92 protein-coding genes, 1 other RNA gene and 1 pseudogene are annotated in these 106,832 nt (G+C 31.4%); 54 read left to right on the top strand and 40 right to left on the bottom strand.

Going from position 1 to position 106,832, the window contains the following annotated elements:
* Positions 1-85: 85 nt before the first annotated feature.
* Positions 86-889, top strand: a complete 804-nt coding sequence (locus ASC41_RS03575; protein WP_055435275.1) for an alpha/beta hydrolase — start codon at positions 86-88, stop codon at positions 887-889.
* Positions 890-896: 7 nt separating this feature from the next.
* On the opposite strand, the gene ASC41_RS03570 is transcribed toward ASC41_RS03575, so the two are convergent.
* Complete coding sequence (locus tag ASC41_RS03570; RefSeq protein WP_055435274.1) at positions 897-2,180, bottom strand: UDP-N-acetylmuramoyl-tripeptide--D-alanyl-D-alanine ligase; 1,284 nt, start codon at positions 2,178-2,180, stop codon at positions 897-899.
* Between the two features lie 65 nt (positions 2,181-2,245).
* Entirely contained in the window at positions 2,246-3,916 is a 1,671-nt protein-coding gene (gene gldJ, locus ASC41_RS03565; protein ID WP_476737417.1) for a gliding motility lipoprotein GldJ, read from the bottom strand.
* 265 nt (positions 3,917-4,181) lie between these two features.
* Between gldJ and porU the strand changes: the two genes are divergently transcribed.
* From porU to ASC41_RS03525, 8 genes are all read left to right on the top strand, one after another.
* Positions 4,182-8,054 (top strand): type IX secretion system sortase PorU, encoded by a 3,873-nt coding sequence (porU, locus tag ASC41_RS03560; protein ID WP_055435272.1) that lies wholly within the window; start codon positions 4,182-4,184, stop codon positions 8,052-8,054.
* Positions 8,055-8,087: 33 nt separating this feature from the next.
* Positions 8,088-9,329 carry a type IX secretion system outer membrane channel protein PorV gene (porV, locus tag ASC41_RS03555; protein ID WP_055435271.1) on the top strand — a complete coding sequence of 414 codons (1,242 nt, stop codon included), beginning with the start codon at positions 8,088-8,090 and terminating at the stop codon, positions 9,327-9,329.
* An 89-nt stretch (positions 9,330-9,418) separates the two neighbouring features.
* Entirely contained in the window at positions 9,419-9,901 is a 483-nt protein-coding gene (gene cdd / locus ASC41_RS03550) for a cytidine deaminase (protein ID WP_055435270.1), read from the top strand.
* Between the two features lie 167 nt (positions 9,902-10,068).
* A complete protein-coding gene (gene pdhA / locus ASC41_RS03545; RefSeq protein ID WP_055435269.1) occupies positions 10,069-11,070 on the top strand; it encodes a pyruvate dehydrogenase (acetyl-transferring) E1 component subunit alpha in 1,002 nt (333 codons plus the stop codon).
* 3 nt (positions 11,071-11,073) lie between these two features.
* On the top strand, positions 11,074-12,702 hold the full coding sequence (locus ASC41_RS03540; protein ID WP_055435268.1) for a pyruvate dehydrogenase complex dihydrolipoamide acetyltransferase: 1,629 nt from the start codon (positions 11,074-11,076) through the stop codon (positions 12,700-12,702).
* Between the two features lie 47 nt (positions 12,703-12,749).
* Positions 12,750-13,490: a hypothetical protein gene (locus ASC41_RS03535; protein ID WP_152971409.1), complete on the top strand. Its 741-nt coding sequence runs from the start codon at positions 12,750-12,752 to the stop codon at positions 13,488-13,490.
* A gap of 91 nt (positions 13,491-13,581) precedes the next feature.
* Positions 13,582-14,583, top strand: a complete 1,002-nt coding sequence (locus tag ASC41_RS03530) for a M28 family metallopeptidase (protein WP_055435266.1) — start codon at positions 13,582-13,584, stop codon at positions 14,581-14,583.
* Complete coding sequence (locus ASC41_RS03525; RefSeq protein ID WP_055435265.1) at positions 14,576-15,259, top strand: SDR family NAD(P)-dependent oxidoreductase; 684 nt, start codon at positions 14,576-14,578, stop codon at positions 15,257-15,259. Before ASC41_RS03530 ends, ASC41_RS03525 begins: the two co-directional genes overlap by 8 nt.
* A 245-nt stretch (positions 15,260-15,504) precedes the next feature.
* Here ASC41_RS03525 and ASC41_RS03520 read toward each other — a convergent pair whose 3' ends face one another.
* Together ASC41_RS03520 and ASC41_RS03515 are read right to left on the bottom strand one after the other, a co-directional pair.
* Positions 15,505-16,140 carry a transglutaminase-like domain-containing protein gene (locus tag ASC41_RS03520; protein WP_055435264.1) on the bottom strand — a complete coding sequence of 212 codons (636 nt, stop codon included), beginning with the start codon at positions 16,138-16,140 and terminating at the stop codon, positions 15,505-15,507.
* Positions 16,141-16,305: 165 nt separating this feature from the next.
* The gene (locus ASC41_RS03515) at positions 16,306-16,992 is read right to left on the bottom strand and encodes a GNAT family N-acetyltransferase (protein WP_055435263.1); all 687 of its coding nucleotides are present in this window, start codon (positions 16,990-16,992) and stop codon (positions 16,306-16,308) included.
* Positions 16,993-17,209: 217 nt separating this feature from the next.
* Between ASC41_RS03515 and ASC41_RS03510 the strand changes: the two genes are divergently transcribed.
* The 4 genes from ASC41_RS03510 to ASC41_RS03495 all read left to right on the top strand — a co-directional run bounded on the left by ASC41_RS03510 (position 17,210) and on the right by ASC41_RS03495 (position 22,224).
* Positions 17,210-18,532, top strand: coding sequence for a DEAD/DEAH box helicase (locus tag ASC41_RS03510; protein ID WP_055435262.1), 1,323 nt, complete (start codon positions 17,210-17,212; stop codon positions 18,530-18,532).
* A gap of 1 nt (position 18,533) precedes the next feature.
* Positions 18,534-18,743, top strand: a complete 210-nt coding sequence (locus ASC41_RS03505; RefSeq protein ID WP_055435261.1) for a DUF6500 family protein — start codon at positions 18,534-18,536, stop codon at positions 18,741-18,743.
* A gap of 80 nt (positions 18,744-18,823) precedes the next feature.
* A complete protein-coding gene (locus tag ASC41_RS03500) occupies positions 18,824-19,051 on the top strand; it encodes a VF530 family protein (RefSeq protein ID WP_055435260.1) in 228 nt (75 codons plus the stop codon).
* A 167-nt stretch (positions 19,052-19,218) separates the two neighbouring features.
* Entirely contained in the window at positions 19,219-22,224 is a 3,006-nt protein-coding gene (locus ASC41_RS03495) for a T9SS type A sorting domain-containing protein (RefSeq protein WP_055435259.1), read from the top strand.
* A gap of 92 nt (positions 22,225-22,316) precedes the next feature.
* Here ASC41_RS03495 and ASC41_RS03490 read toward each other — a convergent pair whose 3' ends face one another.
* The 12 genes from ASC41_RS03490 to ASC41_RS03435 all read right to left on the bottom strand — a co-directional run bounded on the left by ASC41_RS03490 (position 22,317) and on the right by ASC41_RS03435 (position 31,573).
* Positions 22,317-22,607, bottom strand: a complete 291-nt coding sequence (locus ASC41_RS03490) for an EF-hand domain-containing protein (protein WP_055435258.1) — start codon at positions 22,605-22,607, stop codon at positions 22,317-22,319.
* Between the two features lie 86 nt (positions 22,608-22,693).
* Complete coding sequence (locus tag ASC41_RS03485; RefSeq protein WP_055435257.1) at positions 22,694-23,359, bottom strand: hypothetical protein; 666 nt, start codon at positions 23,357-23,359, stop codon at positions 22,694-22,696.
* A 104-nt stretch (positions 23,360-23,463) separates the two neighbouring features.
* Positions 23,464-23,925, bottom strand: coding sequence for a tRNA (cytidine(34)-2'-O)-methyltransferase (locus ASC41_RS03480; protein WP_055435256.1), 462 nt, complete (start codon positions 23,923-23,925; stop codon positions 23,464-23,466).
* Positions 23,915-24,139: a hypothetical protein gene (locus ASC41_RS03475; protein ID WP_055435255.1), complete on the bottom strand. Its 225-nt coding sequence runs from the start codon at positions 24,137-24,139 to the stop codon at positions 23,915-23,917. The genes ASC41_RS03480 and ASC41_RS03475 overlap by 11 nt, the downstream gene beginning before the upstream one ends.
* A 4-nt stretch (positions 24,140-24,143) precedes the next feature.
* Positions 24,144-24,608, bottom strand: a complete 465-nt coding sequence (locus ASC41_RS03470; RefSeq protein ID WP_055435254.1) for a GNAT family N-acetyltransferase — start codon at positions 24,606-24,608, stop codon at positions 24,144-24,146.
* Positions 24,609-24,616: 8 nt separating this feature from the next.
* Positions 24,617-25,381, bottom strand: a complete 765-nt coding sequence (gene trpA / locus ASC41_RS03465) for a tryptophan synthase subunit alpha (RefSeq protein WP_055435253.1) — start codon at positions 25,379-25,381, stop codon at positions 24,617-24,619.
* A 368-nt stretch (positions 25,382-25,749) separates the two neighbouring features.
* Positions 25,750-26,931, bottom strand: coding sequence for a tryptophan synthase subunit beta (gene trpB / locus ASC41_RS03460; protein WP_055435252.1), 1,182 nt, complete (start codon positions 26,929-26,931; stop codon positions 25,750-25,752).
* A gap of 70 nt (positions 26,932-27,001) precedes the next feature.
* Entirely contained in the window at positions 27,002-27,646 is a 645-nt protein-coding gene (locus tag ASC41_RS03455) for a phosphoribosylanthranilate isomerase (RefSeq protein ID WP_055435251.1), read from the bottom strand.
* On the bottom strand, positions 27,643-28,428 hold the full coding sequence (trpC, locus tag ASC41_RS03450; protein ID WP_055435250.1) for an indole-3-glycerol phosphate synthase TrpC: 786 nt from the start codon (positions 28,426-28,428) through the stop codon (positions 27,643-27,645). Before trpC ends, ASC41_RS03455 begins: the two co-directional genes overlap by 4 nt.
* 113 nt (positions 28,429-28,541) lie before the next feature.
* Positions 28,542-29,534 (bottom strand): anthranilate phosphoribosyltransferase, encoded by a 993-nt coding sequence (trpD, locus tag ASC41_RS03445; protein ID WP_055435276.1) that lies wholly within the window; start codon positions 29,532-29,534, stop codon positions 28,542-28,544.
* Positions 29,535-29,606: 72 nt separating this feature from the next.
* The gene (locus ASC41_RS03440; RefSeq protein WP_055435249.1) at positions 29,607-30,173 is read right to left on the bottom strand and encodes an anthranilate synthase component II; all 567 of its coding nucleotides are present in this window, start codon (positions 30,171-30,173) and stop codon (positions 29,607-29,609) included.
* A 2-nt stretch (positions 30,174-30,175) separates the two neighbouring features.
* Positions 30,176-31,573 (bottom strand): anthranilate synthase component I family protein, encoded by a 1,398-nt coding sequence (locus ASC41_RS03435; protein ID WP_055435248.1) that lies wholly within the window; start codon positions 31,571-31,573, stop codon positions 30,176-30,178.
* Between the two features lie 314 nt (positions 31,574-31,887).
* Between ASC41_RS03435 and ASC41_RS03430 the strand changes: the two genes are divergently transcribed.
* From ASC41_RS03430 to ASC41_RS03415, 4 genes and pseudogenes are all read left to right on the top strand, one after another.
* The gene (locus ASC41_RS03430; RefSeq protein ID WP_055435247.1) at positions 31,888-32,382 is read left to right on the top strand and encodes a TlpA disulfide reductase family protein; all 495 of its coding nucleotides are present in this window, start codon (positions 31,888-31,890) and stop codon (positions 32,380-32,382) included.
* A pseudogene (locus ASC41_RS03425) lies at positions 32,345-32,614 on the top strand (thioredoxin domain-containing protein); the annotation flags it as partial. The gene ASC41_RS03430 and the pseudogene ASC41_RS03425, both read left to right, overlap by 38 nt.
* A gap of 113 nt (positions 32,615-32,727) precedes the next feature.
* On the top strand, positions 32,728-33,039 hold the full coding sequence (locus ASC41_RS03420) for a rhodanese-like domain-containing protein (protein WP_055435246.1): 312 nt from the start codon (positions 32,728-32,730) through the stop codon (positions 33,037-33,039).
* Between the two features lie 54 nt (positions 33,040-33,093).
* Positions 33,094-33,486 carry a rhodanese-like domain-containing protein gene (locus tag ASC41_RS03415; protein WP_055435245.1) on the top strand — a complete coding sequence of 131 codons (393 nt, stop codon included), beginning with the start codon at positions 33,094-33,096 and terminating at the stop codon, positions 33,484-33,486.
* A gap of 69 nt (positions 33,487-33,555) precedes the next feature.
* Here ASC41_RS03415 and ASC41_RS03410 read toward each other — a convergent pair whose 3' ends face one another.
* From ASC41_RS03410 to ASC41_RS03395, 4 genes are all read right to left on the bottom strand, one after another.
* Complete coding sequence (locus tag ASC41_RS03410; protein WP_055435244.1) at positions 33,556-35,961, bottom strand: glycoside hydrolase family 31 protein; 2,406 nt, start codon at positions 35,959-35,961, stop codon at positions 33,556-33,558.
* 118 nt (positions 35,962-36,079) lie between these two features.
* Positions 36,080-37,987 (bottom strand): 1,4-alpha-glucan branching protein GlgB, encoded by a 1,908-nt coding sequence (glgB, locus tag ASC41_RS03405; protein WP_055435243.1) that lies wholly within the window; start codon positions 37,985-37,987, stop codon positions 36,080-36,082.
* Positions 37,988-37,990: 3 nt separating this feature from the next.
* Entirely contained in the window at positions 37,991-39,256 is a 1,266-nt protein-coding gene (locus tag ASC41_RS03400) for a glucose-1-phosphate adenylyltransferase (protein ID WP_055435242.1), read from the bottom strand.
* A gap of 3 nt (positions 39,257-39,259) precedes the next feature.
* Positions 39,260-40,666 carry a glycogen synthase gene (locus ASC41_RS03395; RefSeq protein WP_055435241.1) on the bottom strand — a complete coding sequence of 469 codons (1,407 nt, stop codon included), beginning with the start codon at positions 40,664-40,666 and terminating at the stop codon, positions 39,260-39,262.
* 602 nt (positions 40,667-41,268) lie between these two features.
* On the opposite strand from ASC41_RS03395, the gene ASC41_RS03390 reads away from it, so the two are divergent.
* From ASC41_RS03390 to ASC41_RS03310, 17 genes are all read left to right on the top strand, one after another.
* The gene (locus ASC41_RS03390; protein ID WP_055435240.1) at positions 41,269-43,575 is read left to right on the top strand and encodes a chondroitinase-B domain-containing protein; all 2,307 of its coding nucleotides are present in this window, start codon (positions 41,269-41,271) and stop codon (positions 43,573-43,575) included.
* Positions 43,576-43,644: 69 nt separating this feature from the next.
* On the top strand, positions 43,645-45,906 hold the full coding sequence (locus ASC41_RS03385) for an alginate lyase family protein (RefSeq protein WP_055435239.1): 2,262 nt from the start codon (positions 43,645-43,647) through the stop codon (positions 45,904-45,906).
* A 20-nt stretch (positions 45,907-45,926) separates the two neighbouring features.
* Positions 45,927-46,301 carry a cupin domain-containing protein gene (locus ASC41_RS03380; RefSeq protein WP_055435238.1) on the top strand — a complete coding sequence of 125 codons (375 nt, stop codon included), beginning with the start codon at positions 45,927-45,929 and terminating at the stop codon, positions 46,299-46,301.
* Between the two features lie 396 nt (positions 46,302-46,697).
* Positions 46,698-49,913 carry a SusC/RagA family TonB-linked outer membrane protein gene (locus ASC41_RS03375; RefSeq protein WP_055435237.1) on the top strand — a complete coding sequence of 1,072 codons (3,216 nt, stop codon included), beginning with the start codon at positions 46,698-46,700 and terminating at the stop codon, positions 49,911-49,913.
* 6 nt (positions 49,914-49,919) lie between these two features.
* Complete coding sequence (locus ASC41_RS03370) at positions 49,920-51,512, top strand: RagB/SusD family nutrient uptake outer membrane protein (protein ID WP_055435236.1); 1,593 nt, start codon at positions 49,920-49,922, stop codon at positions 51,510-51,512.
* Between the two features lie 12 nt (positions 51,513-51,524).
* Positions 51,525-52,727 (top strand): hypothetical protein, encoded by a 1,203-nt coding sequence (locus ASC41_RS03365; protein WP_055435235.1) that lies wholly within the window; start codon positions 51,525-51,527, stop codon positions 52,725-52,727.
* Between the two features lie 21 nt (positions 52,728-52,748).
* Entirely contained in the window at positions 52,749-54,278 is a 1,530-nt protein-coding gene (locus ASC41_RS03360; protein WP_055435234.1) for a PKD domain-containing protein, read from the top strand.
* A 46-nt stretch (positions 54,279-54,324) separates the two neighbouring features.
* Entirely contained in the window at positions 54,325-55,242 is a 918-nt protein-coding gene (locus ASC41_RS03355) for a polysaccharide lyase family 7 protein (protein WP_055435233.1), read from the top strand.
* 402 nt (positions 55,243-55,644) lie between these two features.
* Positions 55,645-58,698 (top strand): SusC/RagA family TonB-linked outer membrane protein, encoded by a 3,054-nt coding sequence (locus tag ASC41_RS03350; protein ID WP_055435232.1) that lies wholly within the window; start codon positions 55,645-55,647, stop codon positions 58,696-58,698.
* Positions 58,699-58,721: 23 nt separating this feature from the next.
* The gene (locus ASC41_RS03345; protein WP_055435231.1) at positions 58,722-60,281 is read left to right on the top strand and encodes a RagB/SusD family nutrient uptake outer membrane protein; all 1,560 of its coding nucleotides are present in this window, start codon (positions 58,722-58,724) and stop codon (positions 60,279-60,281) included.
* Between the two features lie 345 nt (positions 60,282-60,626).
* Positions 60,627-61,328, top strand: a complete 702-nt coding sequence (locus ASC41_RS03340; RefSeq protein WP_055435230.1) for a FadR/GntR family transcriptional regulator — start codon at positions 60,627-60,629, stop codon at positions 61,326-61,328.
* 212 nt (positions 61,329-61,540) lie between these two features.
* Positions 61,541-62,845, top strand: coding sequence for an MFS transporter (locus tag ASC41_RS03335; protein ID WP_055435229.1), 1,305 nt, complete (start codon positions 61,541-61,543; stop codon positions 62,843-62,845).
* 80 nt (positions 62,846-62,925) lie between these two features.
* Positions 62,926-63,690 (top strand): SDR family NAD(P)-dependent oxidoreductase, encoded by a 765-nt coding sequence (locus tag ASC41_RS03330; protein WP_055435228.1) that lies wholly within the window; start codon positions 62,926-62,928, stop codon positions 63,688-63,690.
* An 86-nt stretch (positions 63,691-63,776) separates the two neighbouring features.
* Positions 63,777-64,799, top strand: coding sequence for a sugar kinase (locus ASC41_RS03325; protein WP_055435227.1), 1,023 nt, complete (start codon positions 63,777-63,779; stop codon positions 64,797-64,799).
* A gap of 11 nt (positions 64,800-64,810) precedes the next feature.
* Entirely contained in the window at positions 64,811-65,479 is a 669-nt protein-coding gene (locus tag ASC41_RS03320) for a bifunctional 4-hydroxy-2-oxoglutarate aldolase/2-dehydro-3-deoxy-phosphogluconate aldolase (protein WP_055435226.1), read from the top strand.
* Positions 65,476-65,994, top strand: a complete 519-nt coding sequence (locus tag ASC41_RS03315; protein ID WP_055435225.1) for a LacI family DNA-binding transcriptional regulator — start codon at positions 65,476-65,478, stop codon at positions 65,992-65,994. The genes ASC41_RS03320 and ASC41_RS03315 overlap by 4 nt, the downstream gene beginning before the upstream one ends.
* A 28-nt stretch (positions 65,995-66,022) precedes the next feature.
* Positions 66,023-66,862 carry a DMT family transporter gene (locus tag ASC41_RS03310; protein WP_055435224.1) on the top strand — a complete coding sequence of 280 codons (840 nt, stop codon included), beginning with the start codon at positions 66,023-66,025 and terminating at the stop codon, positions 66,860-66,862.
* 279 nt (positions 66,863-67,141) lie between these two features.
* Here the strand turns inward: ASC41_RS03310 and ssrA are convergent.
* Positions 67,142-67,536, bottom strand: a transfer-messenger RNA (tmRNA) gene (ssrA, locus tag ASC41_RS16575).
* Positions 67,537-67,760: 224 nt separating this feature from the next.
* Here ssrA and ASC41_RS03305 point away from each other — a divergent pair.
* The 3 genes from ASC41_RS03305 (at position 67,761) to ASC41_RS03295 (ending at position 71,993) form a co-directional block, all read left to right on the top strand.
* A complete protein-coding gene (locus ASC41_RS03305; RefSeq protein WP_055435223.1) occupies positions 67,761-68,969 on the top strand; it encodes an NAD(P)-dependent oxidoreductase in 1,209 nt (402 codons plus the stop codon).
* A gap of 19 nt (positions 68,970-68,988) precedes the next feature.
* On the top strand, positions 68,989-69,825 hold the full coding sequence (locus ASC41_RS03300) for an SDR family NAD(P)-dependent oxidoreductase (RefSeq protein WP_055435222.1): 837 nt from the start codon (positions 68,989-68,991) through the stop codon (positions 69,823-69,825).
* Between the two features lie 92 nt (positions 69,826-69,917).
* Positions 69,918-71,993 carry a carboxypeptidase-like regulatory domain-containing protein gene (locus ASC41_RS03295; protein WP_055435221.1) on the top strand — a complete coding sequence of 692 codons (2,076 nt, stop codon included), beginning with the start codon at positions 69,918-69,920 and terminating at the stop codon, positions 71,991-71,993.
* A 72-nt stretch (positions 71,994-72,065) separates the two neighbouring features.
* Here ASC41_RS03295 and ASC41_RS03290 read toward each other — a convergent pair whose 3' ends face one another.
* The 10 genes from ASC41_RS03290 to ASC41_RS03245 all read right to left on the bottom strand — a co-directional run bounded on the left by ASC41_RS03290 (position 72,066) and on the right by ASC41_RS03245 (position 79,421).
* Positions 72,066-73,961, bottom strand: coding sequence for a TlpA family protein disulfide reductase (locus ASC41_RS03290; protein ID WP_055435220.1), 1,896 nt, complete (start codon positions 73,959-73,961; stop codon positions 72,066-72,068).
* A 126-nt stretch (positions 73,962-74,087) separates the two neighbouring features.
* The gene (locus tag ASC41_RS03285; RefSeq protein WP_055435219.1) at positions 74,088-74,741 is read right to left on the bottom strand and encodes a DUF1361 domain-containing protein; all 654 of its coding nucleotides are present in this window, start codon (positions 74,739-74,741) and stop codon (positions 74,088-74,090) included.
* Positions 74,728-75,123: a ribosomal maturation YjgA family protein gene (locus ASC41_RS03280; RefSeq protein WP_083477127.1), complete on the bottom strand. Its 396-nt coding sequence runs from the start codon at positions 75,121-75,123 to the stop codon at positions 74,728-74,730. Before ASC41_RS03280 ends, ASC41_RS03285 begins: the two co-directional genes overlap by 14 nt.
* A 47-nt stretch (positions 75,124-75,170) precedes the next feature.
* Entirely contained in the window at positions 75,171-75,824 is a 654-nt protein-coding gene (locus tag ASC41_RS03275) for a SanA/YdcF family protein (protein WP_055435217.1), read from the bottom strand.
* Positions 75,811-76,317, bottom strand: a complete 507-nt coding sequence (locus ASC41_RS03270) for a Coq4 family protein (RefSeq protein ID WP_055435216.1) — start codon at positions 76,315-76,317, stop codon at positions 75,811-75,813. The genes ASC41_RS03275 and ASC41_RS03270 overlap by 14 nt, the downstream gene beginning before the upstream one ends.
* Entirely contained in the window at positions 76,314-76,688 is a 375-nt protein-coding gene (locus tag ASC41_RS03265) for a hypothetical protein (RefSeq protein WP_055435215.1), read from the bottom strand. The genes ASC41_RS03270 and ASC41_RS03265 overlap by 4 nt, the downstream gene beginning before the upstream one ends.
* Positions 76,688-78,091, bottom strand: coding sequence for a DUF4153 domain-containing protein (locus ASC41_RS03260; protein ID WP_055435214.1), 1,404 nt, complete (start codon positions 78,089-78,091; stop codon positions 76,688-76,690). Before ASC41_RS03260 ends, ASC41_RS03265 begins: the two co-directional genes overlap by 1 nt.
* A gap of 62 nt (positions 78,092-78,153) precedes the next feature.
* Positions 78,154-78,447, bottom strand: coding sequence for a winged helix-turn-helix domain-containing protein (locus tag ASC41_RS03255; RefSeq protein ID WP_055435213.1), 294 nt, complete (start codon positions 78,445-78,447; stop codon positions 78,154-78,156).
* A 39-nt stretch (positions 78,448-78,486) separates the two neighbouring features.
* Complete coding sequence (locus ASC41_RS03250) at positions 78,487-78,816, bottom strand: hypothetical protein (protein ID WP_055435212.1); 330 nt, start codon at positions 78,814-78,816, stop codon at positions 78,487-78,489.
* On the bottom strand, positions 78,813-79,421 hold the full coding sequence (locus ASC41_RS03245) for a hypothetical protein (protein WP_055435211.1): 609 nt from the start codon (positions 79,419-79,421) through the stop codon (positions 78,813-78,815). The genes ASC41_RS03250 and ASC41_RS03245 overlap by 4 nt, the downstream gene beginning before the upstream one ends.
* A gap of 109 nt (positions 79,422-79,530) precedes the next feature.
* Between ASC41_RS03245 and ASC41_RS03240 the strand changes: the two genes are divergently transcribed.
* Positions 79,531-79,890 carry a hypothetical protein gene (locus ASC41_RS03240; protein ID WP_055435210.1) on the top strand — a complete coding sequence of 120 codons (360 nt, stop codon included), beginning with the start codon at positions 79,531-79,533 and terminating at the stop codon, positions 79,888-79,890.
* Positions 79,891-79,895: 5 nt separating this feature from the next.
* On the opposite strand, the gene ASC41_RS03235 is transcribed toward ASC41_RS03240, so the two are convergent.
* The 5 genes from ASC41_RS03235 to ASC41_RS03210 form a co-directional block, all read right to left on the bottom strand.
* Entirely contained in the window at positions 79,896-80,849 is a 954-nt protein-coding gene (locus ASC41_RS03235) for a transglutaminase domain-containing protein (protein WP_055435209.1), read from the bottom strand.
* Between the two features lie 408 nt (positions 80,850-81,257).
* Positions 81,258-81,782: a hypothetical protein gene (locus ASC41_RS03225; protein WP_055435208.1), complete on the bottom strand. Its 525-nt coding sequence runs from the start codon at positions 81,780-81,782 to the stop codon at positions 81,258-81,260.
* Between the two features lie 116 nt (positions 81,783-81,898).
* Positions 81,899-82,717 carry a 3-deoxy-8-phosphooctulonate synthase gene (gene kdsA, locus ASC41_RS03220; RefSeq protein ID WP_055435207.1) on the bottom strand — a complete coding sequence of 273 codons (819 nt, stop codon included), beginning with the start codon at positions 82,715-82,717 and terminating at the stop codon, positions 81,899-81,901.
* Between the two features lie 250 nt (positions 82,718-82,967).
* The gene (locus tag ASC41_RS03215) at positions 82,968-83,372 is read right to left on the bottom strand and encodes a hypothetical protein (protein WP_055435206.1); all 405 of its coding nucleotides are present in this window, start codon (positions 83,370-83,372) and stop codon (positions 82,968-82,970) included.
* A 30-nt stretch (positions 83,373-83,402) separates the two neighbouring features.
* Positions 83,403-83,717 carry a hypothetical protein gene (locus ASC41_RS03210; protein ID WP_055435205.1) on the bottom strand — a complete coding sequence of 105 codons (315 nt, stop codon included), beginning with the start codon at positions 83,715-83,717 and terminating at the stop codon, positions 83,403-83,405.
* Between the two features lie 466 nt (positions 83,718-84,183).
* On the opposite strand from ASC41_RS03210, the gene typA reads away from it, so the two are divergent.
* From typA to ASC41_RS03190, 4 genes are all read left to right on the top strand, one after another.
* Positions 84,184-85,983, top strand: coding sequence for a translational GTPase TypA (gene typA / locus ASC41_RS03205; RefSeq protein WP_193786889.1), 1,800 nt, complete (start codon positions 84,184-84,186; stop codon positions 85,981-85,983).
* A 269-nt stretch (positions 85,984-86,252) separates the two neighbouring features.
* Positions 86,253-87,116 carry a hypothetical protein gene (locus tag ASC41_RS03200; protein WP_055435203.1) on the top strand — a complete coding sequence of 288 codons (864 nt, stop codon included), beginning with the start codon at positions 86,253-86,255 and terminating at the stop codon, positions 87,114-87,116.
* Positions 87,113-88,213, top strand: a complete 1,101-nt coding sequence (locus ASC41_RS03195) for a DegT/DnrJ/EryC1/StrS family aminotransferase (protein WP_055435202.1) — start codon at positions 87,113-87,115, stop codon at positions 88,211-88,213. Before ASC41_RS03200 ends, ASC41_RS03195 begins: the two co-directional genes overlap by 4 nt.
* Positions 88,213-89,529 carry an O-antigen translocase gene (locus ASC41_RS03190; protein ID WP_055435201.1) on the top strand — a complete coding sequence of 439 codons (1,317 nt, stop codon included), beginning with the start codon at positions 88,213-88,215 and terminating at the stop codon, positions 89,527-89,529. The genes ASC41_RS03195 and ASC41_RS03190 overlap by 1 nt, the downstream gene beginning before the upstream one ends.
* On the opposite strand, the gene ASC41_RS03185 is transcribed toward ASC41_RS03190, so the two are convergent.
* Positions 89,498-90,637, bottom strand: coding sequence for a glycosyltransferase (locus ASC41_RS03185; RefSeq protein WP_055435200.1), 1,140 nt, complete (start codon positions 90,635-90,637; stop codon positions 89,498-89,500). The two genes, ASC41_RS03190 and ASC41_RS03185, sit on opposite strands and share 32 nt — an antisense overlap.
* A 35-nt stretch (positions 90,638-90,672) precedes the next feature.
* Here ASC41_RS03185 and ASC41_RS03180 point away from each other — a divergent pair, with 35 nt between their 5' ends.
* Together ASC41_RS03180 and ASC41_RS03175 are read left to right on the top strand one after the other, a co-directional pair.
* The gene (locus tag ASC41_RS03180) at positions 90,673-91,500 is read left to right on the top strand and encodes a glycosyltransferase family A protein (RefSeq protein ID WP_152971408.1); all 828 of its coding nucleotides are present in this window, start codon (positions 90,673-90,675) and stop codon (positions 91,498-91,500) included.
* A 14-nt stretch (positions 91,501-91,514) separates the two neighbouring features.
* On the top strand, positions 91,515-91,931 hold the full coding sequence (locus ASC41_RS03175; protein ID WP_055435198.1) for a sugar 3,4-ketoisomerase: 417 nt from the start codon (positions 91,515-91,517) through the stop codon (positions 91,929-91,931).
* Here ASC41_RS03175 and ASC41_RS03170 read toward each other — a convergent pair.
* Positions 91,921-92,811, bottom strand: coding sequence for a glycosyltransferase family 2 protein (locus tag ASC41_RS03170; protein WP_055435197.1), 891 nt, complete (start codon positions 92,809-92,811; stop codon positions 91,921-91,923). The two genes, ASC41_RS03175 and ASC41_RS03170, sit on opposite strands and share 11 nt — an antisense overlap.
* Positions 92,812-92,996: 185 nt before the next feature.
* On the opposite strand from ASC41_RS03170, the gene ASC41_RS17100 reads away from it, so the two are divergent.
* Together ASC41_RS17100 and ASC41_RS17095 are read left to right on the top strand one after the other, a co-directional pair.
* Positions 92,997-93,425 (top strand): 2OG-Fe(II) oxygenase, encoded by a 429-nt coding sequence (locus ASC41_RS17100; RefSeq protein ID WP_241489625.1) that lies wholly within the window; start codon positions 92,997-92,999, stop codon positions 93,423-93,425.
* Complete coding sequence (locus tag ASC41_RS17095) at positions 93,398-93,748, top strand: 2OG-Fe(II) oxygenase (RefSeq protein WP_241489624.1); 351 nt, start codon at positions 93,398-93,400, stop codon at positions 93,746-93,748. The genes ASC41_RS17100 and ASC41_RS17095 overlap by 28 nt, the downstream gene beginning before the upstream one ends.
* Before the next feature lie 3 nt (positions 93,749-93,751).
* Here the strand turns inward: ASC41_RS17095 and ASC41_RS03160 are convergent, their stop codons facing one another.
* A complete protein-coding gene (locus tag ASC41_RS03160; protein WP_055435196.1) occupies positions 93,752-94,435 on the bottom strand; it encodes a cell division ATP-binding protein FtsE in 684 nt (227 codons plus the stop codon).
* Between the two features lie 122 nt (positions 94,436-94,557).
* Here ASC41_RS03160 and ASC41_RS03155 point away from each other — a divergent pair, with 122 nt between their 5' ends.
* The 6 genes from ASC41_RS03155 (at position 94,558) to ASC41_RS03130 (ending at position 103,993) form a co-directional block, all read left to right on the top strand.
* The gene (locus ASC41_RS03155; protein ID WP_152971407.1) at positions 94,558-95,844 is read left to right on the top strand and encodes a hypothetical protein; all 1,287 of its coding nucleotides are present in this window, start codon (positions 94,558-94,560) and stop codon (positions 95,842-95,844) included.
* A gap of 113 nt (positions 95,845-95,957) precedes the next feature.
* On the top strand, positions 95,958-98,981 hold the full coding sequence (locus ASC41_RS03150) for a tetratricopeptide repeat protein (protein ID WP_055435194.1): 3,024 nt from the start codon (positions 95,958-95,960) through the stop codon (positions 98,979-98,981).
* Between the two features lie 123 nt (positions 98,982-99,104).
* Positions 99,105-100,856, top strand: coding sequence for a porin family protein (locus ASC41_RS03145; protein WP_055435193.1), 1,752 nt, complete (start codon positions 99,105-99,107; stop codon positions 100,854-100,856).
* 153 nt (positions 100,857-101,009) lie between these two features.
* Positions 101,010-102,632: an amidohydrolase gene (locus ASC41_RS03140; RefSeq protein WP_055435192.1), complete on the top strand. Its 1,623-nt coding sequence runs from the start codon at positions 101,010-101,012 to the stop codon at positions 102,630-102,632.
* A 109-nt stretch (positions 102,633-102,741) separates the two neighbouring features.
* Positions 102,742-103,269, top strand: a complete 528-nt coding sequence (locus ASC41_RS03135) for a DUF2059 domain-containing protein (RefSeq protein WP_055435191.1) — start codon at positions 102,742-102,744, stop codon at positions 103,267-103,269.
* Positions 103,270-103,273: 4 nt separating this feature from the next.
* Positions 103,274-103,993 carry a hypothetical protein gene (locus ASC41_RS03130; protein WP_055435190.1) on the top strand — a complete coding sequence of 240 codons (720 nt, stop codon included), beginning with the start codon at positions 103,274-103,276 and terminating at the stop codon, positions 103,991-103,993.
* A 21-nt stretch (positions 103,994-104,014) separates the two neighbouring features.
* On the opposite strand, the gene ASC41_RS03125 is transcribed toward ASC41_RS03130, so the two are convergent.
* Positions 104,015-104,716, bottom strand: coding sequence for a class I SAM-dependent methyltransferase (locus ASC41_RS03125; protein WP_055435189.1), 702 nt, complete (start codon positions 104,714-104,716; stop codon positions 104,015-104,017).
* A 112-nt stretch (positions 104,717-104,828) separates the two neighbouring features.
* On the opposite strand from ASC41_RS03125, the gene ASC41_RS03120 reads away from it, so the two are divergent.
* Together ASC41_RS03120 and ASC41_RS03115 are read left to right on the top strand one after the other, a co-directional pair.
* On the top strand, positions 104,829-105,323 hold the full coding sequence (locus tag ASC41_RS03120) for a YkgJ family cysteine cluster protein (protein ID WP_055435188.1): 495 nt from the start codon (positions 104,829-104,831) through the stop codon (positions 105,321-105,323).
* Positions 105,324-105,818: 495 nt separating this feature from the next.
* The gene (locus ASC41_RS03115) at positions 105,819-106,784 is read left to right on the top strand and encodes a hypothetical protein (protein WP_055435187.1); all 966 of its coding nucleotides are present in this window, start codon (positions 105,819-105,821) and stop codon (positions 106,782-106,784) included.
* Positions 106,785-106,832: the final 48 nt, after the last annotated feature.

Below are 106,832 nucleotides of genomic sequence, written 5' to 3'. Positions count from 1 at the left end.
CAATGATTAGTCATTGAGATTTTTTTGTTTTTATACAATTCTGTTTTTAGAAACTATTTTTATACCTTTATTTTAAAATTTAATAATGAAAAAAAATATTATATTATTAGCTCTTATATTTATAATCTCATCTTGTAAAAGCGATAAGAATAATGTTTTAAATGATGTTTCAACGAAGCATGATAAGATAGATTTGGTTAACAATAATAATACAAAAGAAATGACAAAGGAAACCGTAACATTTCCATCTTTAGATGGTTTAACTATTACAGCAGATGTTTATAAAGTCGATGATAATCCAATTAGTGTTTTGTTATGCCATCAAGCAGGTTTTAGTCGTGGAGAATATATAGACACCGCTTTACTTTTAAATAGTTATGGTTATTCTGTTATGGCGATAGATCAACGTTCTGGTGACGGAGTAAATGATGTTATTAATGAAACGGCTAAGTTGGCTAAGTCAAAAAACTTAGAGACAGAATATATTAATGGTAAGCAAGATATTATTGCTGCTATAGATTATGTGTATAAGACAAATGATAATACTCAATTATTACTTGTTGGAAGTTCTTATTCTGCGACTTTAGCAATGCTAATAGGAGAGAAAAACAATAAGATTAAGGCAGTTGCAGCTTTTAGTCCAGGAGAATATTATAAAGGAATGAATATTCAAAATGAAATTAAAGATTTAGATAAACCTACTTTTGTTACTGCATCGTTAGGTGAAACAAAAGACTTAAGCACTTTAGTGAGTAAAATGAAAACAGAAAACCTTACGCATTATAAGCCTATCGAAGAAGGGATTCATGGTTCTCGTGTATTGTGGAAATCAACAAAAGGTTTTCAAGGTTATAGAAATGCATTTAAAGCATTTTTAGATACTATTTAAACTTACTTTACACAAAGTCTAGTATTCTTTCTAAAGCCATTCCTCTTGAACCTTTAATTAATAGTGTTCTATTTTTTATCTTTACGGTTTTTAATTCTTCTTTTAAAGTTTCAAAAGAGATAAATTGTTTTGCTCTATGAGATTTATTTTCAGATTCAAAAAAGTTTTCTCCAACTAAATAAATTGAATCGATATTCAAGCTAGTAGATAAGTCTAAAATGGCTTGATGTTCTTGTTTTGCATCTGTTCCTAATTCTAACATATCTCCTAAAAAAGCTATTTTAGTTTCATCTTTTAAAGCACTAAAATTTTCTAATGCTGCTTTCATGCTTGTTGGATTTGCATTATAGGCGTCTAGAATAATTTTATTTGTGCCTTTTTCTATTATTTGTGATCTATTGTTAGTTGGAGCGTAGTCTTCTAAGGCTTCTTTAATTTCATTTAATTCTACATTAAAATATTTCCCAATTATTGCTGCAGCACAAAGATTTGTGAAATTATATTTCCCAATAAGTTGAGAGTTAATTGTAGAATCTTCAATCTCAAAAGAAACAAATGGATTCGCCTCAATAAACTCTATTTTAAAATAGTTAGAATCTGTTTCCGAAAAACCAAGCTTTTTAATATATGTGTTTAGTTTTTCTTTTTGAATGGAGTCATCTGCATTTAAAAATATGTGCTTAGCGTTTTTAATTAAATAGGTGTAAAGTTCGCTTTTACCATTAATTACTCCCTGAATACTTCCAAAACCTTCTAAATGGGCTTTCCCAAAGTTGGTAATGTATCCGTAATCTGGCTTAGCTATGCTGCAAAGAAATTCAATCTCTTTTAAGTGATTCGCTCCCATTTCAACAATACCAATTTCTGTCTCGTTGGTCATTGAAAGTAAGGTTAATGGTACTCCAATATGGTTATTTAAATTTCCTATTGTGGCTGTTGTTTTGTACTTTTTAGAGAGTACAGTATTTATTAATTCTTTTGTTGTTGTTTTACCGTTACTTCCAGTTAAAGCAATTATTGGAATGCTTAAAAAAGTTCTATGGTAAGAGGCTAGCGCTTGCAATGTTTCTAGTACATTATCAACTAAAATAGTTTTGTTCGATGCTTTATGTTCAACTTCATCTATTATAACATAATTTGCTCCTAATTCTATTGCTTTTAAAGCAAAGGTATTGCCATTAAAATTATCACCTTTTAAGGCAAAAAACATATTGTTTTTAGATACTTTTCTCGTGTCTGTAGAAATGCCTTTGCATTCTAAAAAAAGGGTGTGCAGTTGTTCTATTTTCATAAAATAAAAGTATAAAAAAAGTCCTAACTAAACGTTAGGACTTTTAATATTATTTAAAACTAATATTAGTTTTTAGTTTTGTTTTTAGATTTAGATTTAGAACCTACTCTAGACATTGCACATCTAAACCCAATATAGTCTGTAGCCATATTTTGTGGGAAGTAACGTCTTTGTGCTGGGTCTAACCAGTATTCTCTATCTTTCCAAGAACCTCCTTTAAATACACGAGCTTCGTCGTTAATTAAAGATGTTCTTTTACTACTCTTATCCCATTCTCTAATCATATTTCCAGAAGAATCAACTTCTGTAGAATGTTTAGGTGAGTTATACATTTTACTTGTTAGAGCATCCTTTTCTCCTTCTGATTCGTCAAAATCTGCATATCCACGAGAAGAACGTCTATCACCATCTCTAAAGTTACGGTTATCACTTCTGTCGAAGTTTGTTCTTAAGTAAGTTTCATCTTCATCAACAGGAACTTGAGCAATTTCACCAGGTAAATCTCTTGCGATTACTTTTCCGTTTGGAAGTGTATCAAAAACAATCTCATCTGTAGTTACAATTTTAACTGTACCTTCTTCAGTAATAGCATTTTTAGTGTAAACGTTTCCTCTATAGTAGTTGAAATCGTTAAACTCATCATCAACAATAGGTCTGTAAACATCGGCAACCCATTCTGCAACGTTTCCTGCCATATCGTATAAACCGAAATCGTTTGGAGCGTAAGTTTTTACTTGAGCAGTAATATCAGCACCATCGTCAGACCATCCTGCAATTCCACCATAATCACCTTTACCTTGTTTAAAGTTTGCTAATTGATCTCCTTTAATTTTGCGTGTTCCTGAACGAGTGTACTGTCCATCCCAAGGATATTTTTTACGACCTCTATAAACATTATAACTTCTAATTTCAGATAAACCTAAGGCAGCATATTCCCATTCTGTTTCAGTAGGAAGTCTGTATTTAGGAGAAATAATACCTGTCTGTCTAGAAGCATAAACGTTAATTTCTTCACCGTTAGCATCCATTTGAGGTTTTAATTTTCCGCCTCTTAAAATATCTTCATTCCCACCAAAAGTTTGAGTTGGCGCATTAATATAAGTATCTGTACTAAAGTTTGCATCTGCAGTAGCTTCGTATTGGCTATCTTGTTTTAAGTAACCTTCTTGTTGTAATGCTTTTTCCTGAACTCTATCCGATCTCCAGTTTGCATATTCAACAGCTTGAATCCAACTTACACCAACTACTGGATATTGTCCATATCCTGGGTGGCGTAAATAGTTTTCAGTCATTACTTCGTTATAACCTAAACGGTTTCTCCATACTAAAGTATCTGGTACAACACCTTCGTATATTTTTCTAAAATTTTCGTCTTCTGGTGGATAAACTTGCTTAATCCAATCTAAGTACATTAAGTAGTTTTGATTGGTTACTTCTGTTTCATCCATGTAGAAAGACTGAATGTGTTGCTGGTTTGGAGTATTATTCCAATCATGCATTACATCATCCTGAACACGTCCCATTGTAAAAGTACCACCTTCTACAAAAACAGTTCCCGGAGGAGTTTCTTGTTCTTTAAATTTTGTGTTGTATTGAAATCCGCCTTCTTTAGCGTTAATTTCCCAGCCAGTGGCGCTATCTACGTTTGATCCGCCAGATCTACCACAGCCAACCAAGGTAATCGAAACTGCTAATAGCATTAAAATCCTTGATACAATTACTTTTTTCATACTGATACGTTTATGAGCTAATTAAGTTTTTTTTGGAGACGCAATATAATAATTCTACATAACTCTACAAGCTATTTTGTAAAATTAACTAAAAAATAAATACGCTTTATCCCATTTATTTACTATACATCGATTTGTGATTAGTTTTTAGCCGATGTTTTGAATCATTATAACGTCTTATTTTTTAATTTATTATTGTAATTTTGAATCGTTGTTATAAAAATGTTAAAAATGAAATAATAACATTGAAATAATCACGTTATTTAAAGCAATGAAAAAGATATTATTTGGTATTACAGTACTGCTTTGTACTATAGCCTATTCGCAACAGAAGAATTTTAATTTAACATGGAACGCTGCTAAAACCATGAGTACAGATGGTTATAGTATTCAAGTGCCTAGTTTTTCGCCTGTAGAACATTATAGTTTTAGTCTAAACGACGGAGTTAGTTTTGTAGCGCAATGGGATACTAATTCTAGTATAAAAGAGAGTAGTATAACTTTAACTAATGTTAAATATGCTTCCATTTCTACAACAGAATTAAAAGATTTAGATTTAAAAACTATTCCTACTTCTATTAAATATAGTTTAAAAAATGCGGAAGCGAGGGAAGATAAATATGCTTTTTTAACAGTTTCTGCAATAGTGAAAACTGGAACAAATTCTTATCAAAAAGTTACTTCTTTTACAGTTGATTATGAGAATTCTAACTTGTTTTATAGAAATGGTAATAATCAACCAATTTCAAATTCTGTATTAAGTTCTGGGACTTGGTATAAGTTTGCAATAAACAAAACAGGAGTCTTTAAAATGACTAAAAGTTTTATGGATAACTTGGGTATTAATACAAATTCTATTGATCCGAGATCTATAAAAATTTATGGAAAGGGAGGACAAATGATACCTTATTTAAATGATGATAACTATCCTCTAGATCCTATTGAAAATGCAATTAAGGTTGTTGGAGAGGAAGATGGTGTATTTAATAATGGTGATTATGTTTTGTTTTATGGTGTAGGTCCAGAAGGTATTGTAAACGATCCTTTGGTTAATACTAATATTAATCCATATCAAGATGTAACGTATTATTATATAAATATCGGATTTGGTAGTGGTAAAAGAATTCAAAACATGGCAGAGCCGTCAGGTAATGCAACAACAACAATAACTACGTTTCAAGATTTTCAATTTCATGAAATAGATGAGTTTAGCCTTGCTTATGTAGGAAGAAGGTGGTTTGGTGATAAATTAGATATTGAAACTACTAAAATATTCGACTTTAATTTTCCAAACCTTGTAATTTCAGAGCCTGTTAAATTTGTGTTTAATGGAGCTTCAACATCTGGTAATGCCGCAAATTGGACTGTTAGTGTTAATAATAATCAGGTTGCAGCAATTACAACTCCTGGAGTAGATGGGCATAATTATGGTGTTAGTGCAAATTATGCTAATGATATAAGTGTAGATTCAGATAATCTTTCTGTAAAAGTTGAATACGATAAATTAGGAGTGCCAAGTGCAGTAGGTTACATCGATTATATTTCCATAGAAGCAACAAGAGATTTAATTTATAGTGGAAAACAATTTGAGTTTTTTAACAGAGACGCTGCTCAAGATTCTGGAATCGGATTATATAGTATGTCTAATGCTTCTAATGTTTTTGAAGTTTGGGATATTACTGATGAAAATAATATTACTAATAAACTAAATTCAGATGCTACCTTAAGTTTTAAATCAGCTTTAGGAAGTTTGAAAAAATATGTTGCAATTACGGCATCAGATTTATATGAACCTATAAACCCTGGAAACTCTTCAGTTGGAAATCAAAATATTAAAGGAACAATTTTTAACGATAGTCAAGGGAATTTTCAAGACGTCGATTATATTATTGTTACGCCAAGTACTCTTTTAAGTCAAGCTAACCGTTTGGCGCAATTAAATAGGGACAAAAACAATTTAAATGTAAAAGTTGTTACTTTAAATTCTATATATAATGAGTTCAACACGGGTAATAGAGATATTTCAGCAATAAGAAACTTAGTTAGGTATGTATACGATAATGCCAGTTTACCAGAAAATAGACTGAAATATTTATGCCTTTTTGGAGATACTTCATTCGATTATAAATCTAGAGTTTCACCAAATACATATAATACACCCTCATGGCATGCTTTCGATAGTTATAATTTAACAAATTCATTTGTTTCAGATGACTTCTATGGTATGATGGGTTTAAACGAAGGAACCATGGTTACTTCTGATAGATTAGACATTGCTGTAGGTAGAATAATTGCAGATTCACCAACACGTGCAAAGGAGATGGTAGATAAAGTAGAAGTGTATTATTCTGAGGCGGCATTGGGGAGTTGGAGAAATAATTTTATTGCAATCTCAGACGATGTTGATGAAGTTTATGAAAGAACCCTACAAGAAACTACAGACCAAATTGCTGATGAAATCACTACAGAAAAGCCATTTTTAAATGCAATAAAAATTCATGCAGATTCATACCAACAAGAAGCATCGGCAGGAGGAGACCGTTATCCAGAGGTTTCAACTGCAATTTCAAATGCTATTGAAAATGGAGCGCTTGTAGTTAATTATTTTGGGCACGGAGGAGAAGATGGTTGGGCGACCGAGAGGTTTTTTCAAAAACCAGAAGCTCAGGACCTTAGAAACGATTGTAAGTTAAGTTGTTTTGTAACCGTAACTTGTGAGTACACACGATTCGATAATCCGCTTAGAATAACAGCAGGTGAATTAGTATATTGGAATAAAGACGGAGGAGCAATTTCTTTAATATCTACTACGCGTCAAATTTTTGTGTCTGTGGGAGTTGAATTTAATATTAAACTAGAAGAATATTTGTTTTCGTATAGTGATACAGATACTTATTTAGATCATGAATATCCTTCAATGGCCGAAGCACTTAGGTTAACAAAAAACAGTAATAGTATTGCTGGAGTTGGTCAGAAATATTTAGTTTTTTATATAGGAGATCCAGCACTAAAATTAGCATTCCCAAAACCAAATGTTAGACTAACTAAAATAAACGATGTACCAGTAGCTGGTAATTCAGAAGTTTTAGAGGCTTTAAGTTATACTAAATTAGCAGGAGAAGTTACAGATGTTTCAGGAAATTTATTAACTAATTATAATGGTAAAGTTGTTACAACTATTTATGATAAGTTAATACAAAGAGAAACCTTAGGAAACGACAACACCACAGAAGCGGGTTCGTTAATTAAGTTGCAGTATGAAACCTTAGGAGAAGTTATTTTTAGAGGGCAATCTACTGTTACAAATGGAGAATTTGAATTCGATTTTATTGTGCCTAGAGATATTGGAATACCTGTAGGTTATGGAAAAATAAGTTTTTATGCCTCGCGAGAAAATTCAGTCAGTGATGAGTCAGGTGGAGATATAAACGTATTACAAATAGGTGGTATAAATGAAAACGCAGCAGAAGATAATCTTGGGCCTAATATAAATTTATACATGAATGATGAAAACTTCGTTTCAGGAGGTATAACAAACGAGTCTCCAATATTATTGGTGAAATTACAAGATGAAAATGGAATAAATACCGCAAGTGGTATTGGGCACGATATAGTGGCCATATTAGATGGAGACGAAGTAAACCCTTACGTGCTTAATAATTATTATGTAACCGAGTTAGACGATTATACAAGAGGAAGTTTAAGTTATCCTTTTAGAGATTTAGAGCCTGGATTACATACTTTAACAGTTAAAGCATGGGATGTTTACAATAATTCTTCTACTGCAGAGTTACAGTTTAGAGTTTTTAATGAAGACGAAAATCTAGTAATTGAAAATGTGCTTAATTATCCAAATCCGTTTGTAAATTATACAGAGTTTTGGTTTAGTCATAACAGTTCGGAAGTTTTAGATGTTTCTGTACAAATATTTACAGTATCTGGTAAAATAGTTAGAACATTAAATGGTCAAACAACAGGAGTTGGTACAAAATCTACAAGTTCAACATCGAGAGACATCGTATGGGACGGTAGAGACGACTTTGGAGATAAAATAGGAAAAGGAACCTATATTTATAAATTAAAAGTACATTCTAGTGCCACAAATAAAACAGTAGAAAAAATTGAGAAGCTTGTAATCCTATAATAAAAAATTATATTTGCCAAATAAAATTGATTTATGAAAAAGAATATTTTAATAGTAATTGTGTTAGTTTTTACGGCCTATGGTAATGCGCAAAGTTCATTTCTAGTAGAGCCTTATCAAGATACACGAGTAATAACAACAGGTATGCCGTTTCTTTTAATAGCACCGGACGCTAGAGCTGCAGCAATGGGAGATATGGGAGTTGCAACTTCGGTAGATGCATTTTCTCAAAAGTGGAACCCAGCTAAGTATGTTTTTTCAACAGCAAAATCAGGTATCTCATTAAGTTATACTCCATATTTAAGTAAGTTGGTAAATGACATAGGTATTGGTTATGTCTCTTATTTCAATAGAATAGATGAACAAAGTGCTTTTGGAGCTAGTTTAACTTATTTTAGTTTAGGAGAAATAGAGTTTGTTAAAGATGAAAATTCTACTCCATTAATTCAGAAGCCAAATGAGTTAGCTTTAGATCTTTCATATAGTTTAAGGCTAAGCGATCAATTTGGTATGGCTGTAGCAATGCGTTACTTGCGTTCAGATTTAAAATTACAGACAGAAGATGGTCAAGATTTAAAAGCCGCAAGTACATTTGGTGTAGATATTACAGGTTACTACCAAAGTGAAGAAGAGGCTTATAACGACTTTAATGGTCGTTGGAGAGGTGGTTTTGCTCTTCAAAATTTAGGGCCTAAATTTAACTACGACGAAGGTGGACAAGAAAATTTCCAACCAACAACATTACGTTTAGGTGGTGGTTTCGATTTTATTTTCGATCAATACAATAAACTTGGAGCAACAGTAGAATTTTCTAAATTGTTAGTTCCAACTCCTCCAGTTCTTGGAAAGAGAACAGAATATACAGAAAGCGGAGAGAACGAAGGTTATCAAGCAGGAGAAGATGTGTTGATTGCTGTAGATAATGATTATATAATAGACGGTCAAGATAATGATGTAGATTTTATGTCAGGTATTTTTCAATCTTTTGGTGATGCACCAGGAGGAGGAAAGGAAGAGTTACAAGAGTTTACTTATGCGGTAGGTTTAGAATACTTATACCAAGATTCTTTTGCATTTAGAGCTGGTTATTTTAACGAGCATGAAACAAAAGGAGCACGTAAGTTTTTTGCCTTAGGAGCAGGATTTAAATACAATGTTCTTAATCTAGATTTATCATATTTGTTCTCTGCATCAAAAGTGCAAAGTCCATTAGAAAGTACATTACGTTTTTCTTTAACGTTTAATCTTGGAGAAGGAGAATATACAGAATATTAAAATATAGAATATTTTAAAAAATAAAAACTATTGCCCAAAGCAATAGTTTTTTTGTCTAAATTAATTTGTAGTTTTTTAATTAGAATTATATGAAAGAAGTAATAATAGAATCTAAACTTTATGTTTTCGATACTTTAGAAGATACACCTAAAGATATTCAAAGTTTAATGCAAAATGCAATAGAAGCAAGAGATAATGCTTACGCTCCTTATTCAAGGTTTCACGTAGGTACAGCAATATTGCTAGATAATGGTGAAATTATTTCTGGTAGTAATCAAGAAAATGCTTCTTATCCTTCTGGATTGTGTGCAGAGCGAACAGCTATTTTTTATGCAGGAGCTAAGTATCCAAAAGCAAAAATTGTAAAAATGGCTATTACTGCGGCGTCTCAAAACCAGAAAACAAGTGCGCCAATTCCGCCTTGTGGAGCTTGTAGACAGTCTATTGCAGAATACGAAACAAAGCAGGGAAGTGCTATAGAAATCTATTTTATGGGAGAGATTGGCAAGGTTATGAGATCTAACTCATTATCCAATTTATTACCTTTTGGTTTCGATTCATCAAATCTATAACGTTTTCGTAAAAAAAATCTTGAAATCATATAACATTAGTTAATTTTCACTTTTGGTAAACCAATACAAAGTGTTACTTTTGTTAGTGAAACAATTTTTTAAAATTGATTAATTGAACGAATATCAATTTTAAGTGGTTTTTAATTTATAGAAAAGAAACACCAAAAATGCAAAAAATAACTAAAGAAGTATACCTTAAATGGTATGAAGACATGTATTTCTGGAGAAAGTTTGAAGACAAACTTGCTGCAGTTTATATCCAACAAAAAGTTAGAGGATTCCTTCATTTGTATAATGGCCAAGAAGCAGTATTAGCAGGAGCTTTACATGCAATGGACTTAACAAAAGATAAAATGATTACTGCATATCGTAATCACGTTCAGCCTATAGGTATGGGAGTAGATCCTAAACGTGTAATGGCAGAATTATTTGGAAAAGCAACAGGAACTTCTCAAGGTTTAGGTGGTTCAATGCATATATTTTCTAAAGAACACCGTTTTTATGGTGGACATGGTATTGTAGGAGGTCAAATTCCATTAGGAGCTGGAATGGCTTTTGGAGATAAATACCACGATCAAAATGCAGTAACTATTTGCTGTTTTGGTGATGGAGCAGCAAGACAAGGTTCTTTACATGAGACTTTTAACTTAGCAATGCTTTGGAACTTGCCAGTAGTATTCGTTTGTGAGAACAATGGGTATGCTATGGGAACAAGTGTAGAGCGTACAGCAAACCATACAGATATTTGGAAATTAGGACGTGGATACGAAATGCCTTCTGGACCTGTAGATGGAATGAATCCTATTAAAGTTGCCGAAGCTTTTGATGAAGCGATTACTCGTGCAAGATCAGGTGGAGGTCCAACTTTCTTAGAAGTGAAAACATACCGTTATAGAGGTCACTCAATGTCAGATGCTCAGCATTATAGAACAAAAGATGAAGTAGAAGAATACAAGAAAATAGATCCTATTAAGCAGGTTAAAGATATTATTCTTAAAGAAAACTACGCTAGCGAAGACGATTTAAAAGTAATCGATAAGCGCGTTAAAGCATTAGTAGCAGAATGTGAGAAATTCGCAGATGAATCTCCATATCCAGAAAAAAGCTTAATGTACGATGTGGTATACGAGCAAGAAGATTATCCTTTTATAGATCACAAAATAAAATAAGCTATGGCTGAAGTAATAAATATGCCGCGTTTAAGCGACACAATGGAAGAAGGCACTGTAGCAAGTTGGCTAAAGAAAGTAGGTGATAAAATTGAAGAAGGTGATATTTTAGCTGAAATTGAAACTGATAAAGCTACAATGGAATTTGAGTCTTTTAATGAAGGAGTCTTATTACATATTGGTATTCAAGAAGGTGAAACAGCAAAAGTAGATACACTTTTAGCTATTATAGGAGACGAAGGTGAAGATATTTCTGGATTATTAAGCGGAAGTACTACTGAAGCTAAAGCTGAAACTCCAAATGAGGATAAAGCTGAAGCTACTACGGAGAGCAAAAGCGAAACTCCTAAAACAGAAGAAGCATTACCAGAAGGTGTTATAGTAGTAACTATGCCACGTTTAAGTGATACAATGGAAGAAGGAACTGTGGCAACATGGTTAAAACAAATTGGAGATACTGTAGAAGAAGGTGATATTCTTGCCGAGATTGAAACAGATAAAGCTACAATGGAATTCGAATCTTTTCAATCAGGAACTTTATTGTTTATAGGTTTAGAAGAAGGAGCTTCAGCAAAAGTAGATTCTTTATTAGCTATTATTGGTCCTGCAGGAACAGATGTTTCTTCTATTGCTAAAAACTTTCAGGTAGAAGGTTCTTCAGCTAAAAAAGAAGAAGTGCAAAAAGAGGAAGCTCCAAAAGAAGAGACTCCAAAAGCAGAAGCAAAGAAAGAAGCGCCTAAGCAACAAGCTAAAGCAACTGCTTCTAATACAAATTCTGGTAGATTATTTATTTCTCCTTTAGCCAAAAAGATGGCCGAAGAAAAAGGTATTCAACTTAATCAAGTTAAAGGTTCTGGAGAAAACGGACGTATTGTAAAACGTGATATCGAAAACTTTACACCATCTGCATCAGGATCTGCTTCAACAGCTAAATTTGTTGCAACTGGTCAAGAAGATTTCGACGAGATACCTAACTCAAACATGCGTAAAGCAATTGCCAAAAACTTAGCGAAGTCTAAATTTACGGCACCACATTATTATTTAAATGTGGAGTTTGATATGGAAAATGCAATAGCGTTTAGAAAACAATACAACTCTGTACCAGATATTAAAATTTCTTATAACGATATCATTGTTAAAGCATGTGCTTTAGCCTTAAAAGAGCATCCGCAAGTTAACTCTCAGTGGTTCGATGATAGAATGAAATTAAACAATCACGTACATATTGGTGTAGCAGTTGCTGTACCAGACGGATTGTTAGTGCCTGTAGTTAAATTTGCAAACGAGCAAAGTTTACCTCAAATTGGTGCAGCTGTTAGAGAATATGCTGGTAAAGCAAGAAGCAAAAAGTTAGCTTTAGACGAAATGGAAGGTAGTACATTTACTATTTCTAATTTAGGAATGTTTGGTATCGATAGTTTTACATCTATCATTAATCAACCTAATTCTGCTATTTTATCTGTTGGTAATATTGTTGAAAAACCAGTTGTTAAAAACGGACAAATTGTAGTTGGTAATACTATGAAATTATGTTTAGCATGTGATCATAGAACGGTCGATGGAGCAACAGGAGCTCAGTTTTTACAAACATTAAAAGGGTTTATTGAAAATCCAGTAACAATGTTAGTTTAAGCTAATTTTGATTAAATTGACTAATCTATTATAAAAAACAAATTAAAATGAAGAACATTAAGGCTATAGTACTAATGACGTTTCTTTCGTTATCAATGTTAATTGGTAATGCTCAAAAAAAGAAAGTTGCAGTAATTACTTTTTATGCAGATAAAACTATTGATTTATCCGCATTAAGCGCCTCGGCAGATTTAATTGCTAAAAATACGAAGCTAAGTGATGATCCAGATTTTAATTTAACAGAGCCACTAAAAAAACTGCATACTGCCTTTTTTAGTGAATATACTAAGAACTTCGATTTCGAAATTATAGATGAAAAAGAAGTATTATCTAACGAAGTTTACAAAGAGTTTGTTCCAACTTATCAAGAAGGATCAAATTTTTTAACAAATGTTGAAACAACTACTGCCATAGAGGGTTATAATGTAATTCCTTCTTACAGAAAAAATGTTAAAGATTTAAAGGTTGTAGCAGAAGCTTTAGGAGTAGATGCTATTATGTTTGTTAATCTATCATTCGGGTTTGTTAAAACAGGAATAGGAAGCATGGGATATGTTAGCGTACAAGCTAGATATGCTATGGATCTTTATACTAAAGATAATAATAGTATTTTTCAATTTAGAGAAATTGCAGGTTCGAAAAAGAAAGCAGTAATGGTTGGAGGTATTCCTGTAATGAGTACTAGTAAAATACAACCAATGTGTGAAAGTGCTGTAGAAAAATTGATGAAAGATTTAAATAAAAAAGTACAGCGTTTAGCAAAAAAAGCAAATAAGAAAATGAAATAGGTATCAACCTTTTTTATGTACATATTAAAAAGCCTGAATCAAGAATTTGATTCAGGTTTTTTTTATCTTTAAACTCTAATAAAATAGACAAATGAAAATACTAACTACTTTAGGTGTAATGGCCTTATTTATAGGTTGCGATTCAGCAAAAAAGACAACAACAGAAACAAGTGCAAGCACTACAATTGAAACTGTAGAAACTAATGCTCCAGTTAAAACAATAGATTTTGTTAACGCAGCAGAGCTTAAAGAAATGGTTTCTTTCTTGGCTTCTGATGATTTGAACGGTAGAGATACAGGTAGTGAAGGTATAGAAGTAGCAGCAAGTTATATAGAAACTAAGTTTAAGTCTTACGGTTTGAAGCCATACTTCGAAACATACAGAGATAATTTTGAAATAGAAGAATTAAGCGCCTATAATGTTATTGGTTATTTAGAAGGTACAGATCCAAAACTTAAAGACGAGTTTATTGTAATTGGAGCACATTACGACCATATTGGTACAGCAAAAGACGTAAACGGAGATACTATTGCAAATGGTGCAAATGATAATGCAGCAGGAACAAGTGGTGTATTGTCTTTAGCTAAATATTTTTCTAAAAATAAAACCAATAAAAGAAGTATCATTTTTACAACTTTTACAGCGGAAGAAAAAGGATTATTAGGATCTAAGCATTTAGCTAAAAGATTAAAAGAAAGTAATATTAATTTATATACCATGATTAATATAGAAATGATTGGTGTGCCATTTGTAGATAGAGATTACGAAGCTTTTATTACAGGTTACGAATTATCAAACTTAGCCGAAAAGATGAATGATTATGCTGGTGAAAATTTTATTGGAGCTTCAGATGTGGCTAAAAAATATGGTTTATTTAAACGCTCAGATAATTATGCGTTTTATGAAGAATTTAAAGTGCCAAGTCATACTGTATCATCTTGCGATTTAACAAATTTCGATTTTTACCACCATGTAGACGATGAGGTAGATAAATTAGATTACAATTTTATGGCAGATTTAATAAATAAATTAGCACCAGTTTTAGAGCAAATGGCTAATGCTCCAACACAAGACATTAAAATGAATGAGTAAGAATATAATTATTACAGGTACAAGTAGAGGTATTGGTTTCGAGTTAGTACATATTTTAGCTAATCAAGGACATAATGTATTGGCATTGTCTAGAAACGCACAGCCGGTTAGTAATTTACATTTTGATAATATCGAATCTTTTGCATTCGATTTAAGTAAAAAAGAGGATTACAAAAAAGTAGAAGCGTATGTTACTAAAGAATGGAAACAAGTAGATATACTTATTAATAATGCAGGAGCGCTTTTAAACAAACCATTTGCAGAAACCACAATAGAAGATTTTGAATACGTGTATAAAACTAACGTTTTTGGTGTTGCCGAAATGACGCGTTGCGTTTTACCTTTCATGATAAAAGAAAGCCATGTTGTTACTATAAGTTCTATTGGTGGTGTGCAAGGTAGTGTTAAGTTTCCTGGATTATCTGCTTATAGTTCTAGTAAAGGTGCCGTGGTAACACTTACAGAGCTTTTGGCCGAAGAATATAAAGAAACTGGACCAAGCTTTAATGTATTAGCTTTAGGAGCTGTACAAACCGAAATGTTAGAGGAAGCTTTTCCAGGTTATCAAGCGCCAACATCAGCATTAGATATGGCTAAATACATTGCAGATTTCTCTTTAAATGGGAATAAGTATTATAATGGAAAAATGCTACAAGTAGCTAACTCTACACCTTAAAATTTAGATTTTTAATTTAAACTAGCTTAATTTTTTGGCTAGTTTTTTTGAATAAAGACGTTGTAATTTTTAAACGTATATTAACTATTCTTATAGCTAATATGCGTTTTGTTTTTTATATACTGTACAGTGTGTTGACTAAAAAAAGACACAGTTGTCTTTATCGTTAATCACCAAAAAGAGCATTAGACATTGAGAAATTTATTTTAGATTTCTCTTTAAATAGAGACAGATGCTAGATGTTTTTATAATTTAAACTCTGTTTTTTTGTCATTGTTATTAAAAATACTAGGATAGTGTTCTTTTATATTTTTAATCATAAAATCAAGAGGTACATCATCAAAATGTCCGTAATCGTCTATGTATTCCATAAATCGATTTCCTTTACCATTATATTGCTGTAAAAATGAATTATTTTCTCCATCAAAACTTAATGGCTCAACATTCAGTTTCTCACATAATGATTTGTTAAATGCTGGAGACATTTTTAGCCATTTATTATTGAGGTAGACGTTAACCATTCCGTGTGGTGTCAATTCATTTGAACCAAATTTCTCTATTAATCTTTCTACCGCGATATGATTTTTAACTTTTCCTAAATGTAGTCTTGCAGCGATCCCTAAAGCACGAAGACAAGCAATTAATATTATAGATTTTTCTACACAGTTTCCAGATTGTTTTTCAACAAGATAGCTTGACTTATATTTTTCTTTTGAAAGACTTATGTTATAAGCATCATATTTCCAATTGTCACGTACTTTGGTATAGATTCCTATTGCTTTCTCTTTATTAGATAGAGTATCCGTTTTAAATTCAGATATTAGATTCTGTACTGAATCATTTTCAAAATCAAAACAATATGTAGATTCTAAATATTTCATTCTCGGTTGTGTGTTGTTTATTTTATGCCTAACAGTTAAACTAATATACAATCGTTTTAATGTTTTGTGTCTGTAGTTAGTTTAAAATAGGCGTTTGCCTATTTAGGTCAAAGTTAAGTATTTGTATGTCAAAGAGTATGAGTGACAAAAAAGAACCAATAATATTTATACTTTGCGATATAGCCACCAGTTCATATCTCTTGTTAATTTATATCCTAATTTTTCATAAAGAGGGATTGCTAAATTTCCTTTATTTGTATGTAAAATAGGTGTTTTATTTTCTTTTAAAATTTCTTTTGTATTATGAACAATTAATTGCCTTGCCAATCCTTTTCCTGTGTAATCAGGGTGAGTAACAACTGCACTTATTTCAATAAAAAGGTTAGTTTGCATGCGTTGTCCTGCAATCGAAACTAATTTCCCATCCTTTAAGATGCCATAATAATTGCCCATTTCGAAGGTTCTCTTTTTATAATAACCAGGCATAACTAACCAAACTAAATCATAAATTTCATCAATAAATGTTTCGTCTAATAATACGATGTCTTCTGTTATTTCAATATCGACTAGTTTATTTAAAACCATTTGGCAACCGTCAGTCTTTTTTTCTAAGACAACGTTTATTCCATCGACTATTGGTGTTTGGTTTTCCGAAACAAAGAAAAAATCATCCGAAGAGTTTGTGTATTCATTTGCCGCTTTTGCTGTTTTTGTGTCATCGTAAAAAGCAGCAAAATTGCAAACATCAGGTTTGTAAAATTGCACTCTATTAAACTCGATAACGAATTTTTTATGAGTTTCTTTTAAGGAATGCCAAACTGGATTTTTTAATTGATGTTCTAAATCTTTCATTAAAATGAATGAAATTAAGTTTAAATATTAATGAATGCTTGATATTTTCAAGTTTAATTATAATAATCGAAGTTCGCTCATTTTTTAGACAAAGCCAAGTACATAAAACACAAACATTCCTTAATTAATCTGCTAAAGCATAAAATAGCAGTACCTTTGCAGCAAAATAAAGAAGTGACCTACAATTAAGATAGCGTTTGCTTCATAAACACTATTTATGTCATTCAAATTATTAGGCCTTTCTGAGCCAATACTAAAAGCAATTAGTAAAAAAGGATACGATACTCCGTCTCCAATTCAAGCAAAAGCAATTCCACCTATATTAGATGGTTACGATGTTTTAGCTTCTGCACAAACAGGAACAGGAAAAACAGCAGGTTTTACATTACCAATGCTACATATATTAAGCGAAAATCCTAAAGAAAAATTTAGACCCATTCGTGCTTTGGTATTAACACCAACAAGGGAATTAGCTGCACAAGTATATGCTAATGTTAAAGAATATAGCGAGTTTTTAAATTTAAGAAGTACTGTTATTTTTGGTGGTGTAAATCAAAAACCACAAGTAGCAAATATTAGAAATGGAGTAGATGTTTTGGTCGCAACACCAGGACGTTTGTTAGATTTATGTAATCAAGGTGCGATTTCTTTAAAGCGTGTTGAAATATTTGTTTTAGATGAAGCAGATAGAATGCTTGATATGGGTTTTTTACGCGATATAGAACGTGTTATGAAACTTATGCCAGACAAAAGACAAAATCTAATGTTCTCGGCAACGTTTTCTAAAGAGATTAAAAAGCTTGCTTTTAGTATTCTTAATAATCCAGTACAAGTTGAAGCAACTCCAGAAAATACAGCAGTAGAAGCGATTACACAAAAAGTATATCGTGTTGCAAAAGCACATAAAACAGGATTAATAATTAAACTTATTTCCGATGGAAATTGGAAACAAGTATTAGTCTTTACACGTACTAAACATGGTGCCAATAATTTAACAAAAAAGTTAATAGGTGCTGGAATTACAGCAGCAGCTATTCATGGAAATAAAAGTCAAGGTGCAAGAACAAAAGCCTTAAAAGGTTTTAAAGATGGAACTGTTCGTGTTATGGTAGCTACAGATATTGCAGCACGTGGATTGGATATTCCATTATTACCTCACGTTATAAACTTCGAAATACCAAACATATCTGAAGATTACGTTCATAGAATTGGTAGAACAGGTAGAGCAGGGGCAAAAGGAGAAGCAATCTCTTTAGTAAGTGCAGACGAGACTACTTTTTTAAGAGATATACAAAAACTGATTGGTGAAAAATTACCAGTAGAAATAATGGAAGGTTTCGAGCCAGATCCAAATGCATCTACAGCACCAATTAAACCAGGTCAAAACAGACAGCCTAGAAATAGCAAGCCTAAAGCAAAAGGTTCTGGAGATAAATCTAAAGGGAATTCTAACTCTGGAAATGGAGGCGGTAGAAACCGTACTAAAAATAAAAAAAGAAGTTCTAGTAACGATAGGCGTTCTAGTAGTTCAAGAAGTTAAAATGACTCAAGAATTAAAATCTAAAATAATAGAGGTTTGCAATACAAAAATTGCAAAAAAAGGAGACAATGTCGGTCTTTCTTTTTACGCCTTTTTTAAGAACAAAAACGATAATCCTAAGTTATTAATGGAAGCAGCTACTTGGTGGATTGAAACACACCAATTAGATCATTTTGAAAAGGCTTTGAAAATTAAAATCATGATTCAATAATTTTTTTATCACATTGAGTATAGTTAAATTAATAACCATTTTAACTATACTCAAAAAGATAAAATAAAGTTTTAAACGATATGGAAACTCAAAAAAACAACCCACTTCACGGTATTAAGCTAGAGCAAATTGTAACAGATTTACAAGCGCATTATGGTTGGGAATATTTGGGCTACAATATAAAAATTAAGTGCTTTACAGATAATCCTTCAGTAAAATCAAGCTTGAAGTTTTTAAGAAGAATGCCTTGGGCTAGAACTAAGGTTGAAAATTTGTATTTAGAGTACTTAAAAAAGAATAAGAAATAATAGTAAATAAAGTCTAGAATTATCCATTTAGTTAATGGTTTTGGTTTTAAATAATGCTTTTTATCTGTTAACTTTGCCTCTTAACGAATACACTTGTTTTTTAAGGTTTATTAGGCAATTTATACTAGAAATTCATTCTATTTTTGTCTGTAAAATTTAAAATAGATATGTTTTTCCCTAAATCACTATCGATAGTATTCATCATTTTTTACGTTATACTATCTACACCTTTTAATACTGTAAATGCACAAACTGGCCCTGGAGGAATTGGTGCTAATGATGGAACGTCAGATTTAATTATATGGTATCGCCCAGACAATGGTGTTGTAACAAGTGGAACTAGTATTAATAGCTGGTCAAATTCAGCTGGAGTTTCTGCTTTTAATTTAAGTGAAACAGGATCTAATAGGCCAACATTAGTATCTAATGCTATTAACGGTTACAATGAAATTAGTTTTAATGGCACCAACAGATTAAGAACAGGACTTACATTAACAACAGCAAATTTTATTACTAACCAAGCAACTTCTGTAGTTGTAGCTAAGTCAGATTATAATTCACAATCCTCTAGTCTTTATACTACAGATCCTTTAGTAAGTTCTACACGTTTTTCTACTCATATTCCATGGAACGGAACAGTTTATTTCGACATAGGTACATGTTGTAATAGTACAGCGAGAATACAAGTAGGAGGTTTAACAGGGTTAAATGATTATTCAATATGGTCTTATAATGCAAATCCTTCAACAGGAAAACAATTATATAGAAATTCAGACTTATTACAAGACAGAGCAGGTTCATCTAATTATACTTCTCATGCTTCTCAACGTTTTAATGTAGGAGGTTATACTTCGGGTACAAATGGTTATGTTGGAGATTTAACAGAGCTTGTAGTATTTAAATCTACGATTAATACGGCTCAACGTATTATAATAGATAATTATTTAGCAGCAAAATATGATAGAGCTTTAACCTCAAACGATGTTTATACACATGATAATGCGTCAAATGGGAACTTCGATCATGATGTTGCAGGTATAGGTCAAGCAGCAGATGGAACAAATCATACAGACTCACGTGGTACAGGTATTGTAAGAGTAAGCAATCCAAATAGTTTAAGTGATAATGAATTTTTGTTTTGGGGAGAAGAAACAAAAGATCCTACTTATAATTTTAGTACAAACACAAGTACTTATACTGAGCAATTAAACTCAAGATGGAGAGTAAGAAGACAAGGTAATGTTGGAACAGTAGATGTTTCTTTCGATATAAGCGGTTTAGATCTTACTAACAAACAAGACTGTGTTCCTTTGCAATTAGTTTTAGATAATGATTACAATTTCTCTTCTCCAGAGGCAAACGATGTATACGATTTAACAATAGTGGGTACTACAGCTACTGCAACTAATGTTCAATTAAAGCAAAACCGTTATTTTACATTGCGTTATACAGACCAAATTGTATGGGATGGAGCTAGTTTTTCTAATGGTTCTGGAACAGCAAATGCACCAGATACCACCAATGCTTGTTTAAAACTTACAGTTAAGTCTGGAAATGAAGCTGTTTTAGTTTCTAATGCAAATGTTAGAGAAATAGAAGTAGAAAACGGCGCGACACTAAAGGTTAGTGATGGTTTTCTATTAGAAGTAGAAAGCGGTATTATTAATAACGGTACAATAGACCTTTTAGGTGAAGCACAACTTATTCAAAACCATACAGGAACAACATTAAACTCGGGTTCAGGAAGTTTGAAGATTAGACAACAAGGGACATCAAATTTATATAATTATAATTATTGGACAGCACCAGTTAATAGAGGAGGAACATGGCAAATTGGGTATTTAGAAGATGCTAATGGAGCTGTTAACTTTACTAGTGGTTACAATGCAAATCCAGCAACCACACCAATTACACTAAGTAATTATTGGTTATACGATTATAATGCAGTTTCTGGAGAATATTCAGGTTGGAATTTTTTAACACCCTCAACAGGCTTAACACCAGGAAGAGGTTATTCTATGAAAGGATCTGGAACTTCTGGACCTGAACAAGAATACGTGTTCATAGGAGAAGCAAATGATGGAGATTATTCTTATCCCGTAGTAGCTGGAAACGATTTTCTGTTAGGAAACCCTTATACTTCTGCTTTAAATGCAGATCAGTTTATTAATGATAACCTATCAATAATTGAAGGGACATTATATTTTTGGGAACATTTTGCAACCAATAGTAGTCATTTGTATGCTAATTACGAAGGAGGGTATGCTACTTATAATTTAATGTTAGGTCTTCCTGCAGTTGCTGGTTTAGCTAGTAATAACGGAACAGCCTCTAAACCTAAGCCAACAGCTAACATAGGAGTTGGACAAGCCTTTTTTGTAACCATGGAAAATGCAGGTACTCTAGTTTTTAATAACCAACAACGCTCATTTGCAAAAGAGTCTTCAAACGAAGCTGTATTTTATAAAACATCTAATTCAAACACAACTTCTTCAGTAGATGATAGAATTAAATTTTGGTTCTCATTTACTAGCCCTTCTCAATACAAAAGAGTTATTGGTTTAGGGTACGATTCAAATAATGCGACTTATAATTTCGATAACGGATATGATGCACAAGCTTATGACGATCAACCTAATGAGTTATATTGGATCCAAGAAGATTATAAATTATCAATTAAAGCTTTAGCTGAAGTTAATATTCAAGACGAGCTGCCTCTTGGAGTAAAAGTTACAGACGTAGGTTTATTTACATTTAGTATTTCAGAAATGGTAAATGTCCCAGATGGCCTTTCGGTTTACATAAAAGATAATATGCTTAATACTTATCACAATCTTATCGAAAGTGATTTTGTAACACATTTAGATGCTGGAGTAAATGAAGAACGCTTCAGTGTTGTTTTTCAAGATGGAAATACACTATCTGCTGAAGAGGAAGCATTAAATGGAATATCAATAATTTATGATGGTGCTTCAAAACATATTAAAATTAGAAATATAGAAAACGCTCAGTTAAAAGAGCTATTTGTTTTTAATACTCTTGGTCAACAAGTTTTAACTCAGAAAAAAGAAGTACTAATTGAAACTAATATGAGTCCATTTTCAGATGGATTGTATATTGTTAAAATTATAACAGAAGAAGGTACTAAAACAGTTAAGTTTATAAAACATTAATTTTAAGCTTAACTGTTTTTAAATAGTTTCTTTTTACAAATAAAAATGCCTTAGATCTCTCTAAGGCATTTTTTATTTTAGTAGAAATACAATTATTTCTTCTTTTTTGGTCTGTTTAAAGACGCTTTAAATTCTTCAAAATCTAAAGAGCCATCTGCATTAGCATCCATTTTTTCAAAACGCTTTGTAATTCTTTCTTCTTTACTAGCATCTTTCATACGCTTAGCTTTAAATTCTTCTAAAGAAATAGAAGCGCTAGAATCTGTATCCATTTTTTCAAATGCTTTTTCAGGATTTTTTTGTTTTTTCTCTTGAGCAGTTACTAAAGTTACAGAGCAAAGAGCAAGTGTGAAAAGACCTAGTTTTATTGTTTTTGATATCATTTTAGTTAAATTTAAAAGTTACTTAAAACTTAGACTTTTAAAATTTAATTTGGTTTAATTGTTATTGAATTATTTATTAAAATAAATTAATCTTCATCGTCTTCTTCAAACTCAACTACATTCACATCAAATTCTGCATTTGTAAACTCATCACGACTCATCCAATATTCTGAAGTTGTTAGTGTGTATAAAGATTCTCCTGTAGATTTTAAATCCCAAATAATACTTTCGGCTTCATTAAGAGTTTCCTTACCTTCTAAAGCATCATGAAACAAACGCTTTATAACATTACTATTGGCTAGTGTAGCATTTAAAGCTTTTAGTACAACTTCTTTAGAGATGTCTTTATTAGGCGTAATTTCGAATTCTACAATAGTGGCTTGGGCACTAGGAAAAGTACCGTTAAAGGCTTTGTAAAGTAGTTGGTTGATGTTAAATAACTGATGATGTAGAGAGATGTCTGCATATTCTTCAGAAATTTTATCTAAAAGCATTTCATGCGAAATCTGTTCTATTTGATTTTTGTTTAATTTATCAGATAATTTGTAGTTTAAAATAATAGCTGCGGCTTTTTCAGGTTCGAAATCTGAAATGGCCATAAAGAGTAATTCTATTAATTCTTTTTCTGAAGTATTCTCTCCAGAATCTTCGAAACCAAATTTATCTAATAACGCAACATAATCTACTTTAGACCATGCGTCTTTAAGCGTGTCAATAGTTTTTACACTGTTTATTATTATGTGATATTTCATTGTATTTTATTTATAAAAATATAATACAAATTGAGCGTTTTACCACAAGATTTTGGTTAAATAAAACATAAATGATTTATTCGCTTTAGTGTTTTTTACAGATACTATTTTAAACTATTTAGCTGTCTTAAACCTTCGTATGCAACAATACTTACTGCATTAGCTAAGTTTAAACTCCTAACGTGTTCGCTATATAATGGAATTTTAAATAATTTATCAGGATTGTTTTCTGTTATAGATTTTGGTAGCCCTCTCGATTCTTTACCAAAGACTAAAAACAAATCGTCTTCAAATTCAATATCCCAATGTTGTTTTGTGCCATGGCTAGAAAGAAATACCATTTTTTTGTTTTCATTTTTATTGAAGAAATCTTCAATACTATCATAATAATGCAGATTAAGATGTTGCCAATAATCGAGTCCAGCACGCTTTAATCGTGCATCTGTAATTTCGAATCCAAATGGTTTTACTAGATGTAAATTAGAGCCTGAAGCTAAAGCTAATCTGCCAATGTTTCCAGTGTTATTTGGTATTTCTGGTTCTATTAATACAATGTTAAGCGCCATTTTTTTTAAAGATTTTTATAAATATTATACGAATTAAAAGTACCCATGGAAAACCATGAAGTACTACATCAAACCAGTCTTTTATTTGCATGCCATTTGCACCACCAAAAAGCCATTTTAATTTTCCCCAAAGATGAGGTTCTGGAAAAAATGGAGCTAGACCTAAAGTGAGGCAAAGTATAATAATAAGGCAAAAGTTATTAAGAATTTTCATCGAGTTATTTTAAATTCATTTTCATTTCAACCATATGCTCTTTAAAACCATTGTTTAGGTAAGCTTTTAATGCTGAAGCGTTCTCGCTATAAACCTCCAGGCGTACTTCGAAAATATTTTTAGAAACAGACCACTTTTTAAGTTGTGCTATTGTTTCTTGAATTATGCCTTGTCCTCTAAACTCCGGATTAACATACATAAATCCCATATAAGAGTATGCTGGGTTTTTATGGTATGGTTTTGCTTCCATAATTTTCGCATAACCACAGGTTATAATGCGATCATCGAGATGACCAACAATAAGGTGAGCTTTGCTAGATGTTATTAAGTAGTCTAAATCATAATAAGTACAGTTGTCTTTTAAATTAGAATCGAAAGGACGCTCGTAAGCAATTAGTTCTTGCTCAAAACCTAATAGTGTAGGGATGTCTTCTAGAATCGCTGCTCTGTATATAATTTTATCCTTCATAATTTTATCTATTTTAAAATTGTATCTACAAAAGAATCTATGTTATCTGTTCCGTTTTTAGACAAGTGTTTAATAAAAGCACTACCAATAATCGCACCTTTTGCATATTCTGTAGCTTGTAAGAATGTTTTATTATCTGAAATCCCAAAACCTACTATTTGTGGATTTTTTAATTTCATGTCTGCAATACGTTTAAAGTATGCGGTTTGTTCTTCTCCAAAACCAGAATTACTTCCTGTTACACTTGCGCTACTTACCATATAAATAAATCCGTTAGAAATAGAGTCGATAAAGTTTATGCGTTCTACACTTGTTTGTGGTGTAATTAAAAACACGTTTATTAATCCGTATTTTTCGAAAGTAGCTTTGTATTGGTCATTATAAACATCTACTGGTAAATCTGGAATAATTAAACCGTCTATTCCTATTTCTTGACATTTTTCACAAAAAGCCTCAACTCCATATTGAAGCATTGGATTAAAATAACCCATTATAATTAATGGTATAGAAACGGTTTTGCGAATATCTTTTAGCTGATTAAAAAGAACATCAGTTGTCATTCCGTTTTTTAGAGCTTGTGTAGAACTGGCTTGTATTGTTGGACCATCTGCTAAAGGATCGCTAAATGGTAGGCCAATTTCTATCATGTCTGTTCCATTTTTTTCAAGATTTTCTATTATTGAAACGGTATCGTTTAAATTAGGATAACCTGCAGAAAAGTATATGCTTAGTAGCTTTTTGTTTTCTTTTAGTTTTTGGTTTATTCTGTTCATTTTAAAATGAATTTATTTTGTAATTGTGTAACTGAATACGGATTCTAATTAAATTTTATTTACGGTCATTTTGCCTTTATGTAAAACGAACTAAGAAAATAACAGATAAGACAAAGGATTTTTAGTCTTTAAAACTGAAATCGATTCGAAAACTCCGCGTCGTAAAGGATAAAAAGACTGTACTCCAGATTTCGAAGTTTTTATTGATCTATTCTTCGCCTTGTCGTTCAATTCTATGAATTGATTTAGGGTTTTCATTTTTGCTCACTGCTCACTGCTCACTGCGTTAAGGATTGAAAGGTTTGTTTGAGCTCCTCGCAGAGAGCGAGCCTTGAAAGCCTGACCCTTGTGGTAACGCTCAAATAATTTTATAGATTGAAATAGTCTATATAATTTTGTAAATCTTTGTCTCCACGACCAGAAAGACTTAAAACAACAACGTCTTCTGGTTTAAATTTTTTCTGTTCGAAAACGGCTAATGCATGCGAACTTTCTATGGCTGGAATAATACCTTCTAGCTTAGATAATTCTAATCCAGCATTCATGGCTTGATCGTCTGTTATCGAAATAAATTCTGCACGACCTGTTTTGTATAAATGTGCGTGCATTGGACCAATACCAGGATAATCTAAACCTGCAGAAATAGAGTATGGTTCTGTAATTTGCCCGTCGCCAGTTTGCATTAATAACGTTTTACTACCATGTATAACGCCTTCTTTACCAAGTGCAGATGTTGCTGCACTTTCGCCAGAATTAACACCTTTTCCGGCAGCTTCTACTGCTATTAATTTTACGTCTGTATTTTCTAAATAATGATAAAAAGCACCAGCGGCATTACTACCACCACCAACGCAAGCTATTACGTAATCTGGCGTGGTTTTGCCTTCTTTTTCTTGCAGTTGCCATTGCATTTCTTCGGATACGACTGCTTGAAAACGAGCAACCATATCTGGATAAGGATGAGGTCCTACAACACTACCAATGATGTAATGAGTGTTTACAGGATTGTTAATCCAGTCCCTTATGGCTTCGTTAGTGGCGTCTTTTAATGTACGACTTCCTGATAAAGCAGGAACTACGGTTGCACCTAACATTTTCATTCTTGCTACATTTGGAGCTTGACGTGCAATATCAATTTCTCCCATGTAAACAATACATTCTAAGCCCATAAGTGCGCAAACTGTTGCTGTTGCAACACCGTGTTGTCCGGCTCCAGTTTCGGCAATAATTCGTTTTTTGCCTAAACGTTGTGCCATTAAAATTTGACCAATGGTATTGTTTATTTTATGTGCTCCTGTATGGTTTAAATCTTCTCGTTTTAAGTAGATTTTTGTATTGTATTTTTCGCTTAGCCTTTTTGCTAAATAGAGAGGAGAAGGACGTCCAACGTAATCTTTTAATAACTGATCGAATTCTTCTTTAAAAGAAGGTTCTGCCATTATTTTAAGATAGTTTTGGCGTAACTCTTCTACATTTGGATAGAGCATTTCTGGAATGTATGCGCCTCCAAATTCTCCGTAATATCCTTTATCATTAATATTGTATGTCATGTGTTTTCTGTAAATAATGGATTCCGATATTGGTGTTAATACACTTAACGAAACGACATGAGATAATTATTTAATCTTCTTTTATATAATTAGCATCTACTAATTTTTTGCGAAAATCTTTTAGTTTTGTATAGTCTTTTAATCCTGCTGCTGTTTCGAATTTGCTGTTTAAATCTAACGTACAACAAAAATCTGATTCTGGCCTTTTTAAGAATAGAAGTAATGCTTCCATTTCGTTTGGACCAATACCTCCACTTAAAAAATAGGGTTTTATAGATGGATATTTTTTAAAGATATTCCAGTTAAAAGTATAGCCGTTTCCGCCAGGTTCTTTTCCTTTTGTATCGAATAAATAATAATCGCAAACGTCCTCAAAAGGCTCTAAGACTTTAAAATCGAACTGATTTTTTACAGAAAACACTTTAATAACAGTTAAGTCTAATGCTTTAAGTCTTTCGCACAATTCTGGAGTTTCATCGCCACCATGCAATTGTACACCTTGAAGATTGTGCTTTTCTACTTTGCCTCTTATAAAATCGAAAGTAGCATTTACAAAAACTCCAATTTTACTAATGTCTTCTGAAATTTCTGGAATAACGCTGTTAAAATAACGTGATGATTTTTCGTAAAAAATGAAACCCATATAATCTGGTTTAAGATCTGCAACATCAAGGATGTTGTTTTCATTTTTCATTCCGCATACTTTTAGTTTCATAGTCTTAAATCTTTTATAAATTGTTTTGCGCTTTTTCCAGCATTGTTTGTTTTCATAAAGTTTTCTCCTATTAAGAATCCTTTATAGCCAAAAGGTTGTAAAGTCTTTATGGCTTCTATATTACTAATTCCACTTTCTGATACTTTTACAAAGTCGTTTGGAATTAATGTACTTAATTGTTTACTCGTTTCTAAACTAACGTCGAATGTTTTTAAATTTCTATTATTAACGCCCAGCATATCTAGACTAGGCATTATAGATTTATTTAGTTCTTCTTCGTTATGGACTTCTAAAAGAACATCTAAATTTAAGCTTTTTGCGAGTTCTGAAAACTGTTTTATTTCGTTTTTTGTTAGTATTGCAGCTATTAATAAAATAACATCTGCACCATAAGCTTTGGCTTCTATTATTTGATAAGTATCTATAATAAATTCTTTACGCAGTATAGGCAGGTTACAGCTTGCTCGTGCTGTTAGCAAATCGTCTAGAGAACCTCCAAAGTATTTGCCATCTGTTAAAACAGACATACCACAAACACCTGCTTCTTCGTAACCTTTTGCTACATCAAAAACATTTAAGTCGTGATTTATAACTTGTTTTGATGGAGAACGTCGTTTATGTTCTGCAATAATTCCTGTAGTACTGTTTCTAAGTTTATTGGCCAAAGAAACCGTTTCTCTTTCAAATAAAATAGATTGCTCTAGTTGCTTTGTTGGAATAAGCTGCTTTCGAAGGTTTACTTCTATGCGCTTATCTTTTACTATTTTGGTTAAAATATCCATTTTTTAGTATTCTTGTCTTTTCGAGTGCCTTCTTTTTTAGTAAAATTGTATTGAGAATGTTTTATGTTTCTCGATAGAATTTTTTGTTACTTAAAATTACTCGAAGTGACATTTTATTTACTCATTTTTATTAATCGTTCAAGACTCGCTTTTGCTCTTCCACTTTCTAAACTTTCTTTAGCAAGTTGAAAGCCGTCTTGATGGGAAATACCATTTACCGTAGCAATAGCTAATCCTGCATTAGCACAAACAACATTGTTTTGAGCCTCGGTTCCTTTTCCTTTAATAATGTTTTTAAAAATTTTAGCAGCTTCTTTTACACATGAGCCTCCAAAAATTTCTGATTGTTCTATTTGTTGCACGTTTAAATCTGAAGGGTCCAACATAGATTCAGAAGTGTTAGAAATTATTTTGGTTTTTCCTGTTAAAGAGATTTCATCATAACCATCTAGTGCATGAACGATACTATAGTTTTTATCTGTATTTTGGTATAAATAGCCGTATAATCTCTGCAATTCTAGGTTAAAAACACCTACCATTTGGTTCTTTGGAAATGATGGGTTTACCATAGGTCCCAACATGTTAAAAAAGGTTTTAACGCCTAGTTCTTTACGAATAGGAGCAACATGCTTCATTGCAGGATGAAATAAAGGAGCATGTAATATGCATATTCCAGCCTGATCTAATGAGTATTTTAAAAAATCTGATTTATTTGAAAAATGAATTCCTAAAGCTTCCATTACATTAGATGAACCTGAAGCAGATGATACACCATAATTTCCATGTTTAGCAACTTTTACACCTGCTCCCGCAGTTACAAAAGAAGATAAAGTAGAGATGTTAAAGGTATCTTTTCCATCGCCTCCAGTACCACATAAATCTATAGCATTAAAATCGGATAAGTTTACAGGAATACACAACTCTAAAAGTGCATCGCGAAATCCTTGAAGCTCCTCTAGTGTAATACTCCGCATCATGAAGACGGTTAGAAACGATGCTATTTGGCTTTGGTTATACTTACCTTCCGAAATATTAACCAATACATTTCTTGCTTCTTCACTAGAAATATTCTCATGGTTTATTAATCTACTTAATATCTCTTTCATATTCACTTCACGTGTAAGTGGTAGCTTGTTAACTATATTTCTTTTCTCTCTAATCATTCCTGTTCTTAATAATTATTGATTAACCCAGTTTTTTAAAATCTGTTTCCCATTAGGTGTTAAAACACTTTCTGGATGGTATTGTACACCTTTTACATCGTAAAATCGGTGTCTTAATGACATTATTTGTCCGTTGTCATCAAAAGAAGTTGCTTCTAATTCTTCTGGTAAATTAGTATTTACAACCCAAGAATGATATCTACCGACTTCAATGCTTTTGCCCATATCTTTAAATAAAGGCTCATTATCTACAGTTATTTTCACTTTAGTTGCTACACCATGAAAAACGGTCTCTAAATTTACTAAACTTCCTCCAAAAACCTCAGCTATTGCTTGTTGTCCTAAACAGACTCCAAGAATGCTTTTAGTTGGTGCGTATTGTTTAATAATAGCTTTTAGTAAACCTGCTTCTTCTGGAATCCCTGGTCCTGGAGATAATACTATTTTATCGAATGCGTCAACCTCTTCTAGCGTTAATTTATCGTTACGCTTTACTGTTACTTCGCAATCTAAGTCTTCTAGATAGTGGACTAAATTGTATGTAAAACTATCGTAATTGTCTATTACCAATACTTTTTTCATAATTAAATTTCTTTTGCTAATTCAATAGCATTTGTTAACGCTCCTAACTTATTATACACTTCTTGCAATTCATTTTCTGGATTAGATCTAGAAACTAAACCGGCGCCTGCTTGCCAATGCAATTCGTGATTTTTACTTAAGAATGTTCGTATCATAATAGCGTGATTATAGTTGCCATTAAAATCCATAAAACCAATAGCACCTCCATAAAAAGCACGACTAGTTTTTTCGTATTTTTCGATAAGTTGCATGGCGTTATGTTTAGGTGCTCCACTTAATGTTCCCGCAGGAAACGTATCAGCAACTACTTGCATTGTAGGTGTGTTGTCGTGTACTTTGCCAGTTACCTTACTTACTAAGTGAATAACATGAGAGAAAAATTGCGCTTCTCTGTAGGTTTCAACTTTTACTTGACTACCATGTCTACTTAAATCGTTTCTGGCCAAATCAACAAGCATTACATGTTCCGCATTTTCTTTTTCATCTGCAGCTAATTGTTTAGCTAGCTCGGCATCTTTTTCATCATTACCGGTACGTTTAAAAGTTCCTGCAATAGGATGAATTTCTGCAATACCATCGCTGACTACTAATTGGGCTTCTGGAGAACTTCCAAATATTTTAAAGTCTCCATAATCGAAATAGAATAGGTAGGGAGAAGGATTAATGCTTCGCAATGCACGGTAGACATTAAACTCGTCTCCTTTAAATTTTTGAGAGAATTTTTTTGAAAGCACAAGTTGAAAAACATCACCTCTAGCACAGTGTTGTTTTGCTAATGCTACATGGTCTTTATATTCGTTATCTGTTAAGTTAGATTCAATTTCTGAATCTGTAGAAAACTCATAAGAAGTAAAATTAGTAGACTTTATTAAATGTAATATTTCGTCAATATTACTAGCATTATCATTAAAGCAATGCGCAAAAATATAAGCTTCATTTTTAAAATGATTTATGGCAATAATGTTTTGATAAACGGCATAATAAATATCCGGAATCTCTATAGAATCAGGTTTTTTTGAAATCTCGATGTCTTCAAAATATTTAACAGCATCGTAAGAGGTGTAACCAAAAATTCCATTATTAATAAATTTAAAATCGTCATCAGAGTTTACCTTGAAACGCTGCGTAAATTTATGAATCATCTTTGGCACATCTTTAGTACGATTTCTTAATATGCTACCATCTGGAAATTTTTGCTCAATAGTATCTCCCGAGACTTTTATTGATGCAATAGGATTAAAGCAGATGTAAGAGAAACTATTGTCGTTTGCATGATAATCGCTACTCTCTAATAATATGCTATTCGGAAATTTATCGCGAATTTTTAAATAGATGCTTACAGGTGTGATAGTATCTGCAAGAATTTTTTTGTAATTAGTGTAAAGGCTAAAAGTCTTCATTTATGCTGAATTTGTTTCAGTATCTCAATTAATGAGATGTTATTTTTTTTTGTTTAACATTCTGAAAAATTCAGAATAAAAAAAAGGCTTGTCGTGAGACAAGCCTTTTTGTATAGTTATATAAATAATACGTACAGGATTAGTTCACGAAGTTAAATTTTCGAGAAGTCCACCACCAAGTATGATTTAATTTTGTTTTCATGTTTTATTTAAAAGGCAAATATATAACTTGCTTGATAATAATCAAATTAATTTTAACGTAAATATTTGTTAAAAGAGGTTTATATCTACTTTTTTGTTATTGTTTTTATAAAATGAAGTTATACATAATACTGTTAATGGTTTGTTTTTCTGCTTGTAAGCAGGGAAACGATTCTAAAGTTGAAAGCGAGCCAATTGTGAAAACCGAAGAAAGCAGCATAGAAGAAATAGAGTTAAACGTTTATAATTTTAATGAGTTAGAACCGCTTTTAAATATAAAGGACGATAAAATATATGTTATTAATTTTTGGGCAACTTGGTGTGCACCTTGTGTTAAGGAGTTGCCGTATTTTGAAACTTTAAATGAAACCTATAAATCTAAAAATGTAGAGGTGATATTGGTGAGTTTAGATTTCCCAAAGCAGTATGACACTAAATTGAAGCCTTTTATGGTTAAGCATAAATTAGAGTCAAAAATTGTTGCATTAGATGATGTCGATTCTAATACATGGATTCCAAAAGTAGATAAGAATTGGTCTGGTGCTATACCTAGAACAATTATATATAATAAAAGAAAAAGGATTTACTTTTCCTTATTTAATAGATAAAGGGCAGCGTGTGTATCCTCAATTTGGAGCAACAAAAACACCGCATATATATGTGGTTGAAAAAACAGAAAAAGGGAATGTTATTAAATATATTGGAGCAATAGACGATAATTACCAAGATGCAGATGCCGTAAAAAGTAGATATGTTGAAGCGGCAGTAAATGCTTTGTTGAAAGGGCAAGAAGTTGAGGTCAAGGAAACTAAAGCAATAGGTTGTTCGATTAAAGTATAATTTATACTTATATTTTATTAATTATAACCTGAAACTGTAACACTTCAGGTTTTTTTACGTCTATATCTTAAGGAAACGTTAATTTGATTAACTTTGCACTTTAAAAAATAACAATGGCAGATTTATCACAAGAGCAATGGGCTCAACAATTAAAAGCAGACGATAATGCTTTTTTATTAGATGTAAGAACTGAAGAAGAGGTTGCAGAAGGTTATATACCAAATGCAAAAAACCTTAATATATTTAAAGGTCAGGCCTTTGTTTATGAGCTAGAAGCATTAGATAAAAATAAAAATTATTATGTGTATTGTAGGTCAGGAGGAAGAAGCGGTCAAGCTTGTGCATTAATGAATGAGATGGGATTTGAAAACGCTTATAATTTAATGGGTGGAATTTCAGAATGGACAGGAGAGATTAAAAAATAGAACGGTAATTAAAATATAATTTTCCGTCTACGCGGAAATATAAAACCATAAGCAATGAAAAAGTCTACTATAGTAATCGTGTTAGCTTTAATGATAAGTGTATTTAGTTGTTCTACTTCAGATAAAAGTAGTATCACTGTTGTTTCGGTTGAAGAAATGCAAACATTAATAGCTCTTGAAAATGTGCAGTTAGTAGATGTAAGAACACCAGCAGAACATAATGTAGGGCATATTTCGAATTCACAAAATATAGACTATAATTCACCTACATTTGATGATGATATTACAAGGTTGGATAAAGATAAGCCAGTAATTTTATATTGCCAAAAAGGAGGTAGAAGCGCTAAATGCGCTGATAAGTTATTAGAAGCTGGTTTTAAAAAAATATACGATTTAAAAGGCGGTTTTTCAGAATGGGAACACGTAGATTTAAAACTTAATCTTTAATAAAATAAAGACAGTAAAAAAAGCCTCAAAAAATATTTTTTGAGCTTTTTTATTTAATAAAATATACACTTATTTGCCGAATAAGTGAATCTCTGTAAATGTTTTGTCAATAGAGAATGATTGATTGCCATTGGTATTTACATGGTTTAAATCAATTTCTACATTATCTACTTGTAAAGATGTAATTGTAAACGGTAAATTATGAAACACAAGATTAAACTTGGTATAACCTGCATTAAAGTCTCCTCGTTTATGTTGTTGTAAAATTAGTTCTTCTTTTTTTCCAGTGACTTTAAAAGTGCGTAAACTGAATCTTCCTTTTTTATAATCATACCCATCATGAGCATCATCATATAGTTTTGAAGATTCTTTACCTTCTTTGTAATAGATGTCTAATGTAATTTCGTCAAATTCTTTTTCACCAACATATTGTTGTACTGGATATTTAGGTATTACAGCACCTTCTTTAATAAACATTGGCATACTATCTAAATCTGCATCTACCCAATATTCTTTACCACCTTCAATAACTTCACCTGTCCAGAAATTATACCATTTCCCTTTAGGAATGTACATTCTTCTTCCTTTTGCATTTGGTTCTAAGATTGGGCAAACTAAAATCTGTTCTCCATAAACAAACTCATCACTTCTATAATGTGTTGCTGTATCTTCTTGATCGTATAACACTAATGATTTTAGGATTGGTGTTCCGTCTGTTAGATATTGCCAAAAAGCAGTGTATAAATAAGGTAGTAACTGGTATCTAATTTCTACAAATTTTCTAACAATGTCTGTTATTTCATCACCAAAAACCCATGGTTCTTGATCACCATGATCGCCAGAAGAGTGTACTCTGCAAAAGGCATGAAAAACACCTAGTTGAATCCATCTAGCAAACAACTCTCCTTGTGGTTGCTCTGCAAAACCTCCAATATCACTTCCTGCAAAAGAAAAGCCAGACATGGCCATTCTTTGGGCTTGGTTATTAGCAATAGCTAAGTGTTCCCAGGTTGCAACGTTATCTCCCATCCAAGTAGAAGTATAGCGTTGTGCGCCAGAATATGCAGATCTTGTTATAACAAAAGGCCTTTTTGGATAGGCGTACTTTTTTAAACCATGATAGGTTGCACGAGCCATTTGTGTGCCATAAATATTGTGTGCTTTTCTGTGAGAACAAGGATTACCATCGTAATCATGTCGCACATCGTTTGGAAACGATTTGTTAGGAACATCCATTACTGCAGGTTCGTTCATGTCGTTCCACACACCTTTTACACCAATATCTTCAATTAATTCCTTAAATAAACCAGACCACCATTCTCTAACTTCTGGTTTAGTATAATCTGGGAAATAACATTCTCCTGGCCATACTTTACCTTTCATGTAAGGTCCGTCTGCTCGTTTACAGAAATAATCTTTATCTAATCCTTCTTTGAAAACAGAATAATCTAAATCTATTTTAATACCTGGATCTATAATTACTACGGTTTTAAAGCCATCGTCTTCTAGTTCCTTTACCATTCTTTTTGGGTCTGGAAATAGTTTTTTGTCCCAAGTAAAACAACGAAAGCCATCCATGTAATCGATATCTAAATAGATAGCATCGCAAGGTATTTTTAAATCCCTAAAAGTTTTAGTAACTTCTTTAACGTTAGCTTCTGGATAATAACTCCATTTACATTGGTGAAAGCCTAAAGCCCATAAAGGCGGCAGTGTATGTGGCTTACCGGTTAAATCGGTATAGTTTTTAACAACATCTTCCATTTTTGGTCCGTAAATGAAATAATAATTCATTTCACCACCTTGAGCCCAAAAACTAGTTACATTTCTTCTTTCGTGTGCAAAGTCGAAATGTGTTTTAAAGGTGTTGTCAAAAAATATACCGTAAGATTTGTTATTTTGTATTGCTGTATAAAATGGAATGGCTTTGTAAATAGGATCTGTGTCTTTTCCAAAAGCGTAAGAATCCGTAGCCCAGTTTTGAAAACGTTTACCTTTTAAGTTAACATCTACAGGTTTATCGCCTAAGCCGTAAAAACTTTCAGCTTTTTGACAAGCTTTACTCATTTTTACAATATCTCCTCCGTATTCATAGCTTTCTTCCCAATGAAAACCAATTTCATCTTCATTAATTAGTTTGTTGTCTATAGCATCAAATAAGCTGACTTGCAAACTTAGTTTTTCAACCTTACAAATTAATTTTGAAGTGGTAATAGTATAGTGTGTTTCATCTTCGGTTACGTTTAAAAAACTGTAACCTCTACTTGCATGTATGGTAACTCCGTAAGAAAAGTCGTTTTCAAATTTACCAGTTGTACTGTATCTAAATCTAATAACACTATCTCTTACAACGGTTACTTGAAGTACAACGCCATTCTTTGTCGAAAAATGTAATGTATCTACATCTTTTTCGTAATTTATAATTTCTGAAGGAAATAAATTTCCTTTTTGTTCTAACTCTGTATTAACTATCATGAAATTGATGTTTAGGTATACAAAAAAACGCAAAAGTTATCACAATAAAAACAATATTAATGACGACTTACTAACGCAAACGATGTAATTGTATTATTCTTAAAATAAGGCTTTTATATTATGAATACTTTAGCGCAATCATTGCTAATGGAGGCAGTGTAAGCTCTATAGAATGCGTTCTAGATTGCCATTTTTTTGCTTCGGTAATTATTGTTTTGTTATTAAAATCTCCTGAACCAAAATACTGTTTGTCATCACTATTAAATATTTGTTTTAACGTACCTTTTTTAGGTAAACCAATGCGGTAGTTTTCTCTAGGTTGAGGTGTCATATTACAAACAATAATAAGGTTGTCTTTTGGCTTGTTTCCTTTTCTAATATATGCAAGAACAGAATTTTCTGCATCGTTATAATCTATCCATTCGAAACCATCTTGAGAAAATTGCTTTTGTGAAAGTGCGGGCTCTGTTTTGTATAATAGATTTAAGTCTCTAATTAGGTTTTTAATGCCTATATGAGGCTTGTATTCTAGTAAATGCCAATCTAAGCTTTCTTGAAAATTCCATTCTTCACTTTGCGCAAATTCGTTACCTTGAAATAATAATTTAGTTCCTGGATGTGTAAACATATAGCTATACATTACGCGTAAATTAGCAAATTTTTGCCATTCGTCTCCAGGCATTTTATTGAGAATAGACTTTTTACCATAAACGACCTCGTCATGACTTAACGGAAGCATAAAGTTTTCGGTAAAAGCATAGGTCATGCTAAAGGTTAAATCGTTTTGATGATGTTTTCTATAGACCGGTTCTTTTGCAAAATAATCTAAAGTATCGTGCATCCAGCCCATCATCCATTTCATCCCAAAACCTAAGCCTCCCAAAAATACAGGTTTAGAAACACCAGGGAAAGAAGTTGATTCTTCGGCAATGGTTTGTACATCTGGAAACGCACCGTAAATAGCTTCGTTTAGCTCTTTCATAAAAGCAATGGCATCTAAGTTTTCACGTCCGCCATAAATATTTGGTTCCCATTCGCCTTCATTTCTAGAGTAGTCTAAAAACAACATTGAAGCAACGGCGTCCACTCTTATAGCATCTGCATGGTATTGATCGAACCAATAAAAAGCATTACTAATTAAAAAAGATTTTACTTCGTTACGACCATAATTAAAGATTAAACTTTTCCAATCTGGGTGGTAGCCTTTGCGTTTATCTGGGTGTTCGTATAAACAAGTACCATCAAAAAAGCCAAGTCCGTGAGCATCTTCTGGAAAATGAGATGGTACCCAATCTAAAATGATTCCTATGTCGTTTTTGTGAAAAGCATCTACAAGTAATTTAAACTCCTCAGGATAACCAAATCTTGAGGTAGGAGCAAAGTAGCCTGTAATTTGGTAGCCCCAACTGGGATCGTAAGGGAATTCCATTATTGGCATAAACTCAACATGTGTAAAGTTCATTTCTTTTACATAATCTACCAATTGGTCTGCAAGTTCTACGTAGCTTAAAAAACGGTTTTCTTCAAGATGTTTTTTCCAAGAACCTAAGTGGACTTCGTATACAGAGTACGGCGCATCTAGAGCATTGTACTTTTTACGCTTTTTTAGCCATTTCGAGTCTTTCCATTTATAATTATCTTCCCAAACAATAGAAGCCGTTTTTGGCGGATGCTCGTTACGTTTAGCATATGGATCTGCCTTTTCTGTAACTATATTATTATGGTTGCTTTCTATTTTATATTTGTAGGTTGTTCCTTTTCCTAAATTAGGTATAAAACCTTCCCAAATACCACTTTCGTCCCAACGTACGTTAAGCTTGTGTTCGTTTCCTTTCCAAAAATTAAAATCTCCAATTACAGAAACTGATTTAGCACTTGGAGCCCAAACAGCAAAATAAGTACCTTCTTCTCCATTTATGGTTGTAATATGCGATCCAAACTTTTCGTAAAGTTTGTAGTGTTTTCCTGATTTAAATAAATTAACATCAAAATCTGTAAAAAGACTGTGTGGTATAACTTTAGCCATATTTTATATTACAAATCCTTTAGGGATTGTAGCACCTTTTTTAATAACAACAATACCTCCTTTTATAACGTAATTTTCTGTTTCAGTGTCTTCTAAATGAGTTCCTCCATTTATTCTTACATCGTCACCAATACGAACATTTTTATCGATAATGGTATTTTTAATAAAGCATCTTTCGCCAATACCAATTAGTATTTCGGTTTTAGCTTTGTTAATTTCTTCTAGCGTTTCGTATTTATCATTACCCATCATGTAAGTATTTATTACAGTGGATTCTTTACCAATTCTAGAACGAATACCAATTACCGATTTTTCAATCTTAGCTGCGTTAATCATACAGCCTTCAGCAATTACGGCTTTATCTAAAGCAGTACCATTAATTTTCGATGTTGGTAAAATACGTGCTCTAGTATATACACTTTTATGTTTATCGTATAAATTAAACTTAGGAATATCGTCTGTTAAGCCTAAATTGGCTTCAAAAAACGAGTCGATATTTCCAATGTCTGTCCAATAACCTTCAAATTGATAGCTTAAAGTTTTATGCTTGTCTATAGATTGAGGGATTATTTCTTTTCCAAAATCTATAGTATCAGGATTATCCATTAATTCGAATAATAATTTTCTATTAAAAATATAGATTCCCATAGAGGCCAAATGATTTTTGCCTTGATTTTGCATTTCTTCGCTTGTAGCGGAAGTCCAATCTGGTAATAAGCTGGCGTCTGGTTTCTCTATAAAAGATGTGACAACGTTTTTATCGTCTGTTTTTAATATTCCAAAAGAAGTAGCGTCTTTCTCATTTACAGGAATTGTAGCAATAGATATTTCTGCTTTAGCATCCATGTGTGCTTTAATCATATCATTAAAATCCATTTGATATAATTGATCGCCAGATAGAATTAATGCATATTCAAAATCATGTCTTTTAAAATGATGCATACTCTGTCTTACTGCATCTGCAGTCCCTTGAAACCAGCCTTTATTATCAGGAGTTTGCTCTGCAGCTAAAACATCTACAAAAGCGGAACTAAAAAAACTAAAATGATAAGTGTTTTTTATATGTCTGTTTAGGGAGGCAGAATTAAACTGTGTTAAAACAAATATGCGTTTTATATCCGAATTTATACAATTAGAAATGGGGATATCTACTAGTCTATATTTTCCTGCAATTGGAACAGCTGGTTTAGATCTGCTCTCTGTTAATGGATATAGCCTAGAGCCTTGGCCTCCTCCTAAAATGATACTTAAAACCTTGTCATTCACCATAGTTTAGTTGTTTAGAGATTTATATAATTCTATGTATTTTTTTGCTGAATTGTCCCACGAGTGATCTATATTCATTATTTGTGTTTTTGTTTTTTTGAAGCTCACTTCATCTTTATAAAAGGTAACTGCTCTTTTAATGGCTTTGCAAATATCTTCTACAGTTGTGTTTTTGTGTGTGAAGCCAAAACCATTGTTCTCAATGTCTATAATGGTATCTTTTAAACCTCCAATACTTCTAACTATGGGTATTGTTCCATAGCGCAGTGAGTACATTTGATTTAAACCGCAAGGTTCTACACGAGATGGCATTAATAGGAAGTCTGCTCCAGCGTATACGTTATGAGATAGTTTTTCATCATAACCAATATGTGTATTGTAGTTTCCTATATGTTTTGTTTTTAAAGCTTCTAATTCTGCTTCTGTTTCTTTGTTGCCAGATCCTAAAAGAAGTATTGAAATGTCATTGTCTTTTAATGCAAGATCAAAAGCCTGAGGAAACAAATCTGATCCTTTTTCATGCACAAGTCTACCAATAAATGCAAATAATGGTTTATTAATATTTAAATTAAAGGTGTCGCAAAGCCATTTTTTATTTGCTTTTTTACCAGCAACATTATTAGAAATAGAGTATTGTTTTGTAATAAAAGTATCAGTTTCTGTGTTCCAAACATTGGTGTCTATACCATTTAATATACCAACGCATTTTTTATATTCGTTACTTAATAAAGCTTCTAAGCCATTTGCTGCACTTTTTAATTCTTCCATATAACTTGGTGAAACAGTGGTTACTTTCCAAGCGCATTTTATGGCAGCAGCTAATGGGTTTATAGAGTTGTCCCAATCTAATAAACCAACATTTTTAAAATTAAATTCAGGGATTAAGTTTACTTTATCGTGAGAAAACCAACCTTGGTATTGTGCATTATGTATTGTGGTTACAACAGGAATATTATTTAAAGATTCGTATTTAAAACTTTCTTGAAGCATAAAAGGAATAAGACCTGTGTGGTGATCATGGCAATGTATGGTGTCTGGTTTTATTTTTAAAGTTAAAATCCAATCTAAGGCAGCAATTTGAAAAGCTAAAAAGCGATTAGAATCATCAAAAGAATATACGTAATCTTTAAATAATAGCTCTGGTATATCTATTAAGAATAAATCAAAGCCAAGTGAAAAATCTACTGGTTTTAAGATTCTGAAATTGAAAGTGTTTTCACCTAAAACAATAGTGTTTTCATATATGCTTTCAAATTCATGCTGCTGTGTAAAAGCAATATTGTAGTAAGGCATAATAACACTAGATTCTTCACCTAACATGTTTTGATATTTAGGAAGTGCTCCTACAACATCTGCAAGGCCACCAACTTTTGCTACTGGATAACATTCTGCACTAATGTGTATTATTTTCATGTAATTATTTTTAGCAGTTTCTAAAGTACTAATTTGTTTTGACTCTTTTTAATTGTACTAGTATTTTTATTGAAATATTAGCAATCAGTTATATGACTATATTTTATGTATTAAAATCAGCAATAAAATGAATATGTGACAAGTTCTTTTTATATCTTAATTTAAGATTAAAGATTTATTTAGTAACATGAATTTTAATTCTGATAGTTTGTAATAACTGTTGTGTAAAGACAATAATGTATTTGTAATTACGGGTTAGGATACTAACTTTTTGCCATGGAGATTTATAGTTTTGATTGTTAATTATTGAGTAGTAACTCTTTGTTTTGTTTTTGTTTCTCAAGGTTTTTGGGGTGTACTTGTCTGGTATTCAGTATTTTTATTTCGCTCTTTCCTTTTGTGAAACTTTTTGTTTAAAATTTGTATGCTACTTAAATATACTTATATTTGGTAAACCAATTTGGTAAACCAATTTTTTATGCTTAATCATTTTATAATGTAGTACATTGAAAAGCTTCTGCAGCTTAGCTTTCTGCTCATGTAATTTGTTATAATTTTAAAGGTTAGCATATTTTTTTAAACCAATTATATAACTTCTTTTTATGAAAAAAATAATTCTATTTTCTCTGTTAATATTATTTATCGCTTGTGATAAAAAGCCTTTAGGTATCAATGCTATTAAAGTTTCAGATGTTGAAGCATTAAATACAGCGATTAAGGATTCCAAACCTGGAGACCATATTATTTTAGCAAATGGTGTTTGGGAAGATGTTGAAATTAAATTTATTGGAGAAGGAACCGAAGACAGTCCAATAGTATTAAAAGCAGAAACAGAAGGTGAGGTTTTTATAGTAGGAGAGTCTAATCTAGAAATAAGCGGAAATTTTTTAAAAGTAAATGGTTTGTTTTTTAGAAATGGGCATTCGCCAACCGAAAACGTAATTGCATTTAGAACAAGTGAAAGCAAAGTAGCTAATAATAGTAGCGTTTCAAACTGTGTAATATTAGACTTTAATAATCTTGAACGTGACCAAGATAATCTTTGGGTGCAGTTTTATGGAAAGCATAATACATTAGATCACTGTTATATTGCCGGAAAAACAAATGGAGGACCAACAGTTAGAGTAGACTTAAAAGGGAATCAAAGTATTAAAAATTATCATCAAATTATAAATAATCATTTTGGACCTAGGCCAAGAAAAGGTGGTGCAAGAGGAGAAACAATTCAATTAGGTAGCAGTTTTACTTCTATGTCTCCTAGTAATACAACTATTGCAAATAACTTGTTTGAAGAGTGTAATGGAGAGGTGGAAATTATTTCGAGTAAAACGAACTTTAATATTATTAAAAACAATGTGTTTTATAAAAGTGAAGGTTCGGTAGTAACACGACATGGAAATTATTGTTTGGTGGATGGAAACTATTTTATTGGTGATGGTGTAAACGAGCAATATGGTGGAATTAGAATTGTCAATACAGGACATTGGGTTACAAACAACTTATTTTATAAATTAAAAGGAAAGAATTTTAGAAGCCCATTAGCAATAATGAACGGAATTCCTAAATCGCCATTAAACCGTTATAACCAGGTTACAGATGTTGTAGTTGCTTATAATACATATGTAGATTCTAGTTCGCCGTGGCAATTTGGTGTAGGAACAAACATTGCACAAGCTGATGTTTTGCCGAAATCTGAAATTCGTTCGGCAAGACCTTTAAGAACAGAGGTTGTAAATAATGTAATTTATAATTCTGTTGGAGATGCAAATCCTATTATTGAGCATGATAAGGCAGATGGTGTTGCTTTTAAAAGTAATGTTATTTATAATAACGGTGTAGAAATAGCAAATGCTCATGGATTAATTTCAAAAGAATTAAGCTTAACGGAAATAGGGAAAGATCTTTCTGTGCCAATTACAGGTTTCGATGATGTAGAGATCTATAAAGGATTCGATTTCGAAACAATTACTAATGATTTATTAGGGAATTCTAGAGAGCAGTCTAATAAAATTGGAGCAATATTAAGATCGGAAAATGTAAGTTTAGATCTTTTAGATAAAGAAAAATATGGAGCAACTTGGTTTTCTAATGAGGTTGAAGAGAAAGAAGAAGCAACTCATACCGTTGCTAACGCAGAAGAATTAGTAGCAAAACTAAATGCGGCAGAAAGTGGAGATGTTCTTAAGTTAAAAGAAGGTTCTTACGGTATTGCTCAATCATTAATTATTAATAAAACGATAACTATTGAATCTGAAGGAAGTGTTGAAATTATATATAATGGAGACAAAGAGACACCTGCTTTTCAATTGCATCCTTATGGAAAGTTAACATTAAATAAGATAAAATTAAAAGGAGCAGATACTCAGTATGCTTTTGCTAGTTTAAAAAACAATATGTCTAATCATTTTGGACTAAAAGTTTTAAATTCTGAAATCAGTAATTTCAACTACGCATTAAAAGTATATAAGCAGTCTTTTTCCGAAGAGATTACTTTTAAAAACACTACAATATTAAATTGTGAAAACGGAATAGAATTGTCTGAAGAAACAAATGACAGAGGAGATTATAATACAGAGTATTTAACTATCGATAATTGTACGTTTAATAGCGTAAAGCAAAATGTGGTAGATTATTATAGAGGTGGATACGATGAGTCTACAATTGGAGGAAACCTTTTAGTAACTAATAGTACATTTATTAATTGTGGTGCAAACGAGAAAAATAAAATCTTATTAAATCATAGAGGTATTGTAAACGTAAATATTACAAAAAATGCATTTAAAAATAACAAGGTGCAGTTTGTTTCTATTTTGTGGGGAGCTAAAAATAATATGGAGTCTGAGAATACTTTAATGAATTCAGGAAAAATTAAAACGGAAGAAAATTTAGTTATGAAACTAATGTATTAATTGTTTTTAGTTAAGTGAAAAGAAACCAAATTCAGTGCAATCGAAAACGTACATAATAAATAAAATAGTATGAAATTTAAATTAGCAATAGTTATTCTTTTAATGATTAGTTTTTCTTGCAAAGAAAAAGAGACTGCTGTTGCAGATAACATTAAGGAAGTCTCTACGTCTCAAGAGCACCCTAAATTAATTCTTACTGCTCAAGGTGTTAAAGATATTAGGGCGCAATTAGGAAATGTTCCTATTTTCGATAAAACGCTAGAAAAGGTTAAAGAAGAAATTGATGCTGAAATTGAGTTAGGAATAGAAACACCAATACCTCTAGATTATTCTGGAGGATACACACATGTGCGCCACAAACGTAACATGATTGTTTTGCAAAAAGCAGGTGTTTTGTATCAGATTTTAGATGACGAAAAGTATGCGAAATATGTAAAAGACATGTTAATGCAATACGAAGAAATGTACAAAACATTACCGTTGCATCCAAAAACAAGATCTTATGCTAGAGGTAAGTTATTTTGGCAATGTTTAAACGATTCTAACTGGTTGGTGTATGTAAGTCAAGCTTACGATTGTGTTTATAATTATTTGTCTGAAGCGGAACGTAAAAAACTAGAAGACAATTTATTTAAACCATTCGCAGATCATATTTCAGTAGATAGCCCACAGTTTTATCAAAGAGTCCATAACCATAGTACTTGGGGAAATGCAGCTGTTGGCATGATTGGTTTAGTAATGGACGATCAAGAATTAATAGATCGTGCTTTATATGGTATTAAAGATTTAAAATTAGATACTAAGGCGAAAGACGATGACGGAGGATTTTTAAATAAAGATGGGAAAGCTGGTTTCTTAGCAAACATAGAAGAGCCTTTTTCTCCTGATGGTTATTATAACGAAGGACCATACTATCAACGTTACGCTATGTATCCTTTTTTAATTTTTGCTGAAGGATTACATAACGTAAAACCAGAGTTAAAAATATTTGAATATAAAGACGGTGTTTTATTAAAATCTATAAATGCATTATTAAACTTATCTGATGCCGATGGAGATTTCTTTCCGCTTAACGATGGTCAAAAAGGAATGTCTTATTATACCAGTGCATTAGTTACTGCGGTAGATATTTCTTATCATTTTGGTGATCAAGATCCTGGTTTATTATCTATAGCATCAGCACAAGATCGTGTTTTACTAGACGATTCTGGTTTAGCAGTGGCGCTTGGTATTAAAAATGATAAGGCAGAGCAGTTCAGTAAAAAATCAATTAACCTTTCCGATGGACCAGAAGGAAAGCAAGGTGGTGTTGCTATATTAAGAAATGAGGATATTGAATTGGTTTTTAAATATGCTGCACAAGGTTCAAGTCATGGGCATTACGATAAATTATCTTATTCGTTATACGAAAAAGGTGATGAAGTTATTCAAGATTATGGTTTAGCCAGATTTGTAAATATAGAGCAAAAAGGCGGTGGAAATTATCTTAAGGAAAACAAAACCTGGGCAAAACAAACCATTGCACATAATACAGTAACGCAAAATGAAACTTCTCATTTTACTGGAAAGTATGAAATAGGAAGTCAGTATCATTCAGTTTTAAATTATTTTTCTTCAGAGAATGAAGCTGTGCAAGTAGCGAGTGCAAAAGAGGATAATGCATATCCGGGTACAGAGATGTTACGTACAATGGCAATTATAAAAGATGAAGATTTTGAAAAACCATACATGTTAGATATTATGAAGGTGACTTCAGATAAAGCAAATAAATATGATTTTCCTTATTACTTCTTAGGGCAAGTTGTGCAAACAAATTTTGATTATAAAGTGCCTAAGTCATTAACAACACTAGGAGACAAAAACGGATATCAACATTTATTTGTAGAAGGTACTGCCAAAGCTTCTAGTGATAACAGTAAATTATCATGGTTAAATGAGGGTAAGTTTTACACTTTAACATCTGTAACTAATACTAATGATGAATTGTTATTTACTAGAATTGGAGCTAACGATCCTGAATTTAATTTAAGACGCGAAGCTGCTTTTATGTTAAGACGTAAAAATACTAAAAACACACTTTTTGTTTCTGTAATAGAAGCTCATGGAAGTTATAGTCCAGTAACAGAATCTGCAATAAATTCAAATAGTACTATAAAAGAATTAAAAGTTGTTTTAGATGAAGAAAATTATACTGCAATTGAAATAACTAATGTAAATGGAAATGCAAAGTTATTTATAACTGTAAACGGAGGTGCTTCAAAAGAAACAAAACATAACGTAAAAATTAATGATAAGAATTACGAATGGTCGGGTTCTTACTATTTTAAATAAAAACAAATAGATTAAAAATTATGAAAAGATTTAGTGAAAAGTATGTTGTCGCAAAAGATATGCAATGGGAAGAGCTTGGTGGAGGAGTATCAAGAAAATTCTTAGGTTACGATAACCAAATCATGATGGTAAGCGTAAAGTTTGACAAAGGAGCATTAGGTGCACCACATCAGCATTTTCATACACAAGCGACCTACTGTGTTTCTGGTAAATTTGAATTTGAAATTGATGGAGAAAAGAAAATTGTAGAAGCAGGTGACGGTGTTTATATTGAGCCTAATTTATTACATAGTGCAGTTTGCTTAGAAGCGGGTCAGTTAATAGATACATTTAGTCCTGTGCGTGAAGATTTCTTAAGTGGGGATGCAGTATCTTATTTTGGAGATAAGTCTTAATTAAAATTGATTAAAAATTTCTGATAATAAAAGCTTATTTGTTTGATTGTTGAGATTTAGTATAAAGGTTGATTTTAAAATGAATATTTCAATAAATATCTTTAATGCTATGTATTAGGAGTTTATAAATAGAGTTGAAAATCGTTGTGTTTAAAAAGGAATGTTGTTATTTTAACTTAATTCTATGCTATTTTTACATTTATCGTTTACGAAAACGTTGTATTTAACAAAATTTTATATATATTTGGTTGACCAGATTGGTAAACCAATATTATAAAACTGTTTTACAAAAAAAATATTACGATATGTTACTTTTTCGAACTTTGATTCTTTCTTTTTTTTGAATATTATTTTATTGTAAATGTTAACTAAACTATCTAACCTTAATAACTAATTATGAATTTAAAAGCTAAATCGGCAATTTTTGCTATACTCTTTATGTGTATATCTGCTTTTGCCCAAGAAAACTTAATCGTAAAAGGTCAAGTAATTTCGGCAATAGACAATATGCCACTTCCTGGTGTGAATGTAACTGTAGCTGGATCAAGTAATGGAACAAGTACAGATTTTGATGGAAACTATCAAATTAAAGTAAAAAAAGGAGAAGTGCTTCATTTTTCTTTTATTGGTTTTGAAACTAAACTAATGCCAGTTGCAACTGATGCAATTTTAAATGTTTCACTATCAGAAGATGCTAATCAATTAGATGAAGTTGTTGTTGTTGCATATGGAGATCAAAAACAAAAAAATATAACAAGTGCTTTAACTAAAGTTTCTGCCAAGGACCTTAAAGATGTAGCTGTTTCTCGAGTGGAAGATGCACTTAAAGGAAAAGTAGCGGGTTTAAGAATACAAACAGTAGGTTCAGAAGCTGGTGGAGATTCTAAAATTACATTAAGAGGTCCTGGTTCTATTACCGGTTCTTCGTCACCTTTAATTGTTGTTGATGGTGTTGTTTTAGGAACAGATTCAGACATATTAGGTTCTATCGATAATAATAATATCGATTCTATTAGTGTTTTAAAGGATGCTTCTTCTGTTGCTATTTATGGGTCTCGTGGTGCAAATGGAGTGATTTTAGTAACACTTAAAAAAGGTGTTGCAGGTAAAACACAATTCTCATACAATGCATTTACAGGTGTTAGGTATTCTAATAAAAATAAAAACTTTAATACTTCTATAGCTCAAGAAAGAAGTAGATTAAATAGTTTACAAAGTACAGTTAATGGTATCTCACCGGATAGTGAAAATTATAATAGAATTATTAACGATTACAATACGGCCTATGCTGAGCTAGAAGCTATGGACTTTATAGCATCATTAGGAGGTGGTGAAACTAATTGGCAAGATGAAGTTTTTGAAGGAGGTATTGTAAGAAGCCACTCTTTGTCGGCAAGAGGTGGTTCAGAACTAACAAGTTATACTGCATCTTTAGGTTACCTTGAAGACGAAGGAATTGCTATAACAGATAACTTTAAGAAATATAATGCTAGAATAAAAGTTGATAGTAAAACAAAAAATAAAAAGATAAAATTTGGAGGAAATTTACGTGTTAATTATAATGATCAAGATAAATTACCTGCAAGATTTACAGACCCATTAAGACAATTAGGTCATATTCCATTATACTTAAATGAAGAACATTTAAAATATATTACTCAGTCAGATCCAGGAGATGCTGGATCTCAATTTGAAAACATTGGAGTAGGAAGTTATGGGTTCTCAAGAGCTTTTGATCATGTGTTTACAGTTGATCCTAATAATCCAAGAGCAATAGCTAGAGATCCTTTAACAGGACTTCCATTAGTTAGCCCTTTAACATCTGGAGGATTAACTTTATCTACCACAAAAAATGTCCATCCTTTAGTACACTTTCTTGAAAGATCTAGGGTAAAGCAAAAGTTAAGTTTAAATGCTTCTACTTATATGGATTTTAAATTAGCAAAAGGTCTTAGTTTTAGACAATCTTTTTCTGGAGTAATTAGACATAATAAAACTACTGAAAATGATTATTTATTGGGTCAAGAAAATAGAGAACAAGAATCTTATAGATTAGAAAGAAGAGATGAATTAAATCAATATGCATTTGAATCTCTACTTAAATACGATAAAGATTTTGGGAAGCATGGTTTTAATTCAATCCTTGGATTTGAATATACACGTAGGGATTTTTCTGTTCAAGAATCAGAAGCTGTTGGTTTCACAGATGATTTTAATAATAATATTGCTATTGCAGATGGTGGGACTACATTTACAAATAATGGAACAGATAAATTGGTTTCATATTTTGGAAGAGTAAATTATAACTACGACGAAAAATACCTTTTACAACTATCTGCGCGTACCGATGGTAGTACTCGATTTGGTTCAAATAGTAGATTTGGATTCTTTCCAGCTGCTTCAGTTGGTTGGTTAATGTCTAGCGAGGAGTTCTTGTCATCTAGTGATTTTGTAACATTTTTAAAATTAAGAGCTAGTTATGGTATTTCAGGTTCTAACGAAATATCAAACAACATATTTGAATCTCTATATAGATTTGAAGAAACATTTAGTACTATTGGATACAATGGACAGACAGGTGTTAAAGGTGTAACCCTAGCAAATCAAGATTTAGGATGGGAAAAATTAGTAGAGTTTAATCCAGGAATAGATGTAACTTTTGGTAGAGGTCTTTTAGGTTTATCTGTAGATTACTACACAAGAACAAGTGAAGATTTAATTCTTTTTGCACCGGTTCCTGCTAGTTATGGGACAGATAATTGGCTGCAAAATATAGGAGAAGTTAAAAATGAAGGTTTAGAGTTAGAGTTGAATAGTAGAATATTCGCTAACGAAAAATCAAGATTAAATGTATCAGGGCAATTTGCTTTAAACAGAAACACTGTTCAAGATTTAGGTAATAATCAACAAATTATTTCTAGAATAGATCAAGATACAAGGCCAACAGAGTTTATTGCAACTGTGGGACAACCAATAACTTCTTTTTATGGATGGGTTTATGAAAAAGAAATTCCATTAGAATGGGTAGATAATCCTTTTAATAGGTTTAATAACCAATATGCAGATGTTTATGTTAAAGATTTAAATAATGATGGTGTTATTGATGATGAAGATAGAACAGAGTTGGGGAGTCCTTATCCAGATTTTACTTGGGGATTCAGTGCCGATTACGGAATTAAAGATTTTGACTTTTCTTTTCAATGGGAAGGATCGCATGGAGCTGAAGTTAGAGTTGCAGATTTAGATCAATTGTATTATGCTAGTGAATCAGCTGTTAATGAAGTCGCTAATTTTCCAGATGCAGATAAAACAGTTCACAGAAGGTTTACAGATGCTCAAATACAAGACGCTTCTTATATTGCCTTAAGAAACTTGACTTTTGGTTATACACTACCAGAATCATTTATAACTAGAAATGGTCTTAATAAACTAAGATTTTATATAACAGGTGAAAATTTATTATTCTTTACAGCCAAAGATTATGAAGGATTTAATCCTGAAGCTGCTGGACAAACATCTAATAACGCTAACACTGCCTTAACATCAGGTTATCAAAGAGGAGATGGACCAATAGTGAGAACAATTTCTGCAGGAGTTAACTTTCAATTTTAATTAATTATGAAAAATATATTTAAAAATATAATAGTTTGTTTTTCTGTTATGGCTTTATTAATAAGTTGTACAGAAGAACTAGATCTTAGTAATCCTACTGCACTTTCAATAGAAGAGTTACTTCAAACAGATAACGGGTTCGAATTATTAGCAAATGGAGTTTTAGATGCTTATCAAAAGATTCCGGCTAACGAATTTTTACTAACTGAATTAAGATCAGATAATGTAAGGGCTAATACCGAAAACGGAAATTTTGCAGCAATTAATGCTTACAATGTAGATCCAAATAATGGAGACGTAGCAACGTATTACTCTAATAATATGGCTTCTATTAAACATGCAAATACAATTATAGATAATCGTTTTTTAGCTCCAGAAAATCAACAATATACAGTTGGTGAAGCTTATTTCATGAGAGGTTTATGTCATTTTAATTTGGTGAGAGCATATAAAAATGTGCCTTTTATAGATAAAGTTTTAGACATAACTAGTAATGAAGCTTTAAATTATCCTCAACTACCAGAAGCAGAGGTTTATGAGAAAATTATAGCCGATTTTAAAACATCAATAGCTTATTTAAATGGAGTGGAACAAAATAGATATCGCCCATCAGAAGGAGCAGCTATTTGTTTAGCAGCAAAAGCTTATTTAAGTCAACCTAATCCTGATTTTACAGAAGCAGAATTGTTGTTAGCTTCAGTTGTAGAAGGTAATACTTATAATTACAACTTATTATTTACTGAAAGAAGTCAAGCAGATCAATTTGAGTTTAATGCCAATCCGTTAAATCCATCAGAAGATCTTTTAACGGATGCCGAATACAATGCAAACCTAGTTATAGATTATGGTAATGTTTTTGGTAATGAAATATCTAGCGGTTATACAGACGGAGTACTTGATGGTTCTTGGTCAAATAATCCAGGGCTTGAAATTAACGATGAAGTTATTTTTTCAATAGCATACGATTTGGTTAGTAGTGATAATTATACAACTAGTGATAGTGGTTTAGACGATCAAGTAGAAACGGACTCAGAGTCTCATAGTTTTGCAATGACCTTGCAAGGGCCATCTAATGGAGTAAATATTGCTTCACTTGACTTTTTAGATTTTATGAACCCAGAGTTACAACCAGTAAGGTTTTATGCTAGTATTGATGCATTATCTTACAATCCATCTGATATTACAAATGATACTTTTAATGCTAAATTTCCTACAGATGGTGAAATTGGAGATAACGACTGGATAGTTTTAAGATATGCTGATGTATTGTTATTATATGCTGAAGCAATTTTAGGAGATAACGCTAGTACAACAGATTCAAGAGCTATTGATGCTTTTAATAAAGTTAGAGAGAGAGTAGGGCTTGATGCTATTGCTAATTTAACAAAACCATTACTATTAGCTGAAAGAAGGGTAGAGTTTGTATACGAAAACCAACGCTTATATGATTTAATAAGATTTGATCAGGTTGATGCTGTTTTAACAGAATTCTCTAATCAAAACAGTCTGTTTTATACAATAGAAAAGAAATACCTTCCTTTTCCGCAAAGAGAAATAGATAATTTACCTAATTTTTATACACAGAATCCTGGATACTAAAACCTAATAATTATGAAAAAATATTTATTTAAAATAAAATATATCGTTTTAGGTACGTTTGTGTCTTTAACAGCTTGCGTAAGTGATGACTTGGCCAATGTAGGAGATCTTGAAGACATTACAGGTCCTACGCCTTTTTATAACGTAACCGATGTTACTCGTTCGGAGTTTGATTGTAATGACGTTGAACTATGGGCTGATTATGATTTTAATTTTCTTGCGGGTTCAAATTTAGCAGTAAATGGTACAGATTATCAATGGTCAATTACACCATCTGATGGAGTAGATTTAATCAACAAAAACTTACCTATTTTAGAACAATTAATAGAGGCAGAGTTAGCGACTATTGTTGCAATTGAAAAAGAAATATCTAAATTAGAATTTAAAATACCTTGCGAGGCTGATCCAGCTAGAGTTATAGTATTACAAGCTCAAATTGTTGATTTAGAAAATCAATTAGTTATTGCAGAAGAAGCACTTACAGATGAAACATTGGAAAATGTTTCTAATTTAGAAAATCAAATTTCTGTGTTAGAGCCAGCAACCTTACAAGATAGAGAGATAATTTTTTCTTTTCCTAATCCAGGCGAGTATACAGTTGGTTTAACAGTAACAGATAATCTTGGAAAATTAAATTATACAGAAAAAATAATTACAGTTAATCAAGCTGTACCAACAATTCCAGTACCTGAAATTTCTGAGCCTAGTTTTGAAGATAATAGCTTGTTTGATGGAACAGGTGATGGTAGAGATTCATGGAAAGCGCCTAGTAATGCTGCATGGAGTCCATTTGGTGCGGGTACTACCGTAATTCAGATAAATACAGATAGCAATCCAATTGATGCACCTAATTTACCAGATGGTACACAGGCAGCAAAATTTCCAGGAGGTGGAGAAAGAGTTGCTTACCAAGAAATAGAAGTTACTCCAGGAGCAGAATATGTTTTGACTTATTTTACTGCCTTTGAAGAAGATAGTTTTGGAGAAATGAAGGTGTCTATATTAAAGCCAAGCACATCAACTTATGCAGAAGCACAATTAGAAGAAAATATTGTAGCTTCTAGAACAGATAGTAACGTTGGGAGAGTTGATAATGTTTTCAAAAAACATGCTATCACCTTTGAAGCTGGTGATAATGAATCAGTAATTATTTTTGCTTCAAATTCAGGAGTTGAGACTAGGCTAGATGCATTCGATATAGTAGTAAAAGAATAAAAAATTCTAAAATTTAATATTATGATTTTTAAATTAATTAAAAAATTCAGTAAAAGTATTTTCGCTATTTCTTTAGTGTTTTTTGGACTTTTCTCATGTTATGATACAGGTTACGAGGAGTTTGTTCCACCTACAGGAAATGTAAACGATATACAGCCAAATACATTATTTACAACTAGTACAAACCCTGAAGATAATTTAGCAATAGTGTTTAGAAGCTATTCTACAGATGCTGTTTCTTATTTGTGGGATTTTGGAGATGGTAATACTTCAACCGAAGAAAACCCTAATCATACCTATACCACAGGAGGATTATATAATGTAACACTAACCACAACAAGTTCTGATGGTTTAGTTGCTGAAGCATCAGAAGATGTTTCTCCAATTTTTGTTAGTTTTAATCACACCTCTGTTGATACTGAAGTAACTTTTGAAAACTTAAGTACTGGAGTGAGAGATTTAGTTTGGGATTTTGGTAATGGAGAAACTTTAGAGTGGAATTTTGAGGATACAATTCAAGATCCTAATTTTAGTCCTGTTCATGTTTATTTAACAGAAGATACTTATGTTGCAACACTTACTGCAACTAATTTTTTAGGTGTTGAGGTTTCTGTTAGCGAAAATATTGAAGGATTAGTTTTGTCCACAATACCTAACTTTACTTTTACTACTTCAAACTTGATGGTTAACTTTACAGATGCTTCAATTTTAGCAGTATCATATAGTTGGGACTTTGGAGATGGTAATACTTCTACAGATATCAATCCTACACATACTTATGCAGTGGATGGAACGTACGCTGTTACATTAACAACTACAAATGCGGCAGGTGTTTCTAATAGTATCACGCAACAAGTGCCTGTAGGAGGAATTCAGGCCACATTTAATGCGGTCTTGCAAAATGCAGATATGGAATCTTATCCTACTTCAGAAAATAATAATAATGACTTAGTTGATGCTTGGACAGTAGATCCAGATAATACTTTTAATGATGGTACAGACACACCATTTAATTTTTGGAGAAATGATGATTTAGAAGCTTGGGTTTCATCACCTGCTAATAATGGAGGTAGTGGAACAACAGATAAGCCTAGTTCTTCTGGTACAGATGCAATGTCTGCTGGTGGTACTTCGGGTAGGTCTCTTAAGTTTGATAGCTCGGGAGAAAGAGCTTATCAAGCGTTTGAAGTTGAAACAGGAGTTGAATATTCAATTTCAGCATTCCTAAAAAGCGAATTAACTCCTGTAGGAGATGTAGAGGGAACATTTTATATTTTATCAGGTGAGCCATCTAGTGATAATGATTTACCTTCATTAACATTATCTAGTCAACAAGTGATTTCAAATGCTGTAGATGGTTGGCAACAATCAACATTTAATTTTACGGCAGATGCTACTTTTAGCTTCCCTACAAGTAGAGTAGATGAGAATACAAATGATATTCTAGTATCAACAGATCAACAGTTTGTTATCTTCTATTTTGTACCTACTAATACAGTTGCTAGTAGTAATGAGGTGTTCTTAACAGATATAGTTATAACAACACTATAACATCTATAGAGTTAATTAAAACGTAACTAACTAAATTATAATAATATTGAAACACTTAAATAAGCAAATATTAAGTATTGTGTTAATGGTATTTATTACGGTAAATGTCTCTTGTCAAACACAAAAAGGAAGTGTCTCTGATTCGGAAGTTAAAGTAGAATCTAAAAAAAAGAAGAAAAGAAAAAAGAAATTTAAGCTTCCTGAAATAGATTTAACACATTGGTCTCTAACCATTCCTGAAGGAGAAAATGGTAAAGCAAAAAGTTTTAAAGGAAAAGAAGTTGTTACTAATTATGCAACAAATGAAGAGATTAAACCATACATGTATAATGATTCTACAAAGGGAGCATTAGTATTTTATTCTTATCCTAGTAAAGCAACGACTGCTAATACCAAATACTCGAGATCCGAGCTAAGAGAGCAAATGGTGCCAGGAGATAATAATGTTAATTGGACTTTTAAAGAAGGTGCTTATATGAAAGGTAAGTTAGCCATGGAAGATGTAACTAAAGATATCGATGGTAAATACCATAGAGTAATTGTAATGCAAATTCATGGAAGACTTTCAGATGAGCAGAGAGATTTAATAGGTCAAAAAGATAACAATGCGCCTCCAATATTGAAAATATATTGGGATAAAGGTAAAATTAGAGTAAAAACAAAAGTGCTAAAAAATTTAAATGCAACTCCTAAAGAAATGTTACATAAAGATTCTTGGGGAGATGATGAAGGTTTTAATTTTGAGCAAGAAGTTGGTTTTAAAAAGTTTATACTAGAAGTGAAAGTTTCTGATGGTAAAATGGTAATCGCTTTAAATAAAAATGAATTTAAAGTATATGAGAACATTCATATGAGAAAATGGGGGATTTTTGAAAACTATTTTAAAGCTGGTAATTATTTTCAATCAAGAGATGAGGGGGCTTATGCTAAAGTGAGATATTATGATTTAGAAGTTAAACATTAATACGCAAAGATCCTTTTACCAATATAATTCTTTTGTACTTTACAATTACTAATAAAATAAAGCCCTATAATTTAGGGCTTTATCTATTTAATAGCTTTTGTTTTATTTTTTTAATAAATAATTAACAATATTTAACTTTTTATTACGAAAACGTTGTATAAGACAAAAATTTGTTTATATTTGGTAAACCAATCTGGTAAACCAATTATTTTTTACACATTGATTTGGATATAAAAAAAGGACAGGTGCACACCTATCCTTTTAGTAAAATACTTCTTTGGAGGGAAGTAATTATGTTTTAGAAACATAACGATGCAAAAGTAATAAACTATTTTCAACTTCTGTATAATTATGTTTTTAAGTAAATAATAATATTAACTAACTTAAAATTAAAAATTAATTATGAATTTAAAAGCTAAGTCGGCATTATTTGCAGTACTTTTTATGTGTATTTCTGCCTTTGCGCAAGAAAATTTAACAATAAAAGGGAAAGTAGTTTCATCATTAGACAGCATGGGACTTCCAGGTGTTAATGTATTAGTGTCAGGTACAAGTAATGGTACAAGTACAGATTTTGATGGTAATTATCAAATAAGTGCTAAAGAGGGAGATTTACTTCAGTTTTCTTTTGTAGGATTTGTAACTAAATCTATTAAGGTAACTAGTGAAACTACAATAGATACTTCTTTAGAAGAAGATACTAATAAATTAGAAGAAGTTGTTGTTGTTGGATATGGTAGTCGGAAAAAAAGTGATATTACAGGAGCTGTATCTTCGGTTACCGCCGATGAGTTAAATGCTTTTCCTGTTTTAGATGCAGCACAAGCGCTTCAAGGTAGAGCAGCTGGTGTTGTTGTACAATCTAATAATGGTGGTGAGCCAGGAGCTCCTATTAATATTAAGATTAGAGGTAATACTTCTATTAGTGCTAATAGTTCTCCACTTATTGTAGTGGATGGTTTTGTTGGAGCAAGTATGCCTCAAGCAAACGATATTAAATCTTTAGAGGTTTTAAAAGATGCTTCGGCAACTGCTATATACGGTTCTAGAGGTTCTAACGGTGTTGTTTTAGTAACAACTAAAAAAGGAAAAAGCGGTAAGTTAACTGTTGAGTTAAATACAACATATGCTGTTCAGAATACTGCTAATAAATTAGATTTATTAAATGCAGATGAGTTTGCTGCTTACCAACAAGATGTTAATAATAATATTGCTATTACATCTGGCGAAGCTGCAGCGGTTTATACACAAGGTAATGCAAATACAGATTGGCAAGATTTAATTTATAATTCGGGTAGTACAGTAAATCATCAATTATCATTTTCTGGAGGATCAGAAAAAATTAATTTTTATGCTTCTGGTAACTATTTTAAACAAGATGGTATTTTAGTTAATTCTGGATTTGAGAGAACAACATTTTTATCTAATATCGATGCGCAAGTATCAGATAAATTAAAATTAGGACTTAATCTTTTTGGAAGTAGAGGTTCTAAAGATGGTGTTGCAACACAATCTGATGGGTCGGTTACTGTAGGTGGTGATGATGTTATTTCTTTAGCTATGCGTTTTGCGCCAGATAAAGGAATCTATAATGCAGACGGAACATTTACAACAAATGATGCTGTTGGTGATGAGGTAGATAATCCTTATGCAGTTGCTACACAAAGAGTAGATGAGACTGTTACAGATAATTTTAGAGCTAATTTTTATGCTAATTACGATCTTTTAGAAGGACTTACTTTTAAAACAACGTTTGGTTTAAGTACAGAGAATGATACAAGAGGAGTTTATCAACCTTCAACTTTGCAAATTACTGCAGGAGGTGTAAATGGTAGAGCTAGAGTTACAAACTCTCAAAGAACTAATCTTTTAAGTGAGAACTATTTAACATATACTAAAGAAATAGGAAAAGGTGATTTAACATTATTAGCAGGATATTCTTATCAGAAAACAAAAACAGATGTATTTGCTGCAGCTGGAACAGGTTTTATTTCTGATGCTTTTTCTTACCATGCTTTAGGTAGTGCTACAGGTTTATTACAGCCAGATTCTTATTTAAATGTAACAGAAATACAATCTCAGTTTGGTAGAGTAAATTACGATTATGATGATAAATACTTAATTACTGCTACAGTAAGAAGAGATGGAGCATCAAACTTTGCTGCTAATAATAAATATGCGATTTTTCCTTCAGGAGCTATAGGTTGGAAAATATCTAACGAAGAGTTTTTAGCAGATAGTGAAACAATCTCTAATTTAAAATTAAGAGCAAGTTATGGTGTTACAGGTAATCCATCAATTAGTCCTTATCAGTCTTTAGCTAGATTTGCAAGTATTTATGCTTCAAGTAATGGTGAAACAGAGTTTGCTATTACTCCAGAGCAACCAGCAAACAAAGATTTAAAGTGGGAATCTTCTTATCAAGCAAATTTTGGAGTTGATTTAGGATTGTTAGATAATAGAATTACACTTTCTCTAGATTATTACAACATTGATACTAAAGATTTAATTTTAGGAAACAACGGAATACCAGAATACTTTGGTTTCTTAAACGATGCTATCTTAACGAACTTAGGAGAAATTAATAACAGAGGTTTCGAAGTATCTTTAAATACAAGAAATATTACAAATGATAATTTTAGCTGGACTACAGATTTTAACTTTTCTAAGAACAAAAACGAAGTAGTAAGTTTAATAAACGATGCAGATTTATTTGGTGATGCTGCACCAAGCTATTTTAGTGTTGATGATAACTATATTTTAAGAGTGGGAGAAGAAGTAGGTCTTTTTTGGGGATATGAATATGCAGGTGTATATCAAGGAGGAACTGTACCAGAAGGTACTGCAACTTTAGCAAATGGAGTAGCAGGAGATCCATTATTTAGAGATTTAGATAATAATGGTAGTATTTCAAATGATGATAGAAAAGCGATTGGTAACCCGAATCCAGATTATACTTTTGGAATCACGAACAACTTTAGTTATAAAAATTTCGATTTAAGTATATTTTTTCAAGGTTCTCAAGGTGGTGATATCTTTAACTTAACAGACGTGCAGTTAAACAATGGTGATGCAAATACAACTAAAGATTATTACAACTCTGCTTGGACACCTACAAATACAAATACTAATACTCCTCGTGTAGGAAACAATAGTAATAGAGAGATTTCTTCTCGTTTTGTTGAAGATGGAAGTTATATAAGATTAAAAAATATTGCTATAGGATACAATCTTCCAAGCAATGTTGTAGAAAAAATAGGACTAGATAATTTAAGACTTACTTTAAGTGCACAAAACTTATTAACTATCACAGATTATTCAGGTTTAGATCCAGAAGTAAATTACTTTGGAGCTAGTGGAAGTAATAACACATCAGCAAATACAGTTCAAGGTTTTGACTTTGGAAACTATCCAACAGTAAAATCAGTGAACTTAAGCCTTAATGTGAAATTTTAATAAACAATTAAAAAACAAGAATTATGAAAGCATATAAATATTTATTCTTACTATTTGTGAGTCTAGGAATAGTAAGTTGTTCAGATTTAGAAGAAGAGCCAGTTGGTTTATTAACATCTCCTGAAGACTTTTTTCAAACAACAGACAATATACAAACAGCCGTAAATGGATCTCTTACACACGCAATTAACGAGAAGTTTTGGGGAAGAAAACTGTCTGTAGCATTAATGTTACGTTCAGATATGGTAGATCTTGCATCTAACGAAACTAGAAGAGTTGAAAATAATGAATTAACAACTCTAGCTAACAACGAAATGATTAGCGAATTTTGGTTAAAAACCTACCAAGGAATTGCAGCTGCTAATCAAGCAATCCATGGAGCAGAATCTGTAAATGTTGCTGCAGATGTTAAAAACCCAGTTACTGCACAAGCTTATTTTGCAAGAGCATTTTATTATTTTCATTTAGTAAGACAGTTTGGTGATATCCCTTACATTGATGTAGTCATTACACCAGAGAATACTGCTCAAATGTCTACTATTAGTAAAACACCAGCAGCACAAGTGTATGAGAATATTATTGCAGATTTACAGTTTGCTAAAACTTGGTTGCCAAATACACAAGCATCTAGAGCAATACCTTCTAAAGCAGCTGCGAGCTCTTACTTAGCTTTAGTTTATTTAACAATGGCTGGGACTAATGATGCAGCAAATTTTCAAAAAGCTTTCGACGAAGCACAAGATGTTATTCTTAATAAAGGAGTTTATAACTTAGATTTAGATCCAGATTTTCAAAATCTATTTAATGCCGATGTTATTGATAGTTCAATAGAACCAATTTTTGCATTAGATTATAATAATTTTGAAGCACCTAATAATGGTTATGATCAAATCGCTCCAATGACAGGTATTAGAGGTGATGATAGAAATTCAGGTGGAGGTTGGTCTGTAGCAGTTCCTTCTTTAGAAGTATATACTACTTGGAATGCACAAGATTATAGAAGAGCAGTAAGTTTAGACGACGGTGCTTCTATTGATGGTAACTTAGAACTTTATACTAACTTTACAATAAGTGGTCATCAATTTGCTAAAAACAGACCTTATATTGCAAAGTATACACGTTTCCCAGGAGCTTTTGCTCGTGGAAATGCTAGAGCAACAAGTCATAATTATTCTATGATGCGTTACGCAGAGGTGTTATTAATTGCAGCAGAAGCTGCAGTAGAAATAAACGAACCAGAATTTGCAAGAACTTATTTAAACGAAGTGAGATCTAGAGCAAGAATGGGAGGCACTACATTAAGTTCAGGAGTAGAAGTATCAGTTGCTGGTAGTGCAGAACCTGCAGACCATATAGGTACAGTTACAGCTAATGATGTGCTTGAAGAGCGTAGATTAGAGTTGGCTTTTGAAGGGAAAAGATGGTATGATATTGTTAGAAGACAATTAGGAACAACTGTATTTAGTGCTTCTGGATTAGAAGGTATAAAACCAGATTTTTCTCCAAACGATTATTTAATGCCATTACCAGCAGATGAGTTAGCAAGAAACCCTAATTTATTGCCTAACAATCCTGGTTACTAATATTAATAAATGAATTACTATTTGAATTAGTCTTATTGAGGTTTTGTCCGACCTAAAATATTATAGGTCGGCAAATCTTAATAGTTGAGTTTAATTCTAGATAGTTTTCAAACTTTATAAAAGAAAGAAGAAGATTCTTCAAGTTTATTCTAAAAGAAATGTTGTTGATTGGCAGTAACACGTTAACTGTAATTTGATTAGTCTTGATAATGTGTGCAAAACTGAGTTTTACTGATCTAGTATTAGATCAGTAAATTTTAGTAAAAAAATATAATATAGTACAATGTTTTTTAACAGATATACCCTAATTTAGCATTAGGAACTGGTTAACCAATTATTGAGTTTATGAAATTAGACATACTAACTAAAACTGAAAATTTTGATGTGCAAAAACACATTATCGCTAGCATAAGAGATTTAATTAATTTAAAGAATCTTGAGCCTGGAGATAAGCTACCTTCTGAGCGTATGCTATCCGAAAGATTTAATGTTTCAAGAGGTCTTGTTAGAGAGGCTATTCAGAAATTAGAATTTTACGGTTTGTTAGAGTCTATTCCGCAGAGTGGAACTTTTGTTGCTAATATAGGCGTAATTGCCATGAATGGTATGATCGAAGATATTCTTCGTTTAGAAGCTCCAGATTTTAAATCTTTAGTTGAAACAAGAATTCTTCTTGAACTAAAAACAGTAAGATTAGCTGCATTAAGAAGAACAGAAGATGATCTTGTACAAATGAAAGCAGCCTTAGAAGCTTTTTCTAAAAAAGTGAGAAATGGTGAGGATGCAGTACAAGAAGATTTATTATTTCATCTTGCTATTGCAAAAGCAAGTGGAAACAGTAGTATGAATACATTTATGCTAATTATTACTCCAGAAATTATAACAAATTTTGCAAAGTATCATGTTTGTGATAAAGGTGTGGCAGAAATAGGTATAGAAGAGCATAATGCCATTTTTAAAGCAATTGAGGATCAGAATCCGCAATTGGCAAAGAAAAAAATGAAAGAACATTTTAAAGAGTTATATAAATATTGTTACAATGTTTAAAATGTAAACTTCAATTAATAAAGTGCACAATTTATTAAATGAAAGTATTAAAGTAAAAAAGAAGGAGGGAAGGTAATTATGTTTAAATAAGTCGAATCAGACTTTTTTTACAACTTACTTGGAATAAAATATTCAGTTACCTTAAAATTGAGATTAAGAAAAATAGTATTAGCACCATTTTTCTTAAATTATAACATAACAAACTACTATAAATGAAATTAAAAGGATTAAGATGGTGGGTAGTAGGACTAGTTGCTTTAGCAGCAGTTGTAAACTATATCGATAGACAAGCATTTGGTGCTTTGTGGCCAGACATAGCAAATGATTTATTTCCAGATATGGATAAAGATGGGCATAAAGCTATATATGGTATTATATCAACAGTATTTATAATTTCTTACGCAGGAGGTCAAGCTCTTTTTGGTAAAATTTTCGACTGGATAGGAACTAGAATGGGTTTTGCTTTATCTATTGGAGTTTGGTCTATTGCAACAATATTTCATGCTTTTGCTCAAGGAATATTAAGTTTTTCAATTTTTAGATCAATATTGGGTATAGCTGAAGCAGGAAATTGGCCTGGAGCAGCTAAAGCTAATGCAGAATGGTTTCCTACAAAAGAGAGGGCGCTAGCTCAAGGTGTCTTTAATTCGGGTGCTGCAATAGGTGGAATAGTAGCTTATCCTGTAATAGGATTATTGTCAGCTTATTTAGAATGGAAGTCAATATTTATAGTTGTTGGTGCAATGGGTTTATTATGGTTAGTTCCATGGTTATACATTGTAAAATCAGGACCTAAAACACATCCTTGGTTGTCCGAAGACGAAAGAAAATATATTCTCTCTGGGCAAAAAAATCAAGACTTAGATGAAGACGGTGAATATGATGAGGGTTATGTACCCGACACAAAGGAACTCCTTAAGCATAAAGAAAGTTGGGGAGTAATAATAGCTTCGGCAGCACTAGATCCTATTTGGTGGTTATTTATAGTTTGGATACCACTTTATTTATCTGAAGTTTTTGGAATGGATGTTAAGCAAATAGCATTCTCTGCATGGGTACCTTATGTTGGAGCAATGATTGGAGCAATATTTGGAGGTTTACTTGCCAAGAATAGACTTACAGCTGGGTGGTCTGTAGATAAGACAAGAAAAATGACTATTACTTTAGGTTGTTTAATTATGATTCCATGTTTTTTCCTTTTAAAAGCACCAGCATCTGCTACAAGTGCCGTAATTATAATGGCTGTTTTACTTTTTGGATTTCAAGTAGCAATTGGTAACATACAAACTATGCCAAGTGATCTTTTTAGCGGTAAAATAGTTGGTACACTTTCTGGTTTTGCAGGAATGGCTGCTAAACTTGGTGCAGCAGGACTTACAGCAGTAGTAACAATAGTTACAACAGGAGGTAATTATACACCTGCATTTATAATTGGTGGAGTATTAGCAGTAATTGCATTATTGGCTGTTTGGGTTTTGTGCCCTAAAATAGAACCTTTAAAGCCGAAAACTTACTAGGTAAATCTATTAAGTTTAAAGCAAGAATTAAGAAAATTAGAATATAAAATATTACAATAAATAAAATTAATATTAGAAAGATGAGTAAAAATAGTGGAAAAGTTGCAATAGTAACTGGAGCAACGGGAGGAATTGGTTTTGAAGTAGCAAAACGATTAGGAAAAGATGGATACACGGTAATTTTAAACGGTATTGATAATGAGGCTGGAGCCGAAAAACTAAAAATGCTTACTGATGAAGGAATTACTGCTGAGTATTATGGTTTCGACGTTACAAGTGAAGAAGCGGTAACTTCTAATATCCAGGCAATAGGAAATAAGTACGGTAGAATCGATGTATTAGTAAATAATGCAGGTGGACTAGGTGGGAGATCTAGATTCGAAGAAATGACTACTGAGTTTTATAGAAAAGTAATGGCTTTAAATTTAGATTCTGTATTTTTTGCTTCTAGAGCAGCAATACCTTTTTTAAAGAACGGAGAACACCCATCAATTATTAACTATACGTCTAATGCAGGATGGACAGCAGGTGGACCTGGTGCAGGAATCTATGGTACATCTAAAGCTGGAGTTCACGCAATTACAAGAGCGTTTGCTAAAGATTTAGCTGAATATGGAATTAGAGTAAATGCAGTGTCTCCAGGTACAATAGATACTCCATTTCACGCTCAAATTAAAGCTACAAAACCAGAGGTTTTCGCTTCATGGGCAAACAATATTATGTTAGGAAGATTAGGTCAGCCAGAAGATGTTGCTGGAGTTGTTTCTTTCTTAGCAAGTAAAGATGCATCATTTATTACTGCCGAAACTATTCAAATTGGTGGAGGTCAAGCATTAGGTATCTAAGACCTAAGTTTTAGTTGGAAGCCAAATAGTTTTATTATAAATCTATTTGGCTTTATTTTTAAATGTAAATAAATTAAATTCAAGAAATGAGTAAAGTTGTCACATTTGGTGAAATTATGTTAAGACTCTCTACAGAGCGTCATTTAAGATTTTCTCAAGCAAAAACGTTTGCTGCTTCTTATGGTGGTGGAGAATTTAATGTAGCAGTATCCCTTGCTAATTATGGTATTCCTGCAGAATTTGTTACCAGATTACCTGAAAATGAGATTGGAGCTTGTGCATTAAAAGAGATGCGTAGACATAATGTAGAGTCCAAAAATGTTATTTATGGCGGAGATCGATTAGGTATATATTATCTAGAAACTGGTGCTGGTACAAGAGGTAGTAACGTGGTTTACGATAGAGCTAATAGTTCTATGGCCACTATTACAAAAGGAGCTATAGATTGGGAATCTGTTTTAAAAGAGGCAACTTGGTTTCATTGGAGTGGTATTACTCCAGCTATATCAGAGTCTGCTGCACAAGAGTGTTTAGAAGCTTTAAAAGTGGCTCATAAATTAGGAATTACTATTTCTTCAGATTTAAATTATAGATCTAAATTATGGCAATATGGTAAAGAGCCTAAAGAGGTAATGCCAGAGCTATTAAAGTACAGTAATATTATTTTAGGAGATATTGATACTGCTTTTTTTATGTTAGGAAAAGATAAGGTAAACCCTAATTATCAAGACGAGAAGTCTTTACCTTTTTTATACGATCAGCTTTTTAAATTATGTCCTAATTTAGAGACAGTTGCAACAACATTAAGGTATTCAGTAAGTGCTTCGCACCAGCGTATTGGTGGTGTTTTGTATGATGGTAAAAGTATATACAATGCAGATGTTAAAGAAGTAACTCCTGTTGTAGATAGAGTAGGTAGTGGAGATGCCTTTATGGGCGGTTTAATTTACGGACTAATAAATCATGCAACCAATAAGCAGAAGGCTTTAAATATAGCTGTAGCTGCTTGTTGTTTAAAACATACTATTTCGGGTGATTGTAATTTAATTACACTAGATGATATAGAAAAATTATTAAGTGGAGATTCTTCAGGAAAAGTTTCAAGATAAATAAAAGTAAAATGGCAAAATATTCAAGAATAGAAGTAGCAAATGTAATGCAAGAAACGGGTTTAGTTCCTTTGTTTTACGATAGTGATATAGATAATTGTAAGCAAGTTTTAAAGGCTTGTTATGCTGGTGGAGCAAGGTTAATGGAATTTACTGCTCGAGGAGATTTTGCACATGAAATATTTGGTGCTCTTAATACGTATGCTTTAAAAGAATTACCTGGTATGATTCTAGGTGTTGGTTCTGTAACAGATGCAGCTTCTGCTTCGTTATATATGGCTTTGGGAGCAAACTTTATAGTAACACCTGTTTTTAGAGAAGATATTGCAATAGTTTGTAACCGTAGAAAAGTACTATGGTCGCCAGGTTGTGGATCGCTTACAGAAATTGCTAGAGCCGAAGAATTAGGCTGCGAAATTGTGAAGTTATTTCCAGGAGGTATTTATGGACCAGATTTTATTAAAGCAATAAAAGGACCTCAACCTTGGACAAGTATTATGCCTACAGGAGGTGTTTCGCCAACTAAAGAAAATTTAGAAGGCTGGTTTTCTGCCGGAGTTACTTGCGTTGGTATTGGTTCAAAACTAATAAAAAAGAATACAGAAGGGAAATTTGATTTTAGTGCTATCGAATCACTTACAAACGAAGCTATTGAAATAATTAAAGACCTTAGGTCATGAAAGATTTAGTTTCTATAATGACATTAAAACAATTGTCTCGTATATCCGGTTTTTCGGTGTCAACTGTTTCTAAAGCGTTAAATAATAAACTTGATATTAGTAGTGATACAAGGAAATTAATTAAGGATATTGCTAAAGCAAATAATTATAGACCTAATACTTATGCCGTAGGTTTAAGAAAGAAAAAAACGCAAGCAGTAGCTGTAATAATACCACAAGTTAACAATAGCCTTTACAGTTGGTTTTTGTTTAACTTAGAAAAGCTAGCATACAGTAATGGTTATAAAATTGTGCTTTTTCAATCTCTTGAATCTCCTTCTAAAGAAAAAGAATGTATTGAGAATAGTAACGATGGTAGTGTGGATGGCGTTATTTTATTATCTAAAACGGAGCCTCTAATAGAAAACTATAACCATCCCATTGAGTTTATTAAAATAACAGAAAACCAATCTCAAGAACAATTAGAAAAATATTGTATTAATAGTTTTAATGCCTTGTTAAAAAATATCGCGTAATTTGCCTAATAAACTAATACCTACTTAAATGCTTAAAAAGGCAATTTTGTTTATGGTTTTAAGTGCAGTTGCATTTACCTTTTTAAATGTACTTGTAAAATCATTACATAATTTTAGTGTCTATCAAATTGTATTCTTTAGATCTATAGGATCTCTGTTTTTTACACTTCCGTTTTTATTAAAAAACAAAATTTCATTAAAAGGAAATCAAAAAGGACTATTGGTATTGCGTAGTATTTTCGGACTAGCATCCATGATGTTGTTTTTCTTTTCTTTAAAATATATAGCTATGGGAACCGCAGTCTCTCTTAGGTATATAGCACCTGTTTTTGCAGCATTATTTGCTGTACTCTTCCTCAAAGAAAAAATTAAATTAATACAGTGGCTCTTTTTTGCTCTTGCCTTTTCAGGTGTTTTAGTTTTAAAAGGACTGGATAACGAGTTACAAATCGAAGGTGTTGTTTTTGCTTTAATATCTGCCGTGTTTGCAGGATTGGTTTATATAACTATTAGAAAAATAGGCAACCAAGATCATCCTGTTGTAGTTGTCAATTATTTTATGATTATCTCGGCATTAATAGGCGGTGTGCTATCTATTAATAATTGGATTAACCCAACCGGAATGCAATGGTTAACTTTTTTTAGTTTAGGTGCTTTTGGGTATTTTGCTCAATTATACATGACTAAAGCAATGCAACTTGGCGAAACAAATCAAATAGCTCCTCTAAAGTATTTAGAAGTGATTTTTACAATGATAATAGGTTCATTATGGTTTAGCGAAGACTATACATTATGGAGTCTTTTAGGTATTGGTTTAATTGTTTCTGGGCTAGTGCTTAATATTGTTACTAAACGTTCAAAAAAGTAAAGAAGAAGTCGTTCTATTAAGTCATTGTTTTTATAACGTAAGCTTTCCTTCTAAAATAGATGTAAGTTCAGCATCATAGTATTTTAATATATCAGGAATATTTAAAACTGTTATTTTATAATATTTATAACCTGCATGTTTTTGAATTTGCTCAAAATGTCTTTGTTCTTATGTGAACAGATTAATAAATCATTCAAAAAGAAGAATTTAGTCTCTTTGGCTAAATAATAATTAAAAAAAACCTCAACAAATTGATTAACAATAAGTTGAGGTTTTTAATTGTGGAGTCGGAGAGAATCGAACTCTCGTCCAAACAAGTAACCAAAAGGCTTTCTACACGCTTATTCTTTTCTTAGGTTTTCGATTAAAAGCTGATTAAAGACAATCCACTTTTAACTTATCTTCTTTAGTTTCAAAAAGGCAACAAAGCACTGCCTAATCTATATTGACATTTTCGATGTCTCATCTGGAACGCCGTCAATCAAGGCTTTCCGGAGACATAAAGCTCGTACACCTTGTGTACCGAGGCTTAATCTTACTATAATTCAGATTAGGCAGCTAAAGCGTAGTTATTCTCGCCGATTAAAATTTGGTCTAGTCTTTAACGTGTTTCAATGCCATTACACGACGTGCTTACAATTTAATTAATCTCGCTGTCAAAACCAGTCGACCCCAAATATTAAATTATCTTGGCGTTACTCTACTTCGCAAAAGCTACGTAGAGTCAGGCTTTCCGTTATATCTTTTGCAAAAGCAAAAGGATGCCACTTCAATCCTTAACGCACTTACTCAAAACCTTAAAAGCATCAAGTAAAGAATGCAAAGTTATTAAGAAAGTTTGTATAAGCCTACTTTTACTACTATTTTAGTGCAAAAATTATTCCAATCACAATTATATATGAAATTCGCCATAATAAAAGAACGTAAAAACCCACCAGACAGACGCGTGGTATTCTCACCAGAAAAACTGGCAGAAGCTAGAGCACAATTCCCACAAGCAGAGTTTGTTGTTGAGTCTAGCGACATACGTGTGTTTCCAGATGAGGCCTACCAAGCACTAGGTTTTGAGGTAACAGACAACGTGTCCGATTGCGATGTTATGATAGGCGTAAAAGAAGTGCCAATAGAAAACTTAATACCAAATAAAAAATACTTTTACTTTTCGCATACCATAAAAAAGCAACCTTACAATCGTAAGTTACTTTTAGCAATGCTAGAAAGAAACATAGAAATGTACGATCATGAAACCATTGTAAAACAAAATGGAGGACGATTAATTGGTTTTGGTCGCTATGCAGGATTAGTTGGCGCATATAACGGTTTTAGAGCTTTAGGCTTAAGAGACGGTTTGTTTAATTTGCCTAAAGTAGAAACACTAGCAGATTTAGAGGCCGTTAAAGCCGAATTAGATAAAATAACTCTTCCAAACATTAAAATACTACTTACAGGAACCGGAAAAGTAGCATTAGGAGCAAAAGAGATTTTAGACCATTTAAAAATAAAAGAAGTTAGTGATGCGTTATATTTAACAACAGAATTTACAGAGCCCGTTTATGTAATGGCCGATGTAATGGAATATGCAAAACGAGCAGATGGTAAAGTAGGAGACAAGTGGGAATTCTATAAAGACCCAACAGGATACGTAAGTAACTTTATGCCATACGCAAAAGAAACCAATTTCTTTATAGCAGGACATTTTTACGGAAACAATGCACCTTATCTTTTTACAAGAGAAGACGCAAAATCTCCAGATTTTAAAATTAATTTGGTAGCAGATATTTCTTGCGATGTCGATGGACCAGTAGCATCAACATTAAAAGCATCTACAATTGCAGATCCGTTTTATGGTTACCATGTGGAAACAGAAAAAGAAGTAGCCTTTAACGCAAAAGATGCCATTACAGTTATGGCTGTAGATAATTTACCTTGCGAGTTACCAAAAGATGCTAGTGAAGGTTTTGGAGAAATGTTTTTAAAACATGTAATACCATCGTTTTTTAATAACGATAAGAACGAAATTTTAAAACGAGCTAAAATAACAACAAGCGATAGTAAATTAACACCGCGATTTACATATTTACAAGATTACGTAGACGGAGAAAAATAAATAGTACAAAAACAAATACATGCACCAAACAGCGGTAGTAACAGGAGCAGCATCAGGATTAGGATACGAGTTAATGTTGTTGTTAGTAAAAGATAACTACAATTTAGTTTTAATAGATATAGATGAGGTAAAACTAGAAGACATTAAAAACCAATTACAAAAAACAACCAGCTGTAATGTAGAAGTTATGGCTGTAGATTTAAGCAAAAGTAATAGTGCTCAAATTGTTTTTAATACCTTTAAAAACGTAGAAATAGATGTTTTAGTTAATTGTGCAGGTTTTGGTATCTATGGTTCTTTTGTAGATAATAATTGGGAGCAGGAATCTGCAATGTTAAATTTGCATATTATAACTATTACACATCTAACAAAGCTTGTTTTGCAAGGAATGAAGGATAGAGATCATGGAAAAATATTAAACGTCTCTTCTTTAGCAGCATTTCAGCCAGGACCAATGATGGCTTTATATTATGCCTCAAAATCGTATTTGCTTTCTTTTTCCGAAGCTATAGCAAACGAACTTAAAGGTACAGGAGTTTCAGTTACTGTTTTATGTCCTGGACCAACTAAAACATGTTTTCAAGAAGTAGTTTCTAGTGCTTCTTCAGAGAATAAAATAAGTTTTAATATGGCTTGTCCAAAAGCAGTTGCTGCTTATGGTTATAAAGCAATGTTAAAAGGAAAAGTAGTTGCAGTTCCAGGGAATTTTAATAAGTTTTTAGCAAACTTACCTCGTTTTTTAACTAGAAATAGAACAACCAAAATTGTTAGAAAAATTCAAGAAAAAAACAGAGAGAAAACTTCAAGTGTTGCAGATTTTGAGAATGATGTATCACTAATTAAAAAAAGTGTATAATACAGCGTAGTAAAGTATTCATAACAAATAACATTTAAGATTAGGACTTATTAGAGACTAGTTGTTATATTTATAAAGATAAAAAATAGATTATGAAATCAATAAAGAATGTATTGCTATTAGCATTTTTGTTTGCGTTTACCGCTTGCCAGAATGACAATAATATACCTATAAATGAAAGCTCTGAAGCAGGCGAAACGAATCCTTTTTTGCAAAATTTTGGAGATGCCATTCAAGCCCGTTTTGTAGGTACAGTTGTAAACGAAGAAAATAATCCAATAGCAGGAGCAACTATTAATATTGGTTCTACTTTTGCTATAACAGATGCTAACGGTGTATTTTCAATAATTAGCGCAACAGTTTATAGTAAGTTTGCCGACATAAAAGTAAGTAAGACTGGTTTTATTACGAGTTCGCGAGCTATAGTACCAACAAGTGGTATTAATCAAGTTAAAATAATGTTGTTAAATTTAGATCCTATAGCAACAATAATTGCAGGTCAACCATTAACTATAGCTTTGCCAGATGGTGTAGAAGTAGATTTTCCAGGGCAGTTTACAAATCAATTTGGAGGAGCTTATCAAGGCAATGTAGATATTATAATGAAATCATTAAGTGTAGATAATGAGTATTTTATAGAAATGATGCCTGGAAACTTAACAGCAGAAACTATAGATGGAGAACTTAGAGTTTTAGAATCTTATGGAATGATTGCTGTGGAGTTAAGAGGAGATGGAGGAGAGGAGTTAAACATTGCTCCAGGAGAACCTGCTATTATAAGAGTTCCTGTTGCTACTAGTATTGTTAGTCCTCCTGCAACAATACCGCTTTGGTATTTTGATGAAGATAATGGATATTGGAAACAAGAAGGTTCTGCAACCTTAGTTAATGGTAAATACGAAGGAGAGGTTTCTCATTTTAGTTTCTGGAATTGCGATGCACCTTTTGAAACTATCGATTTTTGTGTTACAATAGTAGATCAAAATAACAATCCTATTCCTAATATTTTAGTACAAATAGAAAGAGATGCCACTGGTTGGAGTTCTACTACTTCTGGGTATACAAACAATGATGGATTGGTTTGTGGTTTAGCGCCTGCAAATGAAACTTTAACGTTAACGGTTCCAGATTTTGGATGTTTAGATAACGAGTTCTCTATGGCTTTAGGTTCCTATTCTGATGACCAAAACATATCGGTAACCGCACAAAGTGGAAGTGCTTTAACAACAAACTTTATAGCAACTTTTAACGATTGTAATGGAGATGCTATTACTAATGGATACCTTCAATTAGTATATAATAGCCAATCGCAAATAATTCCAATTACAGATGGAGAAATTACTGTTGTAATAGATTATTGTGCTTCAGATACTTCGTATTCTGCACAAGTAATAGACGTTACTAATAGTCAGTCTACAGATGTTTTTAATGGGAGTTTTACAGCGCCAACTACAGATTTAGGCACAGAAATGTCTTGTGTTGATTTAGTAGATACAGATGCTGATGGTATTTTTGATATTGATGAAGATGTAAACGGAAATAATAACTTAGATGATGATGATACCGATAATGATGGGATTCCAAATTACCAAGATGAAGACGATGATGGAGATGGAATAAATACAGCAGATGAAGATGCTAATAATGATGGTAATCCAATGAATGATGATACAGACGGAGATCTAACACCAGATTATTTAGACGATATTGATAACAATTCTAATATGTTTGATGCTGATATTTATGAAATAGGCTGTGTAATTGATGTTTATGCCTACGATTTTTCATTGTACTATGAAGATGGTTCTTTTCCAAACTTTGTTTATAATTATTATGAAACTTTAACGGATGCGCAAAGTGAAGTTAATGTCTTATCAATGCCTTACACATCAATAGTTATTGGAGTGCAACAACTTTATGTAAGAGTAGAAAGTGATAATACAGGACAAAATATAATTGGAGTTATTACTGCTTTAGGTTTCGAAGATAGTGATGGAGATGGTTTGTTTAATTGTGAGGAATTGTCTGGTGATGATTTTACAGAAACAACGTGTAATCCTAATGGGAATATTACAGGTCCAAATGATCCAGACACAGATGGAGATGGCGTAGACGATTGTAGTGAAGCTACAAATGGTACAGATCCTAACGATCCATTAGACTTTTAATTTAAATGCTATTAAATATAAAAGCCACGATATATATATCGTGGCTTTTTCTTTTTATAAAAACTTATTGATTTAAGATTTTAATAAATCTATCATTAAGTCCATTTCTTGTTTTAACTTATCGTTGTTGCCACTAAAACCAACAGCTCTAAAGTTTATTTTTCCCGTAGGACCAATAATTATTTTAGTAGGTATTCCAGTGATACCATATTTTTTAGCAACTTCATAATCGTTACTATCTTTTACTTTACCATCTATTAACACATGGAAACCGTAGTTGTTATCTTTAATAAATTTGGTAACATCTTTTTCTCTGTTTTTGCCATCTTCAAAAGTATCAACAAAAAGTAAAACAACACTTTCATCGTCTTTATATTTTTCTACTACTTGTTGCATTCCTGGAAAAGATGCTTTACAAGGTCCACACCATGTTGCCCAGAAATCTAAAATCACAGTCTTTCCTTTTAAATCTTCAAGTGAAACATTTTCACCATCTAAGTTTTTAAGTACAAATTGTGGTGCTTCTTCGTCAAGCATAGACTTCTTTAATTCTGCTAACTCTCTATCGTGGTTCGCTTTGTCTATATTAGAAATAATAGTATCAAAATCTGTAGCATCAGGATTTAGTGAGGTATAAGCTGTTTTGTAGAAACCTTTTACTTTACTAGTTCCATGACCTTCACTTAAAAATAAATTAGCTTTTTCTGCTGCTAACTTATATTGTTTATCTGCCATTAAAAACTCAATATAACGCTCGTTAACATCACTACTTTTACCATCTCCAACAGCTTTAGTTTGGTATGTAATTGCTTCTTTTACGTTACCTAATTTGTATTGTAATAAAGCGTAAGTATCTGCAAACATGTTATAAGAATCATCAACACTCTTTTTGTATTGATTTTCTGTGTAGTAAGTAGGTTTGTTAGATGCATCCTTTTTTGCTTGCATTAATAAATCTAAAGACGCTTTAGACAATTGAGAAGCCATTTCCATGTTTTTTCCTTCTTCGGCAGCAGGCCAAGCAACACTGTTGTATAATCCAGCTTTATCGTTTGGGTTAGTTATTTTACTTGCGTATAATTTAAAACCAGCTTCGTCTCCTTCTTTAAATTTTTGTGCGGCAATACTGTTTGCAGCGTAAGATAATGAAGGACTCATTCCATAATTAGTTTCAAGTGCTGTGAAAATAGTTTCCTTTTCATCTAATGTTTTTGCACCATAAAAATCATTCATTAAAGCTTGTTGCTTCAATTCTCCATTAGGAAATTTAGCAATTGCAATCTTAGAAATAGAATCGACACCTTTTGCATCTCTTAAGTTTCTATATATAGTACTTATTTGTGTGTAGTCGTCTTCCGTTAAATCTTTTTTAGCAGCAAATTCTGTTAGCATTGTATTAGCTAATGCTTTTCCTTTTTTGCTATCACTTCTCATTACATTACTTAAATATCGAGTTCCCCAAAGTTCTTTAAGTTCTGGATTAGCTGTAATATCTGCTTCAAGTGTTTTTGCTAAAACATCTGCATCTCCTTCTATTCCGTAATTTTGACCATTACCAGATTTATAGGCTTCCATAGTAGACTTACTGCCAACAATAGCAGTTCCTTTGTTATCTAAAACAGGAAATAAATAACCTTTTTTATCATTGTCTAAGTAAGCATCATCAACTTTTAAGTTTATAGCAATTGCAGAAATAGAGTCTGGAATTGAAATAGTTGCTTTCCCGTTTTTAAAATTTAAATCTTCTGGGTATGCTTTGTATCCATCAAGCATATAATAAAAACCTTCCATGTCTTTATCTTCTCCATTATAGGTAATTGTAATTGGCTTGTTGTGCATTATAGCATCTGTAGAAAGCTCAAAATCACCCATACTATAAGTGTTTGTTTTTTCTACTTTTTCTGTTTCTTTCTTACATGAAAAAACAAGTAGTACCGCAAGTAGTAATCCAGCTGATAAATGTTTCATTTTTTAGTTTAAGTTTTTGGTTAATCTTATAAAAGTAAGAAAATGAAAATTAACAATGTTATAATTAACTGTTATTGTTTTATAATTAGAGATTTAAGTCTGAGTGATATTAAAGGATTTAAACAGTTATTCTTTTAAACGCTTAAATATGGAATATCCAAATTGTAAAAAGAACCCAAATAAAAGCGTGAATAACCAAACTTCTTTATTGGTAATAGGATGGAGTATCATATTAATGATATCACTAAATAATTGTTGTGGATGGCTTAAAATTTGCCAGGAATTATAGCGTAAAAAGCGACCAATATAAACACCAAAAGCAGATAGGAATATAGTTGAGGTTATTAAAACGTTGGATATTGATTTGCTGAAAAAAGCTAAGAGTAAATTTTTCATTTGAAATAAAGAAAAATAAAACAAAAACATACCAGTGATTGCAAACGCACTAATAACTAAGGTGTCTATCCAAATGTTATTAAACGTACTTATGTTTAAATGAAATAAATCGGTAATTATATATGGAGCATTAGGTAAAAATGCAAGCCAAGTAAAGAAGATTAAAACGAAACTTATTTTATTCAATCTCTTTCTATCTGATAAAAGTAGAGTAATACCATAAGGTATAATAGCTAAAAAAAGATTCCAAACTAAAAAAATGTAGTAAAGTGTTTTTGTAATTGAAATTCTAAAAAATAGAACTAGAAAACAAAATAGCACGAGCATAAATACAATACTTAAAGAACGTGCTTGTTTTGGAAATATAGTTTTAATTAGATTCATTTTTACTGCTTTTTTTGTTAATAATAATATCTGTAATCAATATAAATATTGTGCCTAAAGTATAAGCGATGAGGTCTTGAATACTAAACGATGTTCCTAAAAGTGTTGCAATTAATCTATTGTCTCTTAAATTTAAAAACTCTAAAATGTTTGCTAGTTGTAAGAATTCAATAATAAAAGCAATAACAAGTACTAGCGTTGCTACTAATATGGGTTTAATGTTTAAAAAACTTTTTATAAAACAATAGATTAGGATTACCGATAAGAAATCGCCAAACGTATGCCTTATAAATCCGCCTTTTAAGAATATTGCAATTGCAATTTCTATTAATAACAAAAAGTAAAAGGATGCGAAGTAATAAGGTTGAAATGTAGTTTTCATGTGTTGGTGTTTATTGTTTTAATCACATTATTTTTAATTGGATCGTTTTATATAATGTCTATTTTCTTACCAAGAAACTTTGGTTGCACTCTAAAGAGGATGTCTATAACAGCCTTTGTTTTTGCTAAATGCTCTCTAAGGTTTGTTTTTAAGCCATAACGTCCGGTTATGTTTTTTGCATTAAAAGCAATAGCATTAATGTCATTTTTTTGAGCTAGGTAAATTGCACGTTCATTATGGAATTTTTGTGATATAATCGTGCATTCGGTTAAACTAAAAATGGCTTTTGCACGCACCATAGAATCTAAAGTTCTAAATCCTGCATAGTCTAGAAATATTTTATGTTCTGGAATGCCTTTGGCTATTAAATCGTTTTTAAAGGTCGAAGGCTCGTCATAGTCTTTCCTACTATTATCTCCACTTATTAAAATGTATTCTATTTTCCCTGAATTGTAAAGCGCTTCCGCAGCTTCCAATCTGTATTTGTAGTATAAATTAATGCGATTACCATTGGTGAATTTACTTGCGCCTAAAACGATTCCTACTTTGTTTTTAGGAATATTTTTAATGTCTGAAAACGTTTTGCCTTCAGCATTATAAATAATAATACCATTGCATATTACTGCGAATATTACCGTTAGAGCTGTAATTATAGAAAGTCTCTTTGTGTATTTAAGTAATTTAGTTTTAAGTCTGCTCATAATGTAAATTGTTAATGGTTTGTATTTGCTGCTTCGAAAATATAGCTTGCCTTATGGTGTTTATATTCACTTTTAGTAGTGATTTATAATCTAGATTATGGAACACATTTGCTTCCTTACCTATTTTATAAGATTGTAAATAGTAAGTTAAATAGTCGGGAAGAATAATAGTGCCTAAAATTACCGCTCCGTACAAATACGGACTTCTTTTTCCATTTGCTAAACTTAAATATTGCAAAGCAATTTCATCTTCTACTTTTGTACTGTAACCTGTTAAAACATGGTAGCAATCATGACGTTCGACTTTAGGTATGAGCTCGAAATTATTTTTGTCGAGAAATAAACCCAAGCAGTAACCTAAACTATCTCTAGAATAGGAGAGCAAATCTGTTTTTGTAATTAGCCATGGTTTCTGGTTTTTATAAATAAGAGTATAAATTTTACTAGAAACCTCGAATAGCCAATTAATAAGTTGTTTTCTTAGTGCTTTCATATTCTGTTCTCTTTTGCAAACCACACCCATGATTGTGCTGTTGTAATAAATACTGTAATGAAGAAACTAATAGAATAAACATCAGATCTTGATGTTATTATTCCCATGAGACATAAAGCAAACATTACTATTATATAATAAGGAAAGTACTTTTTAGCAATAGCGTAATTGCTTACGTTGTCTTTTTTTAAAAACCAGAATACTGGGCATATTGTAATAATAATTACAAGCGATACACAAATAAAAATTGGGATTGCCGATAAGAGCGCAAAACCAGCAAGGTCCATGCTTATATCTTTTGTAAAATTGATTATCCAGAAAATGCACATGGCTAATAGTGTAGATTTTCCTACGTTAGATGGAATATTCATTAGTAGTTATGTGTTTTGGAGTTATTCGTTTCTTTTAAGTTCTCGTAGGTGTATTCTTGCCAGCTTCTATCTTCTAATAATTGAATAAAATTGGTATGCTTATTATTTATTCTATTATAGTTTTTACTACCTAACGTGTTTTTATCATTGTATGTTTTTAATAAGGAAGCATTGTTATTAGATAAGTTTATTAGGTAGCTTAAGTCTACAGATTGCGCGTAGTTAATGTTGTAATGTGTTATCTGGTAATCCCAATTTATAGTGCTGCAAAGCATAAGTATTACAAAAGCTATTTGTGTATTTACTCTAAATAGAAATAATAAATTTTTAACTTTTAGTACTTTTATAAAGGTTGTTACAAGACCAATAAATGTGAGTAATAAGTATATGTAAACACCCACACGCTTATAAGTGAAGCCAAAAGAAGAAACATAAATGTTGTTTTTAAATGCTATAAGAATTACTAATACAGCATTTAAAATAATCCATGTAAATGCTAAAATTTTAAGTGCTTTATTGTCTTTATAGAAATTGAGATTTCCTCTAAAAAAGTATAGAATAATAACAATTGCAATTACAATTGAGGCTATTAAAGCATTAATGCCATTATGAACCTGATTTGATAATGTTTCGGCATTTGAAGTAGCAGAGGTGCTAATAGCAATAATATCTGTAACTAAATAAAATACGATTAATACATTAAGCAATAGCATAAGCGTTGTGCCCAATTGTTTTTCTTTTTTTAAATCTTCTTCAGAAAAAATAGTGCCTTTAGATAATGAGTTTCCTGTCTCTAAATCTAATTTTGTTGCGTGTTCTACTTCTACAGGATTTATAATATTACTGAATAAAAAGTAACCTAATACTGAAAATAAAATCCATTGCATGTTGATGAATTTTAGATTTATTTGAGAGATTAAATCGTTAAAAACCGAGTTTCCGTTTTTGTAAAGCAGAATAAAAACAATAATAAATACTAATGGTATGCCTATTAGTTTTATCCAATGTAAAAAATCAATGTCTTTTTTTAGTATGGGCTTAGCTTCTTTTTCGTTAAAATGAAAACTCCTATGAAAGAAGCCTGCAACAGTTGTGTAAACACCATTTAGCCAATTAACAAATATTGAAGATTTAGCCTCAGTAATGCTACCAATTAGGGTAAAAAAGACAACACAGTTTGTTATTATAGATAATGTAGTGTGTTGAAAGAATACTATTGCTGCTGTTACTAAATAGAGTAGAGCATAGATAATTGTTGCTTTATTCTTAAACTTATTGGTATTACTAATAAGTAAAACGATTAAAGTAAGGATACTAAAAATGGATAGATTTAATCCAATATTCTGACTGTAAAATAAAGTGCTAAATAAAAGAGACGAGAGAATGATGATGGCTTGTTTCATAAGTTTGAATTTATTATTTAAAAGTACTTTGAAATTCAAAGTAAGTGTATAAAAAAAAGGAATTAAGATTTATGTATTAATTTTTCTAAAGCGTTAATGTGTTTTTTAAACTCAGCTTTTCCTAATGGAGTAGTGCTGTATCTTGTATTGGGTTTTTTGCCAATAAATTGTTTTTCAATTTTAATATATTCTGCTTTTTCTAAAGCCTTTGTATGGCTTGCTAAGTTGCCATCTGTGGCTCCTAGGAGTTCTTTAAGCATATTAAAATCTGCATACTCATTCACCATTAAAATAGACATGATGCCTAATCTAATTCTGTGGTCGAATAGTTTATTTATGTTAATTATTATGCTCATACATTTCCTGCGCAGGCAAGAATCTATTTAGTTATTAGTTTATTGTCGCTTTCGATAATCAATCTCATTAGCATCAATATATTTCATCTTTTTAAAAAGATAAGATGCACCACCTGTAAATAAACCAAAGATTAATGATATTGGAATTAACATAATAAAGGCTTGTTTTGTTGTCTTACGTTTAGCCATTTGTTTAACAGTTGCAATAGAGTTTTTAGTTATCTCTTTGTTATCAATTAAACCATTTTTATCTATGTCGTAAAAAGCAATGCGCTCTTCAAATTTAATGTTATCGTAATAAGTGTATAGTAAGCCACAAGCGTAAACTATTATAGCTGCAATTATTCCTACTTTTAATGTTTTATTCATTTTGTATCGTATTTAAAATGCATAATAGATCCGTATATAATATGCATAACACCAAATCCTATTACCCAAAGATAAAAACCATAACCAGGATAAAGCGTTGCAATAAGGCCTAAAACTATTTCTATAAAGCCTAAATATTTAATTTTTCCAATACTGTATTTCGATGCGCTAACTAATGCTAACCCATAAAATATTAGCATTAAACCACCAGTTTGACCATATTTTCCTTGTGCTAAAATAATTAGAATGTATAAACCGCCGGCTACTAAAGGAATTAAAAAATTAAAGATTAATCGCCTTGAAGAAGTATCCCAAATTTTTTCATTGTTTTTTTTAGCTTTTCTAGTAGTAAGAAAAATGCCTGTGATAACACTAAAAAAAGCAACCAAAAATAAAACCAACATTACAGTTCTAAATATCCAACCGTCAAGAGTTAGTACGCCATAACTATAAGAGTTTACCAAATAGTAAGTTACGGCCGCACCAATAAGTGCATAAATTCCAGCAAGTATTCCAGATAAGCCACTTAGTGATATAAAGCGTGAACTTTTATTCATTAAGTTTTTAATCTCACTAATGTCTTTTAAATAATCTTTGTCGCTCATGATTAAAGTACTTTGAATTACAAAGTAAATTAAAATTATAGAATTAAACAAGTTAATTGTTTCCCAATTTTGTAAATTTATAATCTAATTCATAAATAAAAATGCAATCATGGTTTTAACATTACTAACTATAGCAAATATTGCTGGTGGATTATTACTAGGTTTAGCAACTTTAGACAAATGGGATGGAGAACGCAATTTTTTTAATAAAATAGCAGCGGCTTTAGCGCCTTTTCAAACAGGAATTGGTGGTGCATTGGTAATTTTATCACTAATGAGATTGTTTGGAAATGGAGGTTTGCTATTTAATATTATAAGCCTTGTTGGTGGTTTTTTGTTATTAACTCACGTTATTGGTAAAGCTCCAGCTTTTAAAGACACACTTTATAAAATATCTGATAAATTAATGCCGTTTAAAGCTATAATTGGTATTACTTTAATTGTAATAGGATTGATTACTTTGTTTTAAGATCTTTATTTTGCTGCTAAAATCTTAAATTCAAGAACACCAGTATTGTTACTGTATAGTGTTAGTTCAGAGTTTCTTGTGTCGTTAAATACTATTTCTGCAACGTAATTATCTTTTTCTTTTTTAAATTTTAGAGGAGATGTGTGTGTCTGATTTTTAAACTCATATCTATAAGAGGTTGTTTTTTCTATTTTTGAAAAAACAAGTTTAATTTTTTCACCTGTTTTAACCTTTATTAATCCAATTTGATCTTTACTTAGTTTTAAACCAGAAGTGTAATAGGTGTAAAATATCACAGGACGAAAAAAGAACTTAGACTTAGTGATAGGTTTATCTAACAATTGCCATTTAGAATCCTTTGGTAGATGCGAAAGAATAAGTTGCTCTGGTTGTATTAAAAAATAAGTGCTATTGGCTGGATAATTGTATTCTCCAGCAGACCATGTTGCATCTATTAATTGCCATTTATTATTAAGTTTAACAGCATTCCATGCGTGATTACTTGTGTTTCTTACTCTTCCAATTTCTCGTACATTTTTTTTCGCATAGCCTGATATAACTTCACATTCAATATCTAAAATATCTAAGGTGTGTTTCATGATTTGAGAGTAGCCTTCACAAACAGCCATTTGCTTGCGTAAACACTTATTTGCATATTTTATTTGTTGCTCAGTTAATTTTGTTTTGTAGTTCTTGTCTAGTTTAATTCTTTTGTAGGCTCCTTTACCATCATTTGCGTCATGATCGTCGTAAGTTATATTATTTGATACCCAGTAAAATAAAGCTCTTGTTTTGTCTATATTTGTTGTAAAATCTGAAGAAATTCGCTTTGCTAAAGACTCAATAGAATGAAATTGTTTAGGATATTGATTAACTTTATCATCTACTAAATTATAGTCTTGTGCTATTAGTAATTGAAATGAAAGCGAAAGAATAAAAAGAAGTAGGTATTTTTTCATATTTACAATGATAATCAAAAAGCATTCCACTCCGAAATGAACCCAGCTGAAGATTACATATTAAACCAACCAGAACGGTATCGTTCTATATTATTACATGTGCAAGTTATTATAGAGCACACAATTCCAGAAGCTGAATTAAAATTTAAATGACGAATACCTTGTTATTATGTTGGTAAAAGACCAATTTGCTATTTTAACGCGAGCCATAAAAACGAATTTGTAGATATTGCTTTCTGGCATTCTAATTATATAACTGAATATACAGAGCATTTGGTAGACGAAAAACGAAAAGTAGTGAAATCTTTACGTTATAAAACACTTGAAGATGTTAATGATACCGTTTTAATTTCAGTTTTAAAACAAGTGAATAGTTGTAAATTAGAAGGTTTTTATAAGAAGTAAATATTAACGCTTATACTTTATAGCTTTAAATAGTTTTCTGTTTAAATTAAAGCTTAAAGTAAGTCTGTGGTTAGATATCTCATGTATTGTATTTCCAAAACCAATGCCATAACCATAAGTGAGGTTAAGTAGTCCTCCTAGACTTATTCCAGCTTCCGGAAGTAGTCTAAATTCTGATTGGTTATTTTTAAAATAATTTAAAGCAGATAATCTTATTGAAAAATAAGTTATTGAAATTTCGTAGCCTATTTTGGGAGCAATAATAAAGTATTCTTTACTTTTAAGATTGGTTTCCATTCCAAGTTTAAAACCTTTAAAACCAATATTTGGGACCATTTTAGGTTTAAAATCGGTATAGATATCTCCATAACCAATACTAAATTCTGTAAATATTTCTTTTTGAATTATTATTCCTGGAGAAAAAATAAAACCTTTTGTTTTTGGCGCTTTAAATTCTGAATAATTTTCACTTTGAGAAAAGCAAATACAACTGAAGCAACAAAAAATGAGTGTTAATATATTTTTCATTAGGTCAGTAGAATTTAATTAAATATAATCTTGTCATTCCTGCGGAGGCAGGAATCCATTTTGAGTTGTAGTTCTTTAATGTGGATTCCTGCCTTCGCAGGAATGACAGTAAAATATTAAAACGTATTCACTAGTTTTCTAATAGCAGTTAAATTAGTTAATAAGCCTTCTAAATTATCTAAATGTAGCATATTAGCGCCATCACTTTTTGCATTTGCAGGATCAAAATGTGTTTCTATAAATAAACCATCTACATTGTTTACAATTCCAGCACGTGCAATAGTTTCTATCATGTCTGGTCTTCCACCCGTAACTCCAGCACTTTGGTTTGGCTGCTGTAAAGAATGTGTAACGTCTAATACTGTAGGTGCAAATTCTCGCATAGTTGGTATGCCTCTAAAATCTACAATCATATCTTGGTAACCAAACATAGTTCCACGATCTGTAATCCAAGCTTTGTCGCTTCCTGCGTCTTTTACTTTTTGTACAGCATGTTTCATAGCTTCCGGACTCATAAACTGACCTTTTTTAAGGTTTACAACTTTTCCTGTTTTTGCAGCAGCAACAACTAAGTCTGTTTGGCGTACTAAAAAAGCAGGTATTTGTAATACATCTACATATTGAGCCGCTTTTGCAGCATCACTAACTTCGTGAATATCGGTAACTGTAGGAACATTAAATTTTTCTGAAACTTTAGCTAATATCTCTAAAGCTTTCTCATCTCCAATTCCTGTAAAACTATCTATCCTACTTCTGTTGGCTTTTTTAAAACTGCCTTTAAAAATGTAAGGAATTTCTAATTTATTAGTTATTTCTAAAACACGTTCTGCAATTCTAAATGCCATGTCTTCGCTTTCTATGGCACATGGTCCACATAAAAGAAAGAAGTTATTAGAATTTGTATGTTTTATTTTAGGTATGTCTTGAAGTTGCATATGTAGTAGTCTTAAGTTTGATTGCAAAGATAAATAAATGAAGTTGAAGCAGAACTTTAAATTGAAAAGATAACTGTGAAATTAATACGTCTCTTTTTAGTCGTTCGCTTACCGTGATTGTGTATGGTTAGTTGCGTGGTTAAGCAACTAATTTAGCAAATAAATCACAGATAGAATATTCCGCAGGAATGTTCGTAAGTCGGCAGTGACCAAGCAATTAATTATACACGGTGTTGTGCAACGTTTTTTATCAACTCCAACTCATATCAATCCGTACTTTTTTATCTTGAATTTCCACTTTTCCACCGTAAGCATCATTTTCTCCAGGAAAGATTTCATACGTTTTTACGTTGTCCTTTATTTTCGGAACATTGTTTTTCAGTCTTTTACTTTGCTTTATCCAATTGTCTATTTCCTTTGAATCCTCAAATTCAAATTCAATTATGAATTGTCGTGTAAAAATGCTTCCTCTTTTGTCAATTTGTAAGTTCTTAATTCCGCTTGGTAATTCATTCAGTCCACCCATTTCAAGTGTTGCTTGAATCACTTCTTTTTTTTCCCACGGAAGCACATAAGCGTTCGAAATATAAATATAGGCTAGGAATAAAATAAATACTCCAACTAATAATCCAATGAGAATTTTTATTATTCGCATAAAGCTTAGTTTAGATGTTTGACAAGGTTTTTAAATTCCAATCCATAACATTTTTAAATAGTAAACTGTCAGAGTTAAAATTCCAAATCCGATTATAAGAATGTTTGATTTTAAAATTTTTGAAATAATCATACAAAAAAGTCCAGTTACCAATATTTGTCCGCCTTTTACAAATGGACTATTTAAGTCAATCGTAATTCTGTTTGCACTTTCAGTTACTTCGTAAATATTGGAATATCTGTCTAGTATTAAAAACACTACAAAAGCCATAATAGTAATCAAAATCAAAAGTCCGTTTCCAAATATTATTATCCACTTTTTTTTATTTATACCAGATAAATTCATAATTACAGTACTGATTTCAGGTGTGTGTCAAATGTTGCACAATGTTTCGTTGATATAAAATCGTTTCAATGTTTTATATCAGACGATAAGCGAATTTCGGCTTTTTTTTGACAAAGTCAAGTTGTAATTTTTATATTAATTATTCAATTTTTTATTACTTTTCAATAAGCTTAAGAACTCAAGTTTTAGAATATTTTTTGGTGTTTAAAATTTTAATTTATAAGTATAATTAAATATTAATTTAATAACCTAAACATAACAAGTACAGCATTAGGGATTGAACGGCATGTTTGAGCTCCTCGCAGAGAGCGAGTAGTGAAAGCCCGACGTTTTGTTGCTCAGTCACTTACATTGTATTTTACCTAAAAATAGGCTTGTAATAAAAGGTAATGCCCAAATAAAAATATTATAGTTAAAGTTTAATAAATAATAAGTACCTTTGCACGCTTAAAATAAGGCACACATTATGGATAAGATTATTAATATTGCAATTATTGCACACGTAGATCACGGGAAAACAACATTGGTAGATAAAATTATGTACCACTGTCAATTGTTTCGTGAAAACCAAAACACAGGAGATTTAATTCTTGATAATAACGATTTAGAACGTGAACGTGGTATTACCATTACGTCTAAAAACGTATCTGTTGTTTATAAAGGTACAAAAATTAACATTATTGATACTCCTGGTCACGCCGATTTTGGTGGTGAAGTTGAGCGTGTTTTAAACATGGCCGATGGTGTTGTATTATTAGTAGATGCTTTTGAAGGACCAATGCCTCAAACGCGTTTTGTATTACAAAAAGCGATTGACTTAGGTTTAAAGCCTTGTGTGGTTGTAAATAAAGTTGATAAAGAAAACTGTACTCCTGATATTGTACATGAAAAAGTTTTCGATCTTATGTTTGAACTTGGTGCAGAAGAGTGGCAGTTGGATTTCCCAACAGTTTACGGTTCGGCTAAGAATAACTGGATGAGTGATGATTGGAAAAACGAAACTGATAATGTTGAACCATTATTAGATATGGTACTTGAGCATGTTCCAACACCTGAATTTAAGGAAGGAACAACGCAAATGTTAATTACATCTTTAGATTTCTCTTCTTTTACTGGTCGTATTGCAATTGGTAGATTACAAAGAGGATCTCTTGTAGAAGGACAAGCAGTTTCTTTAGTAAAAAGAGATGGTACTATTACAAAAACTAAAATAAAAGAGGTATTTATATTTGAAGGTTTAGGACGTAAACGTGTAGAGAGCGTTCAAACTGGAGATATTTGTGCTTTAGTAGGTATTGAAGGTTTCGAAATTGGTGATACTATTGCTGATATTGAAAATCCTGAAGCTTTAAAATCTATTGCGATTGATGAGCCTACAATGAGTATGTTATTTACAATTAACGATTCACCTTTCTTTGGAAAAGATGGAAAGTTTGTAACATCTCGTCATATTAAAGACCGTTTAGAAAAAGAGCTAGAGAAAAACTTAGCACTTAAATTAGGTGAAACAGGAAGTGCAGATAAATTCATGGTCTTTGGTCGTGGTGTATTACACTTATCTGTATTAATCGAAACGATGCGTCGTGAAGGTTACGAACTTCAAATTGGACAGCCACAAGTAATTATCAAGGAAATTGATGGTGTTAAATGTGAGCCGATTGAAGAGTTAACTATTGACCTTCCAGAAAATGTATCTGGTAGAGCTGTAGAGTTTGTAACATTACGTAAAGGTGAGTTACTTTCTATGGAAGCTAAAGGAGATCGTATGATTTGCGAATTCTTAATCCCTTCTCGTGGTATTATTGGTTTACGTAACTTATTATTAACTGCTACTGCTGGTGAGGCTATTATGGCACACCGTTATAAAGAATACCAACCTTTAAGAGGTGCTATTCCAGGTCGTGTTTCTGGATCTTTAGTATCTATGGAGAATGGTACTGCAATTCCTTATTCTATCGATAAATTACAAGATAGAGGTAAGTTTTTCGTAGAACCAGGTGAAGATATTTATGAAGGTCAAGTAATTGGTGAGAACTCTCGTCAAGATGATATGAATATTAACATTACAAAAGCTAAAAAGCAGAGTAATGTACGTTCTTCTGGAGCAGATGATAAAGCTAAAATTGTACCAGCAATTAAATTCTCTTTAGAGGAAGCTTTAGAATATATCCAAAAAGATGAGTATGTTGAGGTTACACCAAACCACTTACGTTTACGTAAAATTTGGTTAAAAGAAGCAGACAGAAAAAGAAACAAAATTGCTTAATTAGCAATTAGATATAGTTTATTTAAAGAGAAACACTGAAAAGTGTTTCTCTTTTTTTTTGCTTGAAATTAAAATAATATTTAAAGCGCGACTATTTGGTCGCTCTTTTTGTTTAAAAAATTAAAATTATTGTATTTTGCTATGCATAACCTTAACTAACAATTACCGCTATTTATACTGTACAAAAATATACGCCAGAATATCTTAAACTTTGGGACGACTTCGTGATCAAAGCAAAGAATGCTACATTTCTTTTTCAAAGAGCGTTTATGGAGTATCATAGCGATAGGTTTGAGGATTTTTCGTTAATGGTTTTTAAGGATGAAAAACTTGTTGCAGTATTACCAGCAAATAGAAAAGGAAATCAGTTGTTTTCTCATCAAGGTTTAAGTTATGGTAGTTTTATTATTTCTAAAAAGACTAGAATATTAGATTATTTTAATGCTATTAGTGCGCTTTTAAAATGGATAAGTACTGAAGGCTTTTTAGAGTTAACTATAAAGCAACTTCCTTTTATCTATAATAAGAATTTAGCCGAAGAGTTTGAATATGTATTAGGAGAACTAGATTATGGTATAGTGGCTAATAACAGTTATTATGTTATAGATAATTTAAAACAATATAAACCCAATAGAAATAGAACTCGTGCTATAAATAAAGCTCAAAAGCAAATGGAGCTAGTAAATTCTGGAATGGATTTATTTTGGGAAGGTATATTAACTAAAAACTTAAAAGACAAGTTTGGAGTGAAACCAGTGCATACTTATAGTGAAATTGCAGCTCTACAATCTAAATTCCCTGATGAGATAAAATTTTATGGCGCTAAAGAAGGAGCAGTTTTGCATGCGGGAGTGGTATTATTTATTACAGAAAACGTAGTGCATTTTCAATATAGCTCAGGAAAAGAAGATAGAGATGAAACGGGAGCGTTAGATTTCTTATTTGATGCTATTATTAAAAAATATTCCGACTATAAATATATAAGTTTTGGGAGTTCGGCAACAGACGATACGCTTAAAATCGATTTAGGATTAGCCTATTGGAAAGAAAGTTTTGGTGCTTATTTAATGCCACAACGTACATATACTATTAAAACAAATTCAGGTACTAACTTAGAGCACGCTTTTAAATGATTAAATTTCTAGACCTACATAAAATAAACTCACGTTTTGAAACCGAGTTTAAAGAAGAGTTTCAGTCGTTTTTAGATTCTGGTTATTATGTCTTAGGAGAAGGCACTACTGCTTTTGAAACTGACTATGCTAAGTTTTGCGGTACAAAGCAATGTGTAGGTGTTAGTAATGGCTTAGATGCTATAATTTTAATATTTAAGGCATACCTCCAATTAGGGAAACTTAAAGTTGGAGACGAGATTTTAGTACCAGCGAATACTTATATCGCATCAATTTTAGCGATAATAGAAACAGGTTTAAAGCCTGTTTTTGTAGAGCCAAATGTAGCTACTTTTAATTGGGAAGCTGCTACAATAAAAAAGCACATTTCAAATAAGACGAAAGCAATTTTAACGGTTCATTTGTATGGACAGTTAGCAGATAGTGAAGCGATTTCTATATTAGCTCAAGAGCATGGTTTATTATTAATAGAAGATGCTGCACAAGCTCATGGAGCAGAAAACTTAATTGGTAAACGTGCAGGAAACGTTAGTGATGCTGCTGCTTTTAGTTTTTATCCTAGTAAAAACTTAGGCGCTTTAGGCGAGGCAGGAGCGGTAACTACTAATGATGCTGAATTGGCAAAAGTGATTTCAGAATTAAGAAATTATGGTTCTGAAAGAAAATACGAAAATGTTAGATTAGGTGTAAACAATAGAATTGATGAGCTTCAAGCGCGCATCTTAAATATTAAATTGCAGCATTTAGATTCGGATAACGAAAAAAGACGTGACATCGCAAAGTGTTACCTTTCTCAAATTAAAAATAAAAAAATAACCCTTCCATTTTATGATGGATCTAAAAATCATAGTTTTCATTTATTTGTTGTTTTGGTAGATAATAGAGAAGAGTTTACGGATTATTTGTTGAAAAATAATATCCATTCTGCAATACATTACCCAAAGCCACCACACAAACAAAAAGCATTACAAGAGTTTTTAGAATTGGAATTACCAATTACAGAGCATATACATAGAAACTGTGTAAGTTTGCCAATAAGTCCTGTTTTAACTGAAGCTGAAGTACTCAAAGTTATTAAAACTGTAAATGCTTTTTGATGAGTTTAAATGATTATAAAACCTATTTTAAACAGCATACTTTATTAAAGATTACATCTCTTAATTCTTTAGTAATTTGTGTGAGACTATTTGTTTCGGTGTTTATTCAAAACTTATTAGCCGAAACGGTTGGTGCTTCGGGATTAGCAAAAGTAGGACAGATTAGAAACTTAATAGGTATTGTTACAAGTACTTCTTCTTTAGGTGTTTTTAATGGTGTTGTAAAATATACTTCAGAATTAAAAGAGGATAAGACTCTTTTAAATAAAATGTTTTCTACTACTTTTATTTTTATAGTAGTTGGTGTTATTTGCAGTAGCTTAACATTACTTTTTTTTTCTAATACAATTGCGGTTTATTTGTTTGGAGATAGTGAGTTTGTATTTGTTATAAAATTACTCGCAGTTATAGTGCCTTCTATAGCTTTGAATAGAGTTTTTAGTGGTGTTTTAAACGGACTTTCTGCTTATAAAAAGTATGCAAAAATAGAACTGTTTTCTTACTTGCTTTCTAGTCTTTTATTTGTGTCGTTTTTGTTGCAATTCAATCTAGACGGTGTTTTGGTTGCTATTGCAATAACTCCTGTTCTGCAGTTACTTGTTAGTATTTTTGTATTTGGAAAAACTTTAAAAAAGTATATAAAATTAGATACTTTAAAGTTGAATAATATCTACTTAAAAGGATTGCTGGTATTTACTATTATGTCTTTAGTATCTACTGTTTTATTAAATTTTGTAGAAATAGATATTAGGACACAAATTTCTAATCGTATTAATGAAGACGAAGCAGGAAATTGGACAGCAATGCTTTTTTTATCTAAAAACTATATGGTGTTTTCTTCTGGATTATTTACGCTTTATGTAATTCCTAAATTTGCGAGAATACAAGCAGGAACAGCGTTTAAAAAAGAAGTAATACATATTTATAAAACTTTAATACCGCTTTTTGGAATTGGTATGATTTTTATCTATCTTTTTAGAAATGTAATCACACATATTATTTATCCAGATTTTGATGCTATGGAGCCTTTGTTTAAATGGCAGTTGTTGGGCGATTTTGTTAAAATTGCATCTTTGGTAATAGCGCATCAATTTTTAGCTAAAAAGATGTTAGTGAGCTTTGTTGTTACCGAAATAATATCGTTAGCCTTGTTCTATGGGTTGTCTATATTTCTGGTTGGTATTTATGGAACCGAAGGCGTTGTAATGGCTCACTTTTTTAGATATATTATCTACTTCTTTATGGTGCTAATTATTATTTGGTACTCTTTTAAATTTAAGAAAATTAACGTGTCCAAGCCTCAAGATACTGTTTAGCAGAATTTATGTAGTTATGTTCACGTTCAATAAATTGTCGTGCATTTTTAGAAATTTCGATAATCTTTTCTGGATTTAATATTAGCCATTCTAATCTATTAAAAATAACTTGAGCATCTGGTAATGCATTAATAGCAACAGTATTTTCTTCTAATTTGTAATAATCTAACCATTCTTGTTCGGCTCCTGTAAAAACAACTTTTCCTTTTGCCATGGCTTCGAGAGCATTATAGCCTTGATCGTATGCATACACTTGGTCTAACAAAATATGCGATTCATTATATATTTTTATATACTCGCTGTAAGGTAAATTCTCTGTGATTTTTATGGTTATTTTATCTTCATATTTCTCTTGAATATTTTCTAATGCTTTTTCAAAAAACGAGATTCCTTTTTTTATTTTTGAGTGTGTGTTTATTCCCAAAAATATAATAATCTTATTATTTACGTTTGGTTTAATGTATTCTATCTTTTCTGTATTAATTGGGTTTGCAATAAGACCTAAATAATTAGATTGATTTAGCATTGGTAGATGATAGTCTATATCAGAAGCAATCGTTCCAGAGCTAACTGTCTTTAAAAAATCATGAAGTTTTTTGTAGGGTATAGTTGTGTATTTTAAAGAAAATACAAATAGATTTCTTAATGTTTTGTTTTTTAGATACGGAGTTAAAACAGAGTATCTTAGATTGTTTTTTAAGTAGTAATTAATAGATGTGTAATCATCTCCACAACATAAAACGTACAACTTATTGTTTTGAGAAATAAGTTGCTTTAAAATTTTAATTTGTGTTTTAGGTTCTATAAAAAGAGCGTCTTCATTTATTAACTGAACAACATCAAAATCACGAAATTGAGGTAATAGTTTTTTAAACCTGAAGGCATTTTCAATCTTAATAAAATCGGTGTTAAAATAACGAATGGATAAATTATTAAGTTTATTTAAAACGAAGGAAGATTTAATTTTAGAGTTAAAATTAATATCAGTTTTAAACTTCTTCATACCATCGCCAGAGCTTACAATTGTTACTTCGTGGCCAAGCTTAACTAAGCCTTCTTTTAAAGAACTATGCAATCTACTGTATTCTCCAACTAATAGAATCTTCATTTATATTTTATACATTTGTTTTCAAAGATAATTTAATGAGCAATGCCACCAAAACTAATTTTACATTAGAGATTCTGTTGTCTACGATGAACAGAAATTCTTTAGATTTTCTGGCAAAGCTTTTTCCTAATGGTAGTTATGTTAATTATAATTTCCTCATTATTAATCAAACCAAAAAAGACTGTTTATTAACATCTAATTACGAGAATATTAGGGTAATAAATTCATTTACTAAAGGTCTAACTAATAGTAGAAATTTAGCTTTAGAAAATGCTAAAGGTCCAGTTTGTTTAATTGCAGATGACGATGTTATTTACAATTCGAATTTTGAAAGCATAATTCTTAAAAGTTTTAAGGAGAATATATTAGCAAATGTTATTACATTTAAAATGAAAGATCTTGAAGGTGAGGATTTTAAAAATTATGCAGAAAGTACATGGCATAACGTATTATCTTTAAAGCAAGTTAATTCTGTTGTTGTAGCTTTTAAATTGAAAGATATAAGAACTAAAAACATTATGTTTAACCCACATTTTGGTTTAGGTTCTACTTTTGAAACGGCAGACGAATATATTTTTTTAAGAGACTGTTTAAAGTCTAATTTAAAACTTTGGTTTCAATCGGATTATATATTATCTCACGATATTAATAGCTCTGGTAAATTAGAAGGTAGTGATAGATTAATTTTTGCTAGAGCAGCATTATTTTATAAGTATTCGGGATTTTTAGGCTATTTAAGATTATTTAAATATCTTTTAGTTATTCTTAATCATGATAGTATTAAGTTTAACCAATTATTTGCTAAGTGTAAAACAGGATTACAAGGTATTTCAGCATATAAAAAAATAATACAAGCAGGATAAGAAACAAGATAGTAATGAAAAACACAACAATAGACAACGTAGAGGTAATTAATATTCCTAAAATTATAGATGCAGAAAGAAGAGGCAATCTATGCGTTATAGAGAATGATATTTTGCCATACAGTGTAGAGCGTGTTTATTATTTGTTTGATGTTCCAAGCGATGCAAATAGAGGAGGACATTCTCATATTTCATGCCATGAACTATTAGTTGCCTTGAGCGGTAGCTTTGATGTAGTAATAAAAGATGGGAAAAATAAAAAAACTATTACATTAAATAAGCCTGACAAAGGATTGTTAATAGTAGATGGTATTTGGCGTGAACTTGAAAACTTTTCTTCTGGTGCTGTATGTTTAGTATTGGCTTCAGATGTTTATAAAGAAGAAGATTACATAAGAGAATATTCTCAATTTGTAAAATCTAAACAGTAGTGCCTTTTCTATAGGTATTACACATATAGCTAATTCTGTAAATCTGTAATACGGTTATTGAAGGAGATCCACTTAGTAGATTTTTCTTCATACTCCTTTTAAAAATGCTAAAGAATAGACTAAACAGCCAAACTAATTTATAGCGATTTAATTTCGAAAATAATAAAAGCAAATCGTTACTATGGCTTTTAATATCTTCAGTTTTGTAAAAATGTAACAAGGTTAATGTAGCTTGTTCTTGTTTTTTTAATGATAGTTTGTTTTCTTCAATTCCAAGATGATACACTTCATTATCAATATGTAAAACTTTAATATTATTATCTTGAAGTAAGGCTGCAAAATAGTTATCGAAACCGTAACCTTTATTGTCTTCGATTTTTAAGTTAATTAAATTGAAAACCTCTTTTTTAATTAAGTAATTAGCAGAAATAATTACTTTATAAGGAGATAGATTTCTAGTGGATGCAGGTATTTGTTCCTTTTTGCTTCCGTATTTCCAACGTAAAACAACAGAGTCTTTGGGTTTCGTTTTATAGTAGGCAAAACCTCCAAAAACGGCATCAAAATTTAATTTAATGGCATTGTTATAGTTAGTAATAAACTGTTCAGTTTTAGGTAAAACGTCTGCATCTAAAAATAGAAGCCAATTGTATTTTGCTTTACTGGCTAATGCTTGTCTTGCTTTTACACGTCCAATATTGTTTTTGTTTTCAATAATTGTTGTGTTACTTAATCCCTTACTAGAATTTAAATTAATTGTGCTACCATCTTCTAACACAATTATTTCAAAAGAGAAATTGCTATTATTTAGTTGCGCATGTACTGCCGTAACTAATTTTGAAACATTACAGTTGTATGTAGGTATTAAGACTGAAAGCATAATTTTATGTGTTTAAAAATACTATTTTTTAATAGGAAGAAATAAGAAATTGTCTTTTTAATTTTTAGCAGTATAATTCTATAAAAAATTATAAATTGCAACAGATTAATTTTTGATATTTTCTTTTGGACAAACACGCTATTTCAGATATTATTTGTAACCATATTCTCACTAATAAACTGTCTTTGACAGCACAGTTTAATGAGAGTAAAAATACTATTGGTTATTTTTATATAGATAATGTTTTGCCGGAAAAATTGGCTTTAGAATGTGCTAAGGTTTTTCCAAAACCTGAAGAGATGAAACAGCTTAAGTCTATAAAGGAGTTTAAGCACGTGTCTGCACAAATGAATAGGCACCATCGACTACTAGAAGAGGTTATTTATGCTTTTCAAAATGAAAAAATAGTAAAGCTTATTGGAGAAATATGTAATATTTCTTCTTTATTTCCAGACGATTCTCTATATGCAGGAGGTTTATCTTTAATGGCGAAGGATAATTTTTTAAATCCTCATTTAGATAATTCTCATGATGCAGAACGCGAACGCTGGCGCGTTTTAAACTTACTGTATTATGTTACGCCAGAATGGGAAAAAATAATGGAGGACATTTAGAGTTGTGGCCAAATGGACCAGAAAAAGAACCTATAGAAATAGAAAGTAAATTTAATAGGTTAATAGTTATGGCAACACATTCTAGCTCATGGCACTCTGTTAATAAAGTAATTGTAGATGGATCGCGATGTTGTATTTCTAATTATTATTTTAGTGATAAAGCATTACGTGAAACAGATAAATTTCATGTTACTAAATTTAGAGGTAGACCAAATGAAACATTCACTAATCTGTTTTTAGATTTCGATTCTAGCTTAAGAATGTTAGTTAGAAAAGTGTTTAAAAAAGGTGTGCGTAAAAATCCACATGTTTACAAAAAGTAATAATTAAGCTCTTCGTTGTACAACTTCAAATACTTGATTTTCATCACACTTTAAAGTTTTACTTGGGTATTTTAAAAGTAAAGCATAATCGTGCGTTGCCATTAAAATTGTATTTCCGTTTTTGTTAATTTCTTGCAATACTTCCATTATCTCCACACTTGTTTGTGGATCTAAGTTTCCTGTAGGTTCATCTGCAAGAATAAGTTCAGGATTATTAAGTAAAGCACGTGCAATAGCAATACGTTGCTGTTCTCCTCCAGACAGCTCGTGAGGGAATTTAAAACCAGTGGTTTTCATGCCTACTTTATCTAGCACTTCTTCCATGCGTTTAGTCATTTCTGCCTTATTTTTCCAACCAGTTGCTTTTAATACAAATTCTAAATTAGCATTAACAGTTCTATCGGTTAATAATTTAAAATCTTGAAAAACAACACCTAATTTTCGTCTTAAAAAAGGAATGTCTTTTTCTTTTAAAGTATTTAAATTAAAATCTACAATACTACCTTCTCCTTTTTTTAAAGGAATGTCTGCATATAGAGTTTTCATGAAACTACTTTTTCCAGAACCAGTCTTTCCAATTAAATAAACAAAGTCTCCTTTTTTTATTTCTACATTAACGTTAGACAAGACTAAACTGTCACCTTGAAAAATAGAAGCGTCTTTAAATTCGAGAACAGTATTTGCCATATAGATTTTATAATTAATTATAAGTGTAACAAAGAAAATAAAAAAATATGACAGATAAATAGTTTCATCAATTAATTAAAATCTAAAAATGTTAATTTAGCCATTAATTATTTATAATGTCTATGTTAAAACAATTACCTAAACAATCACGTATAGTTTACCTCCTTATTTATTTGTTTGCAGGTTTATATGTTTTACGTGTTGGTCCTATTTTTTATCCAGATAGTTATGCTTTTTTAGACATGGCAATTAATAGATCTCCTGTCTATTCGGTTTTCTTAAAATTTTTTACGTTTATTTTTGGAGATGCTTTTGCATTTCCGGCACTTATAGCTCAGTATTTATTAATGGTTTTTGCAACACATTTTTTGCTTAGCACATTATACAAGAGTTTAAAATTACACTCTTATAGTGTATTGTTTCTTCAATTAACTTTTTTAGCTAATGCTATAATTTGGTATCATTCTGTAACTAGAATTTTATCAGAATCGATAGCATTTCCCTTAGTAATTGTATTTGTTGCTTATTTGTTTACTGCAATAAAGTACAATAGTTTTTCATCTTTATTAAAAGCGATTGGTGTATTGTTTTTACTTCAGTTTAATAGAGGTCAGTTTATTGTTTTTATTCCAATAGTATTGTTAATTGGTATTTACTTAATGTACAATACTAAAAAGATAAAAACAGGTATGTTATCTGTCGCTTTATTAATCTTAATTCCAGTTTTTAGTAGCTTTTCGGAACGTGTTTACAATAAAATAGTAATCAATCAATACAAAAACTATGCAATGACATATGTGCACTTTATAAGTGCTCCATTTTTTGTTGCGAATAGTGAAAATGTTTCTCTTTTTGAAGCCGAGGAAGAAAAAGATTTTTTTAGAAGAACTTTTAATAGGTTAGAGTCTAAAAGGTTGACTTTAGAAATGTCAACAGAAGACAAGGAAGCTCCTTATGTTTTTTTTGAAAAAAATTTCACAAAAATATGTAATGCAACTATCCACGAATACAATAGAGATTTTTATGCAGCTAAAGGTCTTGATGAGTATGAACAGCAGTATAAGGTAGACGAGCTAACATCTAGTATGTTTTTACCATTACTAAAAGCGAATTTAAAAAGTTGGGTAAAACATGTAAAACGAAGTTTTATAAAAGGAGTTGGAGGTAGAATAGTTTTATTAATACTCTTCTTTATTTTGGCATGTAGCGCTTGGTTATTTATTAAAAGTAAGGATTATAGATTCGTGTTTTTGGCACTTGCAATCGTTCTTAAATTTTCAAATAATATAATAATCGCAATGGTTGTGCATTCTATAGGACGTTATACTTTCTATTTCGATTGGATAATTTTTGCAGCATTAATTCTATTACTTAATCCGCTATTTAAAAAGTATAGTAAACTCAATTAATTTAGAAATTGAACTAAGGATTTTTTCTTTTAAATAACAATTATAACAAATTTCTAACGTTAACATATTAGGATTAATTTATCTTTGATTTTTAAATTTAAAACACCTAGTCAATGACTAAAAAGTATATAACATTTCTACTTGTAGCCTTAAGTTTTACATTATTATCTTCAGCACAGCAATCTGCTGCTTACACAAACAATTTTGTAGCTTATCAAAAAGCACTATCGTTATACAACAATCAGCAATATTTGGCTGCTCAAGCAGCTTTTAAGGATATTAAAAAAGAATCTCAAGGTGATGCTATAGAATCAGATTGTGCCTATTACATTGCTAATTGTGCTGTACGATTAAACCAGAAAAATGCAGATACTCTAATCGAAGAGTTTGTAGAAGATTATCCAACAAGCACTAAGAAAAATACTGCTTTTGTAGATGTTGCTGATTACTATTTTGAAAACGGAAAGTTTGCCTATTCAGAAAAATGGTACAGTAAAGTAGATGAAGAATCACTATCTCAAACCGAACGTGAAAAGTTTAATTTTAATAGAGGATACACCGCTTTTTCTTCAAAGAATTTTAAAGAAGCTAAAAAGTATTTAAATAGAGTTGAAAATTCTCAAAAGTACGGCTCGCAAGCTAAATACTATATTGGTTTTATGGCTTACGAAGGTGATGATTACGACAAAGCCAACGAATATTTTACACAAGTTGAAGGTGAAGATAAATACAAAGAAAAGCTTAGTTATTATCAAGCAGATTTAAATTTTAAATTAGGAAAATTTGAAAAAGCAATAGAGTTAGCTAAAGCACAATTAGAGAAAACAAACGAACCAAACGAAGTATCCGAACTTAATAAAATTGTAGGCGAAAGTTATTTTAATCTAGAAAACTACGAAGAGGCTATTTCTTTTTTAACGGAATACAAGGGCAAAAAAGGAAAGTGGAATAACACAGATTATTACCAATTGGGTTATGCTTATTACAAGCAAAAAGATTACGAAAAAGCCATTTCAGAATTCAATAAAATTATAAATGGAAATAATAGTGTAGCTCAAAATGCATACTATCACTTAGGAGAAAGCTACGTGAATTTAGATAAAAAGCAAGAGGCTTTAAATGCCTTTAGAAATGCTTCGCAAATGGATTACGATTTAAAAATCCAAGAAGATGCATGGCTTAATTATGCTAAAATTAGTTACGAAATTGGTAACCCGTACCAATCCGTTCCTCAAGTATTAGCTAGCTATTTAGATAAATATCCAGAGACTAACAATAGAACAGAATTAGAGACTTTATTAATAGACTCTTATATAACTTCTAAAAACTACAAAGAAGCTTTAGTTTTATTAAAAGGTAAAAAGAGTTTCGAGAATAAAGTAGCCTACCAAAAAGTAGCATATTACAGAGGAATAGAATTATATAACGAAAGTAATTATGCTGAAGCCGAAAAAATGTTCGATGCTTCTATAGGCGAATCTCAAGATTTAAAGTATACAGCAAGAGCAACATTTTGGAAAGCAGAAACCGATTATAATTTAACAAATTACGAGGATGCTTTAATTGGTTTTAAACAGTTTCAACAACAAACTGATGCCAACCAAACTCCCGAGTATAAAAATTTAGATTACAACCTTGCATACACTTATTTTAAGCAGAAAAACTATGATCAAGCGATTAAGCACTTCAAAAGTTTTACTGCAAGTAATAAAGAAGATAAAGTAAGATTAAACGATGCTTACTTACGTTTAGCAGATAGCTATTTTGTAACAAGTGTTTACCAGAATGCAATTACAATGTATAGCGAAGCGCTAAGTGTCAACAAAATAGAAATGGATTATGCATTCTTTCAAAAAGCTATGAGCTATGGTTATTTAGGACAAACAGATAAGAAAATTTCAGAATTAGAAACATTTATTTCTAAATATCCAAGTTCAAAATTACGTGACGATGCTATGTACACCTTAGGTAATGCCTACGTAAAAGCCGGAAATACAGATAAAGGTATTGCAATGTATAATCAATTAGTGTCAGAATATAATAATGGATCTTTTACTTCAAAAGCATTATTACGTCAAGGTTTAATACATTACAATAAGAGTCAAAATGAAGAGGCATTAACCAAACTTAAAAAAGTAGCTGGCGATTTCCCTAATTCTCTAGAGGCAAATCAAGCAGTAGCAACAGCGCGTTTAATTTATATAGACTTGGGGCGTGTAGACGATTATGCTACATGGGTTCAAACCTTAGATTTTGTGGAAGTAACAGATGGCGATATAGATAATGCCACATATCAATCTGCAGAAAAGCAATATTTAGATGGTAATACAAACGATGCTATTAAATTATTTAATCGTTATTTAAACGATTTTAATAACGGATTACACGCAAATCAAGCTCATTTTTATTTAGCACAATTGTATTTCAAAAAAGAGTTAAAAGAAAACGCAAAACCACATTATCAGGTAGTTGTAAATGCATCTCGAAGCGAGTTTACCGAAGAGGCTTTATTACGTTTGTCTCAAATAACACTGGAGGAGAAAAACTGGAACGAAGCAATACCTACATTAAAACGTTTGGAAGCCGAAGCTAATTTCCCTCAAAACAGTTTGTTTGCGCAATCTAATTTAATGCAAGCTAATTACCAATTAAATAAGTATACAGAAGCTGTCGCTTACGCGGAAAAAGTACTCGGCAATCTAAACTTAGATAATAAGATAAAAAGTGATGCTTATGTTATTATTGCACGTTCTGCAATTAAGACAAATGATGAAGCGAAAGCAAAATCGGCTTATGCAAATGTAGAGTTAACAGCTACAGGAGAAACCGCTGCCGAGGCATTATATTACAACTCTTATTTTAAAAATAAAGAAAGCAGTTATGCCGCATCGAATACTGTGGTACAGCGTTTAGCTAAAGATTATTCTGGTTACAAATTTTACGGTGCAAAAGGATTAATTGTTATGGCTAAAAACCAATATGCTTTAAACGATGCCTTTCAAGCAACGTACATTTTAGAAAGTGTAATTAAGAATTTTAAAGATTTTCCAGAGGTTGTTGCAGAGGCGCAAACAGAATTATCTATAATAAAAACAGAGCAAGCTAAAACTAATGCTTCAGTAGAAATAGAAGATTAGTATTTCTGAATTAAAAAAAAACAGAATTTTGTCATTCCTGTAAAGGCAGGAATCCACAAAAGAAGAATAAATAATATAAATTCCTGCTTTCGCAAGAATAATAGAAATAAAATAAAAGAATACATGTTTCAAAAAAAGCAATTCTTATTAATTATAGCAGCATTAACTACAACAGTAATGATTGCACAAGAACGTGAGCAAGACACGTTAAATCCGGATGTTATTAATGTAATTAAACCTTATGCACCAACTATTTCTGATGCTTTTAAATTAAAGGAAACACCAACGTTAGACGATGCCGAAACTGGAACAAAAAAAGAAATAAAGTATAATATATTTTCTTTTCCGGTGGCTTCAACATTTACACCAGCAAAAGGAAAAGCAGCGGTTGTAGACAAAGCTAAAAAAGTGAAATTATACGATAATTATGCTACATTAGGTGTTGGAACATACACAACCATTTTAGGGGAAGTGTATTTAAACCACGAACTCAATAGTGGAGAAAATGTAAGTGCTCATGTTAGTCATCACTCTTCTCAAGGTGGTATAGATGGTGTACTTACAGATGATGATTTTTTAGATTCTAAAATAGATTTAAGTTACAGTAAGTTAACTAACGATTTAAATTGGACTGTTTCTGGAGGTTTTGGATTACAATCTTACAATTGGTATGGTTTACAGCAACCATTATTTAATCAGGCTACTGCAGATACTTTAGATGTGGGTCATAACTTTACAGATGCTCATATTTCTGGAGAATTAAATATAGAAGACGGTATTTTTAAAGGTGCTGATGTTTTATTTAGACGTTTTGGTGATAATCAAGGATCTGGAGAAAATAGGCTAAAATTAAGCGGAACAGCAGATATTCCTATTAGAGACGAAATAGTATCAACAGTATTAAGTTTAGATTATTTAGGAGGAAATTTTGAAAGAAATTATTTTGATGCTACCGAAATAAACTACGGAAACTTTCAAGTAGGTTTAGCGCCAACATACCAAATAAAGAAAGACGATTTAACCGTGAATTTAGGTGTAACATTAACCTATTTAAACGATACCGAAGCGGGTAAAAGTAGCTTCTTTATCTATCCAAATATTAATGCAAGCTACCGCTTAGTAGACGAGTTTATTATTGCTTTTGGAGGCGTAAAAGGTGGTTTAAATCAGAATTCTTATTATAGTTTTTCTACAGAGAATGCATTTGTTTCACCAACACTATTTATTACACCAACAGATCAACAATATAATGCATATGCTGGTTTAAGAGGTAAGTTGTCTAATACTATTGGTTATTCGGTTAGCGGAAGTTATAAGTCGGAAAAAAGTAAAGCTTTATTCCAAAATAATTTAGTGCCTTATGGTTTCGATAATAATGAGAGTTACCATTACGGAAACTCGTTTGGTGTAACTTACGACGATGTTACAACTTTAGGAGTAGCAGGAGAATTAAGTGTAGATATAAATAGAAATTTTACTTTAGGTGCAAAAGGAGAATACTTTGTTTACAATACAAAGAATGAAGAAGAAGCTTGGAATTTACCAGAAATTAAAGGAACTTTATTTATGGATTACCAAATTAACGAACATTGGTTTGCAGGAGCAAACCTGTTCTTCGTGGGTGAACGTAAAGATTTAACAGGCCTTAATGATATCGATAATCCAATTTTGCCGAGCCCTCTAAATCCAACTCAAATTGTAACATTAGATAGTTATTTCGATGCTAACATTCATGGAGGTTACCATGTAAACGATCGTATTTCTGTATTTGTAAAAGGAAACAATCTTATTGGTGAAAATTATAATAAATGGCAAAATACACCAGTTCAAGGTATTCAGTTTTTAGCTGGAGGAACTTATAAATTCGATTTCTAAAATGTTTTGGTCATAGCGAGACACGAAGCAATCTTAATAATAGTATCACAATTAAGTAAATTAATTAGAAATAATTTTTATTTCATTTCAAAAACGTCCTCTAAACTAGAGGACGTTTTTTTATTCTTATATTTATCATTCAAAATAATACAGATGAAAAAAATTATAATAGTTGCAACAATCTTTACTTTCTTAAGTTGTAATAACAATAAAACAGAGGTCGATTCTATTGTAATAAACGCTAATGTTTACACCGTAGATTCTAATTTCGCTAAAGCCGAAGCGTTCGCTATTAAAAACGGAAAGTTTGAAGCAATAGGAAGTACTTCAGAAATTCAAGAAAAGTATTCCGCTAAAGAAATTATTGACGCAAAAGGAGAAACCGTAGTGCCAGGTTTAATAGATGCGCATTGTCATTTTTATGGACTAGGCTTAAACAAGCAAACTGTAAATTTAGTAGGTACTACAAGTTTTGACGACGTTATGAAACGTGTTATAGCATTTCAAGAGAAAAAAAACACATCATTTATTATTGGTCGCGGTTGGGATCAAAACGACTGGGAAGATAAAACCTATCCAGACAAAACACTTTTAGATAAGTTATATCCTAATACTCCAGTTGCTATTACAAGAATAGATGGTCATGCTATGTTGTGTAATCAGGTGGCTTTAGATATGGCTAATATTACTATAAAATCTAAAGTTGAAGGAGGAGAAATAAAGATTAAAGATGGAAAGCTTACAGGAGTTCTTATTGATAATCCTATGGAATTGGTTGAAGCTATTTTTCCTAAACCAACACGTAAACAACAAATAGATGCATTGTTAGATGCACAAGAGTTTTGTACTAATTTAGGTTTAACTACTGTGAGTGATGCAGGTTTAGATAAACAAGTGATTGAATTAATAGATAGTTTACAAAAAGCAAATACGCTACACATGCGAGTGTATGCTATGATTAGTAATAAAAAGGAAAACCTTGATTACTATTTAAAGAAAGGAAAAATTAAGACAGAGCGATTAAACGTACAGTCTGTAAAAGTATATGCAGATGGTGCTTTAGGTTCTCGTGGTGCAGCTTTAAAAGAATCTTATAGCGATGAGCACAATCATTTTGGAGCCATGGTAATTGGTACCGACGATTATAGAGCGTTGGCACAAAAAATAGATAAAGCGGGTTACCAGATGAATACTCATGCTATTGGAGATTCGGCTAATAGATTTGTACTTCAAACTTATGAGAAGACCTTAATGAATCAAAAAAATAGACGTTGGAGAGTAGAACATGCACAAGTGATTACAGATAACGATTTTAATTATTTTGAAAATGAAAACATAATTCCTTCAATACAACCTACACATGCAACAAGCGATATGTATTGGGCAAAAGATAGAGTAGGAGAAACAAGAGTTAAAGGTGCGTATGCATACAAAACATTATTGCAAAAAAGCGGAAGAGTTGCACTTGGTACAGATTTTCCTGTGGAGCAAGTGAGTCCGTTTTTAACGTTTTATGCAGCAGTAGCAAGAAAAGATTTAAAAGGTTATCCTGAAAATGGTTTTCAAAAAGAAAATGGTTTAACAAGAGAAGAGACTTTAAAAGGAATGACTATTTGGGCGGCATATTCTAATTTCGAAGACCAAGAAAAAGGAAGTATTGAGGCTGGTAAATTTGCAGATTTTATAATATTAAATCAAGATATTATGGAAATTCCTGAAGAAAAGATACCTTTAACAAAAGTAAAACTAACCTATATTAATGGAGTGGCACAATAATTGATTTTAGAAAATTATAAAAAATCAAAGTATGTTCATGGTTTTATAAGATAGATATCATATTACTATTTTTTACATACAACCATTAAAATATTAAATATAACGACAAATGAAAAGAGTATTTACATTACTATTATTTTTAAGCTTATCAGTAACCAGTTTTGCACAAGTAGATGCATATAGTGAAGATGTTAAAAAATGCGTTAAAAGTAATGGTACAATGTCTTATTACGAAGATGTAATGGACCAAATGTACCAAATGTTAAAAGTGCAATTTACAGATGAGAATGTTCCAGATACCGTTTGGGTAGAAGTTAAAAAAGGAAAGTCTGCAGCAATGGATGAGTTGGCACAAATGATGGTATCTGCCTATAAAGGGCATTTTACACATCAAGATGTTAAAAATATGAATACTTTATATGCTTCTAAAGCTGGAAAGAATATGTTTAAAACAGATGGTTTAACAGATGGTGATAAAGTTGTTTTAAACGAGTTTTATAAAAGCGATACAGGACAGAAAATTTTAGGATCTCAAGAGTCTATGAATGAGTCTATGAGTAAAATTTCAGAAATGTGGAGTAGCGGTGTTTATCGTGGTGTAATCGCACAATTATCGGATAAAGGATATAACTTATAAGGTAATGCTTAGGAGAGCGTTACAGGTATTATTTGTTCTTATTTCTTATCAAGTATTTGCATGTACCTGTATTTATCCTCCTATACCTCAAAGATTTGATAATGCTAGTGTTGTTTTTAAAGCAAAAATAGTAGAAGTTGTAGCATATCATGAAAATACAAAACAGCCAAAACAGCCAAAACAAGTTAGGTTTAACCTTTTAGAGGATTTTAAAGGTACGGTCTCGTCAGATTTTATCTATTTATCTAAATCTCTAGGTTCTTGTTCTACACCAAACCTTCAAGTTGGTTCTACATGGTTAATTTTTTCTGATGCTTCTAAAAACGAAAGGATAGCTGTTTCTATATGTAATCCTTCAGTTTTATACTACAAAGGAAAAGTAGAAATAGAAGAGGCTACTAAATTAAAGGTTTTAAAAAAGGTCTTTAAATATTATAGCGATTTAGATAACATCACGCTTCTTAAATCCAATAACACTTTTAGTATTTATAATCCAGTAAAAGGACGTAGATATAAATTAAGTTACAAATCATTTAATAATGATTATGGGTTGTATTATATTACTGTCGATCCTATTTGTGGAAAAGTAATTGAAGTTACTATTATAAAAACGTTGAATGAAAAAGACGACTTAAAAATAATAGAAACTTATAAATCGAAAAGAATTAAAAATAGACAACAGTTTACCGAAATTTATAAAAGAAGACCTTCAAGAAATTGTTGAATTTTATAACTCTAGTTGTAACTAGATATAAAGCTTAGCCAAATAATCAAAATGTTCACCTTCGGCAACCTTGTCGCAGTTTAATCCAACCGAAGCGCAAGCAATAGCTAAAGTGCTAAAATCTAAGTATAACCATTTTATAGGCGTTTCTTCTTCATCTTTATATTTTAAGAAGTAATCTAACTCGCCATAATATCCAGAGTTTAAATCTTGCCAAAAACCACCATCTTCGTCTTCGTACATGTATTTAATGTCTGTAGAATCTATTAAAATTTGTCCATTAATATTTAGCAAACTTTTTAAATGTGTTAAATATTCGGGAAGAGCTTTTAACGTTTGAAAAATTCCAGTACCATTCATTAATAATAATATAGTATCGAATGTTTCTTTTTCTTCTAAAAGAGGAAGTAATTCAGCATTTAAAACGCCTCTTTTTTTACAAACAGTAATAGCGCCTTTAGATAAGTCAATAGCTTTTACATTTTTACCTTCCTCTTGAAGGTATAAACTATGGCTGCCAGCACCACAGCCAACATCTAAAATGTTTCCTTTAGCTAGTTTTAAAGCTTCTTTTTCAAGTTTAGGCATTTCAGTATACTCTCTAAATAAATAATCTAGAGGTAAAGTGTCTTCTTCCGAAATGTTAGTAGACGTAATAATGTCTTCAGAAGTGTTTCCGTGGTAAAAATCTAATAAAGCTTTTCCGAATAAGTCTTTTTTCATATAGCAGTCGTTGCGAGACTTTAGTATTGGTAATCTGTTAATTTGTAATTTCTTTTTAAAGATTATTTAAGTCATTTACTATTGATAAAGACGAAAATATTATTTTCGCATAATGCAAGACATTATTAATAATCTTCCAAAGCTCGCCAAAGATAAGCATAAGGAAAATAAAACCTTTTTTACAAAGCTTAAAAAAAAGGCACCCAAAAAATTGGATTATATTATGCAGGAATTGCATGATGAAGAATTTAAAAGCACCGATTGTTTAGAGTGTGCTAACTGTTGTAAAACTACAGGGCCTCTATTTACAGATAAAGATGTAGATAGAATTGCGAAACATTTTAAAATGAAAACGCAAAAATTTGTAGAACAGTTTTTAAGGATAGATGAAGATAACGATTACGTATTACAAAGTGTGCCTTGTACTTTTTTAGGTGCAGATAACTATTGTTCTATATACGATGTGAGACCAAAGGCTTGTAGCGAATTTCCGCATACCGATAGAAAGAAGTTTCAGCAAATCTCTAATTTAACCATGCAAAATGTCGCAATATGTCCTGCAGCTTTTAATATTGTAGAGAAGATGAAGGAGCGCATTAAATTGTAAATTATACTTTAATAGTATTGTTATTATAAAAGGTGGGTTGAGTTAATTTTTTTTTTAATTATTACCTTTAAATAAAAATAACATTTGGAAAATTTAATTACCTATTGTTTATAGTGTAGATATCTTTTCCAAATAGCGAAGTAAATGCAAGTTTAAAGTATCTTTTAAAACAACTTTTCATAAATACAGAAAACCTACGAGTTAAATTTATTAATAGAATATTAGTAAATTTTAATAGAATACGTACTTCCTTGTTTATTATATATTTTTTTTGTGTAATCGTTGCATAATACTAAGCAATTAATGCTAATTATTAGTTATATGATTGATTATCAGATAAAGGTGCGTTTTAGCGAGTTAATTGTACTATTCGGCTAAATTGTCCTAAATTATATAGTAAATGTAAATCTACAATTACTATTTGCTTTATTTTTGTGGTACCTGAAACTAATTGATTTTTAGCAAAATTTAATAAAATTAGTAAAAATTCAGTTTATGAAAAATCTAAAAACGATAAACCTACTTTTCTTAGCTTTACTTTTAAGTGTTTCCATTTATGGACAACAAAGAGCGCTTTCTAATATTGAAAGAAACATAAATAAAGAGGCAGCTGGTTTAGAGCAATCTTTAAACTTTACATTAGACACATTAACACTTAAAAGTGATAAGAATATTTTACGAGTTACTTTTTTAAGTCATGACGAAAAGGATTCTGTTATAATAGATGTTGATGCTCCAGAAATTAAAATTCCATTGTATCACTTTAAACAAGGGAGATATACAATTGCGGTTTATAGAGAAGATAAAATTATAGCTTTAGGAGTAAAAAGAGTAGAGGATATAGCTAGACCAAAAAATGCTATCGAAGATTTAGAAGAAAGTATTTTAAGATCTAGTTTAAGTAAAGAAGAACAAATAGCTAGAAATATTAAACCTCTTAAGAAAAAAACTAATGTTGTTGAAGATCTAGATACACGTGTGGCTATTGCTAAATCAAGAGTTAAAAAAGATAAGCCTGTTGAAATTAAAACAAAAGCAGCTAAAGAAGAAGATACTTCTTTAGCCATTGCAAAGCCAATAATAGAAAAAGAAGAAGATAGAAGAGTTGCAGTTGCTAAGCCTAGAGCAGAAAAAGAGAAAGTAACACCAATAAAAAGAGTAAATACAAGAAAGGAAAGAGAGCCAAAGGTGGTTTCTAACGTGAACAAAAAGAATATATTCGAAATTGCTGCAGAAAGAGAAGAAGCAAAAAAAGCGATGCGTCTTAAAAATGAAAATAATAGAGTCGTAACTAGCGTTACTAAAAATGAGCCATCAAAAAAGCCTACTACACTAATAGAAGTTAAAAAGGTAACCTATAACCTTTCTCAAATTGATAACGATAAGACGGTAGATAGGCAAACTCGCGAAGAGTATAGAGCTAATAACTTACGTCCAAACGGAACACGATACGAAAACTAATTATTTAGTAAATAAATTTAGCTTACAGTAAGTATATAAACTATAAAA

Origin of the sequence: Lacinutrix algicola (assembly GCF_001418085.1) — a bacterium.
Taxonomy (GTDB): Bacteria; Bacteroidota; Bacteroidia; order Flavobacteriales; family Flavobacteriaceae; genus Lacinutrix; species Lacinutrix algicola.
Note: the sequence above shows the minus strand (reverse complement) of the source record. Positions and strands in the feature narration are given on the sequence as shown.

Excerpts from the sequence above, each read along its gene's own strand:
- ASC41_RS03575 (WP_055435275.1), top strand. The coding sequence starts at position 86 with ATGAAAAAAAATATTATATTATTAGCTCTTATATTTATAATCTCATCT.
- ASC41_RS03570 (WP_055435274.1), bottom strand. The coding sequence starts at position 2,180 with ATGAAAATAGAACAACTGCACACCCTTTTTTTAGAATGCAAAGGCATT.
- porU (WP_055435272.1), top strand. The coding sequence starts at position 4,182 with ATGAAAAAGATATTATTTGGTATTACAGTACTGCTTTGTACTATAGCC.
- porV (WP_055435271.1), top strand. The coding sequence starts at position 8,088 with ATGAAAAAGAATATTTTAATAGTAATTGTGTTAGTTTTTACGGCCTAT.
- cdd (WP_055435270.1), top strand. The coding sequence starts at position 9,419 with ATGAAAGAAGTAATAATAGAATCTAAACTTTATGTTTTCGATACTTTA.
- pdhA (WP_055435269.1), top strand. The coding sequence starts at position 10,069 with ATGCAAAAAATAACTAAAGAAGTATACCTTAAATGGTATGAAGACATG.
- ASC41_RS03540 (WP_055435268.1), top strand. The coding sequence starts at position 11,074 with ATGGCTGAAGTAATAAATATGCCGCGTTTAAGCGACACAATGGAAGAA.
- ASC41_RS03535 (WP_152971409.1), top strand. The coding sequence starts at position 12,750 with ATGAAGAACATTAAGGCTATAGTACTAATGACGTTTCTTTCGTTATCA.
- ASC41_RS03530 (WP_055435266.1), top strand. The coding sequence starts at position 13,582 with ATGAAAATACTAACTACTTTAGGTGTAATGGCCTTATTTATAGGTTGC.
- ASC41_RS03525 (WP_055435265.1), top strand. The coding sequence starts at position 14,576 with ATGAGTAAGAATATAATTATTACAGGTACAAGTAGAGGTATTGGTTTC.
- ASC41_RS03520 (WP_055435264.1), bottom strand. The coding sequence starts at position 16,140 with ATGAAATATTTAGAATCTACATATTGTTTTGATTTTGAAAATGATTCA.
- ASC41_RS03515 (WP_055435263.1), bottom strand. The coding sequence starts at position 16,992 with ATGAAAGATTTAGAACATCAATTAAAAAATCCAGTTTGGCATTCCTTA.
- ASC41_RS03510 (WP_055435262.1), top strand. The coding sequence starts at position 17,210 with ATGTCATTCAAATTATTAGGCCTTTCTGAGCCAATACTAAAAGCAATT.
- ASC41_RS03505 (WP_055435261.1), top strand. The coding sequence starts at position 18,534 with ATGACTCAAGAATTAAAATCTAAAATAATAGAGGTTTGCAATACAAAA.
- ASC41_RS03500 (WP_055435260.1), top strand. The coding sequence starts at position 18,824 with ATGGAAACTCAAAAAAACAACCCACTTCACGGTATTAAGCTAGAGCAA.
- ASC41_RS03495 (WP_055435259.1), top strand. The coding sequence starts at position 19,219 with ATGTTTTTCCCTAAATCACTATCGATAGTATTCATCATTTTTTACGTT.
- ASC41_RS03490 (WP_055435258.1), bottom strand. The coding sequence starts at position 22,607 with ATGATATCAAAAACAATAAAACTAGGTCTTTTCACACTTGCTCTTTGC.
- ASC41_RS03485 (WP_055435257.1), bottom strand. The coding sequence starts at position 23,359 with ATGAAATATCACATAATAATAAACAGTGTAAAAACTATTGACACGCTT.
- ASC41_RS03480 (WP_055435256.1), bottom strand. The coding sequence starts at position 23,925 with ATGGCGCTTAACATTGTATTAATAGAACCAGAAATACCAAATAACACT.
- ASC41_RS03475 (WP_055435255.1), bottom strand. The coding sequence starts at position 24,139 with ATGAAAATTCTTAATAACTTTTGCCTTATTATTATACTTTGCCTCACT.
- ASC41_RS03470 (WP_055435254.1), bottom strand. The coding sequence starts at position 24,608 with ATGAAGGATAAAATTATATACAGAGCAGCGATTCTAGAAGACATCCCT.
- trpA (WP_055435253.1), bottom strand. The coding sequence starts at position 25,381 with ATGAACAGAATAAACCAAAAACTAAAAGAAAACAAAAAGCTACTAAGC.
- trpB (WP_055435252.1), bottom strand. The coding sequence starts at position 26,931 with ATGACATACAATATTAATGATAAAGGATATTACGGAGAATTTGGAGGC.
- ASC41_RS03455 (WP_055435251.1), bottom strand. The coding sequence starts at position 27,646 with ATGAAACTAAAAGTATGCGGAATGAAAAATGAAAACAACATCCTTGAT.
- trpC (WP_055435250.1), bottom strand. The coding sequence starts at position 28,428 with ATGGATATTTTAACCAAAATAGTAAAAGATAAGCGCATAGAAGTAAAC.
- trpD (WP_055435276.1), bottom strand. The coding sequence starts at position 29,534 with ATGAAAGAGATATTAAGTAGATTAATAAACCATGAGAATATTTCTAGT.
- ASC41_RS03440 (WP_055435249.1), bottom strand. The coding sequence starts at position 30,173 with ATGAAAAAAGTATTGGTAATAGACAATTACGATAGTTTTACATACAAT.
- ASC41_RS03435 (WP_055435248.1), bottom strand. The coding sequence starts at position 31,573 with ATGAAGACTTTTAGCCTTTACACTAATTACAAAAAAATTCTTGCAGAT.
- ASC41_RS03430 (WP_055435247.1), top strand. The coding sequence starts at position 31,888 with ATGAAGTTATACATAATACTGTTAATGGTTTGTTTTTCTGCTTGTAAG.
- ASC41_RS03420 (WP_055435246.1), top strand. The coding sequence starts at position 32,728 with ATGGCAGATTTATCACAAGAGCAATGGGCTCAACAATTAAAAGCAGAC.
- ASC41_RS03415 (WP_055435245.1), top strand. The coding sequence starts at position 33,094 with ATGAAAAAGTCTACTATAGTAATCGTGTTAGCTTTAATGATAAGTGTA.
- ASC41_RS03410 (WP_055435244.1), bottom strand. The coding sequence starts at position 35,961 with ATGATAGTTAATACAGAGTTAGAACAAAAAGGAAATTTATTTCCTTCA.
- glgB (WP_055435243.1), bottom strand. The coding sequence starts at position 37,987 with ATGGCTAAAGTTATACCACACAGTCTTTTTACAGATTTTGATGTTAAT.
- ASC41_RS03400 (WP_055435242.1), bottom strand. The coding sequence starts at position 39,256 with ATGGTGAATGACAAGGTTTTAAGTATCATTTTAGGAGGAGGCCAAGGC.
- ASC41_RS03395 (WP_055435241.1), bottom strand. The coding sequence starts at position 40,666 with ATGAAAATAATACACATTAGTGCAGAATGTTATCCAGTAGCAAAAGTT.
- ASC41_RS03390 (WP_055435240.1), top strand. The coding sequence starts at position 41,269 with ATGAAAAAAATAATTCTATTTTCTCTGTTAATATTATTTATCGCTTGT.
- ASC41_RS03385 (WP_055435239.1), top strand. The coding sequence starts at position 43,645 with ATGAAATTTAAATTAGCAATAGTTATTCTTTTAATGATTAGTTTTTCT.
- ASC41_RS03380 (WP_055435238.1), top strand. The coding sequence starts at position 45,927 with ATGAAAAGATTTAGTGAAAAGTATGTTGTCGCAAAAGATATGCAATGG.
- ASC41_RS03375 (WP_055435237.1), top strand. The coding sequence starts at position 46,698 with ATGAATTTAAAAGCTAAATCGGCAATTTTTGCTATACTCTTTATGTGT.
- ASC41_RS03370 (WP_055435236.1), top strand. The coding sequence starts at position 49,920 with ATGAAAAATATATTTAAAAATATAATAGTTTGTTTTTCTGTTATGGCT.
- ASC41_RS03365 (WP_055435235.1), top strand. The coding sequence starts at position 51,525 with ATGAAAAAATATTTATTTAAAATAAAATATATCGTTTTAGGTACGTTT.
- ASC41_RS03360 (WP_055435234.1), top strand. The coding sequence starts at position 52,749 with ATGATTTTTAAATTAATTAAAAAATTCAGTAAAAGTATTTTCGCTATT.
- ASC41_RS03350 (WP_055435232.1), top strand. The coding sequence starts at position 55,645 with ATGAATTTAAAAGCTAAGTCGGCATTATTTGCAGTACTTTTTATGTGT.
- ASC41_RS03345 (WP_055435231.1), top strand. The coding sequence starts at position 58,722 with ATGAAAGCATATAAATATTTATTCTTACTATTTGTGAGTCTAGGAATA.
- ASC41_RS03340 (WP_055435230.1), top strand. The coding sequence starts at position 60,627 with ATGAAATTAGACATACTAACTAAAACTGAAAATTTTGATGTGCAAAAA.
- ASC41_RS03335 (WP_055435229.1), top strand. The coding sequence starts at position 61,541 with ATGAAATTAAAAGGATTAAGATGGTGGGTAGTAGGACTAGTTGCTTTA.
- ASC41_RS03330 (WP_055435228.1), top strand. The coding sequence starts at position 62,926 with ATGAGTAAAAATAGTGGAAAAGTTGCAATAGTAACTGGAGCAACGGGA.
- ASC41_RS03325 (WP_055435227.1), top strand. The coding sequence starts at position 63,777 with ATGAGTAAAGTTGTCACATTTGGTGAAATTATGTTAAGACTCTCTACA.
- ASC41_RS03320 (WP_055435226.1), top strand. The coding sequence starts at position 64,811 with ATGGCAAAATATTCAAGAATAGAAGTAGCAAATGTAATGCAAGAAACG.
- ASC41_RS03315 (WP_055435225.1), top strand. The coding sequence starts at position 65,476 with ATGAAAGATTTAGTTTCTATAATGACATTAAAACAATTGTCTCGTATA.
- ASC41_RS03310 (WP_055435224.1), top strand. The coding sequence starts at position 66,023 with ATGCTTAAAAAGGCAATTTTGTTTATGGTTTTAAGTGCAGTTGCATTT.
- ASC41_RS03305 (WP_055435223.1), top strand. The coding sequence starts at position 67,761 with ATGAAATTCGCCATAATAAAAGAACGTAAAAACCCACCAGACAGACGC.
- ASC41_RS03300 (WP_055435222.1), top strand. The coding sequence starts at position 68,989 with ATGCACCAAACAGCGGTAGTAACAGGAGCAGCATCAGGATTAGGATAC.
- ASC41_RS03295 (WP_055435221.1), top strand. The coding sequence starts at position 69,918 with ATGAAATCAATAAAGAATGTATTGCTATTAGCATTTTTGTTTGCGTTT.
- ASC41_RS03290 (WP_055435220.1), bottom strand. The coding sequence starts at position 73,961 with ATGAAACATTTATCAGCTGGATTACTACTTGCGGTACTACTTGTTTTT.
- ASC41_RS03285 (WP_055435219.1), bottom strand. The coding sequence starts at position 74,741 with ATGAATCTAATTAAAACTATATTTCCAAAACAAGCACGTTCTTTAAGT.
- ASC41_RS03280 (WP_083477127.1), bottom strand. The coding sequence starts at position 75,123 with ATGAAAACTACATTTCAACCTTATTACTTCGCATCCTTTTACTTTTTG.
- ASC41_RS03275 (WP_055435217.1), bottom strand. The coding sequence starts at position 75,824 with ATGAGCAGACTTAAAACTAAATTACTTAAATACACAAAGAGACTTTCT.
- ASC41_RS03270 (WP_055435216.1), bottom strand. The coding sequence starts at position 76,317 with ATGAAAGCACTAAGAAAACAACTTATTAATTGGCTATTCGAGGTTTCT.
- ASC41_RS03265 (WP_055435215.1), bottom strand. The coding sequence starts at position 76,688 with ATGAATATTCCATCTAACGTAGGAAAATCTACACTATTAGCCATGTGC.
- ASC41_RS03260 (WP_055435214.1), bottom strand. The coding sequence starts at position 78,091 with ATGAAACAAGCCATCATCATTCTCTCGTCTCTTTTATTTAGCACTTTA.
- ASC41_RS03255 (WP_055435213.1), bottom strand. The coding sequence starts at position 78,447 with ATGAGCATAATAATTAACATAAATAAACTATTCGACCACAGAATTAGA.
- ASC41_RS03250 (WP_055435212.1), bottom strand. The coding sequence starts at position 78,816 with ATGAATAAAACATTAAAAGTAGGAATAATTGCAGCTATAATAGTTTAC.
- ASC41_RS03245 (WP_055435211.1), bottom strand. The coding sequence starts at position 79,421 with ATGAGCGACAAAGATTATTTAAAAGACATTAGTGAGATTAAAAACTTA.
- ASC41_RS03240 (WP_055435210.1), top strand. The coding sequence starts at position 79,531 with ATGGTTTTAACATTACTAACTATAGCAAATATTGCTGGTGGATTATTA.
- ASC41_RS03235 (WP_055435209.1), bottom strand. The coding sequence starts at position 80,849 with ATGAAAAAATACCTACTTCTTTTTATTCTTTCGCTTTCATTTCAATTA.
- ASC41_RS03225 (WP_055435208.1), bottom strand. The coding sequence starts at position 81,782 with ATGAAAAATATATTAACACTCATTTTTTGTTGCTTCAGTTGTATTTGC.
- kdsA (WP_055435207.1), bottom strand. The coding sequence starts at position 82,717 with ATGCAACTTCAAGACATACCTAAAATAAAACATACAAATTCTAATAAC.
- ASC41_RS03215 (WP_055435206.1), bottom strand. The coding sequence starts at position 83,372 with ATGCGAATAATAAAAATTCTCATTGGATTATTAGTTGGAGTATTTATT.
- ASC41_RS03210 (WP_055435205.1), bottom strand. The coding sequence starts at position 83,717 with ATGAATTTATCTGGTATAAATAAAAAAAAGTGGATAATAATATTTGGA.
- typA (WP_193786889.1), top strand. The coding sequence starts at position 84,184 with ATGGATAAGATTATTAATATTGCAATTATTGCACACGTAGATCACGGG.
- ASC41_RS03200 (WP_055435203.1), top strand. The coding sequence starts at position 86,253 with ATGGAGTATCATAGCGATAGGTTTGAGGATTTTTCGTTAATGGTTTTT.
- ASC41_RS03195 (WP_055435202.1), top strand. The coding sequence starts at position 87,113 with ATGATTAAATTTCTAGACCTACATAAAATAAACTCACGTTTTGAAACC.
- ASC41_RS03190 (WP_055435201.1), top strand. The coding sequence starts at position 88,213 with ATGAGTTTAAATGATTATAAAACCTATTTTAAACAGCATACTTTATTA.
- ASC41_RS03185 (WP_055435200.1), bottom strand. The coding sequence starts at position 90,637 with ATGAAGATTCTATTAGTTGGAGAATACAGTAGATTGCATAGTTCTTTA.
- ASC41_RS03180 (WP_152971408.1), top strand. The coding sequence starts at position 90,673 with ATGAGCAATGCCACCAAAACTAATTTTACATTAGAGATTCTGTTGTCT.
- ASC41_RS03175 (WP_055435198.1), top strand. The coding sequence starts at position 91,515 with ATGAAAAACACAACAATAGACAACGTAGAGGTAATTAATATTCCTAAA.
- ASC41_RS03170 (WP_055435197.1), bottom strand. The coding sequence starts at position 92,811 with ATGCTTTCAGTCTTAATACCTACATACAACTGTAATGTTTCAAAATTA.
- ASC41_RS17095 (WP_241489624.1), top strand. The coding sequence starts at position 93,398 with ATGGGAAAAAATAATGGAGGACATTTAGAGTTGTGGCCAAATGGACCA.
- ASC41_RS03160 (WP_055435196.1), bottom strand. The coding sequence starts at position 94,435 with ATGGCAAATACTGTTCTCGAATTTAAAGACGCTTCTATTTTTCAAGGT.
- ASC41_RS03155 (WP_152971407.1), top strand. The coding sequence starts at position 94,558 with ATGTTAAAACAATTACCTAAACAATCACGTATAGTTTACCTCCTTATT.
- ASC41_RS03150 (WP_055435194.1), top strand. The coding sequence starts at position 95,958 with ATGACTAAAAAGTATATAACATTTCTACTTGTAGCCTTAAGTTTTACA.
- ASC41_RS03145 (WP_055435193.1), top strand. The coding sequence starts at position 99,105 with ATGTTTCAAAAAAAGCAATTCTTATTAATTATAGCAGCATTAACTACA.
- ASC41_RS03140 (WP_055435192.1), top strand. The coding sequence starts at position 101,010 with ATGAAAAAAATTATAATAGTTGCAACAATCTTTACTTTCTTAAGTTGT.
- ASC41_RS03135 (WP_055435191.1), top strand. The coding sequence starts at position 102,742 with ATGAAAAGAGTATTTACATTACTATTATTTTTAAGCTTATCAGTAACC.
- ASC41_RS03130 (WP_055435190.1), top strand. The coding sequence starts at position 103,274 with ATGCTTAGGAGAGCGTTACAGGTATTATTTGTTCTTATTTCTTATCAA.
- ASC41_RS03125 (WP_055435189.1), bottom strand. The coding sequence starts at position 104,716 with ATGAAAAAAGACTTATTCGGAAAAGCTTTATTAGATTTTTACCACGGA.
- ASC41_RS03120 (WP_055435188.1), top strand. The coding sequence starts at position 104,829 with ATGCAAGACATTATTAATAATCTTCCAAAGCTCGCCAAAGATAAGCAT.
- ASC41_RS03115 (WP_055435187.1), top strand. The coding sequence starts at position 105,819 with ATGAAAAATCTAAAAACGATAAACCTACTTTTCTTAGCTTTACTTTTA.